This window comes from Streptomyces sp. NPDC042100, from assembly GCF_055582325.1.
In genome coordinates, this window is the sequence record NZ_JBVJDK010000020.1 from 1 (window position 1) to 97,954 (window position 97,954).

General features: G+C 74.4%; 84 protein-coding genes, 2 pseudogenes and 1 riboswitch. Of the genes and pseudogenes, 47 read left to right on the forward strand and 39 right to left on the reverse strand.

Features of this window, described 5'->3' with window-relative positions; translation table 11 throughout:
• Positions 1-139: 139 nt before the first annotated feature.
• On the reverse strand, positions 140-1,594 hold the full coding sequence (gene argG / locus ACZ6J5_RS32350) for an argininosuccinate synthase (protein ID WP_469397419.1): 1,455 nt from the start codon (positions 1,592-1,594) through the stop codon (positions 140-142).
• A gap of 166 nt (positions 1,595-1,760) precedes the next feature.
• Here argG and yddG point away from each other — a divergent pair, with 166 nt between their 5' ends.
• Positions 1,761-2,711 carry an aromatic amino acid exporter YddG gene (gene yddG / locus ACZ6J5_RS32355; protein ID WP_469397421.1) on the forward strand — a complete coding sequence of 317 codons (951 nt, stop codon included), beginning with the start codon at positions 1,761-1,763 and terminating at the stop codon, positions 2,709-2,711.
• A 72-nt stretch (positions 2,712-2,783) separates the two neighbouring features.
• On the opposite strand, the gene ACZ6J5_RS32360 is transcribed toward yddG, so the two are convergent.
• Positions 2,784-4,562, reverse strand: a complete 1,779-nt coding sequence (locus ACZ6J5_RS32360; protein WP_469397423.1) for a B12-binding domain-containing radical SAM protein — start codon at positions 4,560-4,562, stop codon at positions 2,784-2,786.
• A gap of 279 nt (positions 4,563-4,841) precedes the next feature.
• Here ACZ6J5_RS32360 and ACZ6J5_RS32365 point away from each other — a divergent pair, with 279 nt between their 5' ends.
• The 4 genes from ACZ6J5_RS32365 (at position 4,842) to ACZ6J5_RS32380 (ending at position 8,701) form a co-directional block, all read left to right on the forward strand.
• On the forward strand, positions 4,842-5,933 hold the full coding sequence (locus ACZ6J5_RS32365; RefSeq protein ID WP_469397425.1) for a substrate-binding domain-containing protein: 1,092 nt from the start codon (positions 4,842-4,844) through the stop codon (positions 5,931-5,933).
• Between the two features lie 31 nt (positions 5,934-5,964).
• On the forward strand, positions 5,965-6,771 hold the full coding sequence (locus ACZ6J5_RS32370; RefSeq protein ID WP_469397427.1) for an ATP-binding cassette domain-containing protein: 807 nt from the start codon (positions 5,965-5,967) through the stop codon (positions 6,769-6,771).
• On the forward strand, positions 6,768-8,036 hold the full coding sequence (locus ACZ6J5_RS32375) for a sugar ABC transporter permease (RefSeq protein ID WP_469397429.1): 1,269 nt from the start codon (positions 6,768-6,770) through the stop codon (positions 8,034-8,036). The genes ACZ6J5_RS32370 and ACZ6J5_RS32375 overlap by 4 nt, the downstream gene beginning before the upstream one ends.
• A 68-nt stretch (positions 8,037-8,104) precedes the next feature.
• Positions 8,105-8,701, forward strand: coding sequence for a GNAT family N-acetyltransferase (locus ACZ6J5_RS32380; RefSeq protein WP_469397430.1), 597 nt, complete (start codon positions 8,105-8,107; stop codon positions 8,699-8,701).
• A 72-nt stretch (positions 8,702-8,773) separates the two neighbouring features.
• On the opposite strand, the gene ACZ6J5_RS32385 is transcribed toward ACZ6J5_RS32380, so the two are convergent.
• On the reverse strand, positions 8,774-9,988 hold the full coding sequence (locus ACZ6J5_RS32385) for a S8 family peptidase (protein WP_469397432.1): 1,215 nt from the start codon (positions 9,986-9,988) through the stop codon (positions 8,774-8,776).
• 374 nt (positions 9,989-10,362) lie between these two features.
• On the opposite strand from ACZ6J5_RS32385, the gene ACZ6J5_RS32390 reads away from it, so the two are divergent.
• Positions 10,363-11,514 (forward strand): PP2C family protein-serine/threonine phosphatase, encoded by a 1,152-nt coding sequence (locus ACZ6J5_RS32390; protein ID WP_469397433.1) that lies wholly within the window; start codon positions 10,363-10,365, stop codon positions 11,512-11,514.
• Positions 11,515-11,532: 18 nt separating this feature from the next.
• Here the strand turns inward: ACZ6J5_RS32390 and ACZ6J5_RS32395 are convergent, their stop codons facing one another.
• Both ACZ6J5_RS32395 and ACZ6J5_RS32400 read right to left on the reverse strand, forming a co-directional pair.
• Complete coding sequence (locus ACZ6J5_RS32395; protein ID WP_469397434.1) at positions 11,533-12,081, reverse strand: GNAT family N-acetyltransferase; 549 nt, start codon at positions 12,079-12,081, stop codon at positions 11,533-11,535.
• A gap of 28 nt (positions 12,082-12,109) precedes the next feature.
• Positions 12,110-12,454, reverse strand: a complete 345-nt coding sequence (locus tag ACZ6J5_RS32400) for a DUF6083 domain-containing protein (RefSeq protein ID WP_469397436.1) — start codon at positions 12,452-12,454, stop codon at positions 12,110-12,112.
• 180 nt (positions 12,455-12,634) lie between these two features.
• Between ACZ6J5_RS32400 and ACZ6J5_RS32405 the strand changes: the two genes are divergently transcribed.
• Both ACZ6J5_RS32405 and ACZ6J5_RS32410 read left to right on the forward strand, forming a co-directional pair.
• Complete coding sequence (locus ACZ6J5_RS32405; RefSeq protein ID WP_469397438.1) at positions 12,635-13,006, forward strand: hypothetical protein; 372 nt, start codon at positions 12,635-12,637, stop codon at positions 13,004-13,006.
• A gap of 81 nt (positions 13,007-13,087) precedes the next feature.
• A complete protein-coding gene (locus ACZ6J5_RS32410) occupies positions 13,088-13,708 on the forward strand; it encodes a DUF998 domain-containing protein (RefSeq protein WP_469397439.1) in 621 nt (206 codons plus the stop codon).
• An 84-nt stretch (positions 13,709-13,792) separates the two neighbouring features.
• Here ACZ6J5_RS32410 and ACZ6J5_RS32415 read toward each other — a convergent pair whose 3' ends face one another.
• From ACZ6J5_RS32415 to ACZ6J5_RS32425, 3 genes are all read right to left on the reverse strand, one after another.
• Positions 13,793-16,591 (reverse strand): hypothetical protein, encoded by a 2,799-nt coding sequence (locus tag ACZ6J5_RS32415; RefSeq protein ID WP_469397440.1) that lies wholly within the window; start codon positions 16,589-16,591, stop codon positions 13,793-13,795.
• Between the two features lie 206 nt (positions 16,592-16,797).
• Entirely contained in the window at positions 16,798-17,643 is an 846-nt protein-coding gene (locus ACZ6J5_RS32420) for an alkaline phosphatase family protein (RefSeq protein WP_469397442.1), read from the reverse strand.
• Between the two features lie 164 nt (positions 17,644-17,807).
• Positions 17,808-19,955 (reverse strand): alpha-galactosidase, encoded by a 2,148-nt coding sequence (locus tag ACZ6J5_RS32425; RefSeq protein ID WP_469397443.1) that lies wholly within the window; start codon positions 19,953-19,955, stop codon positions 17,808-17,810.
• A 199-nt stretch (positions 19,956-20,154) separates the two neighbouring features.
• On the opposite strand from ACZ6J5_RS32425, the gene ACZ6J5_RS32430 reads away from it, so the two are divergent.
• From ACZ6J5_RS32430 to ACZ6J5_RS32465, 8 genes are all read left to right on the forward strand, one after another.
• Positions 20,155-21,345: an ROK family protein gene (locus ACZ6J5_RS32430; protein WP_469397445.1), complete on the forward strand. Its 1,191-nt coding sequence runs from the start codon at positions 20,155-20,157 to the stop codon at positions 21,343-21,345.
• 164 nt (positions 21,346-21,509) lie between these two features.
• Positions 21,510-22,790: an ABC transporter substrate-binding protein gene (locus tag ACZ6J5_RS32435; RefSeq protein ID WP_469397446.1), complete on the forward strand. Its 1,281-nt coding sequence runs from the start codon at positions 21,510-21,512 to the stop codon at positions 22,788-22,790.
• Positions 22,790-23,821: a carbohydrate ABC transporter permease gene (locus ACZ6J5_RS32440; protein WP_469397448.1), complete on the forward strand. Its 1,032-nt coding sequence runs from the start codon at positions 22,790-22,792 to the stop codon at positions 23,819-23,821. The genes ACZ6J5_RS32435 and ACZ6J5_RS32440 overlap by 1 nt, the downstream gene beginning before the upstream one ends.
• A 7-nt stretch (positions 23,822-23,828) precedes the next feature.
• On the forward strand, positions 23,829-24,671 hold the full coding sequence (locus ACZ6J5_RS32445) for a carbohydrate ABC transporter permease (protein WP_469397450.1): 843 nt from the start codon (positions 23,829-23,831) through the stop codon (positions 24,669-24,671).
• 97 nt (positions 24,672-24,768) lie between these two features.
• Positions 24,769-26,712: a glycoside hydrolase family 5 protein gene (locus tag ACZ6J5_RS32450; protein ID WP_469397537.1), complete on the forward strand. Its 1,944-nt coding sequence runs from the start codon at positions 24,769-24,771 to the stop codon at positions 26,710-26,712.
• 71 nt (positions 26,713-26,783) lie between these two features.
• Positions 26,784-28,532 (forward strand): beta-galactosidase, encoded by a 1,749-nt coding sequence (locus tag ACZ6J5_RS32455; protein WP_469397451.1) that lies wholly within the window; start codon positions 26,784-26,786, stop codon positions 28,530-28,532.
• Positions 28,533-28,537: 5 nt separating this feature from the next.
• Positions 28,538-29,212 (forward strand): HAD family hydrolase, encoded by a 675-nt coding sequence (locus tag ACZ6J5_RS32460; RefSeq protein WP_469397452.1) that lies wholly within the window; start codon positions 28,538-28,540, stop codon positions 29,210-29,212.
• 86 nt (positions 29,213-29,298) lie between these two features.
• The gene (locus tag ACZ6J5_RS32465) at positions 29,299-29,727 is read left to right on the forward strand and encodes a RidA family protein (protein WP_469397454.1); all 429 of its coding nucleotides are present in this window, start codon (positions 29,299-29,301) and stop codon (positions 29,725-29,727) included.
• A 4-nt stretch (positions 29,728-29,731) separates the two neighbouring features.
• Here ACZ6J5_RS32465 and ACZ6J5_RS32470 read toward each other — a convergent pair whose 3' ends face one another.
• Together ACZ6J5_RS32470 and ACZ6J5_RS32475 are read right to left on the reverse strand one after the other, a co-directional pair.
• Positions 29,732-32,143, reverse strand: a complete 2,412-nt coding sequence (locus tag ACZ6J5_RS32470) for a SpoIIE family protein phosphatase (protein ID WP_469397456.1) — start codon at positions 32,141-32,143, stop codon at positions 29,732-29,734.
• Positions 32,140-34,227, reverse strand: coding sequence for a SpoIIE family protein phosphatase (locus tag ACZ6J5_RS32475; protein ID WP_469397457.1), 2,088 nt, complete (start codon positions 34,225-34,227; stop codon positions 32,140-32,142). The genes ACZ6J5_RS32470 and ACZ6J5_RS32475 overlap by 4 nt, the downstream gene beginning before the upstream one ends.
• Positions 34,228-34,621: 394 nt before the next feature.
• Positions 34,622-34,779: riboswitch (cyclic di-AMP (ydaO/yuaA leader) on the forward strand.
• Positions 34,780-34,782: 3 nt separating this feature from the next.
• Between ACZ6J5_RS32475 and ACZ6J5_RS32480 the strand changes: the two genes are divergently transcribed.
• Both ACZ6J5_RS32480 and ACZ6J5_RS32485 read left to right on the forward strand, forming a co-directional pair.
• Positions 34,783-35,682, forward strand: a complete 900-nt coding sequence (locus ACZ6J5_RS32480; protein WP_469397459.1) for a LysM peptidoglycan-binding domain-containing protein — start codon at positions 34,783-34,785, stop codon at positions 35,680-35,682.
• 59 nt (positions 35,683-35,741) lie between these two features.
• On the forward strand, positions 35,742-36,677 hold the full coding sequence (locus tag ACZ6J5_RS32485; RefSeq protein WP_469397460.1) for an oxidoreductase: 936 nt from the start codon (positions 35,742-35,744) through the stop codon (positions 36,675-36,677).
• A 40-nt stretch (positions 36,678-36,717) separates the two neighbouring features.
• Here the strand turns inward: ACZ6J5_RS32485 and ACZ6J5_RS32490 are convergent, their stop codons facing one another.
• The 3 genes from ACZ6J5_RS32490 to ACZ6J5_RS32500 all read right to left on the reverse strand — a co-directional run bounded on the left by ACZ6J5_RS32490 (position 36,718) and on the right by ACZ6J5_RS32500 (position 40,481).
• Complete coding sequence (locus ACZ6J5_RS32490) at positions 36,718-38,061, reverse strand: amidohydrolase (protein ID WP_469397461.1); 1,344 nt, start codon at positions 38,059-38,061, stop codon at positions 36,718-36,720.
• Positions 38,062-38,200: 139 nt separating this feature from the next.
• Positions 38,201-38,884: a GntR family transcriptional regulator gene (locus tag ACZ6J5_RS32495; protein ID WP_469397462.1), complete on the reverse strand. Its 684-nt coding sequence runs from the start codon at positions 38,882-38,884 to the stop codon at positions 38,201-38,203.
• Positions 38,885-38,978: 94 nt separating this feature from the next.
• Positions 38,979-40,481 carry an MFS transporter gene (locus tag ACZ6J5_RS32500; protein WP_469397464.1) on the reverse strand — a complete coding sequence of 501 codons (1,503 nt, stop codon included), beginning with the start codon at positions 40,479-40,481 and terminating at the stop codon, positions 38,979-38,981.
• Positions 40,482-40,624: 143 nt separating this feature from the next.
• Here ACZ6J5_RS32500 and ACZ6J5_RS32505 point away from each other — a divergent pair, with 143 nt between their 5' ends.
• Positions 40,625-41,065, forward strand: coding sequence for a MarR family winged helix-turn-helix transcriptional regulator (locus ACZ6J5_RS32505; protein ID WP_469397466.1), 441 nt, complete (start codon positions 40,625-40,627; stop codon positions 41,063-41,065).
• 131 nt (positions 41,066-41,196) lie between these two features.
• Here the strand turns inward: ACZ6J5_RS32505 and ACZ6J5_RS32510 are convergent, their stop codons facing one another.
• The 5 genes from ACZ6J5_RS32510 to ACZ6J5_RS32530 all read right to left on the reverse strand — a co-directional run bounded on the left by ACZ6J5_RS32510 (position 41,197) and on the right by ACZ6J5_RS32530 (position 45,549).
• Positions 41,197-42,408: an ABC transporter permease gene (locus ACZ6J5_RS32510; protein WP_469397468.1), complete on the reverse strand. Its 1,212-nt coding sequence runs from the start codon at positions 42,406-42,408 to the stop codon at positions 41,197-41,199.
• A complete protein-coding gene (locus ACZ6J5_RS32515) occupies positions 42,405-43,154 on the reverse strand; it encodes an ABC transporter ATP-binding protein (protein WP_469397470.1) in 750 nt (249 codons plus the stop codon). Before ACZ6J5_RS32515 ends, ACZ6J5_RS32510 begins: the two co-directional genes overlap by 4 nt.
• Positions 43,151-44,233 carry a peptidoglycan-binding protein gene (locus ACZ6J5_RS32520; protein WP_469397472.1) on the reverse strand — a complete coding sequence of 361 codons (1,083 nt, stop codon included), beginning with the start codon at positions 44,231-44,233 and terminating at the stop codon, positions 43,151-43,153. The genes ACZ6J5_RS32515 and ACZ6J5_RS32520 overlap by 4 nt, the downstream gene beginning before the upstream one ends.
• Complete coding sequence (locus ACZ6J5_RS32525; protein WP_469397474.1) at positions 44,230-44,883, reverse strand: hypothetical protein; 654 nt, start codon at positions 44,881-44,883, stop codon at positions 44,230-44,232. The genes ACZ6J5_RS32520 and ACZ6J5_RS32525 overlap by 4 nt, the downstream gene beginning before the upstream one ends.
• Before the next feature lie 273 nt (positions 44,884-45,156).
• Positions 45,157-45,549 (reverse strand): LecA/PA-IL family lectin, encoded by a 393-nt coding sequence (locus ACZ6J5_RS32530; protein ID WP_469397476.1) that lies wholly within the window; start codon positions 45,547-45,549, stop codon positions 45,157-45,159.
• Between the two features lie 570 nt (positions 45,550-46,119).
• Here ACZ6J5_RS32530 and ACZ6J5_RS32535 point away from each other — a divergent pair.
• The 4 genes from ACZ6J5_RS32535 (at position 46,120) to ACZ6J5_RS32550 (ending at position 50,294) form a co-directional block, all read left to right on the forward strand.
• Positions 46,120-46,809, forward strand: coding sequence for a response regulator (locus ACZ6J5_RS32535; protein ID WP_469397478.1), 690 nt, complete (start codon positions 46,120-46,122; stop codon positions 46,807-46,809).
• The gene (locus tag ACZ6J5_RS32540; RefSeq protein ID WP_469397480.1) at positions 46,806-48,359 is read left to right on the forward strand and encodes an ATP-binding protein; all 1,554 of its coding nucleotides are present in this window, start codon (positions 46,806-46,808) and stop codon (positions 48,357-48,359) included. Before ACZ6J5_RS32535 ends, ACZ6J5_RS32540 begins: the two co-directional genes overlap by 4 nt.
• The gene (locus tag ACZ6J5_RS32545) at positions 48,359-48,898 is read left to right on the forward strand and encodes a GerMN domain-containing protein (RefSeq protein WP_469397481.1); all 540 of its coding nucleotides are present in this window, start codon (positions 48,359-48,361) and stop codon (positions 48,896-48,898) included. The genes ACZ6J5_RS32540 and ACZ6J5_RS32545 overlap by 1 nt, the downstream gene beginning before the upstream one ends.
• 223 nt (positions 48,899-49,121) lie before the next feature.
• Entirely contained in the window at positions 49,122-50,294 is a 1,173-nt protein-coding gene (locus ACZ6J5_RS32550; RefSeq protein ID WP_469397483.1) for an LLM class flavin-dependent oxidoreductase, read from the forward strand.
• Positions 50,295-50,388: 94 nt separating this feature from the next.
• Here ACZ6J5_RS32550 and ACZ6J5_RS32555 read toward each other — a convergent pair whose 3' ends face one another.
• A complete protein-coding gene (locus ACZ6J5_RS32555) occupies positions 50,389-50,682 on the reverse strand; it encodes a hypothetical protein (protein ID WP_469397484.1) in 294 nt (97 codons plus the stop codon).
• 42 nt (positions 50,683-50,724) lie between these two features.
• Positions 50,725-51,922 (reverse strand): annotated as a pseudogene (locus ACZ6J5_RS32560) (IS110 family RNA-guided transposase).
• Between the two features lie 398 nt (positions 51,923-52,320).
• On the opposite strand from ACZ6J5_RS32560, the gene ACZ6J5_RS32565 reads away from it, so the two are divergent.
• Positions 52,321-52,728: a hypothetical protein gene (locus ACZ6J5_RS32565; RefSeq protein WP_469397486.1), complete on the forward strand. Its 408-nt coding sequence runs from the start codon at positions 52,321-52,323 to the stop codon at positions 52,726-52,728.
• Here ACZ6J5_RS32565 and ACZ6J5_RS32570 read toward each other — a convergent pair.
• Both ACZ6J5_RS32570 and ACZ6J5_RS32575 read right to left on the reverse strand, forming a co-directional pair.
• The gene (locus ACZ6J5_RS32570) at positions 52,677-53,807 is read right to left on the reverse strand and encodes a nitric oxide synthase oxygenase (RefSeq protein ID WP_469397538.1); all 1,131 of its coding nucleotides are present in this window, start codon (positions 53,805-53,807) and stop codon (positions 52,677-52,679) included. The two genes, ACZ6J5_RS32565 and ACZ6J5_RS32570, sit on opposite strands and share 52 nt — an antisense overlap.
• A gap of 309 nt (positions 53,808-54,116) precedes the next feature.
• Positions 54,117-56,051 carry an ABC transporter ATP-binding protein gene (locus ACZ6J5_RS32575; RefSeq protein WP_469397488.1) on the reverse strand — a complete coding sequence of 645 codons (1,935 nt, stop codon included), beginning with the start codon at positions 56,049-56,051 and terminating at the stop codon, positions 54,117-54,119.
• 170 nt (positions 56,052-56,221) lie between these two features.
• Between ACZ6J5_RS32575 and ACZ6J5_RS32580 the strand changes: the two genes are divergently transcribed.
• Positions 56,222-56,947, forward strand: coding sequence for an alpha/beta fold hydrolase (locus ACZ6J5_RS32580; protein WP_469397489.1), 726 nt, complete (start codon positions 56,222-56,224; stop codon positions 56,945-56,947).
• A gap of 31 nt (positions 56,948-56,978) precedes the next feature.
• On the opposite strand, the gene ACZ6J5_RS32585 is transcribed toward ACZ6J5_RS32580, so the two are convergent.
• The 4 genes from ACZ6J5_RS32585 to ACZ6J5_RS32600 are packed head-to-tail and all read right to left on the reverse strand — an operon-like array spanning position 56,979 to position 61,529.
• Entirely contained in the window at positions 56,979-58,730 is a 1,752-nt protein-coding gene (locus ACZ6J5_RS32585; RefSeq protein WP_469397490.1) for an alpha/beta hydrolase, read from the reverse strand.
• Positions 58,731-58,772: 42 nt separating this feature from the next.
• Complete coding sequence (locus ACZ6J5_RS32590; protein ID WP_469397491.1) at positions 58,773-60,203, reverse strand: sensor histidine kinase; 1,431 nt, start codon at positions 60,201-60,203, stop codon at positions 58,773-58,775.
• A complete protein-coding gene (locus ACZ6J5_RS32595; RefSeq protein ID WP_469397492.1) occupies positions 60,200-60,937 on the reverse strand; it encodes a response regulator transcription factor in 738 nt (245 codons plus the stop codon). Before ACZ6J5_RS32595 ends, ACZ6J5_RS32590 begins: the two co-directional genes overlap by 4 nt.
• A 10-nt stretch (positions 60,938-60,947) precedes the next feature.
• Complete coding sequence (locus ACZ6J5_RS32600) at positions 60,948-61,529, reverse strand: NUDIX hydrolase (RefSeq protein ID WP_469397493.1); 582 nt, start codon at positions 61,527-61,529, stop codon at positions 60,948-60,950.
• 231 nt (positions 61,530-61,760) lie between these two features.
• On the opposite strand from ACZ6J5_RS32600, the gene ACZ6J5_RS32605 reads away from it, so the two are divergent.
• Entirely contained in the window at positions 61,761-63,170 is a 1,410-nt protein-coding gene (locus tag ACZ6J5_RS32605; RefSeq protein ID WP_469397494.1) for an amidase, read from the forward strand.
• A 158-nt stretch (positions 63,171-63,328) separates the two neighbouring features.
• Positions 63,329-64,402 carry a chitinase gene (locus ACZ6J5_RS32610; RefSeq protein WP_469397495.1) on the forward strand — a complete coding sequence of 358 codons (1,074 nt, stop codon included), beginning with the start codon at positions 63,329-63,331 and terminating at the stop codon, positions 64,400-64,402.
• 64 nt (positions 64,403-64,466) lie between these two features.
• On the opposite strand, the gene ACZ6J5_RS32615 is transcribed toward ACZ6J5_RS32610, so the two are convergent.
• Both ACZ6J5_RS32615 and ACZ6J5_RS32620 read right to left on the reverse strand, forming a co-directional pair.
• Positions 64,467-66,035: a glycerol-3-phosphate dehydrogenase/oxidase gene (locus ACZ6J5_RS32615; RefSeq protein WP_469397496.1), complete on the reverse strand. Its 1,569-nt coding sequence runs from the start codon at positions 66,033-66,035 to the stop codon at positions 64,467-64,469.
• A complete protein-coding gene (locus tag ACZ6J5_RS32620) occupies positions 66,032-66,652 on the reverse strand; it encodes a TetR/AcrR family transcriptional regulator (protein ID WP_469397497.1) in 621 nt (206 codons plus the stop codon). The genes ACZ6J5_RS32615 and ACZ6J5_RS32620 overlap by 4 nt, the downstream gene beginning before the upstream one ends.
• A 74-nt stretch (positions 66,653-66,726) precedes the next feature.
• Between ACZ6J5_RS32620 and ACZ6J5_RS32625 the strand changes: the two genes are divergently transcribed.
• Positions 66,727-68,322: an FAD-binding oxidoreductase gene (locus tag ACZ6J5_RS32625; protein ID WP_469397498.1), complete on the forward strand. Its 1,596-nt coding sequence runs from the start codon at positions 66,727-66,729 to the stop codon at positions 68,320-68,322.
• 102 nt (positions 68,323-68,424) lie between these two features.
• Positions 68,425-69,306 carry a diacylglycerol/lipid kinase family protein gene (locus tag ACZ6J5_RS32630; protein ID WP_469397499.1) on the forward strand — a complete coding sequence of 294 codons (882 nt, stop codon included), beginning with the start codon at positions 68,425-68,427 and terminating at the stop codon, positions 69,304-69,306.
• A 20-nt stretch (positions 69,307-69,326) separates the two neighbouring features.
• On the opposite strand, the gene ACZ6J5_RS32635 is transcribed toward ACZ6J5_RS32630, so the two are convergent.
• Positions 69,327-70,502, reverse strand: a complete 1,176-nt coding sequence (locus tag ACZ6J5_RS32635) for an alpha/beta hydrolase (RefSeq protein WP_469397500.1) — start codon at positions 70,500-70,502, stop codon at positions 69,327-69,329.
• A gap of 85 nt (positions 70,503-70,587) precedes the next feature.
• Between ACZ6J5_RS32635 and ACZ6J5_RS32640 the strand changes: the two genes are divergently transcribed.
• The 3 genes from ACZ6J5_RS32640 to ACZ6J5_RS32650 all read left to right on the forward strand — a co-directional run bounded on the left by ACZ6J5_RS32640 (position 70,588) and on the right by ACZ6J5_RS32650 (position 74,014).
• Complete coding sequence (locus tag ACZ6J5_RS32640) at positions 70,588-71,580, forward strand: ArsR family transcriptional regulator (RefSeq protein WP_469397501.1); 993 nt, start codon at positions 70,588-70,590, stop codon at positions 71,578-71,580.
• 182 nt (positions 71,581-71,762) lie between these two features.
• A complete protein-coding gene (locus tag ACZ6J5_RS32645; protein WP_469397502.1) occupies positions 71,763-72,899 on the forward strand; it encodes a tetratricopeptide repeat protein in 1,137 nt (378 codons plus the stop codon).
• Positions 72,896-74,014 (forward strand): polyprenyl synthetase family protein, encoded by a 1,119-nt coding sequence (locus tag ACZ6J5_RS32650; protein ID WP_469397503.1) that lies wholly within the window; start codon positions 72,896-72,898, stop codon positions 74,012-74,014. Before ACZ6J5_RS32645 ends, ACZ6J5_RS32650 begins: the two co-directional genes overlap by 4 nt.
• An 82-nt stretch (positions 74,015-74,096) precedes the next feature.
• Here ACZ6J5_RS32650 and ACZ6J5_RS32655 read toward each other — a convergent pair whose 3' ends face one another.
• Positions 74,097-74,567, reverse strand: a complete 471-nt coding sequence (locus ACZ6J5_RS32655) for an Lrp/AsnC family transcriptional regulator (protein ID WP_469397504.1) — start codon at positions 74,565-74,567, stop codon at positions 74,097-74,099.
• A 167-nt stretch (positions 74,568-74,734) separates the two neighbouring features.
• On the opposite strand from ACZ6J5_RS32655, the gene ACZ6J5_RS32660 reads away from it, so the two are divergent.
• Both ACZ6J5_RS32660 and ACZ6J5_RS32665 read left to right on the forward strand, forming a co-directional pair.
• Entirely contained in the window at positions 74,735-75,832 is a 1,098-nt protein-coding gene (locus ACZ6J5_RS32660; protein WP_469397506.1) for an EamA family transporter, read from the forward strand.
• Positions 75,825-77,000 (forward strand): amino acid aminotransferase, encoded by a 1,176-nt coding sequence (locus ACZ6J5_RS32665; RefSeq protein ID WP_469397508.1) that lies wholly within the window; start codon positions 75,825-75,827, stop codon positions 76,998-77,000. The genes ACZ6J5_RS32660 and ACZ6J5_RS32665 overlap by 8 nt, the downstream gene beginning before the upstream one ends.
• A 6-nt stretch (positions 77,001-77,006) precedes the next feature.
• Here ACZ6J5_RS32665 and ACZ6J5_RS32670 read toward each other — a convergent pair whose 3' ends face one another.
• The 3 genes from ACZ6J5_RS32670 to ACZ6J5_RS32680 are packed head-to-tail and all read right to left on the reverse strand — an operon-like array spanning position 77,007 to position 80,248.
• Complete coding sequence (locus ACZ6J5_RS32670; RefSeq protein WP_469397510.1) at positions 77,007-78,581, reverse strand: carboxylesterase/lipase family protein; 1,575 nt, start codon at positions 78,579-78,581, stop codon at positions 77,007-77,009.
• A gap of 44 nt (positions 78,582-78,625) precedes the next feature.
• The gene (locus ACZ6J5_RS32675; protein ID WP_469397511.1) at positions 78,626-79,309 is read right to left on the reverse strand and encodes a hypothetical protein; all 684 of its coding nucleotides are present in this window, start codon (positions 79,307-79,309) and stop codon (positions 78,626-78,628) included.
• A 42-nt stretch (positions 79,310-79,351) separates the two neighbouring features.
• The gene (locus ACZ6J5_RS32680; RefSeq protein WP_469397513.1) at positions 79,352-80,248 is read right to left on the reverse strand and encodes an NAD(P)-dependent oxidoreductase; all 897 of its coding nucleotides are present in this window, start codon (positions 80,246-80,248) and stop codon (positions 79,352-79,354) included.
• Positions 80,249-80,397: 149 nt separating this feature from the next.
• Here ACZ6J5_RS32680 and ACZ6J5_RS32685 point away from each other — a divergent pair, with 149 nt between their 5' ends.
• Positions 80,398-80,970, forward strand: coding sequence for a TetR/AcrR family transcriptional regulator (locus tag ACZ6J5_RS32685; protein ID WP_469397515.1), 573 nt, complete (start codon positions 80,398-80,400; stop codon positions 80,968-80,970).
• Positions 80,971-80,979: 9 nt separating this feature from the next.
• The gene (locus ACZ6J5_RS32690; RefSeq protein ID WP_469397516.1) at positions 80,980-81,717 is read left to right on the forward strand and encodes a VOC family protein; all 738 of its coding nucleotides are present in this window, start codon (positions 80,980-80,982) and stop codon (positions 81,715-81,717) included.
• A 63-nt stretch (positions 81,718-81,780) separates the two neighbouring features.
• Here the strand turns inward: ACZ6J5_RS32690 and ACZ6J5_RS32695 are convergent, their stop codons facing one another.
• Together ACZ6J5_RS32695 and ACZ6J5_RS32700 are read right to left on the reverse strand one after the other, a co-directional pair.
• On the reverse strand, positions 81,781-82,245 hold the full coding sequence (locus ACZ6J5_RS32695) for a pyridoxamine 5'-phosphate oxidase family protein (RefSeq protein ID WP_469397518.1): 465 nt from the start codon (positions 82,243-82,245) through the stop codon (positions 81,781-81,783).
• Between the two features lie 97 nt (positions 82,246-82,342).
• Positions 82,343-82,942: a TetR/AcrR family transcriptional regulator gene (locus ACZ6J5_RS32700; RefSeq protein ID WP_469397520.1), complete on the reverse strand. Its 600-nt coding sequence runs from the start codon at positions 82,940-82,942 to the stop codon at positions 82,343-82,345.
• Positions 82,943-83,029: 87 nt separating this feature from the next.
• Here ACZ6J5_RS32700 and ACZ6J5_RS32705 point away from each other — a divergent pair, with 87 nt between their 5' ends.
• On the forward strand, positions 83,030-83,383 hold the full coding sequence (locus tag ACZ6J5_RS32705) for a hypothetical protein (protein WP_469397521.1): 354 nt from the start codon (positions 83,030-83,032) through the stop codon (positions 83,381-83,383).
• Between the two features lie 116 nt (positions 83,384-83,499).
• Here the strand turns inward: ACZ6J5_RS32705 and ACZ6J5_RS32710 are convergent, their stop codons facing one another.
• Positions 83,500-84,225 carry a dienelactone hydrolase family protein gene (locus ACZ6J5_RS32710; RefSeq protein ID WP_469397523.1) on the reverse strand — a complete coding sequence of 242 codons (726 nt, stop codon included), beginning with the start codon at positions 84,223-84,225 and terminating at the stop codon, positions 83,500-83,502.
• A gap of 69 nt (positions 84,226-84,294) precedes the next feature.
• Positions 84,295-84,603, reverse strand: a complete 309-nt coding sequence (locus ACZ6J5_RS32715) for a hypothetical protein (RefSeq protein ID WP_469397525.1) — start codon at positions 84,601-84,603, stop codon at positions 84,295-84,297.
• Positions 84,604-84,779: 176 nt separating this feature from the next.
• Here ACZ6J5_RS32715 and ACZ6J5_RS32720 point away from each other — a divergent pair, with 176 nt between their 5' ends.
• The 6 genes from ACZ6J5_RS32720 (at position 84,780) to ACZ6J5_RS32745 (ending at position 92,339) form a co-directional block, all read left to right on the forward strand.
• Positions 84,780-86,126, forward strand: coding sequence for an aminotransferase class V-fold PLP-dependent enzyme (locus ACZ6J5_RS32720; RefSeq protein ID WP_469397527.1), 1,347 nt, complete (start codon positions 84,780-84,782; stop codon positions 86,124-86,126).
• Positions 86,111-87,445, forward strand: coding sequence for an ABC transporter substrate-binding protein (locus tag ACZ6J5_RS32725; protein ID WP_469397528.1), 1,335 nt, complete (start codon positions 86,111-86,113; stop codon positions 87,443-87,445). The genes ACZ6J5_RS32720 and ACZ6J5_RS32725 overlap by 16 nt, the downstream gene beginning before the upstream one ends.
• A gap of 1 nt (position 87,446) precedes the next feature.
• Positions 87,447-88,472, forward strand: a complete 1,026-nt coding sequence (locus ACZ6J5_RS32730; protein ID WP_469397529.1) for an ABC transporter permease subunit — start codon at positions 87,447-87,449, stop codon at positions 88,470-88,472.
• Positions 88,469-89,284 carry a carbohydrate ABC transporter permease gene (locus ACZ6J5_RS32735; RefSeq protein ID WP_469397530.1) on the forward strand — a complete coding sequence of 272 codons (816 nt, stop codon included), beginning with the start codon at positions 88,469-88,471 and terminating at the stop codon, positions 89,282-89,284. Before ACZ6J5_RS32730 ends, ACZ6J5_RS32735 begins: the two co-directional genes overlap by 4 nt.
• A gap of 8 nt (positions 89,285-89,292) precedes the next feature.
• Positions 89,293-91,182: a glycoside hydrolase family 36 protein gene (locus ACZ6J5_RS32740; RefSeq protein ID WP_469397531.1), complete on the forward strand. Its 1,890-nt coding sequence runs from the start codon at positions 89,293-89,295 to the stop codon at positions 91,180-91,182.
• A 128-nt stretch (positions 91,183-91,310) separates the two neighbouring features.
• Positions 91,311-92,339, forward strand: coding sequence for a LacI family DNA-binding transcriptional regulator (locus tag ACZ6J5_RS32745; protein WP_469397532.1), 1,029 nt, complete (start codon positions 91,311-91,313; stop codon positions 92,337-92,339).
• A gap of 34 nt (positions 92,340-92,373) precedes the next feature.
• Here the strand turns inward: ACZ6J5_RS32745 and ACZ6J5_RS32750 are convergent, their stop codons facing one another.
• Complete coding sequence (locus ACZ6J5_RS32750) at positions 92,374-92,799, reverse strand: MarR family winged helix-turn-helix transcriptional regulator (protein ID WP_469397533.1); 426 nt, start codon at positions 92,797-92,799, stop codon at positions 92,374-92,376.
• A 185-nt stretch (positions 92,800-92,984) separates the two neighbouring features.
• Here ACZ6J5_RS32750 and ACZ6J5_RS32755 point away from each other — a divergent pair, with 185 nt between their 5' ends.
• The 4 genes from ACZ6J5_RS32755 to ACZ6J5_RS32770 are packed head-to-tail and all read left to right on the forward strand — an operon-like array spanning position 92,985 to position 97,526.
• Entirely contained in the window at positions 92,985-93,773 is a 789-nt protein-coding gene (locus ACZ6J5_RS32755) for a crotonase/enoyl-CoA hydratase family protein (protein ID WP_469397534.1), read from the forward strand.
• A complete protein-coding gene (locus tag ACZ6J5_RS32760) occupies positions 93,770-95,776 on the forward strand; it encodes an acetoacetate--CoA ligase (RefSeq protein WP_469397535.1) in 2,007 nt (668 codons plus the stop codon). Before ACZ6J5_RS32755 ends, ACZ6J5_RS32760 begins: the two co-directional genes overlap by 4 nt.
• On the forward strand, positions 95,773-96,657 hold the full coding sequence (locus tag ACZ6J5_RS32765) for a 3-hydroxyacyl-CoA dehydrogenase NAD-binding domain-containing protein (protein ID WP_469397536.1): 885 nt from the start codon (positions 95,773-95,775) through the stop codon (positions 96,655-96,657). The genes ACZ6J5_RS32760 and ACZ6J5_RS32765 overlap by 4 nt, the downstream gene beginning before the upstream one ends.
• Before the next feature lie 8 nt (positions 96,658-96,665).
• Entirely contained in the window at positions 96,666-97,526 is an 861-nt protein-coding gene (locus ACZ6J5_RS32770; protein ID WP_469397540.1) for an amidohydrolase family protein, read from the forward strand.
• Positions 97,527-97,610: 84 nt separating this feature from the next.
• Here ACZ6J5_RS32770 and ACZ6J5_RS32775 read toward each other — a convergent pair.
• Positions 97,611-97,954: pseudogene (locus ACZ6J5_RS32775) on the reverse strand (hypothetical protein); the annotation flags it as partial.

Sequence of the window (97,954 nt, forward strand, 5' to 3'; positions counted from 1 at the left end):
GCCCCCCCCCCGCCCGCCCCCGCCCCGGCCGCCCCCGCCGCCCCGGCCCCCCCCCCCCCCCCCCCCCCCCCCCCCCGGGCGGGGTCCGTCCGGCGGCCGGCCGCCGCACGTCGGGTGGCGGCCGGCGGCCCGTCGGGGGTCAGTCCGTGCCGGACTCCATCGCGGCGGCGTCGAGCAGCTCGTCCTCGGCGGAGACCTCGCCGCGCGAGGCGATCGCCTCGGCGCCGCCCTCGGGCAGCTCGGCCATGGTGCCGATGAGGCCGGTCGCGGCGGCCTGGGCGGCGCCGATCGAGGGGCTGCCGGTGCCGATGAGGCCGAGGCCGGCGTACTGCTCCAGCTTGGCGCGCGAGTCGGCGATGTCCAGGTTCCGCATGGTGAGCTGGCCGATCCGGTCCGTCGGGCCGAAGGCCGAGTCCTCGGTGCGCTCCATGGACAGCTTGTCCGGGTGGTAGCTGAAGGCGGGGCCGGTGGTGTCGAGGATCGAGTAGTCCTCGCCGCGCCGCAGCCGCAGGGTGACCTCGCCGGTGACGGCCGCGCCGACCCAGCGCTGCAGGGACTCCCGGACCATCAGCGCCTGCGGGTCCAGCCACCGGCCCTCGTACATGAGCCGGCCGAGGCGACGGCCCTCGTTGTGGTACTGGGCGAGGGTGTCCTCGTTGTGGATGGCGTTGACGAGACGCTCGTAGGCGGCGTGCAGCAGCGCCATGCCGGGGGCCTCGTAGATGCCGCGGCTCTTGGCCTCGATGATCCGGTTCTCGATCTGGTCCGACATGCCCATGCCGTGCCGGCCGCCGATGGCGTTGGCCTCCATGACCAGGTCGACGGCGGAGCCGAACTCCTTGCCGTTGATGCTGACCGGGCGGCCCTGGTCGAAGCCGATGGTGACGTCCTCGGCGGCGATCTCGACCGAGGGGTCCCAGAAGCGGACGCCCATGATCGGCTCGACGGTCTCGACGCCGGTGTCCAGGTGCTCCAGGGTCTTCGCCTCGTGGGTGGCGCCCCAGATGTTGGCGTCGGTGGAGTACGCCTTCTCGGTGCTGTCCCGGTAGGGGAGGCCGTGGGCGAGCAGCCACTCCGACATCTCCTTGCGGCCGCCGAGCTCGGTCACGAAGTTCGCGTCGAGCCACGGCTTGTAGATCCGCAGGTGCGGGTTGGCCAGCAGGCCGTAGCGGTAGAACCGCTCGATGTCGTTGCCCTTGTACGTCGAGCCGTCGCCCCAGATCTGGACGTCGTCCTCCAGCATCGCCCGGACGAGCAGCGTGCCGGTGACGGCGCGGCCCAGCGGGGTGGTGTTGAAGTAGGCGCGGCCGCCGGAGCGGATGTGGAACGCGCCGCAGGCGAGCGCGGCCAGGCCCTCTTCGACGAGCGCGGCGCGGCAGTCGACCAGGCGCGCGATCTCCGCGCCGTAGGCCTGGGCGCGGCCGGGCACCGAGGCGATGTCGGGCTCGTCGTACTGGCCGATGTCGGCGGTGTAGGTGCAGGGCACGGCGCCCTTGTCGCGCATCCACGCGACGGCGACCGAGGTGTCGAGACCGCCGGAGAAGGCGATGCCGACGCGCTCGCCGACCGGGAGGGAGGTGAGGACCTTAGACATGGCAATATTATGCATCAAGACGCATGGTCATGCAAAGCCCTTTGTCGCCGGTCCTCCGCGGCCCCCCTCCTGTCCGGAAAGCGGGGGTGCGGGTGGTGCGCCCCCGCACGGCTCCCCGATAGTCGTCGACGGGCAGCAGCGCCGGACCCGACGGACTGGGGAGCACGTGGACGCACAGGACGCGCGACAGCAGGTCATCATCGCGGAGCGGGAGCGGCCGGGCGGACCCGCCCCCGGCCAGGCCCGCCGGCTCAGAGCGACCGCCGTCGGCGGCGTGGCCGTACTGCTGTGGGCCTCGCTCGCCCTGTTCACCACGCTCACCGGACGGATCCCGCCGTTCCAGCTCACCGCCATGGCCTTCGCGGTCGGCGGGCTCATCGGCCTCCCGCGCGCCCTGCGCGGCGGCGCCGCCCTCGCGCGCGGGCTGCCCGCCGGGGCCTGGGCGCTCGGGATCGGCGGCCTCTTCGGCTACCACTTCTTCTACTTCCTGGCCCTGCGCAACGCCCCGCCCGTCGACGCCGGCCTCATCGCCTACCTCTGGCCGCTGCTGATCGTCGTCCTCTCGGCGCTGCTGCCGGGGGAGCGGCTGCGCTGGTGGCACGTCGCGGGCGCGCTGCTCGGCCTCGGCGGCACCTTCCTGCTGGTGACCGGCGGGCAGGGCGTGCAGTTCCGGGGCGAGTACCTGCTCGGCTACGTCGCCGCCGCCGTCTGCGCCGTGGTGTGGTCCGTCTATTCGGTCGCCAACCGGCGCTACCCGGGGGTCCCGACGGACGCCGTGGCCTTCTTCTGCCTGGCCACCGCCGTCCTCGCGGCCGTCGCCCACCTGCTCTTCGAGACCACCGTGCGGCCCGAGGGCTGGCAGTGGCTCGCGGTGCTCGCCCTCGGCCTCGGGCCGGTCGGAGGCGCCTTCTACGTGTGGGACCACGGCACCAAGCACGGCGACATCCGGCTCCTGGGCACCGTCTCCTACTTCGCCCCGCTGCTCTCCACCGGGCTCCTGGTGGCGACGGGACGGGCCGCCGCGAGCTGGCCCGTCGCCGTCGCCTGCGTGCTGATCACCGGCGGCGCCATGCTGGCCTCGGCCGAGGCCCTGCGCGCGGCGCGCCGCCGGTCCTGAGGTCCGCCGCGCCGGACCGGCCCGGCGTGTCCGGTCCCGGCACGGCGTCCGCCGTACCGGGACCGGTGCCGGTCAGGCGTCGACCGGCCAGGTGCCCCGGCGGACCATTTCGGTCACCTTCTCGGCGCCGTTGGCCCGGACGAGGAGTTCGAGCCGCATCCGCTCGATGTCCTCCGCGCTCCACTTCTCCGTGGCCATCGTCGCCTTCTCGTGCGACCAGCCGTTGTCGTAGTGCCGTACGACGTAGTCCTTCTGGAAGTCCCACATCTTGGTGCCCGGCAGCGGGGTGACGATGAAGGGGTTGGCGTAGGCCATGCCGTGGCCCATCAGCGTCACCGCGTAGTCGATGGTCTTCTCGATCTGCTCCAGCGACTCCACGTACGGCTCGGCGCCCGGCCGCTCCGGCGGGTTGACGAAGCCGAGCATGAAGCCGCCGGTGACCTGGATGCCGTACTCGGTGAACATCTCCACGATCTCGCCCGTCGCCTGCTGGAAGGCGTTGAGCCGAGGCTTGCCCGACTGCTCCAGGCTGTCCTCGTTGGCGCTCTCCACCGCGAGGTACACGCTGTAGCAGCCGCCGTCCGCCATCGCCCGGATGAGGTCCCGGCAGGTCAGCCCGTCGCGCATCGCGGCCAGCACGTTGCGGAAGTTGGGGTTGCGCCGCTCCGACTCGGCCATCGTCGCGGCGAAGCTCTCGCCCAGGTGCAGCAGCACCAGGTTGAACAGGCTCAGCCCGCCCTCCTCGACCCACGGCAGGTCGTGCTTGCGCAGCAGTTCGAAGACCCGCATCGCGTACAGCGGGTCGTGCAGCAGGTGGTCGTCCTCGATCAGGACCTCCGTCACCCCCTGCTTGGTGATCTCCGCCAGGTGCAGGTCGAACCAGTCGGTGCCGAGCGCCCGCCACGGCCCGTTCACCATCGGGATGTAGCAGAAGTCGCAGCCGACGTTGCAGCCGATCGTCGAGAAGATCTGCGCCCACGAGCCGTGCGTCCGCACCCGCTTGCCCGAGGAGTGGTAGCCCTGCTCGTAGCGGCTCATGTCGAGCAGCCCGAAGTCGGGCAGCGGCATCATCCCGAGCCGCTGGTCGAGCCCCTGCCGCTTCGGCAGGATCCGCATGTACGGGGAGTTGGCCGTGGTCCGCACGATCGCGCCGTCCCCGCGCCGGTACGCGAGACCCGGCACGGCGTCGATGTCGCCGCCCTCCTCGGTCAGCGCCAGGAGGAGGGCCGTGAAGGTCTGGTCCGCCTCGTTGATGACGACGTGGTCGAACGGCGAGTCGGGCACCGAATAGCGCCAGTCGCCGCTCGGGTGCGCCCCGCCGGTGACCGTCACGATCGACGGGTCGATGTCCTTGACCAGGTCGGCGAGGGCTCTGGCGTTGCCCCACTGGACCGTGTAGATGCACTGGACGCCGACCACGTCCGGGTCGTACTCCTCGATGATCGCCCGTAACCGGGCGTCGTCGAGGCCGTAGCGGACCAGACCGCTGCCGCCGCCGAGGTCCACCAGGTGCCGCTCCTGCTCCCAGCCCTCGAAGGGCGAGTCGACGATCTTGACGTCGAAGCCCGAGAGCCGGGCGTTGGTGGCGATGCGCAGCAGGCCGATCGGGGTGCCGGCCCGCTTCATGACCTCGAAGGTGTCGAGGCCGAGGTCCCGGAAGCTGCTCCGCTCCGGGGAGGGCTCCACGACCCGGGTGTAGGAGGGGACGAGCAGCAGGACCCGAGGCTGCTCGCCGTGGGCGCGCCGCCGGGTGCCGGACACCGACGTACGCAAGGAGGGGCGGCCCAGGTGCCGCAGCGGCGCGCGCTGCGGGGCACTGGAGAACGCGATGGAGGGGTTCTCGATGAGCACGGGCGAAGAGGAAACGTTTCGCGACACGAGCGCTCCAGTTGTCCGATACGAAGGGACAATGCGCTCAGATCGTGAACCCCCGGTGTCCGCCCGGGAGGTGCTTTCCCCCATCAATGGCGCGATTTCACGGGCCTGGGGCCCAAGGCGTCCGGATCCGGTGGAAGGCGGCGAATGGTCGCCGTCCCGGCATGGGTCTAGTGTCGACATATAGGCCAGAGGTGCGCCCGCGCCCCCGCGGTCTCGGTGGCGGAATCGCGCGGCGCGCGAAAGGAGCCTCCCATGACCCGTACATTGCGCGCCGCCATCGCCCTGACGGGGACGGCCATCCTCTCCCTGGGCGTGGTGTCGACCAGCGGGGCGCTCCAGCCCGCGACCGCCCCGGCCAAGGCCCAGGAGGTGAGGATCGGCCTGCTCCTCCCCGAGAGCAAGACCACGCGGTACGAGACGTTCGACCGCCCCTACATCGAGCAGAAGATCCAGGAGCTGGCGCCCGGCGCCCACGTGGACTACTACAACGCCGCCGAGAGCGCCACCACCCAGCAGCAGCAGGTCAACACCGCGCTCGCCAAGGGCGACAAGGTGCTGATCCTGGACGCGGTGGACTCCAAGTCGATCCAGTCCTCGGTGCAGAAGGCCCATGACGCAGGTGTGAAGGTCGTCGCCTACGACCGCCTCGCCCAGGGCCCGGTCGACTCCTACGTCTCGTACGACAACCGCGAGGTCGGCAGGCTCCAGGGCCAGGCGCTGCTCGACGCCCTCGGCGCCAAGGCGAAGTCCGGCGAGATCGTGATGCACAACGGCTCGCCGACCGACCCGAACGCCGCCGAGTTCAAGGCCGGCGCGCACTCCGTCCTCGACGGCAAGGTGAAGATCGGCAAGGAGTACGACACGCCCAACTGGGACCCCAACAACGCCAACCAGCAGATGTCCGGGGCCATCGCCGCACTCGGCAAGGACAGGATCGTCGGTGTCTACTCGGCCAACGACGGGCTCGCCGCGGGCATCTCCACCGCCCTGCGGGCGGCGGGTATGAACGTGCCGCTGACCGGCCAGGACGCCCAGCTCGACGCGATCCAGCGGATCCTGCTCGGCACCCAGACCATCACCGTCCAGAAGCCGTACAAGCCCGAGGCCGACATCGCCGCCACGATGGCCGTCGACCTCGCCCAGGGCAAGGCGCTGCCCGCCGGTCTGACCCCCGTCACGGTCACCAGCGGCAGCGGCCAGAAGGTGCCGTCGACGCTGCTCAAGCCGGTCGTGGTCGACAAGGCCAACATCAAGGACACGGTCGTGAAGGACGGCATGTACACGGTCCAGGAGATCTGCACCCCGACCTACGCGGCGGCGTGCAAGCAGGCCGGCCTGATGTAGTCGGAATCGGTCGCGGTCGGAGGCGGTGGACGTGCCGGAAGCACCCGTGCTGACGCTGCGGGGGATCTCCAAGCGGTTCGGCGCGGTCCAGGCCCTCTCGGGCTTCGACCTGGAGGTCCGCCCGGGCGAGGTCGTCGCCCTCGTCGGCGACAACGGCGCCGGCAAGTCCACCGCCGTCAAGACGATCGCCGGGGTCGCCCCGCCCGACGAGGGGGTCATCACCTGGCAGGGGCGGCCGGTCTCGATCGGCCGCCCGCACGACGCCCAGAGCCTCGGGATCGCCACCGTCTACCAGGACCTCGCCCTGTGCGACAACCTCGACGTGGTCGGCAACCTCTTCCTCGGCCGGGAGCCGCGCCGCTTCGGGGTGCTCGACGAGGTCCGCATGGAGCGGCGCGCCCGGGAGCTGCTGGACACCCTCTCCATCCGCATCCCCAGTGTCCGCATCCCCGTCGCCTCCCTCTCGGGCGGGCAGCGCCAGACGGTGGCGATCGCCCGCTCGCTGATCGGCGACCCCAAGGTCGTCATTCTCGACGAGCCGACCGCCGCGCTCGGCGTGGAGCAGACCGCCGAGGTCCTCGACCTGGTCGAGCGGCTGCGCGGCCAGGGCCTCGGCACCCTCCTCATCAGCCACAACATGGTGGACGTGATGGCCGTCGCCGACCGGATCGCGGTGCTCCGGCTCGGCCGCAACAACGGCTTCTTCGACGCGCGCTCGACCACCACCGAGGAGATCGTCGCCGCGATCACCGGAGCCGCCGACAGCGCCGTCACCCGCCGCCAGGCCCGTGTCCGCGAGGAACGGGAAGCGCGCGGTGGGCACGGGGAGGAGCGGTGAGCCGCCCCGGGGACCCCGGCGCCGACCGGACCGCCCCCGACGCGCCGCCCGCCGTCGACAGCCGGCTGATCGTGCGCGAGGAGGGGGTGCGGGGATACGCCGCGGAGTTCCGCCGCAAGCTGCGCGGCGGCGAACTGGGCTCGCTGCCGGTCGTGGTGGCGGTCATCGTCATCTGGACGGTCTTCGGCAGCCTCGACAGCGCGTTCCTGTCCGCGCAGAACCTCTCCGACCTCAGCCAGCAGATCGTCGGTACGGGCATGATCGCGGTCGGCATCGTCTTCGTGCTGCTGCTCGGCGAGATCGACCTGTCCGTCGGCTCGGTGAGCGGACTGTGCGCCGCGATCTTCGCCGTGCTCAACGTCGTCAACGGGATGAACCAGTGGCTGGCGCTGCTGGTGGCGCTCGCCGGGGGAGCGGCGGTCGGCCTGATCCACGGCTTCTTCTTCGCCAAGGTCGGCGTGCCCGCCTTCGTCGTCACCCTGGCCGGCAACCTGGCCTGGAACGGGCTCATGCTCCAAGTGCTGGGCAGCAGCGGCACGGTGAACATCCCCGGCGACAGCGTGGTCTCCGAGCTGTACTCGACGATCTTCCACAGCCCGGCCGCCGCCTACGTGGCCGCGGGCGTCGGCGTCGGGCTCTTCCTGTTCGCCTCGCTGCTCGACGCGCGGCGGCGGCGGGCGGCCCGGGTGCCCTTCCGGCCGGTCGCGGAGATCGCGCTGCGGACGGTGGTGATCGGGGCCCTCGCCTTCGCCGCCGCGTACGTCCTCAACCGCTACCAGGGGCTGCCGCTGGCCCTGCTGGTCTTCCTGGTGGTGCTGGTGGTCCTCGACCTCGTGCTGCGGCGCACCCGGTACGGGCGGCAGGTCTTCGCCGTCGGCGGCAACATCGAGGGGGCCCGGCGGGCGGGCATCAGCGTCCCGTTCGTCCGGATGAGCGTCTTCACGGTCTCCGGTCTGATGGCGGCGGCCGGCGGGCTGTTCCTCGCCGGGCAGATCCAGTCGGCGAGCCAGACCTCCGGCGGCGGCAACCTGCTGATGAACGTCATCGCCGCCGCGGTGATCGGCGGCACCAGCCTGTTCGGCGGCCGGGGTTCGGTCTGGTCGGCGCTGCTCGGCGCGCTGGTGATCGGCTCGATCCAGTCCGGCATGAACATCATGGGCGTCAGCAACGCCGTCCAGTTCATGATCACCGGCTCGGTGCTGCTCGCGGCCGTGGTCGTCGACTCGCTCTCCCGGCGGAGCCAGAAGGCGGCGGGGCGGGCCTGACGGGAGCGGCGCGGGACGCGGCGGGCCCGGCTCCGGCGACCAAGATCATCTCGTGCAGAATGGCCCGTATGACCCTGACGAACACACCCAGGACGGCCACGGTCGACGACGCCGCACTCCTCGGCGGCATCCTCACCCGCGCCTTCGACGACGACCCGATGATGCGCTGGTTCTTCCCGGACGAGGCGACCCGCGCCGCCTCCATGGAGCGCTACTTCACCACGCTCTTCACCCGTCAGTACGTCCGCCACGGAGTCTGCGAGCGCACCGACGCGGCCGTCTCCTTCTGGGTGCCCGCCGAGGCGCAGGACAAGGCGGTGCCGGACGCGGACACCATCGGGGAGCTGAAGGCCATCCTCGGCGACCGGGTCCCGGAGTTCGGCGCCGCCGTCGCGACCGCCGCCGCGCACGCGCCCGAGGAGCCGCACTGGTCCCTGTCGCTCATCGGCGCCGACCCGGCGGCGCAGGGTCAGGGGCACGGGGCGGCCCTGCTGCGCTCGGGCCTGGCGCGGGCGGACGCGGCCGGCGAGCCGGTCTACCTGGAGTCGTCCAAGGCGGCCAACCTCCCGGTCTACGAGCACTTCGGCTTCGCCGTCCGCTCCGAGATCCCGCTGCCCGGCGACGGACCGGTGCTCTGGGGCATGTGGCGCGAGCCGCGCGCGTAGGGCCGCCGGGAACGGGGGTGCCCCGGAGGTCCGGTGGACCTCCGGGGCACCCGGGTGCGGTGCGGCCCCGGGTTACGGGACGAGGCGCAGCAGGCGGTTCGGGGAGCCGGTGCCCGGGCTGGTCACCTTGTTCGGCGTGGACCCGTTGACCAGGGCCGTGGCGACCTGCGCCGGGGTGGCGGAGGGGTGCCCGGCGAGGTAGACGGCGGCGGCGCCGGCGACGTGCGGGGTGGCCATCGAGGTGCCGGAGATGGTGTTGGTGGCCGTGTCGCTGGTGTTCCAGCCCGCGGTGATGGACACCCCGGGGGCGAAGAGGTCGAGCACGGACCCGTAGTTGGACCAGCTCGGCTTGGCGTCCGAGCTGTCGGTGGCGCCGACGGTGATCGCGGCGGGGACCCGGGCGGGGGACGAGTTGGACGCGTTCGCGCCGGAGTTGCCGGCGGCGACCGCGTAGGTGATGCCGTCGGCGATGGAGTTCTTCACCGCGTTGTCGAGGGTGGTGGAGGCGCCGCCGCCGAGCGAGAGGTTGGCGACGGCGGGCGCGCCCGCCGCGTGGTTCGCGGTCACCCAGTCGATGCCCGCGACGACCCCGGCGGTGGTGCCGGAGCCGTTGTTGTCGAGCACCCGGACGGCCACGATCCGCGCCGCCTTCGCCACGCCGTACGTGGTGCCGGCGATGGTGGTGGCGACGTGCGTGCCGTGTCCGTTGCCGTCCTGCGCCACCGAGTCGCCGTCGACCGAGTCGTAGCCGTTCACGGCCCGCCCGGCGATCTCGGTGTGGCTGATCCGGACCCCGGTGTCGATGACGTACGCGGTGACGCCCGCGCCCGCGCTGTCGGGGTAGACGTACGTGCCGTTCAGCGGCAGGTTCGGCTGGTCGATGCGGTCCAGGCCCCAGGGCGCGTTGGTCTGGGTGGCGTCCGCGCGGACGATCTGGTCCTGCTCGACGGAGGCGACGGCCGGGTCGGCGGCGAGCCTGCGGGCGGCGGCGGCGTCGAGCCGCGCGGTGTAGCCGTTGAGCGCGGCGCCGAAGGTCTTGCCGACCGTGCCGCCGTAACCGGCTATCAGCCCGCGGCCCTTGGCGGAGCCGGCCTGGAAGCCGGCGCCCTGCTTGAGGGTGACGATGTAGCTGCCGGGGACCGCGTCGGCCGAACCGGCCGCGAGCACCACGCCCTCGGCCGGGGCGGCCTGGGCGGGGACGGCGGCGAAGGTGCCCAGGAGGGCCGCGGCGGTGGCGACGGAGACGGTCAGGGCGAGCCGGGTCCTGGCGTTCTGGGGAAGTGCCATGGCGAGGGAGTCCTCCTCTTGGCGGCGCGCCCGGGGTGGGCGGCGCGACGGTGGGGGCTGCGTCGGTGCGCGTGCTCCGCCGGGAGCGGGGGTGCGGCGTTCCCGGCGTGTGCAGCAGCCTGACCGTGCCGAGGGCTGTGACTCAAGGGAGTTGGGGGCTTGTCATGCATCCGCCATACCGCCGCAATCGAAGTCGCGATGAACGGGGATCAACCGGACAGCGAAAGAGTGAGGTCCGGCCAATGGCGTGATCCGGAGGGGTGGGGGCGTCGTCGAAGGGGCTGCGCGGGGTGCGGCCGGGGGCATTCCGTGCGTGCCGCGCCGGAAGTCCGGACAAACGGGACATAGCTCAGTGCCTGCGGTATGCCTGTGCCATGGATCCCCACCGGCAGGCCGCCACCGCCCCCCGACCCGGCCGGAGAGGCGGCCGGCTGCTGCTCGCCGTCCCCTTCGCGCTCATCGCGGTGGTCACCGTCGTGGACGTCCTGTCCCCGCCCGACGTGCACCTCGGGCCCTTCCTGATCGCCGCCCCGGCCGTCACCGCCTCCTTCGCGGGCGCCCGGATGACCGCCCTCGTCGGCGCCGTCGCCGTCCTCGCCCAGGCGGTGGTGGCCGGCGCCCGGACCAGCGTCGTCGACCTCAACCACACCTACCAGATCATCGCCCTGGTCCTGATCTCCGTCATCGCCACCTTCTTCGCCCACCTGCGCGAACGCGACGAGGACCGGGTCCGGCGGCTGCGCTCCATCGCCCACGCGGCCCAGAGCGTCGTCCTGCGCCCGCTGCCGCACCGGGCCGGCCCCCTGCACATCGCCTCCGTCTACCTCGCGGCCGAGGAGGAGGCGCAGATGGGCGGCGACCTCTACGCGGCGGCCCGCACCGCCACCGGGACCCGGCTGCTCATCGGGGACGCCCGGGGCAAGGGCCTGGACGCCGTCGGCGAGGCCTCCCTCGTCCTCGGCGCCTTCCGGGTCACCGCCCGCCGCGAACAGGAACTCCCCGACCTCATCGGCCACCTGGAGGCGGGCGTCGGCTCCGACACGCTCGACGACCCCGGCCCCGGCCCGGACGCCGCCGTCCCCGCCGGGACCCCCGCCGACGGCGCCGACGAGGCCTTCGTCACCGCCCTGGTCCTCGACATCCCCGACCGCGAGCCCGTCGTGCGGCTCGTCAACTGCGGGCACCCGCCGCCGCTGCTCCTGCGCGACGGCCGGGTGATCCCCCTCGACACCGCCGCCGCGAGCCCCCCGCTCGGCCTCTCGGACGTCCTCGCACCCGACGTCACCGTGGAGACCTTCCCCTTCGACGTCGGCGACGTGCTGCTCCTGTACACCGACGGGGTCGTCGAGGCCCGCGACAGCTCCCGCGCCTTCTACCCCCTCGTGGAGCGCCTGGAAGGCTGGACCGACGCCGACCCGCCGACCCTGCTCGGCCGGCTGCGCGCCGACCTCCAGGCGTACGCTGGCGGCCACCTCGGGGACGACGCGGCCCTGGTCGCCGTCGAACGGCTCGCCCCGGAGCCGTGACCGGGCGCGCCCCGCCGGTCAGAACTCGGGCAGCGAGGGGTCCGGCGTCCACGGCTCCGGCGCGTGGACCGCCCACCGCTCGTGGTCCCGCCAGGCCCCGCCGATGTACAGGTAACCGGGCGACACGCCCTCGTGCCGGAAGCCGAGCCGCCGCACCAGGGCCAGCGAACGCGCGTTCGTCGGCTGGATGTTGGCCTCCAGCCGGTGCAGCCGCAGCTCCGTGAAGGCGTGCTCCAGCACGAGCGCGATGCCCTCCGTCATGTAGCCGCGCCCCGCCGACGGGGCGAAGGCCGCGTAGCCGAGCGAGGCGCCCTGGTAGCGCCCCCGGATGATCGAGTTGATGTTGACCGTGCCCGCCGCCTCGCCCGTCTCCCGGACCCGGATCAGGAACCCGAGGTTGGAGCCGTCCTCGAAGCGGCGCATCCAGGACGTGAACTCCTCCTCGGAGCCGGGCAGCTGCATCAGCGGCCCGTACAGCTCCTTGCTGGCCCGCACCAGCGCGCAGAACTCGGCCTGGTCGGAGAGGGTGAGCGGGTGGAGTGCGACCCGTGGCGGAAAGTTGACCATGGGCCAAAGGTAGGCGACCGCGTTCCGCTCACGCGCCCCAGCCGTCCACCCGCACGAGCGCCGGGCAGCTCAGCCGGTGCGGGATCCGGCAGCGCGCCCCGCGCCCCGGCTCGTCGAACGCCCCGTTCCAGGCGTACCCGCCCGCGTCCACGTACCAGCGCTGCCCCGCCTCCACCAGATGCGCGGGCACCGGCGCAGCCGGCTCCAGCAGCACGTACGCGCCGTAGTAGGTCGCCCGCCGCTCGCCGCGCCGGCCGCAGTGCGGACAGAGCGGCGGGGCAGGCGGCGGCGGACCGTCGGCGCCGTCGATCCGGGCCTGCGCGCGGTCCATGAACTCCCAGTCACGCGGGTCTGCCGCGTCGCGTTCCCCCATGCCCCGAGGTTCGGGCCCGCCGTCCCGCCACGAAAGGGCGCGAACCGGACACGAGTGGCCGGGGTACGCGGGACACCAGGAGCCCCCTGGCGCCCCATGAGGCGCACAAGCCGCGCGGCCGCCCCACGCGTCACGGCCGGAACCGGAACCGGGCGCCACCCGGCGGCGTCCCTTCCCGACATGAGCGAGCGTCCCGAGAGCCCCGACCGCACCACCGCCGAGAGCGCCGCCGGCTGCCTGCTGGCCGCCACGGGAGCCCTCGCCGGGCTGGTCTACTGGTTCCCCCGCGCCGCCTACTCCCTCGACGGCGGCTTCGAGAGCCACGCCCGCGACCTGTCCGTCCTCTTCGTCGCCCTCCCGCTCATCCTGCTCGGCGCCACCGTACTGCCGCTCGTCGCCTGGACGCTGACGCTCCGCCGGATCCCCGCCGCCCGCCGCCCCTGGCCCGCCGCCCTCGCCGCCCTGCTCGCCCTCGGCCTCTTCCTGTACGGCGCCGAGCTCTGCTGGCAGCCCCGCCAGACCCCGGACCCCGGCTACGGCCCCGGCATCTGACCGCTGCCGTTCGGTCCCACCTGGCGCGCGAGCGCGTGCCGCGCGAGGGGCCGGGCACCGGGCCGTGGTTACCGTGGGCCGATGCGACGAGTTCCCCGGTGGGCCCTGATCTCCTCCGGGTGCGCCCCGGTCCTGCTGATCGGCGGCTGGACGGTCGCGGGCCTGCTCCAAGGACCCGGCTACGACCCCGTCACCCAGACCATCAGCGTCCTCGCCGCCTACGGGGCGCCCGGCGCCTGGGTGATGACCGGCGGGTTCTTCGGGCTCGGGATCTGCCACCTGTTCACCGCCTGGGGGCTGCGGGCCGCGGCCCTCGCCGGACGGCTCGCGCTGGCCGCCGGCGGGGTGGCCGCCCTGGTCGTCGCGTTCGTCCCGACGCCCAGCAGCGGCGGATCGCTGCGCCACGGCTCGGTCGCCGCCGCCGGCTTCGCCTTCCTCGCGGTCTGGCCGCTGCTCGCCGCCGTACGCGGCGGACCGGCCCCCTGGGGGCTGCGCCCGCTGCCCGCCGCCGGCGTCACTGTCCTCATGGGGCTCGGGGCCGGCTGGTTCCTCGTCGACCTGGGGCGGGACGGCGCCGCCGGTGTCGCCGAACGCCTCGTCACCTGCGTCCAGTCCGTCTGGCCGCTGGTGGTCGTGGTCTCCTGCCTGCTGCACGCGAAGGGCGGGCACCGGCCCCCGAAGGGTTCGGTGCCCGCCCCGTGATCACGTGCGCCGGGATCCGGTCAGGACACGCCGCCCGGCGCCCTCGGGCACCGCGCGGCGTCGGATCCGCCGCTCCGCGTCAGCTCACCGCGCGTCCCGCACGGTGCCCGTGACCTCCGGGCCCTCGATGGGCTCCCAGTTCTCGTCGTACGTCGTCAGCCGGCCCCGCAGGGACTCGGCCGGCTCGGCCAGCGCGTCCTTGACGGTGGGCACCCGCACCTCGGCCGAGGTCGTGCCGGCCGGGACGTACACCCCGAGGTACAGGCCGCTGCCCTCCATCGCCCGCGACAGCGCCACGGGCGGGTTCGGCACCTGGCCGAGCTGCTCCTGGAGCCAGACCGGGTCGACGTCGGCCGTGTCCAGCTCGGCGCCCTCGGTGACCGGCTCCAGGACGATCGCGCCCATGATGTCCGCGTCGGCCACCTCCGAGAGCGTCAGCCGCCAGGTCAGCGCCTCGCCCTCGACGACGTCGGCGGCCACCGGCGTCAGCGTCACCTTCGGCATCGGGTCGTCGTTCTTCGCGGTCACGCCGCCTCGGTGGGCGCCGACCACGGTGCCGCGCACCGCCTTCACGAAGGCGTCCTGCCCCTCGTCGTAGCCGAACCGGGTGTTGCCCTTGACCTGCACCGCGATGTCGATGTCATGGCGTCCGGGCCGGACCGTCACCAGGCGCGAGTCGATCTGGTCGCTGCCCGGCTTCGGCACGAAGAGCCGGACCTGGCCGCTGCCCTTGCCGGAGACCCGCACCGGGATCTTGTACGTACGGACGCCCGAGTCGCCTTCCTTGACCGTCAGCCGGCCGATGTCGACGCGGGTGAGCGCCGCCGGACGGACCGCCGGGGTGCCGGGGCGCCAGCCCGAGGCGTCCATCAGCACCGCGCGGCCGTCACGGCTGCGCGGAATCAGCTCCAGCGCCGCGACCCGCTTCAGGTCGAGGCGGGCCCGGGTCGCGGCTGTCAGCGGCACGCGGACCTCGCGCGCCCAGGAGGAGGCGGTCCGGGGGCTGCCCGGCATCCCGTCGACCTTGGCGCGGCCGAGCACCGCGCGCTTGCCCGCCGCGTCGGTCACGGCCACGTCCAGCTCGGTGCCGGCGCTGTTCGGCGGCACGATCAGACGCAGCGCCACGGACTCCGAACCGGCCAGCGACACCGGGCGCTTGTTCCGCACCGCGACGGGCGTGCCCGGGCGGCCCCACTTCAGCGCCACGGCGTCACGGCCGGGCTCGGGGGTGGCCTCCCAGTATGCGAAGTGCGGCGAGCCGCCCTCCTCGGGCGGCAGGCAGGAGCGGGCCGGGTCCGGGTCGACCCCGTTGCACAGGCGGCCGCCCGCGCCGGAGACCGTCACCGAGGAGCCCGGCACGAAGGCGGGGGTGCGCGCCGCGCCGACGGCGTGGGTGACGACCCGCGCCGGGTCGGCGGACGGGGCGCGCCGGCCGGTGCCGTCGAGCAGCGGGCGGACCTTGTCGTCGCCGCCGACGAACAGGCGCGCCGCCGCCGCGATGTAGGTGGCGCCCGCGGTCTGCTGCTGCGCCGCGGTCAGACGCGTGCGGGTGCCGGGGGAGCAGAGCGGGTCGATGCCGTCCTCGGACGAGAAGTCGTCGTGGGCGGGCGCCTGGGCCTGGCCCGGGGTCCACTCGCTGTTGAAGTAGTTGTGGTTCGCGCCGACCATGTAGACGGAGCTGTGCAGCGCCGCGCCCTGGCTGACGCCCCGGGTGCCGTCCACGTAGATCTGGCCCTGGAGGTCGGACACGTCGCCGTCGCAGCCGGGCAGGATCGTCGTGGAGGGAACGTCGGGGGCCGGGTTCTGGCCGAAGATCGTGGGCCCGATCAGGACGTTGCCGCGGATCTTCCACCGTACGGCGCCGCGGTAGCCGTCCTGGTCGGCCGGGGCCGGGTACAGGCTGTCCATGGCGGCCCGGTTGACGCCCTCGCCGCCGCGCGAGTGGCCGACGAGCAGGACCCGGGAGAGGTCGGCGGTCGCGGTCGCGCGGACGGCGGCCGGCGCGGAGGCGCGGTTCGCGGCCCACCCGGCCCAGCGGGCGAGGTGCTGGCGCACGAGCGAGGAGCGGGCCTGCGCGCCGCCGTCCTCGGCCTGCCAGTCCTGGCCGTTGATGCCGTTGGCGGAGAGGGAGACCGTCACGTAGCCCTGGGAGGCCAGCAGCTTCTGGGCCTTCAGATAGCCCCGGTGGCTCGGGATCGGCTTGGTGCCCGGGTCGCACGGCCACGCGCCGGTCATGTCCTCGGTGCCGGGCTTGTAGCAGGTGGCGTGCCGCCCGTGCAGGAAGACGGCGACCGGGCGCTTGCCCGGGGCGTTCGTCGGGCCGACGACGACCGCCTGCATCTCGACGGGCTGCGGGAAGCCGGGCAGCTTGACCGAGCGGAGCGTGTACTCGCCGTCGGTGGTGCGGTAGGGGCCGGGCTTGCCCGGGTCCACCGCGTTCGCCGGCTGCTGGGCCGCCGGGCGGGCGGCCTGGGCGGAGGGGCGCCGGTGCGCCGAGGGGGCGGGCGCGGCGGCGTCGAGCCGCCGCCCGCCCGCCGTCACCCGCAGGTCGTCGGTCTCGCCGACGCGCACGCCGTCGAGCGGCAACCGGAAGGTCCGGCCGTCCCGTTGGGCCTCCGGCAGGCCGAGCAGCCGGTCCCCGGAGCGGAACTCGACCCGGGCGTCGCCCATGCGGACGGGCTCGGACGAGGTCCACACCAGGTGGCGGTCGGTGCCGGAGCCGGATATCCGCCATCCCTCGGGGAGGCCGGCATCGCCGGCCCGGCTCCCCGGGGACGCCGACGGCGATCCCGGTATCGGCTGCGCGTACGCCGGCAGCGGCGACGCAGCCGCTATGGCGAGCAATGCCACGGCGGTGGTCACGCCGCGTGTGACACGTATCAAAGCGGTCTTCCTCACGATCGGTCTCGTGAGGGCACCCCGCGGTGTCCCCGGTCCCCCGGGCGTCCCCCGCCCCTGGTGCCCCCCTCGTCACGGGAGGACGAGGGGAGACACCTGTGGGTTGCCTCAAGACGGCGTCAAAAACCGGCCAGGTTAAGGGAAAACCTTGCGCCAGTACGTGGACGCGAGGGGAGCGGACCGTCGTCGCCTCAGACGCGGAAGGCCCGGCCGTCCAGGGTCCAGTGCGGATCCGGCGCGATGCCGAGCGCCGTGTACGCGTGCGCGGCGACGTCCGCGTGGTGCAGCGGCCCGGCCGGCACCGCCCCGGCGGGCAGCCCCGGCCCGCAGGCCGCGATCCAGGCGGTGCGCTCCGGCGCGCTGCGCCCGCCGTGCCCGCCCTCGTCCCGGTGCCCGTGGTCGGTCACCACGATGACGGTCCACGCCTCGCCCGCGCGCTCGCGCCGGCCCCGTACGGCGTCGAGGACGCGGCCGATGCGCCGGTCGGCGGCCTCCACCGAGGCCCGGTACTCCGCGCCGCAGCCCGTGAAGTGGGCGGTCTCGTCGACGGCGCCGAAGTACACGAACCCGGCGTGCAACTCCTCGTCCAGGCCCAGCAGGTGCTCGGCCTCCGCCGCCACCCGCTCGTCGGCCTCCTCCCACGCGGCGGGGGTGTCGGCGGCCGGCGCCACGTACCCGAGCCGGGTGGGCGCGACGAAGAGCGGGCCGCCCTGCCGGGCGAGGAAGAGCGGCTCCCAGGCGCCGACCGCGAAGGTGCGACGTCCGCACTCGGCGGCGAGGCGGGTGGTGAAGTCGGGGAAGAGGTCGAGCCGGTGGCCGTCGAGGCGGTTGCCCCAGACGCCGTGCTTGGCCACGCCGACGCCGGTGACGATCGTCGTCCAGCACGGGCCGGACATCGTCGGGGTGTCGGCGTCCACCTCGACGGGCGCGAGGAAGCCCGCGCGGGCGATGCCGTCGAGGTGCGGGGTGCGCAGCTCCGGGAGCAGGTCGAGGCGGACGCCGTCGACGCCGATCACCAGGACGCGGGAGGTCTCCATCGTTCGTTTCCAAGGGTGTCAGGGGCGGGAGAGGTGGGCGGGGGTGCGGGAGAGATGGGAGGGGTAAGAGGGATGGGAGGGAAGGGAGCAGTGGGAGGGAAGGGAGCAGTGGGAGGGAAGGGAGGAGTGGGAGGTGGACGTGCTCGGGCGAGCGCCGCCGGGGGTCAGGTCCGGTCCACCCGGCGCAGCCGGATCAGCCGGCTCGCGTGGTCGCCGTCCGGGAGGCGCGGGTCGAGGCCCCGGTGGACCAGGACCGCCCCGCTGTGGACCTGGTCCGTCTCCGGGTCCAGGTACTGCCCGGCGGGATCGAGCGCGGGCAGCCGCAGGGGCGGGGCGCCGTGGCCGAAACGGGCCGTCGGACGCCAGACGACGACCAGGTGCTCTGTGCCGTCCGGCGAGGCGTAATGGACCCCGCCGACCGGTCCCGCCGGGTCGAGGCGGTGCTGCGTCCCGTGCTGGACGAGCGGGCGGACGCTCTTGTAGAGGGCGACGAGCCCGGCCGCCTCGGCCAGTTCCTCCGCCGGCCACTCGGTGAGGTTCCCGCCGATCCCCAGCGCCCCGGTCATGGCGACGTGGAAGCGGAAGCGCAGCGGGACGCGGCGGCCGGTGGTGGGGTTGGGGCTGTCGGTGACCCACGCGGCCATGGTCTGCGCCGGGTAGAGCTGGCTGAAGCCGTGCTGGATGCCGATCCGGTCGACCGCGTCGGTGTTGTCGGACACCCAGGCCTGGTCCGTACGGGCCAGGATGCCGAGGTCCACCCGGCCGCCGCCGCCCGCGCACGCCTCGATCCGCAGCCCGGGGTGCGCGGCCCGCAGCCGGTCCATGACCGAGTAGACGGCCCGGGTGTGGTCGGTCCAGGGACGGTCCGGATCGGGGTGGCCGGCCCACCCCGCCTCGGTGAAGGGGCGGTTGGCATCCCACTTGAGCCAGTCGACGCGGTGCTCGCGCACCAGCCCGTCCAGGGTCCGCCAGGCCCACTCCGCCACCTCGGGGCGGGCGAAGTCCAGCACCAGCTGGTGGCGCAGCTCGGTGGCGTCGAGCCCGGGGGAGTGGAGCACCCAGTCGGGGTGGGCGCGGTGGAGCGCGCTGTCGCGGTTCACCATCTCCGGCTCCACCCAGAGCCCGAACTCCATGCCGAGCCGGTGCACCTCGTCGGCGAGCGGGCGCAGGCCCTCGGGGAAGGCGCCGGGGCGCGGGGTCCAGTCGCCGAGCCCGGCCCGGTCGTCGGCGCGTGCCCCGAACCAGCCGTCGTCGAGGACGAACAGCTCCGCCCCCAGCTCCGCGGCCAGCCGGGCCAGCCGGAGCTGTCCGGCCTGGTCGACGCCGAAGCCCGTGGCCTCCCAGGAGTTGTAGAGCACCGGCCGGTCCCGGTCCGGCTCCGGCAGCACGTGCCGCCGGACGTACGCGTGCCAGCCCCGGCTGGCCGCGCCGAAGCCGTCCGGGGTGTAGAGGCCCGCGTACACGGGGGTGCGCAGGGTCTCGCCGGGGCGCAGGATCCGGCTCAGCCCCTCGTGGCCCTGGCCGCCGGTCCAGGTGGTGCGGCCGACCGGGTCGCGGTGGACGGTGACGCGCCAGCTGCCGCTCCAGGCGAGGGCGGTGCTCCACACCTCGCCCGACTCCTCGCGGGCGGTGCCGTCGTCGAGCGCCAGCCAGGGCTGGGCGTGGTGGCCGGTGAGCCCCCGGCGGCTGGTGAGGACGGTCTCGGCGACCGGCAGCCGGTCGGCGCGGAGCTGGAACTCGCTGTTCCAGCCGCCGACCAGGTGGCTGAGCCGGTAGTCGGACAGCGGGGGCGCGGTCCAGGAGGCGGAGTCGAGCCGCTCGACGGTGACGGGCGGCTCCGGGCCGTCGGCGGGCGCGGTGTGGGTGAGCTCGGTCCAGCGCTCGACGACGTCGGTGCCGGGGCGGACCCGGTAGCAGAGCTCGGTGCGCAGCGGGCGGCGCCGGTCGTCCAGCCGCAGCCGCAGCTCGCCGCCGTCGGCGGTGGCCCCGGCGAAGGTCCACTGGACGCCCCGGGTGCCGTCCGCGAAGCGGACCCGGAGACCGGCCGGGCCGAAGCGGGCGCCGCTCTCCGGCGCGAGCTCGTCGGGGGCGGCCTCGGACTCGAAGCTGCTGGCGGCGGGCGAGGCGGCGGCGGGCAGCGCGGCGAGGGCGGCGTCGTCCAGCGGGGGCCCCCAGTACAGGTGGCGCGGGCTGCCGTCGGGGCCGACGCGCAGCGCGTACCGGGTGTGCGGGGTGCGCAGGACCGCGAGGCCGAGCGCGGCGTCGAAGGTGACGGGCGCGTCGAAGATGACGGGCGGGAGCGAGTCGAGCACGGGTGAGTCCCCTGACGTGCGGAGAGGTACGGGGGCGGGCGCGGGTCCGACCCGGCCGCGAGGCCGGCCGCGCAGGGTCAACGCGCCATGGCAGCGGGCCCTTTGGCGATCGGGGCACGGAGGCGGCCACGAGCGTAGGGCGGGCCCTGACGGGAAATCAATACTGGAAGAAGTTATTTATTTGCTCTACGTTTCACCCGTGTTTCGACATCAATCCCGGCCTCTGGTCAGCGCACCCGCCGAAACCGCGGTCCTCGCCCTCCTGTTGGCGGAGGGGCCGCTCAGCAGGGTGGAGCTGGCCCGGCGCACCGGGCTCTCCTCCACGGCCGTCACCAAGGCGGCCCGGCCGCTCATAGACGACGGCTATCTGTACGAGCTGCCGCCCGAGCGCACCGCGCCCGGTGCGGGCCGCCCCGTCAACCCGCTCGCGGTCGCCCCCGACCGGGAGTTCTTCATCGGCGTGAAGGTCAGCCCCGACCACCTCTTCGGCGCCGTCTGCGACCTGCGGGCCGGCATCCGCGTCACCGCGCGCCTGCCGCTCGCCGACCGCGAACCCCACACCGTCGCCGCCGTGTTCGCCGCTCTCGTGGACGAACTCCTCGACCAGGAGCCCGACTTCCGCGACCGCACCCGGCACGTCGGGGTCGCCGTCTCCGGCGACGTCGACCGCGACAGCGGAGTGGTCCGCCACTCCGGCATCCTCGGCTGGAGCGACGTGCCGCTCGGCACCCTGCTCACCGGCGCCACCGGCCTGGCCGTCACCGTCGAGAACGACGTACGGGCCCTGACCGTCGCCGAGCACTGGTTCGGCGAGGGCATCGGCACCGGCTACTTCGCCCTGGTCACCATCGGCGCGGGCATCGGCTCCGCCCTCGTCGTCAACGGCGAGCTGCTGCGCGGCGCCTACGGGGTCTCCGGCGAGGTCGGCCACATCTGCGTCGACCAGACCGGACCCCGCTGCCGCTGCGGCGCGCACGGCTGCGTCGAGGCGATCGCCTCCACCGAGGCGATCCTGCGCACGGTCCGCGAGGCAACCGGCCGCCCCGGGCTGAGCTTCGAGCAGGTCGTCGAGCTGGCCCGGGAGGACGACCCGGCCGCCCGCGAGGCCTTCTCGCGGGCCGGGCGCGCCATCGGCGTCGGCATCGCCACCCTGGTCAACCTGGTCGGTCCGGAACGGGTGGTGGTCAGCGGCGAGGGACTCGCGGCCTACGACCTGTTCGGCCGCCACATCATGGACGCGTTCGCCGCCCACGCCTTCGGCGCGGCCGCCCGCTGTCCGCTGCTGCTCCGCCCGCTCCCCTGGGAGGAGTGGTCGCGCGGCGCCGCCGCCGTCGCCATCCAGGCCCTGTTCCCGCAGTACGCGGCCACCGCCGCGACCGGCTCCGGCTGACCCGCCGGACCTCCACCTCGCTCCGCGTGCGGCCCATACCGTCGCGCGCGGACGACCCGTACGACTGCCCGGCCGGCGCCCTCCACCGCCGGCAAGCACTGTCGAAGGCATCCGGCCAGGCAGCAGCACACCCGCCCCGCCCCACCCTCACCGAAGGATGCGACATGAGCGCACGCAGAGCCGAGCTTAGCCGACGGGGATTCCTCACGGGATCGCTGCTGGTCGCCGCCGGCACCGTCCTGACCAGTGCCTGCGGCACCGACCCCCTCGGCGGTTCCGGCTCCGGCGCGAAGACCACCCTCAACGTCTGGTACCACGCCTACGGCGAGGCCGGCGCCCAGCAGGCCGCGCTCCGCTACTCCACCGCCTTCACCAAGGCCCACCCGGACATCGCCGTCAAGGTCACCTGGGTCCCCGGAGACTACGCGAGCAAGCTCAACGCGACGCTCCTGACCGACGCCGCCCCCGACGTCTTCGAACTCGGCGAGGCGGGCGAGGTGCTGGCCCGGCGCGGCCAGATCGCCGGGCTGGACGACGTCTACGGCAGCGCCAGGAGCGACTTCAACACCAACGCGATCGCCTCCGTCACCGTCGACGGCAAGCTGTACGGCGTCAAGATGGTCGACGACGTCATGATGCTCTACTACCGCAAGAGCGCCCTGTCCAAGGCCGGCGTCACCCCGCCCACCGACTTCGACGGCCTGGTCGCCGCCGCGAAGACCCTGACCACTGCCAAGACCAAGGGCCTCTTCGTCGGCAACGACGGCATCGGCGACTCCGCGATCCTCGCCGTCTGGTCCAACGGCGGCGAACTCGTCTCCGCTGACGGCAAGGTGGGCTTCGGCTCCGCCCCGGCGCTGGAGGCGCTCAAGGGCCTCAGGCGCCTGCACGAGGACAAGTCGCTGCTCCTCGGCTTCACCACCGACTGGTGGGACCCGGCCGCCCTCATCCAGGGCGTCGCACCCATGCAGTGGTCCGGCCTGTGGGCCATGCCCGCCGTCGCGTCCGCGCTCGGCGACGACTTCGGCGTACTGCCCTGGCCGGCCTTCAAGCCCGGCGGCACCCCCGCCGTCCGCGTCGGCGGCTGGACCAGCTGCGTCAACGCCAAGAGCCGCAACGCCGAGGCGGCGAAGAAGTTCGTCCAGTGGCTCTGGGTCCAGCAGAGCGCGCTGCAGCAGGACTTCGCCGAGAGCTACGGACTGCACATCCCGCCCCGCCGGAGCCTCGCCGCCACCGCGCGCAAGCTCTCCGAGGGCCCCGCCAAGGAGACCGCCGTCCTCGCCGACCGCTACGGCAAGAGCAACCCCGGCACCTGGGACACCGCCGTCAGCAGCACCTTCAACGCCGCCGCTGCCAAGATCGCCTCGGGCGACGGGGACCCGGGCGCGGTGCTCGCCGAGGCGGTCCGCAAGGCGCAGGGCGAGATAGACAAGCAGCGCGGCTGATGGAACCCGCACCGGAACTGACCCTTCCGACCGCCTCCGCCGCCCGTGCGCCCCGCGCGCCCCGGGCGGCGGGCGGGCGGCCCGGCGGGCCCGGGCACGACGGCCGGCGCGGGCACCTCGGCCGCCGCCGGCCCGGCCGCCGGTCCGGGTGGCTCGCCTTCGCCCTGCTGACCGCGCCCGTGCTCGTCGGCCTCGCGGTCTTCAAGTACATCGCGATCGGCTGGAGCCTCCTGCTCAGCCTCAGCGACGCCCGAGGCACCATCGCGCTGGGCAGCTGGGTCGGGCTCGACAACTACCGCACCCTCCTGGCCGACCAGTCCTTCCGCGCCTCCCTGGGCCAGATCCTGGTCTTCACCGCCTTCATCGTCCCCGTCACCTTCGCCGCCTCCCTCGGACTCGCCCTGCTCGTCCACCGGGTGCGGCGCGGCCGGGCCCTGGTCCGCACCGCCTTCCTCATCCCGACGGCGGTCTCCTACGTGGCCGCCTCGCTGCTGTGGAAGATGAGCCTCTTCAACGGCCTGCCCGCGGGCATCGCCAACACCATCGGCGGCTGGTTCGGCGCCGACCCGGTGCCCTGGCTGCAGACCACCTCGCCCCCGCTGTACTGGATCGTCCTGGTCACCCTGCGGCTCTGGCTCCAGGTCGGCTTCTACATGGTGCTCTTCCTGGCCGGCCTCCAGGCCATCCCCCGGGAGGTCCACGAGGCCGCCGCGCTCGACGGCGCCACCGGCCTCCGCCTGCTCCGCACCGTGACCCTGCCGATGCTCCGCAACACCTCCGTCGCCGTCCTCATGCTGCTGTTCATCGCCGCGTTCCAGGCCTTCGACGAGTTCTACAACCTCTTCAACAGCGGCCTGTCCGGCACCGGCACCGCCCCCGTCCAGACCCCGCTGGTCCACCTCTACAACACCGCCATGGGCAGCCAGAACTACGGCCTCGGCTCCGCCGGAGCCTTCGTGCTCACCGCACTCATCGTCGGAGTGACCCTGCTCCAGGGCCGGTTCACGGGTTTCGGCAAGAGCGAAGGATGAGCCACACATGACCCTGCCCGCATTCGCCCGCGCGCTGCGCGTCAGCGCCCGGGGACTCCTCGTCGGCGTGCTGACGGCGCTCTTCCTCGCGCCCTTCTACCTGATGCTGCGCAACGCGCTGATGGACGCGCGGGGCCTGACGGCGCCCGAGTGGACCTGGTGGCCCGCCACCACCCACTTCGAGAACTTCACCGCGCTCTTCGACGACCCCGCCGTCTCCATGGGCCGGGCCCTCGGCAACTCGCTGCTGATCGCCGCGATCACCGCGCCCGTCTCCACCCTGCTCGCCTCCGCCGCCGGCTACGCCTTCGCCCGCATCCCCGTACCGGGCCGAGGCGTCCTGCTGGCGCTGGTGGTCGCCACGCTGATGATCCCCGGCTCGGTCACCTTCGTACCGACCTTCGTCGTCGTCGGCTCCATGGGCGGCGTGAACACGCTCTGGGGCATCATCGTGCCCGGCCTCTTCAACCCCTTCGCCGTGCTCCTCTTCCGCAACTTCTACCTCCAGTTCCCGGCCGAGATCGAGGAGGCCGGACGGCTCGACGGCCTCGGCTGGTTCGGCCTGTACGGGCGGATCGCGCTGCCCAGTTCCGGGGCGATGCTCGCCTCGCTCGGCGCCCTGTCCTTCATCGAGAGCTGGAACTCCTTCCTGTGGCCGCTTGTCATCGGCCAGGACCCCTCGGCGTGGACCGCCCAGATCGCCCTGTCCACGTTCCTCACCTCCCAGACCGTCAACCTGCCGGGCCTGTTCGCCGGCGCCGTCGTCACGATCACCCCGCTCGTCGTCATGTTCCTGGTCGCCCAGCGGTACATCGTCGAAGGCATCGCCACCACCGGCCTCAAGGGCTGACGCACCACCGCACCACCCGGCACCACCCCGCACCACCGCACCCGCATCCCGTACGCGTACGCAGGCACCACACCTCCCTCCACAAGGAGCCCCCGTGATACCTGGCACACCGCTCCGACGCGCGACCGCGGCCCTCGCCGCGGCAGGCGCGCTGCTCCTCGGCCTCCCGGCCGCACAGGCCGCCCCCGCCCCCGCACCCGCTTCCGAGAGCGCGGCGGCGGCCGCCGTCCTCACCGGACCGCAGCTCGCCGCCTCCTGGACCGGCCCGCTCAGCACCCGGGGCCGGTGGATCGTCGACGCCGCCGGCAACCGCTTCAAGCTCAAGTCCGGCAACTGGGCAGGCGCCCAGGGCACCTACGAGGGCAGCGGCGACATCGGCGACGTCACCAACCACCAGGCCGACCAGAACTCCCACAACATCCCGCTCGGCCTCGACCGCACCCCCCTCGACCGGATCCTCGCCGACTTCCACGGCCTCGGCCTCAACAGCATCCGGCTGCCCTTCGCCAACGCCCTCGTGCACGACACCGTCCCCGTCCCGGACGCGGCCGTCGCCGCCAACCCGGCCCTCAAGGGCAAGACCCCGCTCCAGGTCATGGACGCCGTGGTCGCCGCCCTCACCGCCGACGGCTTCGCCGTCATCCTCAACAACCACACCACCAGCTACCGCTTCTGCTGCGGGCTCGACGGCAACGAGCGCTGGAACAGCGGCCAGAGCACCCGCCAGTGGATCGACGACTGGGTCCTCCTCGCCAAGCGCTACCAGGACAACACCCGCGTCGTCGGCGCCGACCTGCGCAACGAGGTCCGCCGCGACACCTGGAACGACGCCAACTGGGGCTGGGGCAACGACCACGACCTCAACAAGGCCTTCGAGGAGGCCGGCAACGAGATCCTCCAGGCCGACCCCGACCTCCTGATCGTCATGGAGGGCATCAACTGGCAGGGCATCCCCACCGACATCACCCCCCACGGGCGCCCCATGCTCACGCCCGTCGCCACCCTCTCCAACACCCTGATCCGCTCCGACAAGCTCGTGTACGCCGCCCACTTCTACGGCTACACGGGTCCCAACCACACCGGCGCCACCGGCACGGGCGAGACCCACGACCTGCGCTACGAGGAGCTCACCCCCGAGGCCCTGGTCAAGGCCGTCGACGACGAGGCCCTGTTCGTGACCCGCGACGGACAGCACTTCACCGCCCCCGTCTGGATCAGCGAGTTCGGCGCCGGCGGACGCGGCCCCGCCGACACCCGCGAGCGCGACTGGTTCACCCGCTTCACCGACATCCTGGTCCGCAACGACACGGACTTCGCGATCTGGCCGCTCGTCGGCTGGACCGACGCCGCCGGCACCCCCAACGACAGCTGGGCCCTCGTCGGCTACAGCGCGACCGGCACCCGCACCAGCGTCCTCGACCCCGGGGACTGGCGCACCGCCGACTGGACCAAGCTGACCGGCGCCCCCGCCCGCTCCGGCCGGATCGACCCCTCGCCCCGCTGGAACATGCTCAACCTGGACTACGGCGACTACGACGTGTCCGCCACCATGCTCGCCAAGCCCGACTGGTCGCCCGGCAACCGCAAGGGCAACTGCCCCGACACCCAGCGCCTCGCCGGACTCGGCCGCAGCGACAGCCGGGGCCTGTGCACCGACATCGGCCAGCCCGCCAAGGCGAGCGGCGCCTGGATCACCGTCACCGACGAGCGCTACGTCACCGGCGGCGACTGGGCGAGCGGCTACAACAAGCTCCAGTGCCCCGACCGCACCTTCGCCGTCGGCTACAGCGTCAAGAGCAACGCCATGGCCGCCCTGCTCTGCGCCCCCGCCACCACCGCCCTGCCCACCGGCGGGCGCGTGCTCTGGTTCGACCACGGCGACAACCGTCCCGCCACCGGCGGCTCCAGCGGCAGCGACTGGGCCCCCGGCTACTACAAGGGCCAGTGCGCCGACGGCGAATACCTCGCCGGAGCCGCCTACACCTGGAAGTGGAACCACGGCGGCGTGCCCGACGCGCTCCTGTGCCGCCCGCTGACCTGACCTGACCCGTCCGGCCTGACCCCGCACCCTCCGCACACCGTTCCCCCGAGGCCCTGAGGAGTACCACCGCCATGCCCCGACTGGAGATCGCCGACGACGGCTTCCGTCTCGACGGCCGCCCGTTCCGGATCCTCTCCGGCGCCCTGCACTACTTCCGCGTCCACCCGGAGCAGTGGGCGGACCGCCTGCGCAAGGCACGGCTCCTCGGCCTCAACACGGTCGAGACCTACGTCCCGTGGAACCTGCACGCCCCGCGCCGCGGGGAGTTCCACTGGGACGCGGGTCTCGACCTGCCCCGCTTCCTCGACCTCGCCGCCGCCGAGGGACTCCACGTCCTGCTGCGGCCCGGTCCGTACATCTGCGCCGAATGGGAGGGCGGCGGCCTGCCGTCCTGGCTGCTCGCCGACGAGGACCTCGTGCTGCGCAGCCGCGACCCCCGCTTCCTGGACGCCGTCGACGGCTACCTCGGCGCCCTGCTGCCCCCGCTCCACCGCCACCTCGCCTCCCGGGGCGGCCCGGTCATCGCCGTCCAGCTGGAGAACGAGTACGGCGCCCACGGCGACGACACCGGCTACCTGGCCGTCCTCGCCGACCTGCTGCGCCGGCACGGCGCCGACGTGCCCCTCTTCACCTGCGACCAGCCCGCCGACCTGGCCCGAGGCAGCCTCGACGGCGTCCTCGCCACCGCCAACTTCGGCAGCCGCACCGCCGACGGGCTCGCCGCCCTGCGCGCACACCGGCCCGAAGGCCCCCTGATGTGCTCGGAGTTCTGGATCGGCTGGTTCGACCGCTGGGGCGGCATCCACACCCGCCGCGACCCCGCCGAAGCCGCCGCCGAACTCGACCTGCTGCTCACCGCCGGAGCCTCCGTCAACATCTACATGTTCCACGGCGGCACCAACTTCGGTTTCACCAACGGCGCCAACGACAAGGGCACCTACCGCCCCACCGTCACCTCCTACGACTACGACTCCCTGCTCGACGAGGCAGGCGACCCGACCGACAAGTACCGGGCCTTCCGCGAGGTCATCGCCCGCCACGCCCCCGTCCCCGGCGAGCCCGTCCCCCCGGCCGCCCCCAAGGCCGCCTACGGCACCGTGGAACTCCCGTACACCGCCTCCCTCCTGGACCAGGCCGACGCCCTCGGCACCCCCCAGAAGACAGGCCGGCCGCTCACCCTGGAGGAACTCGGCGAGCCCTTCGGCTTCGTCCTGTACGAGACCGAGCTCGCCGCCCCCGGCCCCGCCCTGCTGCGCGCCGAACGGGTCCACGACCGCGCGCAGGTCTTCGTCGACGGGCAGCCCGTCGGCGTCCTGGAACGCGAGAACCACGAACACGCCCTCGCCTTCACCGTCCCCCGCCCCGGCGCCGCGCTCACCGTCCTCGTCGAGAACCAGGGCCGCGTCAACTACGGCCCCGCCCTCCACGACCGCAAGGGCCTGCTCGGCGACGTCACCGTCGACGGCGCACGCCCCGCCGTCTGGCACAGCCGCGCCCTGCCGCTGGACCGGCTCGACCACCTCGACTTCCGTCCCGCCACCGCCCCGCCCGTGGGCCCCGCCTTCCACCGGGGCACCTTCACCGTGGACACCCCCGCCGACACCCACCTCCACCTCGACGGCTGGACCAAGGGCCTGGCCTGGATCAACGGCTTCCCGCTCGGCCGCCACTGGTCCCGCGGCCCGCAGACCTCCCTCTACGTCCCGGCCCCCGTCCTGCGCCCCGGCGCGAACGAGCTCACCGTCCTCGAACTCCACGCCGCCACCGGGCGCCACGTCCGCCTCGACACCAGGCCCGCGCTCGGCGCCACCGAGGAGTGACCGCCATGCCCACCGCACCCGCCATGCCCGCCGTGCTCTTCGACATGGACGGCACCCTCGTCGACACCGAACGCCTCTGGCAGCGCGCCGTCGAGGAGGCCGCCCGACCGCTCGGCCTCGCCCTCGGCGCCGAGGACATCGCCTTCGTCCGGGGCCGCGCCGTCGACGACTGCGCCGCCTACCTCGCCCGGCTCGCCCGGGGCCGTGCCGACCCGGCCCGGCTCGCCGCCGGGCTCGGGGACCGCTTCCTCGCCCTCGTGCGCGGGCGGGTCGTCCCGCTGCCCGGCGCCCTGGAGCTGCTGGACGCCCTGCGCGCCGCGGGCGCCCCCACGGCCCTCGTCTCCGCCTCGCCCCGCCCCGTCGTCGACACCGTCCTCGCCACCCTCGGCCGCCACCGCTTCGCCGTCTCCGTCGCCGAGGGCGAGACCCCGCGCACCAAACCGGCCCCCGACCCGTATCTGGCGGCCGTCGCCGCGCTCGGCCGCACGCCCGCCGACTGCGTCGCCGTCGAGGACACCCCCACCGGCGTCGCCTCCGCCGAAGCGGCCGGCCTCGCCGTCGTCGCCGTCCCCTCGCTCACCCCCATCCCGCCCGGCCCCCGCCGCCTGGTCGTCACCGGCCTCCCGGACATCGGCCTCGCGCTGCTGCGCGGACTGGCACCGGGAGCGGCGGGGGAGTAGCCGGAAAAACCCGTCGATTCGGGGGGCGGCCTCTGACAGGGTGGGCCGGGCCCGCACGTACCGCCCCGCACCGCAGAGGACCGCCCGTGCCCCGTGCCGTCGAACTCATCCGCTCCGCCTCCCTGTCCGACGTGGCCGAGTACGCCTACGCCGCCACCGCTCCCGCCGAGGCCCGCCTGATCTTCCTCGCCGGCGCCTGCCCGCTCGACGCCGACGGCGCCACCGTCGCCGTCGGGGACGTCGCCGGTCAGGCTGCCCAGGCCGTGGCCAACCTGCGCACCGCCCTCGCCGACGCGGGCGCCACCCTCCACGACGTCATCAGCACCCGGGTGCTCGTCGCCACCACCCGGCAGCCCGACCTGGTGGCGGCCTGGGAGGTGGTACGGGACGCCTTCGGCGACCACGACGTGCCCAGCACCCTGATGGGCGTCACCGTGCTCGGCTACCACGACCAGCTCGTCGAGATCGAGGCCGTCGCCGCCGTCGTCGACGCCGGGGACCCGTCGGCCGCCTGAACGCTCAGCGGGGCAGCTCCTGTTCGGCCCAGATCGTCTTGCCCCGGCGGCTGTAGCGGCTGCCCCAGCGGGTGGTCAGCTGGGCCACCAGGTACAGGCCCCGGCCGCCCTCGTCGGTCGCCTGCGCCCGGCGCATCCGAGGGTGCGTGGCGCTCGGGTCGGACACCTCGCAGATCAGCCGCCCGGCCCGGATCAGGCGCACCTCGACCGGGCCGCCCGCGTACCGGATCGCGTTGGTCACCAGCTCGCTCAGCACCAGCTCGGTGGTGAACACCAGCTCGTCCAGGCCCCACGCCCGCAGCCGCGCCGACGCCGCTTCGCGCACCTGCCCCACCGCCGCCGGGTCCGCCTTGACCGGCCAGACGGCCACGTCCTCGGGCGGCACCGTGCGGGTCCGGGCCAGCAGCAGCGTCACGTCGTCGCCGAGCCCGGCGGCGGGCCGCCCCGTCACCAGGTCCTGGCCGAGCTCCCGCAGCGGGCCCGCCAGCGCGCGCCGCCGGGCCAGCCGGGTCGCCAGCTCCGCCATGCCCGCGTCCAGGTCGCCGTCCCGGCCCTCGATCAGACCGTCCGTGTACAGCGCGAGCACGCTGCCCGGCGCGAGATCGACCTCCGTCGCCTCGAACGGCAGCCCGCCCACGCCCAGCGGCGGCCCCGGATCCACCGGCAGGTACGTGACCGTGCCCGAGGGATCCGCCACCGCGGGCGGCGGATGCCCGGCGGAGGCCACCGAACAGCGCCCCGAGACCGGGTCGTAGATCGCGTAGGCGCAGGTCGCGCCCGTCGGCGAGGTCGCGTGCCGGTCCCGCCAGCCGTGGTCGTCGGGATCGGCCTCCTCGGAGTAGGCGGGCAACTGCACCACCAGGTCGTCCAGATGGGCCAGCAGCTCGTCCGGTTCGAGGTCGAGGTCCGCGAGCGTCCGCACCGCCGTGCGCAGCCGGCCCATGGTGGCGGTCGCGGCGAGCCCGTGCCCGACCACGTCCCCCACCACCAGCGCGACCCGCGCGGAGGACAGCGGGATCACGTCGAACCAGTCCCCGCCGACCCCGGTCGCCGTCCCGGCCGGCAGATAGACGGCGGAGGTGCTCGCCGCGGGCGTCTCGCTCTGCGTCGGCGGCAGCATGCTCCGCTGGAGCCCCACCGCCGCCCGGCGCTCCCGGGTGAACCGCCGCGCGTTGTCGAGCGCCAGGGCGGCCCGCCCGGCGATCTCGCGCAGCAGGTCCCGGTCGGCCCCCTGGTAGGGCCCCCGGTCCCGGCGCCGCCCCACCGACACCCGGCCGAGCGCCATGCCCCGTGCCCGGAGCGGCGCGGTCATCGTCGCCGGATAGCCGCCCAGGTCCGGGGCGTCCGCCCCGCGCCTCGTACCGATGTCGCCCTCGGCACGGATCACGGCGAGCATGGCACCCGTGTCGGCGGAGCCCTCCGGCGCCGCCGCGCCCCCGCTCCCAGGCCGGCCGTCGGGTCCGCCGTCCGGGAGGCGGCCCGCCACCGCCGTGCGACGCAGCAGGAGGCGCCCGTCCCGGTCGGGCACCGGCTCCTCGCCGTGCACGACCCCGTCGGCGAGCTCCACCACCGCCAGGTCGCCCAGGCCGGGCACCAGCGCCGCCGCCAGCTCCCGCCCGGTGTCGGTGACGGACAGGGAGCGGCCGACCGAGGCGGTGGCCCGGTGCAGCAGCTCCAGCCGCTCGGTCGAGCGGCGCAGTTCGGTCACGTCGGTGAAGAGCGCCGTCAGCCCCAGCACCCGCTCGTCGGGGGACTGGAGCCGGAACGCCGAGATGGAGATGACGGCCCCGCCGCTCGGGTCGTCGATCGTGCGCAGGGACTCCTCCACGCCCATCAGGGGCCGGCCCGTGCGCAGCACCTCGCGCAGCTTCCCCTCCACCGTTTCCGCGTCCCCGGGCCACAGGAACTCGCCGAGCCGCTGCCCCCGCAGGTCCTGCGGCACGCCCGTGTACGGGAGGAGGTGGGTGTTGGTGCGCAGCAGCCGCAGGTCCGGGTCGAAGACGGCGAACCCCACCCGGTCCTGGAGGAACAGCTCCCGGACGAACGCCCGGTCCTGGTGCCGCCGCACCGCCCGGGCCGCCGGGGTCGCGAGCACCAGGAAGCCCGCCGGACGGCTGTCGCCCGCGAGGTCGAAGGCCTGGAAGACCACGGGCAGTTCCTCGCCCCGGCCGGTCCGCAGCACCGCGTCCCCGCGCCGGGCGCCGCGCTCGTACGCCGTCACCAGTGCCGGCCAGGCCGCCGGGTCCGCGAGCAGCGCGCGGGCCGACTGCCCGAGCATGTCGGCGGCGGGCCGCCCGAGCAGGGCCCCGGCCTCCTGGGTCCAGGCGTCGATCCGGCCCCGCTCGTCGAGCAGGACGGCCGCGCCGTCCTCGGCGACCGGCGGCAGGGCGTTCTCCGGCGGGAGCGCGTCGCTCACGGTGCCTCCTTCGGGTGCGGCGGCCGGGCGCGGGCGATCAGCAGCGCGACGTCGTCGTGGTCGTCGTTCCCGCGCAGCGCGCCGAGCAGCAGGTCGCAGATCTGCTCCAGCGGCAGCGGGGCGCGGTCCAGCAGGTCGGTGAGGGCGGCGAGCCGCACGTCGATGTCCTGGTCGCGGGTCTCGACCAGGCCGTCGGTGTACAGGACCAGGTCGTCGCCGGTCCGGAAGGGGAACTCGCGCGTCTCGAAGGGCACGCCGCCGACTCCCAGCGGAGCGCCCTCGGACAGGTCGAGCAGCCGGGGCGCCCGGCCCGCCGCGACGTGCACGGGCGGCGGGTGCCCGGCGTTCGCGACGCGGCAGCTCCCGCTGTACGGGTCGTACACGGCGCACACGCAGGTGGCCATCGCCTCGTCCAGCTCGGCCGCGGTGCGGTCCAGGTGCTCCAGGACCACGGCGGGCGCGAGGCCGAGCGAGGCGAGGGTGCGGGCCGCGGTGCGCAACTGGCCCATGGTCGCGGCCGCGTTGATGCCGCTGCCCATGACGTCGCCGACCACGAGCGCCGTCTTGCCGTCGGGCAGCGGGATCGCGTCGAACCAGTCGCCGCCGACCTCGACCGACTCCGACGCGGGCTGGTAGCGGTAGGCGACGTCGAGGCCGTTGAGCCGGGGCGGCCCGTGCGGCAGCAGGTGCCGCTGGAGGGCCAGGGCGGCCTGGCTCTGGTGCCGGTACCAGCGGGCGTTGTCGATGGCGACGGCCGCGCGGGCGGCCAGCTCCCCGGCCAGCAGGACGTCGTCCTCGTCGAAGGGCACCGAGTTCCGGGCCCGTTTCAGGTCCAGGACGCCCAGCACGACGCCTCGGGCGCGCAGCGGGACGGCGAGGTAGGAGTGGATGCCCGCCCGGCGCAGCAGCGCGGCGGTGGCCTCCCCGCTGGCGATCCGGGGCAGGTCGGCGTCGGTGACGTGCCGCACGAGGACCGGCCGGCCGGTGCGGGCGCACTGGGTGACCAGCCGCTCGGCGCCGTAGCGGGCGGGCTCGCCCACCGGGTCGGCGGCCTCCTGCGCCGGGGTGGGGTACGCGGCCTTGACCGCGAGGGCCCGGAACACGGCCGGGCCCGAGGTCCGGGCGGGGCCGGGCTGGGTGAGGATGTCCTCCAGGACGTCCACGGCCGCGATGTCGGCGAACTCGGGCACCACGAGGTCCGCCAGCTCGTGCGCGGTCAGGTCCAGGTCGAGGGTGGTGCCCACCCGCTCCGAGGCGTCCGCGATGACCGCCAGCCGGCGCCGGGCCCGGGCCGCGGTCCTGGCCGCGGCGTGCTGGTCGGTGATGTCGGTGACCGCGACGGCGGCGCCGATGACCCGGCGCTCCGGGGTCTCCAGCCGGTAGAGCGAGACCGACCACACCCGCTCCTCGCCGCCGGGCCCGCTGACGCCCCGCACGGTGCGGGAGCGGACGGGTTCGCCCGTCCGCAGGACCTCGCCGAGCGCCGCTTCCAGCGCCTCGGCGTCCGGTGAGTCGACCGCCTCCGTCACGGTCCGCCCCAGGTGCCCGGCGGCGGGCAGGCCGTCGATCCGCTCCAGCGCCGGGTTGACCAGCACGAAGCGGAGGCCGTGATCGACCACGGCGAGCCCGATGGGGGAGTGGCCGACCAGCAGCGAGGACAGCGACAGGTGCCGCTCCACCCGGCGGACGGCGGCCCGGTCCGAGGCGAGCCCGAGCGCGTAGGGGCGGCCCCGCTCGTCCTGGAGGCGCGTGGTGCGGAACTCGACCGGGACCGCGCGCCCGTCCCGGTGCCGTACGGGGAAGGCCCCGGCCCAGGGCCCGCCGCCCGAGACCACGCGGGCGAACAGGGACCGCACCCGCTCCCGGTGCCGCTCCTCGACCAGCAGGGTGACGGCGTCACGCCCCAGGGCCTCGGTGGCGGGACGGCCGAAGAGCTCTTCCGCCCGGGGGCTCCACAGGGCGATCCGGCCGTCCTCGTCGAGGAGAACGGCCGCGACCCCGAGCACGTCGAGCAGGCCGCCCGGCTCCAGGGCGAGATCGCCGTCCGCCGGGTCCGGGCCGGCAGGGAAGTCCGCCGCGCTCATCCAGACCGTGTCCCTCCTCCGCCCCGCAGCCGGCCTCTCCATCATCCCGCCGCGGAAGCGGACCGCCAGTCGTGCGGTCCGCTTCCGGTCGTCGTGCGAAGGAAAGCGGCCCGCCTCACCGCCCCAAACTAAATGGATCCGGACATATCCGTTTAAGTATTTCCTGGTGATCTGAGTCACGGCGGGCCGTGTGCGCCGCGCCCTGGCGCGGTGTCAGGCGCGGGCGCCCGGAGAAGAGTTGGCGCGTGGGATCACCACGCCGCGCCCGCCCCCTCCCGACCCTCTAAAAGATCTGCTTGCTTTTGCGAATTAGACCCTTGTTTCGGCTCTTCGGATTCGCCTACGGTCACCCGTCATCCGGGTGGAACGCCGAATCCTGCCGCCGCCTGGGCGCCACACTCACCCACCCGAACAAGGCAGGAGCGGGGGACCCGAAGGTTCGCCGCCGCCCCGAGGCCCGGGGCGGCTCGGGGTGAAGCCGCGCGGGTGCGCGGCCGGGCAGCTCCTGCCCGAACCCGACAGCTCACCTCGCAGGCGAAGGAGAGGACTTTCGCCATGCGTGGAACCGGGAAGCACCGCCGTACCAAGAGCACCCCGCTCGCCCGAGGACTGGCCGTCGTCGGCGTCACCGGCGGCGCCGCGCTCGTCCTGCCGCTCGCCGCGGCGGGCGGAGCCGCCGCCGAGACCCCGCGGACCGCACCGGCCGTGCAGGCGGTCCAGGCCGCGCACTCCGTCGCGATCGGAAAGATCGCAACGGTTCAGCAGGGTGAGAAGGTCACCTACTCCGTGGTCGCGGGGGACTCGCTCGCGAAGATCGCCCGGAAGCACCAGGTGAGCGGCGGCTGGAAGCGGCTCTACCGCGACAACCGCGCCGCCGTCGGCGCCGACCCCGGCCTCATCCACCCCGGCCTGCGCCTCTCCCTCGGCACCGGGACCGCCGCCACCGCGCCCCCCGCCGCCACCGCGACCTCCGCCACCGGCGACGGAGCCGCGCCCGCCGCCCGCCCTGCGGCCGCGCCCCGGGCCGCCACCGAGGTGGTCCAGGCGGCGGCGAAGACACCCGCGACCGCGTCCGCCGCGTCCACGGCGTCCACGGCGTCGGTCTCCTCGGCGGCGGCCTCGGCCGTCTCGTACACGGACGACCTCGACGGCTGGATCCGGGAGGCCCTCGCCATCATGGGCCGCAACGGCATCCCGGGCAGCTACGACGGCATCTACCGCAACATCATGCGCGAGTCCTCGGGCAACCCGCTCGCCGTCAACGGCTGGGACTCCAACGCCGCCGCCGGCACCCCCTCCAAGGGCCTGCTCCAGGTGATCGAGCCCACCTTCCAGGCGTACCACGTCCCCGGCACCGCCTACGACCTCTACGACCCGGTCGCCAACATCACCGCCGCCTGCAACTACGCCGCCGACCGCTACGGCTCGATCGACAACGTCTTCGGCGCCTACTGATTCCGGCCCGCCCGGCGGGCACGCCATCATGGGGTGCCACGGCCGGAAGGAGCGCTCGCATGACGGGCTGGAACGCGCAGGACATCCCCGACCAGCGGGGCCGCACCGCGGTGGTCACCGGGGCCAACAGCGGCATCGGCTACGTCACCGCCCGCGAGCTCGCCCGCGCCGGCGCGCACGTCGTGCTCGCCTGCCGAAGCGACGCCCGGGGCGAGGCGGCCCGCGACCGGCTGCGCGCCGAAGTCCCGCACGCGGAGGCGGAGTCCGCCCGGCTCGACCTGGGCGACCTCGCCTCCGTGCGCGCGTTCGCCGCCGCCCGGGCGGAGCGCTCCGACCGGCTCGACCTGCTCATCGACAACGCCGGGGTGATGGCCCTCCCGCCCGGCCGCACCGCCGACGGCTTCGAGACCCAGTTCGGGGTGAACCACCTCGGCCACTTCGCGCTCACCGGGCTGCTCATGCCCCTGCTGCTGCGCACCCCGGGCGCCCGGGTCGTCAGCCTCTCCAGCGGCTTCCACGCCCTGGCGGACCTGGACCACGACGACCTCAACGCGGAACGCGGTTACCGCCGCTGGATCGCGTACGGGCGCTCCAAGACGGCGAACCTCCTCTTCGTCCACGAACTCGCCCGCCGCCTGGCGGCCGCCGGGTCCGGCGTCGTGGCCGCCGCCGCCCACCCCGGCTACGCCGCCACCAACCTCCAGACCGCCGCGCCCCGCCAGGAGGGCCGCAGGACCGCCGCGCGGCTGATGGAGCTGGGCAACCGGGTCATCGCGCAGTCCGCCGACAGCGGCGCCCTGCCCACCCTGTACGCGGCCACCGCCCCGGGCGTGCGCCCCGACGCCTTCATCGGCCCGAGGCTGGGCTGGCGCGGCGCGCCCACCCGGTCCTGGCGGGCCCGCTGGACGCTGGACGACGCCTCCGGTGAGCGCTTGTGGGCCGCGTCCGAGGAGCTGACCGGGGTCCGCTACGACGCCCTGACGGGGACCTCGTGACGGACGCGGGCCGGCGGCCCCCGCCGCCGGCCCGGGCGCGTCAGGCCAGGAACTCCCCGTCGCGGGCCACCACGACCCCGCCGTGCACGACGAGGTCCCGGCGCGGCATGTCCACCACGACCTGCGGCAGGCACTCGCCCCGTACGAGGACGAAGTCGGCCGGCGAGCCGGGCCGCAGGTCGGCGTGGGGCAGGCCCATGACGTCGGCGCCGCCGTCGGCGGCCACGCCGTAGCAGTCCGCCAGCTCCTCGTCGAGGCGGACGTCGGTCACCCAGCCGAGCAGGTGCGCGCGGTGCATCATGTCCGCGTTGCCGAACGGGCTCCAGGAGTCGCGCACCCCGTCGGAGCCGAGTCCGACCCGTACGCCGTGCTCCCGCAGCCGCGCGATCGGCAGGACCAGGGAGTCGGAGGGGGCGACGGTGGTGAGGGCGATGTCCTGGGCGCCGAGATCGGCCGCGATCGCGCCGAGCTCCCGGTCGGACAGGGCGGGCAGGCAGAACACGTGGCTGACCGTGACCTTGCCCGCGAGGGAGAGCGCGCGGGTCCGCTCGATGATGCCCCGCATGGCCTGGATGCCCCGCTCGCCCTGGTCGTGCAGGTGGATGTCGACGCCGACGCCGTGGCGGTCCGCGATGCCGAAGACGAGGTCGAGCTGTTCGTCCAGGGCGTGGTCGAAACCGATCGGGTCGATGCCGCCGATCATGTCCACGAGCCCGGCGCGGGCCGCCTTCTCCAGGAGCGCCGCCGTCCCCGGGGCCCGCACGACGCCGTGCTGCGGGAACGCCACGACCTGCACGTCCAGCGCGTGCCGCAGCCGCCCGCGCGCCTCGGCCAGCCCCTCGACCCCGGCCAGGCCGTAGGCGGGGGCCACGTCGGCGTGGGCGCGCATCGCCCGGGTGCCGCGCGCGACGGCGTGGGACATCAGCCCGTACGCGCGCTCGGCGACCGGCCGCCGCTGGGCGCGGAACAACTCCACGTCCTGGGCCACGTAGTCGGCGATGCCGTCGGCGGGCCGCCGGGAGACCCAGGAGCCGCCCCAGGTCGTCTTGTCCGGGTGGATGTGCGCGTCCACGAGCGACGGCAGGGCGATCCGGCCGCCGCCGTCGACGACCTTGGCGCCGCGCGGCGCGGGCCCGGCCGCCACCCGCCCGTCGACCACGACCAGGTCGGTGGCCTTCGCCGCGCCGTAGGGGCGCACGTCGCGGAAGACGACCGTACGGTCCCGGTGCCGGGCGGCTCCGGCGGGCGCGGGAGCCGCGGCGGCGGGGGCGGCGGCGCCCACGGCGGCCGTGCCGCCGGCCAGGGCGGCGGCACCGGCGCCGGCGAGCATCGTGCGGCGGGACAGGGCGGGTGCGGGAGCGGCGGGAGACGACGGCTGCTGCATGGGGACTCCTGGGCAGGGGACCAACGGCTTCCGGTTTTTGTATACCAAGCCCCAGGCGCCGAACAAGGGCAGCCGTGAATCACCTGGAAAGGGAGGCGTGGGGGTGGGCGTGGGGTGGAGTCTTGGTATACAAATACCCTCAGCTGTCGCCGAACAGCGACCGCAGCGCGACCGCCCTGCTGTCCCGGACGTGCAGGAGGGTGGCGGCACCCGCCGCCTCCGCGTCCCCGGCCGCGATGTGCCGGAACATCTCCGCGTGCTGGGCCCGCATGTGCGCGGGCTCCTCGCGCAGGCCGAACAGCAGCCGCAGCTGCCAGCTCAGCTGTTCCATCACGCGGCCGAGCAGGGGGTTGCCCGCCATGGCGACGATGCCCTCGTGGAAGGCCGTGTGCGCGGCGACCTCGCGCGCGCCCTCGGGCTCCGCCGCCGCCGACTCCGCCTGGTGCAGCGTCGCCTCCAGCGCCGTCAGGCCCGCCGGGTCGCCCGCCGAGGCGACCCCGGCCGCGAGCCGCGAGGCCTGGACCGCCAGCGGCTCCCACACCTCGTACAGGTGCTCCACGTCGGCGCGTTCCAGCCGCCGGACGCGGACGCCGCTGTGCGGGAGCAGTTCGAGGAGCCCTTCGGCCACGAGGGCGCGCAGGGCCTCGCGGACGGGTACGCGGGACATGCCGAGCTCTTCGGCGACCTCCCGCTCGACGAGGCGGGAGCCCTGCTCGTACCGCCGGTCGACGATGCGCTGGAGGACGGCCTCGCGCGCCCGCGCGCCGAGCGGCCCCGATCCGGCCTCCCTGGCCGCCGTCCCGGCCCTGCCGCTGTCCGCCACCGTGTCCGACCTCTTCCGTGCCGTGCCGTTGCCCGGACCGCCGAGGGCCCGCCGCGCCGAGGATACGACGGGCGCGCCCTCGGGCGGCGCCGCCTCAGGCGCCTGCGGTCGCGGGGGCGCGCCCGGCGGAGGGTGCGGGCGCCGCCGCGCCGCCGAGGCCCGAAGCGGCGCGCAGGCCGAAGCGGGCGATCACGGCGACGAGGGCGAAGGCCGCCGCCCCGATCCAGAACGTGAGCGTGAAGCCGGACTCGGCGGGCAGCGGCGGGACGCCGGCCGGCAGGTGCTCCACGGTCCCGGAGGCGAGGATCGTGGTGACGACGGCGCTGCCGATCGCGCTGCCGGTGGAGCGCGAGATGGAGTTGATGCCGTTGGCGATGCCGCTCTGGTGGTGCGGGACGCTCGCCATGATGACGGCCGGCATCGCCGCGTAACCGAAGCTCACGGCCGCTCCGACGACCACTCCGGCGCCGATCACCGAGGCGGTGTGGCCGTGGTCCAGGGCGAGCCAGCCGAAGCCGGCGGCGCCGAGCGCGGCGGCCAGGACCAGCGCCGTACGCGGCCCCCGGTGCCGGACCAGCTGTCCGCCGACGGGGGAGGCGAGCAGCGAGACGATCGCGCCGGGCAGCAGGAACTGCACCGAGGCGCGCAGGATCGACGCGTCGAAGCCGTAGCCGGTCAGCGCCTGGGGCATCTGGACGAGGTAGGAGACGCCGAGGAAGTTCGCGAACATGCCGAAGCCGACGAGGACGCCGGCCAGGTTGGCCATGAGCACCGGCCGGTGGACGAACATCCGCATGTCCACCAGCGGCTCGCGGACCTTCAGCTCGACCAGGACCCAGACCCCCGTCATGACCGCCGCGCCCGCGAAGGAGCCCAGCGTCCGGCCCGAGGTCCAGCCCCACTCGTGCCCCTGCGAGATGGGGAGCAGCAGGAGCAGCAGGGTGGCGCCGAGCGCCAGGGCGCCGAGGAAGTCGGTGCGCCCGCCGGTCTTGTGCCGGGTGGCGGGGACGAGGAAGACCACGCCGAGCAGCGCGAGCGCCGCGAAGCCGGTGGCCATCCAGAAGGCGCTGCGGTAGTCGGCGTCCGGCCCCGAGGTCAGCAGGCCCGTGGCGACCAGGGCCAGCCCGCTGCCGAACGCCAGGGTGCCGCTGACCAGGGACATCGCCCCCGGAAGCTTCTGCGGGCGGACCTCCTCGCGCAGCACCGAGAGGGCGAGCGGGAAGATCGCCGTCGCCGCGCCCTGGAGCACGCGGCCCAGGATGAGCAGCGGGAGCGAGGTGGCGAGCGCGGCGACGACGGAGCCGGCGACCATCACGCCGAGCACGGCCACCAGCGTCGGCTTCTTGCCGTGCTGGTCGCCGAAGCGTCCGAGCAGCGGGGTGAAGACGGCGGCGGAGAGCAGCGTGGCGGTGGTCACCCAGCTCACCTCGGCGGTGGAGGCGCCGAGGTCGGAGCGGATGAGGCCGAGGATCGGGACCGGCAGGGTCTGCATCATCGACACGACCATGGCGGCCAGGCTCAGCGCGAAGACGACGACCGTCTCGCGTCTGGCGCCCTCGGTCGCGCCGGAGGCGGTCGGTGCGGTGGTGGTGGTCATGTGGGGGACTGCTCCCTGGCTCATCGCTTCGCGACATCGATGATTGATGTCGTCAAGTACTTCGGCGATGACGGTAGGACTCGATAGTTAAGGAGGTCAAGTAAACAATTGATAATGATAAGGATCTTGAGTACGCTCGAAGCATGAGCGCGACGGCCCCCGAGACCCCCAGCAAGCTCCAGCTCCTGGAGCTCCTCGCCGCCATCGGCACGGCCCAGTGGCGGGACTTCGCCACCGCCGCCGCCCACCACGGCCTGACCTCCACCCAGGCCAAGGTCCTCGCGCAGCTCGACACCCCGCTCCCGATGCGCGCCCTCGCCACCCTCCTGGTGTGCGACGCGTCGAACGTCACCGGGATCGTGGACCGCCTCGAAGCCCGCGAGCTCGTCCGCCGCGAGCCCGACCTGCACGACCGGCGCGTCAAGAACGTGGTCGCGACCGACACCGGGCGCGAGACCATCCGCCGCGTCCGCGAGGAGATGCAGGCGACACACGGCGCCCTCGACACCCTGACCACCGAGGAGAGCGCCACGCTCTTCACCCTCCTCGACCGCCTGCGGCCCGGCATGGAGAAGGACGCCTGAGCGGAGGGCGGAGGGCAGAGAGCGAAGGGCCGGGGGCCGGAGCCGGGGGCGGCGCCGCTCCGGCCCGGGCCCCCGGCCCTCGGCTTGCGGCCCTCGCCTTGCGGCCCTCGCCTTGCGGCCCCGGCCCCGCCTCAGGCCGCGTTGAGCGCCGTGGTCGGATCCAGGCGCGAGGCCCGGACCGCCGGATAGAGGCCCGCCAGCGCGCCGATCAGCAGCGTCGCCGCGAGCCCGCCGCCCAGCGACCAGAGCGGGACGACCGGCGTCCATCCCTGCACCAGCGCGAAGGCGTGCGTGGCCACCGCACCCAGCACGGCCCCCGCCACGCCCCCGAGCGCGGACAGCAGCAGCGACTCGGTGAGGAACTGCAGCCGGATGGCGCCCCGGGTGGCCCCGAGCGCCCGCCGCAGCCCGATCTCCTGCCGCCGCTCCAGCACCGACACCACCATCGTGTTCGCCACGCCGACGCCCCCCACCAGCAGCGCCACGGCCCCCAGTCCCAGCATCAGCGCGGTGAGACCCTTGTCGGTGGCCGCCTTCGCGGCCAGCGCGTCCGACGGACGCGAGACCTTCACCCCGGCGGGATCCCCCGGACTGACGGTGCGCGCCAGCACGGCCCGCACGTCCTCGACGGAGCCGTCCGAGGACCGCTCGAAGACCGTCGTGGGATGCCCGTCGAAGCCGAGGTACCGCTCCGCCGCCGGGAAACCCAGCAGCGCCACCCGGTCCAACTGCGGCACCAGCTCGACCGGTTCGAGGATGCCGACGACCACGACGTACGTGTCGTTCATCATGATCTTCTCGCCGGGCGCGCCGATCCCGAGCCGGCGCGCCGCCACCGCGCCGAGGACCGTCACCGGCAGCCGCTCGTTCGCCCGGTTCAGCCACACCCCCCGGCCCACCTCGGCGCCCAGCGCCTCCAGCAGGTCCGGCCGGGCCGCCTGCGCCGTCACGCCGGCCGTCCGCTCCTGCGGCACGACGTCGCTGCGCCGGATCCGCGCGTCCACGTCGGCGGTCGCCGTCGCGTGCTGGACGGGGCCGATCCGCTCGACCATCGCCACGGCGTTCTTCGGCAGCGTGACCTGCTGCCCGTACGCGTCCCGGCCCGCCTCCGCCGTGAGCAGATTGGTGCCGAGCCGGTCCAGGCGGGCCATCAGATCGGCACGGCTCGACGTGGACAGGCCGACGACGGCGATCATGGTCGCGATGCCGATGGCGATGCCGAGCGCCGACAGGACCACCCGGGCACGGCGGGTCCGGAGCCCGATCGCCCCCGTCCGCAGCACATCGCGGAGCGCCGGCCGAGCGGGGCGCAGGGACGCGGACTCGGGCGCCGCCGCCGTCACGCTCCCACCTCCGGTCCGCCAGTGTCCGGGCCGCAGGCCCCCCGCCCGTCGCGTCCCGAGTCGGCCACGACCGCGCCGTCCCGGAACCGCACCCGCCGGGGCAGCGACGCGGCGATCTCGTTGTCGTGGGTGATCACGCACACCGCCGTGCCCGCCGCGTTCAGCTCGCGCAGCAGCTCCATCACGATCCGCCCGGACTCCGTGTCGAGCGCGCCGGTCGGCTCGTCGGCCAGCAGCAGGTCCGGCGCGCCCACCAGCGCCCGCGCGATCGCGACCCGCTGCTTCTCGCCCCCGGACAGCTCCGTCGGCCGGTGCCCGAGCCGGTGCCCGAGCCCGACCCGCTCCAGCGCCGCCCGGGCCCGCGCGCGGCGCTCCCGCGGGGCGACGCCCGCGTACAGCAGCCCGTCGCAGACGTTGTCGACGGCGTCGCGCCCGGCGGACAGGTGGAAGTGCTGGAACACGAAGCCGATGTGCCGGGCCCGCAGCGTCGACAGCTGCGCGTCCGACAGCGAGCCGACGTCCCGCCCGGCGACGTGGACGCTGCCCTCCGTGGGCCGGTCCAGGGTGCCCATGATGTTCAGCATCGTGGACTTGCCCGAGCCCGAAGGGCCGACGATCGCGAGGAGCTCCCCCGCCCCGACGGTCAGGTCCACCGCGCGCAGCGCGTGCACCGGCCCGGGATGCGTCTTCGACGCGCCCCGCAGCTCGACCACGGGCGGCGCGGCGGAGCGTTCGAGGACGGTCACTGCGCCGCCACCCCCACCCGCATCCCCTCGCGCAGCTCCGCGCCGCTGACCTCGATCTTCCCGTCGGCCGTCATGCCCGTCGCCACCCGCACCACGCGGGTCTTCGCACCCTGGACGACCTCCAGGCCGTAGCCGCCGTTCGCGCCGCGCAGCGCCACCACCGCCTCGACGGGCACCACGAGCACCCCCTTCCTGCTCTCGCTCACGAACCTCACGCTCGCCGTGGCCCGGGCGTCCTCGCCCGACGGCGCCCCGTCGTCCAGGGTCACCTCGACGGTGATCCCCTCCTGGCCGCCGCCCCCGGCCGCCCCGTCGCCGGAACCGGCGTCCCCGGGCCGGACCGTGCCGGTCACCTTCCCCCGTACCGTCGTCCCGCTGGGCAGCGTCACCTCGACGCGGGTGCCCGGCGCGGTCAGCGGCGCGTCCGCCTGGTCGAGATCGGCCCGCACCACCGGCTGCGGCGAGGCGACCGTGAGCACCGGCTTCTCCGGCCCCACCTGGTCCGCGAGCGCCGCGTCCGCCGCGACGACCCGCACCCGGCCGGTCTGGAAGACGACGTCCCCCTTGCCGACCCGCCCCGTAGGCTCCCGGTTCAGCGACTTCTGCCACCGCTTGACGGCCGCCTCGGTGGCGGCGTCGTACCGCGTGTCGACGTACAGCCCGCGGCCGAAGCCCAGATCGCGCAGGTTGCGTTCGAGCTGGAGGACGTCGGTGCCCCGGTCGCCCGCCCGCATCTCCCGGAACATCGGCACCGGCCCGTACAGCAGCGTCACGGGTTTGTCGTTCAGCTCGTACAGCGCCTGCCCCTGCCGCACGGTCGCGCCCTCCTTCGCCGCGACCGTCACCGTGCCCTCGACCGCCGCCTTCACCGGCCGGCGGCCCGCGAAGTCGAGCCGGCCGTCGACCGTCTTGCTGCTCACCAGATCGGTGCGCACGACCGTGGCGGTCGCCGGCGGCAGGCCCGCCGCACCGCCCGCGGGCTCCGCGCCCGACCCGGCGCCCAGGACGACGGCCCCGGCGCCGCCCGCGAGGGCCACGGTCAGCGCGCCGCCGAGGACCAGCGCTCCGCGCCGCCTCACTGCATTCCGTCCAGACCGTCGAGGAGCTTGTCCTTGCAGGTGTTCACGGCCTGCTTGTACGCGGGGGAGGAGCGGTCGAAGGAGGGGCTCGCCGGGTTCGGATCGCCGCCCGGGATGACGTTGCCGCCGGACATCGTCGGGTTCTGGAAGCGGGACACGCCGTTGTCGCGCATGCACTTCGCGTGCGCGAGCATCGACTCGTACTCCGCCTGCGCGTCCCGCTCCGGCTCCTGCTGCTGCGCCGCCAGCAGCTCCTCGACACAGGCGCCGTTCCGGCCGCCCTTGGATGCCTCGGGGTGCGCGGCGCTCAGTTCGTCGATCTTCGACCAGTCCAGATAGCCGCTCAGCTTCGGGTCGGGGAAGTCCTTGACCCCGGCCTTGGTGCGCATACAGCGCACGTACACCATCTGCGCGTCGTAGAAGGCCCCCTTCCCCGCGGAGGCCGGACCGCCGCTCGGGCCGCCGCCGGGCGTGGCCGCCGTGGCGGACGGCTCGTCGGGGACGGTGGCCACGCCGCTGTCCTTCACCCCGTCGCCGGAACCGCAGGCGACGGCGAACGCGAGGACCGGGAGGGCGAGGAGCGACGCGAGGAGAGGACGGGCACGGGGGCCGGTACGGGTACGGGACCGGAAGGAGATGTTCGAGGTCATGCGGAGGACTCTCGGGCGTGTGTGTGACGGTCCCTCTCGCGCCGTTCCATGAACGCGTAACACCACATGATGAGCACGTAACAATGCCCCCGCCCGGGCCGGACACACCGCCGGGAACGTCGCGGTCGAGTTCCCGGAGCGGGACGGCGCAGGCGAGGGCGCGTCAGGGTGCCGCCCTCCAGTCGAGGGCGGGACTTGTCCGTCGTTCAGTTCTTCGTGCCCGGCGTACGGGCGTCGGCGGCCGTGAGGACCTGCCGGTCCGCGGCGGGTTCGTCAGGCGACGATGCCGTGGTTCTGGATCATTACGGCGTATTCGCCGGAGTTGTCGACGTACGCTCCGGGCCGGTCGTTGTAGGCGACGGTGATCTCGCCGGCGTCCGCCGAGCGGAAGGTCTGGGTGGAGCCGACGGCGAGCCAGGGTCCCGAGCCGACGCGGGCGATGAGCATGCCCACGGGGGCTCCGGGCAGTACGAGATCGGGTGCCGTGTACGCGCCGGCGTACTTGGCGTTCTGGAACCGGGTGCCGTCGGGGAAGGTGTTGCCCCCGTTGTAGGAGGCCCGGCCGCTTCCGGAGACGGTGAAGAGGTCGTCGCGCTGTACCGTCACGCCGGTCTTCACCCCGCCCTCGGTCTTCGCGGGCACGGTCACGGTGTTGAAGTCACCCATGATGACGCCTTCCTGTTCGATCGCATCGGATCGGCTGCCGCGTGTGCCCGCTACCGCCGGCACGAACCGCGGCCCCGGCTCTGTCCTTGGCGCCGCCACCATCGGGTGACCGCGGACGGTCGCCAACGATGGCCGATGCGACCCGTCGCCGCCAGTGGGACCGCGCGGCAACCGGCCATCAGCACATGCCGACGGCCCGATGCGACCTTCGTCGGCGTGGGGAACGTTCCGGTTCCTCCGCGCGTGACGTCCCACGGCCCTGCGGGGTGGTCGGCGTCGGCGCCCACGACAGGTTCCACTCCGGGGGCGGGGCCCGAGTCTGGGAGGGCTGCGTGAGATCCGCCGGATGCCCCCGTCGCCAGGTGAAGGCGATGTGAAAACTGACCGGATTTCACAAGAAACCACACAAAGATACTTCCGACCGACCGACCGACCGACCGACCGACCGACCGACCGACCGACCGACCGACCGCCTCGCCTCGGCTGGGCGGACTTCCAGTGCCGCGCCGGGGCCGCCTTCACCTACGTCGGTGACAGGTACCGGGCTCGCGGGCACCCATAATCGAACCCATGCCCTATGTGCTTCTCATCGAGGACGACGCCGCCGTGCGCGACGGCATGGAACTCGTCCTGCGCCGACACGGCTACGAGGTCGCCACCGCGGCCACCGGTGAGGAGGCCCTCGCCCTGCTCGACGGCCCCGCCGGGCGGACCGTCGAGCTCGCCGTGCTCGACCTCATGCTGCCCGGCATCGACGGCTTCGAGGTGTGCCGCCGGCTGCGCGCCCGCTCGACCCTTCCCGTGATCATGCTGACCGCCCGGGGCGACGACGCGGACATCGTCCGGGGACTGGAGGCGGGCGCCGACGACTACGTCGTCAAACCCGTCACCGCGCCCGTCCTCGAAGCCCGCATCAAGGCGGCCCTGCGCCGCGCCGAACCGCAGCCCGCGCAGCCGGAGCGCTCCGAGTACACCGGGCTCGTCCTCGACCGGGCGGGGCTGACCGTCACCAGGAACGGCACCCCGGTCGCCCTGCCGCCCACCGAACTGCGCCTGCTCCTGGAACTCTCCGCGTCCCCGGGCCGGGTCCTCAGCCGCGAGCAGCTCCTCGAACGGGTCTGGGACCACGACTTCCTCGGCGACTCGCGCCTCGTCGACGCGGCGGTGGGCCGCCTCCGCGCCAAGATCGAGGACGAGCCGGCCCGCCCCCGCTACATCCAGACCGTGCGCGGCTTCGGCTACCGCTTCGGACCGGTATGAGGAAGCTCCTCCGTACGCGGGCGGGGACGCCGAAGCGGGCGGACGGCGATCCGGACGCCGGGACCCCGGGCGCGGGCGTCACGGGCACCGGGGGCGCCGGCGGCACCGCCCGCCGAGGCCCCTGGCTGGGCAGCCTCCGCACCCGGCTCGTCGTCACCTTCGTGCTCGTCACGCTGACCGGCTCCGCCACGGCGACGGCACTCGCGTACCGCGAGGCGCGCACCGCCATCCTCAAACGCGCCCAGGACTCCTTCCAGCGCGACCTGCACGACCGGATCACCGCACTCGCGCCCGACACCGACCTGCCGCCGACCGGGCGGGGGCTGACCGAGCTCGCCGAACGCGTCTCCTCCGGCCTCGACGGCGCCCCGCTCGTCGTCACCCGCTACCGCGACCTCCAGGGCACCTCCGACCCGCTCGCCGACCCGGGCCGGATCACCCCTCGGCTGCGCGAGGCCGTCCGCACCCGCGGCTCGATGAGCTTCCAGCGCGTGACCCTCCACGACATCCCGTACCTGGTCGTCGGCACCCCCGTCACCTTCGCCGACACCGGCCGGGCCTCCGGCCTGGAGGTCTACGCGGTGACCTCGCTGCGCCCGGAACAGGACGACACGGCGGCCCTGCTCACGGCGGTACGGGACGGTGTCGTGCCCGTCGTCGTCCTCTCCGCCCTGCTCGCCCTGCTCTCCGCGCGGGCCGTCCTGCGCCCCGTCCGCGACCTGGGCCGGGCGACGCGGAGACTCGCCGAGGGAGACCTGTCGATCCGGGTGGCGGTGCAGGGCCGCGACGAACTGGCCAATCTGGCGCAGGACTTCAACGAGACGGCCGACGAGCTGCAGTCGTCGGTGGCGCACCTGCGCGACCAGGAGGAGCGGGCGCGCCGCTTCGTCGCCGACGTCTCGCACGAGCTGCGCACCCCGCTGGCCGCGATGACCATGGTCGCCACCGTCCTGGAGGAGGACGCCGACCAGCTCCCGCCGGACACGGCACGGGCCGCCCGGACCGTCAGCGCCGAGACCGCGAAGCTGTCGCGGCTGGTCGAGGACCTGATGGAGATGTCCCGCTTCGACTCGGGCGCGGCCCGCCTGACGCCGGCCGAGACCGACCTGGCCGAGGCGATCCGGGCCAGCCTGGCGCTGCGCGGCTGGACCGACCAGGTCGACACGGCCCTTCCCGACGGCGTACGGATACGGCTGGACCGCCGCCGCCTCGACGTGATCATCGCCAACCTGGTGGGCAACGCCCTGCGCCACGGCGCCCCTCCGGTCACGGTCACCCTCGCGACCACGCGGGACACGGCGGCCGTCACGGTCGCGGACCGGGGCCCGGGGCTGTCGCCGGAGGCGCTGGCCCATGTCTTCGACCGCTTCTACAAGGCGGACGCGGCCCGCACCCGCTCCGAGGGCAGCGGCCTCGGCATGGCGATCTCGCTGGAGAACGCCCGCCTGCACGGCGGCACCATCGAGGCCTCCAACGCCCCGGACGGAGGCGCGGTGTTCACCGCGACCTTCCCCCTGACGCTCCCCCCGGCCCCGAAGGCGAACCCCTGATGCCCCCGAGAAGACCCCGCCCCACGCGCCGGCCGCCGCGAGCGCTGACGACCGCGCTGGCCACGCTCTTGGCGGCGGCGAGCCTGACCGCCTGCGGGGTGCGGCCGAGCGGGGTGATCAGCGCGGGCGAACCCCCGACGGGCCTCACGAAGGGCCTCCGGCTGTACTTCGTCTCGGCGACGGGCCACCTGGAGGGCGTGTCGCGTCCCGACATTCCCATCAGGGGCCTGGACGAAGCCCTGAAACTCCTGGCCACGGGCCCGTCCGAAGCGGAACAGCGCCGGGGCCTGACCACCCTCGTCCCCCGGGCGCCGTACGACGCCACGGCGGACGGCACCCGCGTGACCCTGACCGCCCCGGACACGACGTTCTCGGGCAACCGCCGCGACGACCTGATCAACGGCCAGCTCGTCTGCACCCTGGCCCGCGCCCACTCCTCCCTTCACCCGACCGCCCGCCCGGACGACGTCCAGGTGACCCTGGCGGGCGCGGGCAAAGCCCTGGGCCCGTACCGGTGTTCCCAGTTCCTGGGCGGCTGAGGCGTGGTGCCGATGCGGCGCCCGGAGCGGTTCGGCCGCCGGAACCGCGGCGGACGGGAACTGAGTACAGTGTTGCTTCCTATCGGACTCCCGGGGCGTGCGGGCCCGGCCGTCGCCGAGGCGAGCGGCGGATTCGTGACGGCCCGGAGGATGAGCAGTGCGCGGGGGCGCCCTCCAGCCGGGGGACGCCTGGCCGATCTCTGATCCGACGGAAGGGCACGAGATGCGTTTCGGAGTCTTCATGGCACCGTTCCACACCGCCAAGGGGCAGAATCCCCTCACCGCCTTCGCGCGGGACCTGGCCACGCTCCGGCAACTCGACGAGCTCGGCTACGACGAAGCCTGGATCGGCGAACACCACTCCGGCGGCTCGGAGCTGATCGCCAGCCCGGAGATCTTCATCGCGCACGTCGCGGCCCAGACGAAACACATCAAGCTGGGGACCGGCGTATTGTCTCTGCCGTATCACAACCCCCTGTGGGTGGCGGACCGCGCCATCCTGCTCGATCACCTCACCCGGGGCCGGTTCATGCTCGGCCTCGGACCCGGCTCCCTCCCGACGGACGCGACGATGATCGGCATCGACCCGGTCTCGCAGAGGGCCGCGCTGGAGGAGGACACCGATGTCCTCCTCCAGTTGCTCACCGGGGATGAACCCGTCACCAAGAAGACCGCCCGCTACAACCTCGTCGAAGCCAGGTGCCAGTTACGCCCGTACACCACACCCTGTTTCGAGGTCGGCGTCGCGGCGATCGCCTCGCCGTCCGGTCCGCGGATCGCGGGCAAGCACGGGCTGGCACTGCTGTCCATCGGCGCGACCATGACCGGTGACCTGGACATGCTCGCCGCGCACTGGAACGTGATGGAAGAACGAGCCCAGCGCTTCGGCACCGTCATCGATCGCTCCGCCTGGCGGCTGGTCGGGCCGATGCACATCGCCGAAACCAAGGAACAGGCGTACGAGGACGTCGCGTACGGACTCGACGACTGGTGCCGCTACCTGCAGTACGAAGCCGCGGTACCGCACTTCGAGCCCGGCGGCTCCACGCTGAAGGAACGCATCGACTGGATCAACGAGTCCGGCGTCGGCGTCATCGGCACACCGGACGACGCGATCCGGCACATCCGGCTGTTGCGAGAGCAGTCCCGCGGCTTCGGCTGCTACCTCATGATGGCGCACGAATGGGCGAGGGCAGATGCCACTCGCCGCCATTTCGACCTGTTCGCGCAGGAGGTCGCCCCACGTTTTCAGGGCAGTCTCGACCGTCTCGATGCCGCGCGGGCCCTCGCGGTCGGGCGCAGGGAGGCGCTGTACGGCCGTATGGGCGAAGCGCTCGACGAGGCGAAGGCCCGACATGCCGCCGAGCGGACGGCGCGGGGCGACGGCACGGAGTGACCCGGCCCCGTGGCCGCGCCACCCCGTGCCGAGGGGGTGCCCCTATCTCTTTGGTCAAGCTGTTGGGGTGCCCCCGGTGGCGGCGGAGCGTGCGTCAGCCGTCGGCCGCTGTGTCGATGCCTGCGTATTCGTAGATCCAGCCCGCAGGGGTGTCGGGGGATCGAACTGCCAGGTAGATGTGTTTGGTGGTGGGGTTCCAGGGTCCTGGTGTTCGACCTGAGCGTCCTCGGAAGCCTGCGGGCGGTAGTCCTGACTGGTCGAGCTGAACGATTTTGGTCCGTCCGTGGAAGGGGCCGCTGACGATCTTGATGCCGACGGTGTTGTTGACGGTTTCGCCCGCGAGCCAGCGACGGATGAGTGCCAGGTGCTCGGAATTCTCGTCCCCCATGGCGGAAGCTGACCATGGGCTTGGGTGGTGGGCAAGCAGCTCTCAAGTCGCTCGGACGGCTTGGGGTTCGTAGAAGGTTCCGTCGCGGAGCATGGCGAAGTGGACGTCGGCCCGGCGTCGGGCGAGGCAGAGCAGGGCCTGGGTGGGGTGCTTGCCCTGGGCGATCTTCTTGTCGTAGTAGGTGCGTGATGCCGGGTCGGCCAAGGCGGCGAACGCGGAGAGGAAGAAGGCTCGTTTGAGCTGCTTGTTGCCTCTCCGGGAGGGTTGTTCGCCGCGGATCGAGGAGCCCGAGCTGCGGGTCGCGGGGGCGAGTCCGGCGTAGGCGGCGGAGGTGGCCGGCGGTCGGGAAGGTGCTGCCGTCGCCGACCTCGATCAGGATCCTGGCTCCGGTCCTGACGCCGACTCCCGGCATCGACGTCAGGACCTTCGAAAGAGGGTGGGCCTCCAGCAGTTCCTCGATCCGCCCGGCCAGCAGTTTCCGCTGGTCAAGGACGGCGGCCAGGGATCCGGCCAGGCTCGGGACGATCAGCGCGGCAGCCTCGGTCCCCGGAACGGTGACGGTCTGCTCGTCCAGAGCGGCGAAGATCTCCTCGACCAGCCGCTCGGCCGTCCTCGGGGCCTTCGGCCGCAGCAGGGTGACCAAGCGGCGCCGTCCGGCCGTGCGGATCTGGGTCGGCGACCCGAACTGTTCCAGCAGGGTCAGGACGGCCGGGTGTTGCAACCGCGGCCCGAGCACCCGTTCCAGCGAGGGATGGATCTGCGTCAACAAGCCGTGCAGCCGGTTGGAGACTCTGGTCGCTTCGCCGGCCAGGTCGTCGTCGAAGTCGACGATCATCTCCAGCTCGGCGATCGTCTCGTCCTCGCCGTCGATCGCCCGCAGCGTATGAGGCATCGCGCGGGCCGCGTCCGCGATGATGAACGCGTCCTTCGCATCCGTCTTGGCCTCGCCTGGGTTGAGGTCGGCGATCCGCCGCATCGTCAGCCCCGTGAGATAGGCGACCGGGCAGCCCATGTCCCTCGCGACCGCCAGCGGCAAGGCTCCGATCGAAGCAGGCTGGTCCACCAGGACCGTCCCATGCTTGGCCTGCAACTTCGCGAACAGCTCGCGGAGCTTCGGTTCGGTGTTGGGCAGCCGCTTGTCGAACGCCTTCTTCCCGGCCGGGGGCACCGCAGTGGCGTGGTGTTCGCCCTTGCCGACGTCCAGGCCGAAAAAGGCGTCGATGTGGCCGGTGTCGATCACGTGCAGGCCCCTCCATCACGCTTTCGTCCGGCCTTGCCTGGGCACCGAGCTGCCACACCCACGTTACGGAGAGCTCTTCCGGCTCGGGTGAAGCCGGTGCTCAAGCCCCTCATCAGCGGTCCGTCGATGCCTCCGGGCCCGGTGACACCACCCCCCCCGGATCATGAACAACAAGGGGGGAAGCCATGCCGGACCCGAAGGCCGGTAGCCGCATTGCGGAGCCACGAAGACGGTAACGGGGGGGAGTTTGCACGCCCATGGGTCGAAACGGGTCAGATGTTTTCCAACCAAAGCCGAAATAAGTCCAGTTGATCTACCGTGGCCACCTGTACGCGAGCTGTGTGTCCCGGCATGCATGGCCTCAGGCCGACCGATGTTCTTGGCGCTGGGCGATATCCATGCTGGTCCGCTTTGGGGAGGTGTGTCGTGGCAGCTGGGTTCCTGGCGCGTTCGCGCACCGTGCTCGTGGGGGTGCTGGGGCTGACGCTGCTCGGCGCCACGGTCTCGGTATAGGCGGCGGACGCCTCCCGCAAGGCCGGCTCACCCCGCTCGACGCGCACGTCCGTCGGGCCGCGCCCGACCGGCGCGACCCGCCCCCGCTGGTCCGGCGCAGTTACTCCTACGAGAGCGGACCCGACGACCGGGGCCTGCTCTTCTCCTGCTTCCAGCGCGACCTGGCGGCCGGTTTCGAGACCGTCCAGCGGCGGCTCGCGGGCGAGGCGATGACCCAGTACCAGCTGACCGTCGGCGGCGGCTACTTCTTCGTACCGCCGCCCGGGAACACCTGGCCCGCCGCCCTCGGCTGACCCGCCTCCTCCCGGGCCAGGAAGGCCGGACGGAGGGCGGGGTCCGGTGGGGTGTAGTAGCGGTGGAAGACCGAGGTCGCCGCGCCGGACATCGGGGGGACGATCCAGCTCCAGTCGGCCGGGGTCACGCGGCCCAGGCGGGACTCCTGGGCGATGTGGCGCAGGAAGCGGTCCGATTCGGTGTGGTGGTCGGCCATCGTCACGCCGTCCGCCTCGTACGAGTGGAGCACCGCCACGTTGAGCTCGACCAGCGCCCGGTCCCGCCACAGCGTGCGTTCCGAGGAGCGGTCCAGGCCCAGGCGGTCGGCCACCACCGGCAGGAGGTCGTAGCGGTCGGTGTCGGCGAGGTTGCGGGCGCCTATCTCCGTGCCCATGTACCAGCCGTTGAACGGCGCCGCCGGGTACCGCACGCCCCCGATCTCCAGCGTCATGTCGCTGATCGCCGGCACCGCGTACCAGCGCAGCCCCAGCTCCGCGAACCACGCGTGCTCGGGGTGCCGCAGCGGGACCTCCAGGACCGCGTCGTCCGGGAGCTCGTACCACTCGGGGCGCCGGTCCGGGGCCTCCCGGACCATCAGCGGGAGGGTCTGGAAGGGCTCCTCGTCCCGCTTCCAGCCCAGGTGGCGGGCGCGTGCCGTCAGCATCGAGCCACGCGGGTCGCCCTTCCACGAGCCGTCCGACGTGCGGTGGCCCGCGTACCGCACCAGCTGGTCGTTCACGATCCGGGGGCCCGGCCGGTCGGGCCGGTCGGGTGCGAAGACGGACAGCACCGGGCGGATCCGGCCGCCGTTGCCCGCGAGCCGCAGGTGTTCGAAGCACGCCTCCGCGATGGCGTCCGCCGCCGTCACGTGCCGCAGGTCCCGCACCACCATGCTCCGCCAGTACAGCCGCCCTATGCAGCGCGCCGCGTTCCGCCAGGCGACCCGGGCGCCGAAGGTCAGCTCGGCGGGGGAGTGTTCGTACGTCCCGGTCCGGTCGATCTCGTCCAGCACGGCCCGCACCCGGTCCTCCACGTCCGCCGCCCGCTGCTGCTCCCCGTGGAACTGGCGGATGAAGGCCTCCGCCTCGCCCCGGTCCACGAAACCGGTGCCCGCGGCCGGTGTCCGGGGCTGCTGCGGTGCCGACGCGCCCGGATACGGGCACGAGCCCTCGCTCGTGGCGCTCCTCGTGGCGTTGCCGGATGCGGACTTGCGGCGGCGAACCAGACTGAAGACCAAGGTGATCCCTCCCGCACCCATGACTACCGGATGGAATCGCGCGTGTGTGGAGAGTAGTCGAATCCGCGTTTGGGGGCGGCGTCGCTGGTAGGCTGGCCGGTTCGCGTCAGGCGCTGGGCGTCGTCCGCACCCGCCGGTCCGGGTCCAGACCCGGACCCGGACCGGCGGTGTCTACCGGGTCTCCGTCCCCGCCCGCTGCTCGGGGATCCCCCGGTCGTTCTGCAGCGCCAGCAGCTCCTGGAACAGCCCCGGGGCCGCCGCGAGTTCCGCGTACGTCCCCTGCTGGATGATCCGGCCGTGGCCGAGCACGACGACCCGGTCGGCCACGGCCACGTTCGCGAGACGGTGGGTGACGAGGACGACCGGGCGGTCCTTCGCGATCTCGCGGAGCCCCGCGAAGATCCGGTGCTCCGCGCGCGCGTCCAGCGCGCTGGTGGGCTCGTCGAGCACGAGCAGGCCCGGCCGGTAGAAGGCCCGGGCGATGGCCAGGCGCTGCCACTGGCCGCCGGACAGCTCGACGCCGCCGAACCACTCGCGGGCGAGCAGCGTGTTCCAGCCGCTCCGCAGCTCCTGGACGACCTCGGTGGCGCCCGAGCGGTCGGCGGCCCGGCGCAGGGACTCCCCGTCGTCCGCGTGGGGCTGGCCGAGGGTGATGTTCTCCTCGGCGGTGAGCGGCCAGTGCGCGAAGACCTGCGGGACGACGGCGGTGTGCCTCCACATCGCGTACGGGTCGAGGGTGCGCACGTCCCGGGCGTCCCAGCTGACCGTGCCCCGGGTGGGGAGGTACAGGCCGGCCAGCAGCTTGGACAGGGTGGTCTTGCCGGAGCCGTTCTCACCGACGAGCGCGACGACCTCCCCGGCCCGCACCTCCAGGGTGACGTCCCGGAGGGCGGGTCCGTCCGCCTCGGGGTACGTGTACGACAGGTCCCGCGCGCACACGGACTTCGGGGGGCCGGGGACGACGGTGCCGCGGTCGAGGCGGTGGCCGCCCGCCTCGGAGATGAAGTCGACCCAGTCGTCCACGTACAGGCCGGTGCGGAAGATCTGGGTGCCGTAGCCCACGATCCCGTACAGGTTGTTGCTGACGGTCTGGAGGGCGAACACGGCCGTGCCCGCCGTCGCGAGCGTCATCCGGCCGGTGGCGAGCAGTCCGACGAGCGCGCTCCACATGACGGCCGAGGCGACCCCGCCGGCCAGCGAGCCCGCGAACGCCCACCGCGCGCCCCGGTGGATGGCCCGGTCGGTGACGGCGTCGACGCGGGCGCCGATCTCCCGGTAACGCCCCAGCAGGAAGCCGAACATGGTGCCCGCGCGGAGCTGGTCCGCGATCTGCCGGTCGGCGATGTACCAGCGCAGGTGCCCGAGCGTGCGCCGCTCCGCCGACACCGCCCGGCTGCTCTCCCAGTGCAGGTGCGCGCCCTTCATCCGGGCCAGGGCCTGCGGCAGCACGGCGAGGACGAGCAGGGGGAGGAGCGCGGGATGGAGGACTGTGACGACACCGGCCGCGGCGATGATCGAGGCGAGACAGGACATCAGCATCTGCGACTCGGTGATGAGGTCCTTGGCGACGTCGGCGCCCCGGTCGGCGTGGTCCCACTTGTCGTTGAAGCCGGGATGGTCGTACGCGGTGAGCTCGGCGTTCGCGGCGGCGTGCAGCATCTCCAGTTCGGCCTCGCGGGAGATCCGAGGCGACAGGCGGGAGGAGACGTTCGAGATGACGATGCCCAGGACGGCCCGGATCGCGACGGCGGCGGCGATGAGCACGATCGACGGCAGCGCCTCCGCCAGCCGTTCGCGGATGTCGCCCGCCGAGACCAGGGAGGTGATGGTGCCGCCGGTGGCGACGAGCCCGGCCGCTTCGAGGACGGCGGAGAGCGCCTGGCAGGACAGCAGGACGGTGACCGCCCCGCGGTCCACCCGCCAGCCGAGCGCGAGCCCTTTGCGGACGAGCTGCGGTAGGCGCCGGACCATGACCCAGGGAGAGGTCGGCTTGCCGTCGAGCGCGGCCAGTTTGGGCTGGACGAAGCGGTAGGTCTCGGCGGCCGGTGGGGCGGGGGAGGCGTCCGTGGCCGTGGCGCCGGTGCCGGGGTCGCTGGTGGAAGGCAAAGGCCCGTTCCCTTCGGTCGAATGCGACGGAGTTGCGAAGGAAGGGACGGACTACCCGGCCCGAGGGGCCCGCGCACCCGCGCCCGCCCGGATCACCCGAGGGGGTGAGCGGTCCGGCGAGGGGCCCGTATGACAATCTCGGTGCACGCCCCGAGCAGGAGGTACAGCCCGTGAACACCGAGACGATCCACGGCCGTTCGGACCGCGAGCGGCCCGCGTTACTGCTGGTCCACGGCGCCTGGCACGGCGCCTGGTGCTGGGACCCGGTGCGCATCGCGCTCCAGTCCGCCGGCCGGCACGTCCACGCCCTGGACCTGCCCAGTGCCCGGCCCTCGTACGGCGGCCCCCCGGACGGGGCGGACCAGGTCGGCATGGCGGACGACGCCGAAGCGATACGCGAGGCCCTGCGCACCGTCGACGGCCCCGTGGTCGTCGTCGCCCACTCCTACGGCGGCGTCCCCGCCACCGAGGCCGTCGCGGACGCCCCGAACGTGGTGCGGGTGGTCTACCTCGCCGCCTTCCAGCTCGACGCGGGGGAGAGCATGGCCACCTTCCTCGGCGGCCATGTCCCGGACGACGGCACGGGCCAGGCCCGGCCGCCCGCCGACGCCCTGACCTCCCTCTACGACGACGTGCCCGAGGAAGAGGCGGCGCGCGCGATCGCCCGGCTGCGCCCCCAGAGCGTCCGCTCCTTCACGGAGCCGGTGACCGCGGCGGGCTGGCGCACGGTGCCGTCCACCTACGTCGTCTGCGAGAACGACCGCACGCTCGACCCCGCCCGGCAGGCCGAACTCGCCCGCCGCGCCGGCTCCGTCCACCGGCTCCCCAGCGGGCACTCGCCGTTCCTGTCGATGCCCGGCAGGCTCGCGGACCTGCTCGACGGCGTCGACACGTGAGCGTGCCGGGCCGCCGGGACCGCCCGGGCCGTCATGGCGTGCAGGTCGTCCCGGGGCGGACCTCGGTGAGCGACACCAGGTACTCCTCGACGTGCCGGTCCACGCAGGCGTCGCGCCCGTAGCCGGTGTGGCCCGCCGCCTCCAGCGTCAGCAGCATGCCGCCGGGGAACTGGCGGGCCAGACCGACCGCTTCGGCGTACGGGGTGGCCGGGTCGCCCGTCGTGCCGACCACCAGCACGGGCGGCACGCCGGGCGCGTGCACCCGGTGCGGGCGCTGCCGCCCGGCGGGCCAGTCCGCGCAGACCAGCTCGCCGGTCACGCCCGAGGCGCCGTACACGCCCGCCGCCCTCTCGGCGGGGGCCAGCGCGTCCCAGTAGGCCCGCTCGTCCCGGGCGTGGGGCACGTCCAGGCAGGTGACCGCGAGGAACGCCGCCTCGCCGTTGTCCTCGGGGACCGGCGGCCGGGAGCCGGGAGCGGGCGACGGCCCGCCGCCGTCGGCCGCCCCCGAGTCCTCGTCCCCTGCGTCCCCTGCGTCCCCTGCGCCCTCTTCGCTCTCTGCGCCTTCTGCGCCTTCTTCATCCCCGTCACCCTCCCCGTCACCCTCCTCGTCGCCTTCGGCGTCCGCCTCGCCCGTGGCCAGCGCCGCCAGCCTCGTCCCGTCCCCGGCGTCCGCCGCGCGCAGCGCCTCGGACAGCTCCTGCCACTGGGCCTCGGGCGTGTACATGGACAGGCTGAGCGCGGCGACCAGGTCCGCCGTGCCGAGGGCGTCGGCGGAGCCGGTCACCGGCAGCGGCTCCGTCCGCGTACGGCTCAGGAGCCGGTCGACGAGCGCGCGTATCTCCTCGGGCGTGGCGCCCGGGCAGGCCGCGCCGACGGTGTCGGCGCACGTGTCCGCGTAGTCCTCGACGGCGTCCCGGAAGCCCGTGGCCTGGCCGATCGCCCGCTGCCGCCAGTCCAGCGAGGGATCGACCGCCCCGTCCAGGACCATCGCGCGGACGCGGCGCGGGAACTGCTCGGCGTACGAGGTCCCCAGGCTCGTGCCGTACGACCAGCCCACGTACGTCAGCTTCCGCTCACCCAGCGCCGCCCGCAGCACGTCCAGGTCCCGTGCCGCGTCCTGGGTCCCCACGTGCGGGAGCAGCGGGCCGGCGGCCTCGCGGCAGGCGGCGGAGGTGGCGCGCGCGTCCGCCAGGGCGGCGGCCCGCTCGGCGCCGGTCCGGGGGTGCGGCCGCACCTCGGCGGGGGCGGCGGCCGAACGGTCGCTCCCGTCCGCCTCGGTGCGGCAGGTGAGGGCGGGCCTGCTCTCGCCGACGCCGCGCGGGTCGAACGCGACGACGTCGAACCGCTCGCGCACCGCGCGCCCGAGCTCGTCCGCGAGCCCGTCCTTCAGCGCCTGGACACCGCGCTCGCCGGGCCCGCCGGGGTTGTAGAGGAGCGCGCCGACGCGCTTCCCCGCCGACCGGGCCGCCGCCTTCGCCACCGGCAGCGAGAAGGTCCTGCCGTCGCCGGGGCGGGCGTAGTCCATCGGCACGGTGAGGTCGGCGCACTCGTACGCCTCGCCGCAGGCGCGCCAGGTGAGCCGCTGCCCGTAGAAGCTCCGCAGCTCGGGGCGTTCGGCCGGGTCGGCGGGGCCACCGGGGCCCGCCGGCCCGGCCGTGCACGCGGCCAGGGTGGTCGCGCCGAGAACGGCGAGGGCGAGGCCCAGGACGAGGGCCTGACGGCGGGGTGCGGCGGCGCGGATCACGAGGTACTCCCGTAGCTGGTCGGTCCCGGGAATGATCACGCGTGGATGCTGAGGGTTTCCTGAGGGACGTACGGGCACCCCTCAGGCCGACGCCGACGCCGACGCCGACGCCGACGCCGACGCCGACGCCGACGCCGAGACCGGCAGCCGCAGGACGAACCGGGCCCCCGTGGCCCCTCCGGCATCCCCGGCGCCCCCGGTGCCCGCGCCGCCCGCCTCCGCTGTGAGCGTGCCCCCATGGGCGTGGGCCACCCAGGAGGCGATCGACAGGCCGAGGCCCGTCGAACCGGAGCCGCTGCGGAAGCGTTCGAACAGCGCGCCCGCCACCTCCGGCGGCAGTCCCGGCCCCGCGTCCTCGACGGTCACGGTGCCGTCGCGGGTGACGGTGACGAGGACGTCCGCCGGGGCGCCCGGCGCGTGCCCGTGCGTCAGCGCGTTCCCGAGGAGGTTGCCGACCGCGCGGCGTACGAGGTCGGGGTCGGCCACGACGACCGTCTCCGCCGTCTCCACCCGTACCGTGTGGCCCGCCACGGGCACCTCCTCGACGACCGTCTCCACCAACTGGTCCAGCCGCAGCGGCTGGCGGGCGAGCGCGGCCGTGCCGGACATCAGCCGGGCGCGGGTGAGCAGACCGTCGACGAGTTCGCCCATGCCCTCGGCGAGGCGCAGGGTGCGCCGGTGGACCTCGGTGCCGTCGGTCTCGCCGCGCAGCGCGGTCTCCGCGAGCGTGCGGAGCGAGGCGGCCGGGGTCCGCAGGTCGTGCGCGGCGTCCGCGAGGAACGCCTCCTGCCGGTCGAGCGCCGCCAGCGCCGGGCGGACGGCCCGCCCGGACAGGACGTGCCCGACGGCCGCCGACAACAGGACGAGCAGCGCGCAGCCGCCGGTCACGAGCCGGGTGAGCCGCTCGTGTTCGGCGCGTGGCCCGGCCGCGTCGGCCGAGGCGACGAGCACCCCCTGCGGGGCCTCGTCCTCGGCCGCGTCCGGCGCGTAGAAGGGCTGCGCGAAGACCCGTACCGGCTGTCCGTCCCCGGTCCGCCGGTCGAAGGCCCGAGGCTCGTCGGCGCGGACCGCCGCGCGCCCGGCGGCCAGGACCACCTCCGGGGGCACGGTCAGGCACGCCCCGGCCGGCGCGTGCCGGACGGCCAGGCCGCCCGGGGCGTCGGCGGCGGCGAGCAGCACGGTCAGCGGCGGGCAGTCGGTGTCGACCGTCTCGGCCAGCACGCCGGTGTCGAGCCGCCCCGCGTCGTCGGTCTCCAGGAGCCCGAGGGCCCAGCTGGTGTCGGCGTCCAGCGCGTGGTCGAGCTGCTCGCGCCAGCGGGCGCTGTCGCCGCGCACCGCCAGGACCGCCATCGCGATCAGCCCGGCGGCGCTGGTGAGCGCGAACAGCAGGCTGATCCGCCGCCGCAGCCGCAGCACCCGCGCGGTGGGCGTGAGCGCACCCGTCCGCGCCGGTCCCCGTACCGCCCGGCGGCGGCGCCGGAGCGGGCGCCGCAGCCGCCCGCCGTCCCTCATCGGGCGGAACCCGAGGCGGAACCCGAGGCCGGGTCCGAGGCCGGGTCCGAGGCCGGGCCCGACGCCGCGTCCGAATCCGGGGCGAGCCGGTAGCCGACCCCTCGTACGGTGTGGATCAGGGGCGGGGCGCCCAGCTTCCGGCGCAGCTGGGAGACGAGCACTTCCAGCACGTTCGACTGGGGCTCGGCCATCTCGTCCCAGCAGCCCTCGATCAGCTCGGCGCGCGAGACGGCCCGGTCGGCGCGGGTGGCGAGGAGTTCCAGGACCGCGAACTCCCGGCTCGTCGGCGTCAGCAGCACCCCGCCGCGCCGCACCTGCCGCCGTGCCGTGTCGATCTCCAGGTCCCCGACGCGGTGCACCGGCGGGCGCACGGTCGCGGCCCGCCGGCACAGGCTGCGCACCCGGGCCACCAGCTCCGGTACGGCGAAGGGCTTGACGAGGTAGTCGTCGCCGCCGCGCGCGAAGCCCTCCACCCGGTCGGCGACGGTGTCCCGCGCGGTCAGGAACAGCACGGGCACGCTCCGGCCCGCGCGCCGCAGCCCTTCGACGAGGACGGCGGCGTCGCCGGAGGGCAGCATCCGGTCGAGGACCGCGCAGTCGTACGCGGTCACGAACAGCGCCTCGTCCGCCTGCGGCAGATCGGCCGCCTCGTCGACCGCGAGACCGGCCGCCCGAAGGGCGGCGGCCACACCGAAACGGAGGTCTTCGTCGTCCTCGACCAGCAGTACGCGCACGCCGTTCACCCTAACCGGGCGGCTCTACCCGGCCGCCCGGCACCAGCGGCGCCCGCTCGGGCACGAGCCGGAGCCGGTCGAAGCCGGGTTCGTGGGCGACCGGGTCGCCCGGCACCTGGAAGTGGACGGCGATCCGCGCGCCGGCCGCGTACGCGCGGAGCCCCGCCCGGCAGTAGGCGACGACCGGATCCGGCGGCGCGTCGAGCGGGAACCAGTCCATGCCGTCGCAGACCTCCGGCTCCCGGATCGACGGCGTGCCCCGCCAGCGCCGCACCTCGAAGAAGAAGCCGACCCGGGCGCGGCCGGTGGGCCCCCGGTGGTGCACGGTCAGGGCCGCGCGCACGTCGCCGGGCTCGACCACCAGCCCCGTCTCCTCGCGCGCCTCGCGCACGAGGGCGGTGACGACGTCCTCGTGCGGGCCGTCGAGGTGCCCGGACGGCAGGTGCCACATCCCGGCCGCGTACACCGCGCCCGCCCGCCGGGACAGCAGCACCTCGGTGCCGTTCGGGCCGTCCCGTAGCGCCATCAGGTGCACGTCGAGCGGTTCGGTGTGCCGCGCGCCGGCGGCCGGAGGTGTCCCGAGGGTGGTCATCGCGTCTCCCGGTGCTGTGAGGGTCGAGGTGCGTGGCTCGTGGGCCGGTAGCCGGTGGCCGTGGGCCGGGGTGCTTCGCTCGTGGGGCGGGGATCGGGGCGCGGGCGCCGCGCACCCTCGCCTGTTACCCGGCGGTAGGCCATGATGGCGTTCGACACCCGTGCGCATGCCCCGAGTTCATGTCGTCGTGCACGCGCATGTCCATACGACGGCCGGGGGGCTGAGGTAACGGTGACGACTTTCGAGGAACGAGCCGCGGTGCACGCGTTCGGCGACGACTCCCTGGGGGAGCACGACGCCGTCGGGCTCGCGGCGGCGATCCGGCGCGGCGAGGTCGGCGCGGCGGAGGCGGCCCGGGACGCGGCGGAGCGGGTGCGCGCCGTCGAGGAGCGGCTGCACGCGGTGCAGGTCCACGTCGAGGCCCCGGTGCCGGTCGAGGACGGCCCGCTGGCCGGGGTGCCGAGTTTCGTGAAGGACAACACGGACTACCTCGGCCTGCCCACCGCGCACGGCAGCGCGGCCTTCGTGCCCCGCCCCGCGCGGCGCCACGCCGCCTTCACCCGCCAGTTCCTGAGCAGCGGCGTGACCGTGCTCGGCAAGACCCGGCTGCCCGAGTTCGGCTTCAGCCCGACCACCGAGTACGAGGGGGCGGAGCCGGTCCGCAACCCGTGGCACACCGGCTTCTCGGCGGGCGGTTCCTCGGGCGGCAGCGCGGCGCTGGTGGCGGCCGGCGCGGTGCCGGTCGCCCACGCGAACGACGGCGGCGGCTCGATCCGCATCCCGGCCGCGTGCTGCGGCCTGGTCGGGCTCAAGCCGACCCGGGGCCGGGTGGCGGCGAACGCCCAGAGCCGGCAGCTCCCGCTGGACCTCGTCACCGACGGGGTCGTGAGCCGTTCCGTACGGGACACCGCCGCGTTCCTCGCGGCGGCCGAGGCGTACCGGCGCGGCCCGGCCCTGCCGCCCGTCGGCCTGGTCGAGGGTCCCGCGAGGCGCCGGCTGCGCATCGGCTTCCTGGAGGACTCGCCGAACGGCGTCGGCGTCGACGCCGCCACCCGTGCCGCCGTCACGGAGACGGTGGCGCGCCTCGCCCGGCTCGGGCACACGGTGGAGCCCGTGGAGCTGCGTATCGACCCCCGCTTCACCGACGACTTCCTCGTCTACTGGGGGATGCTGTCGTTCCTGCTCGGCGTCACCGGGCGCACGCTGGGCGACGGCTTCGACCGGCGCCGGATGGACGGGCTGAGCCGGGGGCTGCGCGAGGCGTACGTGAAGGCGTGGCGCGGTACGCCGGGCGTGCTGCGCCGGCTGAGGCGGACGAAGGAGGGGTACGCGGAGTCGTTCCGCGGACTGGACCTGGTCCTGTCGCCGGTGCTCGCCCACACGACGCCCAGGATCGGGCACCTGAGCCCGGCGGTGCCGTACGCGACGCTGGTCGAGCGGATCCTCGCGTACGTCGCCTTCACGCCGGTGAACAACGTGGTCGGGACGCCGTCGCTCTCGCTGCCCGCCGACACGGCGACGGAGGACGGACTGCCCGTCGGCGTGATGTTCTCGGGCCGTCCCGGCGCCGAACGCACCCTGCTGGAGCTCGCCTTCGAGCTGGAGGCGGACCGCCCGTTCCGGCGCATCCAGGACGTGTGACAAGGGGAATCGCAGGCGGCGTGGCCTGACGCCCATGGAAGTCCCAACTCTCCATGCCCGCACACCTGTTGACGAATGGTCTGGACCAACCTACCGTCGCTTTCAGTGTGCACGTCATGCCCCGCCCCCGCATTCCCCCCACGTCTCGAGGAGCACGCATGTCAGCTCGCCGGATCGCCCGCGCCCTCGGCGCGGGCCTCGCCGCCCTGATGGCCGCCACCGCGCTCGCCGCCCCCGCCGCGCAGGCGGCCCCCCCGTCCGCCGCCCCCGCCGCCGACACCTGCGCCCTCAAGCCGAGGCCCGCCGGGAAGGTGCTCCAGGGCTACTGGGAGAACTGGGACGGCTCCGCGAACGGTGTGCACCCGCCGTTCGGCTGGGCGCCCATCGACGACCCCCGCTTCGCGGCCCACGGCTACAACGTCGTCAACGCCGCCTTCCCGGTGATCCGTTCGGACGGCACCGTGCTGTGGGAGGACGGCATGGACAGCACCGTGAAGGTCTCCACCCCGGCCCAGATGTGCAGCGCGAAGGCGGCCGGCGCCACCATCCTGATGTCGATCGGCGGCGCCGCCGCGGGCATCGACCTGAGCTCCCGCGCGGTCGCCGACCGCTTCATCGCGACCATCGTGCCGATCCTGCAGAAGTACAACTTCGACGGCATCGACATCGACATCGAGACCGGCCTGGTCGGCAGCGGCAGCATCACCACGCTCTCCGCCTCGCAGGCCAACCTGGTCTACATCATCGACGGGGTGCTGGCCCGGATGCCCGCGGGCTTCGGACTGACGATGGCGCCGGAGACCGCGTACGTCACGGGCGGCAGCGTCGCCTACGGATCGATCTGGGGCGCGTACCTGCCGATCGTCAAGAAGTACGCGGACAACGGGCGCCTGTGGTGGCTCAACATGCAGTACTACAACGGCAGCATGTACGGCTGCGCCGGCGACTCCTACTCGGCGGGCACCGTCGCCGGGTTCGCGGCGCAGACCGACTGCCTGAACAAGGGCCTCGTCGTCCAGGGCACCACGATCCGCGTCCCGTACGACAAGCAGGTCCCGGGCCTGCCCGCGCAGCCGGGCGCGGGCGGCGGCTACATGTCGCCCTCCCTGGTCGCCCAGGCCTGGAACCGCTACAACGGCGCGCTCAAGGGCCTGATGACCTGGTCCGCGAACTGGGACGGCTCGAAGGGCTGGACCTTCGGCGACAACGTCAAGGCCCTCCAGGGGCGCTGACGGCCGCCCGGTGAGCCGACGGCAGGGCCCGCCCCCGTCCACCGGGGCGGGCCCTCGCCGCGCGTCAGCCCACCCGCGCGCCCCGCGCCAGCGCGTCGCGCGCCGCCTCCTCGGCGAGCGCCCGGTCCGCCGCGACCAGGCCGACGCGGGTGCGCCGGTCCAGCAGGTCGCCGGTGTCGAGGGCGCCCTCGTGGCGCACCGCCCACAGGAGTTCGGCGCCCGTGACCGGGTGGCCGGGCACGACCGGCCGGGCGAGCGCCGGGTCGGCGAGGCCGAGCGCGTGGACACCCGCCGCCTCGGTGCCGTAGCGGCGGACGAGCCGGGCCGGCAGGTCGAGCCCGGCGAGGGCGCGCGGGCTCGCCGCGCCGACCAGCGGCAGTGACGCGGTCCGGCACGGGCCCGCCGTCAGGCCCCCGGCGGCCACGGCCGCGTCGACGGCGTCCTGCGCCATCCGGCGGTACGTGGTCAGCTTGCCGCCGACGACGGTGACGACCCGGTCGGGCGAGGTCAGTACCGCGTGCCTGCGCGAGATGTCGGCGGTGCGGCCGGACGCGTCCCGGGTGTCGAGCAGGGGCCGCAGCCCCGCGAACGCCCCGACCACGTCGGCGCGGCCCACGGTGACGTCGAGCGCGGAGCCGAGCACGTCGAGCAGGAAGCCGATGTCGGTCTCCGGCACCTCCGGCACGTCGGGGACCTCGCCGTCGACCGGCTCGTCGGTGAGGCCCACGTACACGCGTCCGTCGCCCTGCGGCAGGACGAGCACGAAGCGGTTGGTCTCGCCGGGGATCGGGATGTGCAGCCCGGCGGCGAGCTCCCCGAGGGTCTCCGAGCGCAGCACGAGATGGGTGCCGCGCGAGGGCCGCAGCCGGATGTCGGGGACGAGGCCGCCGGCCCAGACCCCGGCCGCGTTCACGATCGTGCGGGCGCGCAGCCGCACCTCCTGGCCGGTGGTCTCGTCGCGGACCAGCGCCCCGTCGCCGGACAGTTCGAGGGCGCGGACCCGGGTGAGGATCCGGGCGCCGTGCGCGGCGGCGGTGCGGGCGACGGCGGTGACCAGGCGGGCGTCGTCGGTGAGCCGCCCGTCCCAGGACAGGAGGCCGCCGCGCAGCCCGACCGGGCGCAGCGCCGGGGCGAGGTGGCGGGTCTCGACGGCGGACAGCGTCCGGGGCCTCGGCAGGGTGCGGCGCGAGGTGCGGGCGCCGACCCGCAGCATGTCCCCGGCGAGGAATCCGGCGCGCGCCAGGGCGGCCTGGCCGCTGCCGACGAGCGGGGTGAGCGGCAGCACGAACGGCTGGGCGCGCACGAGGTGGGGGGCGGTGCGCTCCATCAGCACGCCGCGTTCGACGGCGCTCTCGTGGGCGACGTCGAGCTGGCCCGACGCCAGATAGCGCAGCCCGCCGTGGATGAGCTTGGAGCTCCAGCGGGAGGTGCCGAAGGCGAGGTCGTGGGCGTCGATCGCGGCGACGCTCAGCCCGCGGGACGCCGCGTCGAGGGCGGCTCCGGCACCGGTGGCGCCGAGCCCGACGACGAGGACGTCGACCGTCTCGCCGTCGCCGAGCCGCGCCAGCTCGCGCCGTCGCCGCTCGGCGTCGAGGGAGGAACCGGGCAGGGCGGTGCCGCTCGTGGGGTTCATGGCGTGAGGGTCCTCTCCAGCAGGGTGCGCAGCTCGTCGAGGAAGGCGGCTTCGCTCAGTTCGGGATCGGTCTCGTCGGTCATGGTGCGCATCGACAGCGTGAAGGACTGCACCACGAGCAGCAGGGTGCGGGCCTGGAGGTCCGGCCGGACGTGCCGGACCGAGCCGTCCTCGTGGCCGTCCTCCAGGGCCGTGTGGAGCAGGCCGAGCAGGGCGTCCTGGCTGGCGCCGCGGCGGTCCAGGACGTACGGCAGGAGCAGTTCGGGGTCCACGTCGAGGATCTTGTGGAAGAGCGGGTGGGACCGGAACGCCCGGGCGCCCTCCACCAGCCCCTCGACGATCCGCTCCCGCGTCGGCGCGGCCGTGGCCGAAGCCGGGTCGGCGTCGTCGGGCGGGGGCATGGCCCCGGCGGCGACGGCGATCCACTCACGGGTCATCAGGTCGCCGACGAGGCTGCGCACATCGGGCCAGCGCCGGTAGAGCGTCATCCGGGACACACCCGCGCGCCGGGCGACGTCGGTGAGGGTGGTGCGGCGCACGCCGACGGCGAGGACGCAGTCGCGGGCGGCGTCGAGGACGGGATCTGCGTCCGCATGGTTGTGACGAATGGGCGTCATCTGTCACAGTGTAATGCCAGCGCGGGCCGAATGGCAGCGCCGTCCGTGAAACAGACCGTGAGGAAGCTCTCGAAGTGGACATGTTGTGGAGCGGCTGGGGCGACCCGGCCAAGGCGGCGCCCCTGCCCGAATCGGTCACCGGCCTGCTGCGTGACCTGCTCGGCGTCACCCCGCGCGAGGCCGGCCCGTCCGCCCTCGACCAGATCGAGGCACCCGCCCCCGCCCTCACCGAGAAGGCCGACCGCGCGCTGCGCGCCGCCGTCGCCGCGCCCGACGCGGTCCGCGACGACGCCGAGACCCGCATCCGGCACACCCGGGGCAAGTCGACCCCCGACCTGCTCCGCATCCGCGCCGGAGAGGTCACGGACATCCCGGCCGCCGTCGTCCTGCCCGGCAGCCACGACGAGGTCCTCGCCGTGCTGCGCGCCTGCGCCGAACACGGCCTGTCCGCCGTCCCCTTCGGCGGCGGCACCTCCGTCGTCGGCGGCCTCGCCCCCGCCGGCGGACGGCCCTTCGTCGCGCTCGACCTGCGCCGGCTCGACCGGCTCCTCGCCGTCGACGAGGTCTCCCGCACCGCCACCCTCCAGCCCGGACTGCGCGGCCCCCGGTGCGAGGAGCTGCTGAACGAGCGCGGCTGGACCCTCGGCCACTTCCCGCAGTCCTTCGAATGGGCCACCGTCGGCGGCTTCGCCGCCGCCCGCTCCAGCGGCCAGGCCTCCGCCGGCTACGGCCGCTTCGACGAGATGGTCCTCGGCCTGACCGTCGCCACCCCCGAGGGCACCCTGGAGACCGGCCGCGCCCCGCGCTCCGCCGCGGGACCCGACCTGCGCCAGCTCGTCCTCGGCTCCGAAGGCGCCCTCGGCGTCATCACCGCCGTCACCGTCCGGATCCGCCCGCTGCCCACCACCCGGATCTACGAGGGCTGGCGCTTCGCCTCCTTCGACGCCGGCACCGCCGCCCTGCGCCGCCTCTCCCAGGACGGCCCGCGCCCCACCGTGCTGCGCCTGTCCGACGAGTCCGAGACCTTCATCGGCCTCGCCCAGCCCGACGCCATCGGCAGCGCCGAACTCCCGCGGAACCCCGGCTGCATGGCCGTCGTCGGCTTCGAGGGCACGGAGGCGGAGACCGCCGCCCGCCGCGCCGCCGTCCGCGAGGTCCTGCTGGCCTGCGACGGCGAGTTCATCGGCGAGGAGCCCGGCGACAGGTGGGAGCACGGCCGCTACAACGCGCCCTACCTGCGCGACGCCCTCCTCGACGCCGGCGCCTTCGCGGAGACCCTGGAGACGGCCGCCTTCTGGTCCGCGATCCCCGAGCTCTACGCGGGCGTCCGCGACGCCCTCACCCGGACCCTCACCGAGGCCGGCACCCCGCCGCTCGTCATGTGCCACATCTCGCACACGTACGAGAACGGCGCCTCGCTCTACTTCACCGTCGTCTCCGCCCAGGGCGAGGACGCCGTCGGCCACTGGGCCCCCGCCAAGCACGCGGCCAACGACGCGATCCTCGCGGCGGGCGGCACCATCAGCCACCACCACGGCGTCGGCACCGACCACCGCGACTGGTACGCCCGCGAGATCGGCCCGCTCGGCGTGCGCGCGCTCCAGGCGGTCAAGGCCGAGCTCGACCCCTCCGGCGTGCTCAGCCCCGGGATCCTCATCCCGCCCCGCTGACGCGCCCCGCGCACGGCCCCGCACCGCGCGCGCCCGCTCTCCCCGCGTTCCCCCCCCGCATTCCCCGCACCTCCCTTCTCCTGCCGCCCGGAGGGCAGACCCATGCGACAGTTCACCGCCGTCGTCAACCCCACCGCAGGGGGTTCCAGCGGCACGGCGGGCCTGCTCCCGCTCGCCCGGCTGCTGAGGGAGGCGGGCGCGGAACTCGACACCGTCTACAGCCGCAGCCTGGAACACGCCCGGGAACTCGCCCGGAACGCGGGCGCGAAGGGCCACGTCGTGCTCGCCGTCGGCGGTGACGGCATGGCCGGCACCGTCGGCGGCGCGCTCAGCGGCACCGACACCGTCTTCGGGCTCGTCCCGGCGGGCCGAGGCAACGACTTCGCCCGCGCCCTCGGGCTCCCCACCGACCCCGAGGGCCTCGCGAAGGTCCTCCTCGAAGGGAAGCCACGGGCCGTCGACACCATCGAGGTCGAGTCCGCCGTCCACCCCGGCACCTGCGTCCTCGGCAGCGTCTACGCGGGCGTCGACGCCGTCGCCAACCGGCACGCCAACGCCTCCCGGCTGCTGCGCGGCGCGGCCTCCTACTACGCGGGCGGCCTGCGCGCCGTCCTCGCCTGGAAGCCCGCCGCGTACCGGATCACCGTCGACGGCACCCTCCACGAGCGCACCGGCTACACCGTGATCGCCGCCAACTCCGGCTTCTACGGCTTCGGCCGGCAGGTCGCGCCCGGCGCCCGCGTCGACGACGGAATGCTCGACGTCGTCGTCATCAACAAGGCCCCCAAGCACCTCTTCTTCGCCATGATGAACGAGCTCAAGACCGGCGCCCACGTGCGCCGCCCCGAGGTCGAGATCCTGCGCGGCCGGGAGATCCGCATCGAGGCCGACCGCCCCCTCCCGTACGGCGCGGACGGCGAGGTGGACGCCACCCTCCCGGTCACCCTCCGGGTCCGCCCCGCCGCGCTCTCCGTCCTGGCCTGAGGCGGCCCGGGCACCCGCCGTCAGCGCGAGCGGCCGCGCCCCCGGCCCAGCCGCTCGTCGAAGAACCCCCCGACCCGGCGGCGCAGTCCGGCCCGGACCGGGCCCGGGGCGCCCGCGCCGACCAGGGCCGTGCGCGCGGCGCCCGTGACGAGGCCCGCCGCCCACAGCCGGGGGACCAGCGCCCCGTAGTCGGTGAACGCCCAGTGGCCGGCGCGAGGGAGCAGGGCGCGCGGCGACGGGAGGCCCGCCCAGGAACGCTCGACGCGCGCGCCCTCCGCGAAGCCCTCGGAGCGGAAGAGGAGCAGGTCCCGGCCGAGGCGAGCCGGGCCCCCGGCCGGATCCCCGGCCCTGACATCGCCCTGCCCCCCGGGCGGGAGTCCGCCCGGACGCGGGTCCAGGAAGCCCTCCAGGTTCGCCACCGCGCGGATCCGGGCGTCCGCGCAGGCCGCGTACACGGCCGCCGTGCCGCCCGCCGAGTGCCCGTAGGCCCCGATCCGGTCCCGGTCCATGACCTCGGCCAGGGGCAGCCCGCCCAGCCGGTCGAGCACGAAGCGCAGGTCCGCCACCCGCGTGTCGATCATCATGCGGAAGGTCGCGGCGTCCGGCGGCCCCGACAGCACCGTCGTCCGCATCCCGGTCGGCAGCTCCACCTGCGTCGCGTCCCCGGGGTGGTCGACGAGCACGACGACCCGGCCGTGGCTCGCCAGGTCCTCGCCGAGGCAGCTCCCGAGCGTGCGGGAGTCCCCGCCGCCTGGACCGTACAGCAGTACCGGCCGCCGCCCCGGCAGCGGCGGCGCGCCCAGGTACCCGTGGGTGCGGACCGCGCCCCAGTCCACGGCACCCGGCTCCGGCAGGCCCGGGTGGACCAGCGGCGCGTAGTCGGCGAAGACGGCGGCGGCGGCCGGCGTGAGCTGCGGCGCGCGCCGGAAACCCCGTACGGTACGGGCCGGATACAGCACCGTCAGCATCACCTCCCGCGCCCCGCCCGCCCACGGGTCGGTACGGGACGGGTCGGTCAGATGGACCGTCCGCAGCCCCACGGGATGGGGCCCGGTGGGCCCCGGCAGCCGGAGCAGCGGGGAGGCGGCGAGTGCGGGAGCGGCGCCCGCGGGGGCCGTGGCGCCCAGGAGTCCGGACGCGGCGAGGAGTGCGCCGCCGAGGACGGAGCGGCGGCCGATGGCGTGATGCGTCGTCATGACGGCATCCTTGGGGCGGGGCGGGGGCCCGCGCGAAGGTTCAGGCCCTGCCCGAAAGGCGTGCGTCGAACGGGGAGTTGTGCGGGTGCTGCGGATCCACTTCACGGCGGACGACATCGCGGCCGTCCGCTTCGCCCCGCGCCCGGTCCCGCTCCAGGAACTGCACGCGGCCCTGACGACGGCCCTCGCACCCCGCCCCGGGCCGCTGTTCGCGCCATGGCGGGCCCGCGTCCTGCGCACCCTGCCCGCCGCCACCGAGCCGCTCGCCGACCTCGTCCCGGCGGGCCGCCCGCCCGCCTTCCTCGACGTCCTCGGCGACACCCTCGCCGAGAGCCACGACCTGCTCCGCGCGACCGGCCCCGGCCTCGTCCGCGCGGAACTGCAACGCGTCTACGGGACGGCCCGCGCCCCCCGCTGGATCCACGGCCTGCACGCCGGCGACGAGGCGGCGTGGCGGACCGTCCGGCTCGCCCAGCGGGCCGCCTACGAGACCGTGCTCGCGCCGGTGTGGGAGCGCGTACGGGACCTGCACCGCGACGAGTTCGCCCGGCACGCCCTCGCCGTCGCCGCGCACGGCGTGGCCGGCGCGCTCACCGCCCTGATGCCCGGCAGCCGCTTCCGGGCGGGCATTTGGGAGTGGCCGGGGCCGGGGCCGGGCGGCCCGCCCGGGAGCACCGGGCGCCCACCCCGCGACGTGCGCCTCGACGGCCGCGGCCTCGTCCTGCTGCCGACCTTCCACCACCCGGCGGGCCCGCTCCTCCAGGACCTCCCGGAGCGCCCCGTCGTCCTCACCTACCCGGCGGGCCCCGGCCTCCCGCCCGTACCCGACGGGGCCGCCACCCGCGACGAGGCCCTGGACGGCGTCCTCGGCCGCACGCGCGCCGAAGCCCTCCGCCTGCTCGGCGCGCCCCGCACCACCGGCGGCCTGGCCCGGGCCCTGGGGGTGAGCGACGCGACGGCGTCCGCCCACGCGGCGGCGCTGCGCGCGGCCGGACTCGTCACGACCGCGCGGACCGGGAGATCGGTGACGCACGCGCGCACGCCGCTCGGCACGCTGCTGCTCGCGCGGGCGGCGTGAGGAGCCGTCACCATCGCTGGTCAACCCCCTTGTTGAGGACTCCCGGGCACCCGCGTAGCACTTGAGGATGACGTCCCGCCCCCATCGAGACGGATCTTCCCGCCCGGAACGGAACCCCGCGCCGGGAGCACCGTCTAGCTCCTCGTGCCGGCTTGATCGTCGAGCCGGCGGAGGAGGGACACATGGCGGGTCAGGTGAGCGGGGCGACGCGGACGAAGGCGTCCGCGCCGGAGTATCAGGGGGCGCTCGGGTCGCTGTCGGTGAACGCCTCCCTGCCCGAGGTGCTGGCCAAGGGCGTCGAGGAGCTCCGCGCGGCGGAGCTGGCCGGAGACCTCGCGGAGGTGGCGCGCTGCGGACTCGCGGTCGCCGAGGCCTGCCGCAGGCTCGGCCGGACAGAGGAGTCCGACCGGGCGTGGAAGGCCAGCTACCGGGCCGCCCGCTCGGCCGGACACCAGGGCGCGATGGCCTGGGCGCTGTGGAGCGGCGGCACCCTCGCCCGGCAGCGCGGCGCGCTCCGGCTCGCGTACCGGCTGCTGGGGCTCGCGGCCGAGATGGGCGAGCGCGGCGGCGACGTCGTCGTGCGCGGCTACTCGCTGGCGGGGCTCGCCGAGACCGGGCGCATCCAGGGCGACTACGAGGCCGTCGGCCGGCTCCACGAGCAGCTCCTCGCGGAGGCCCGCCGCCGAGGCGAGGCCCGCCACACGGTGTGGGCGCTGGAGGGCATCGCGCAGATGCACCGCAACACCGGCGACTACGACAAGGCCCTCGCCCTGTTCGAGGAGGCGGCCGAGACCGCCTCGCGCGCAGAGGACCGGCGCGGCTGGGCCTGGGCGCTGCGCGGCATCGCCGACGTGGTGTCCGTACGGGACGGGGACGTGGAGCGGGCCCTGGAGCTGCTCTCGCGGGCCGAGACCGCCTGCCAGGAGATACGCCTGGCCGGCGCGCTGGCCTACAACCACAAGATGCGCGGCAACGTGCTCTACCGCGCGGCCCGTTACGACCAGGCCCGGGACCTGTACGCGCAGGCGCTGGAGGAGTTCCTCGGCATGGAGGAGCCGCGCGGCACCGCGCTCGCGCGGCTGGGCCTGGTGAAGTCCGAGGCACGGCTCGGCCGCGACGCCGGGCGGACCGCCGCCGACCTCGCCGAACTGCGGGCGACGCTGGACCGGATCGGGCTCCGGCACGCCCGCGACATGGTGGACAAGGCCGCCGCGGAACTCGGCGTCGGCCCGCTGCCCGAGGACGGTCCGGCGGCGGCGGTCCTGCCCGAGGTCGGCGAACGGGCCCTGCGCGCCGCCGACGTGGAGGCCCTGCGTTGACGGCGCTCCCGACCCCGCTCGGGGCGGCACCGTCCGGCGCGCAGCCCCCGCCGCTCGCCGTCGTCCGCGCCGTCCCCCCGCCCGCCGCCGACCTCGCCGAGGTCCTGGAGCGCTGCCGCGAACGGGTCCGGCCCGCGCTCGTCGAGGCCATCGGGCGACTGCATCCCTGGACCGGCGAGATGGCCGCCTACGCGCTGGGCTGGGCCGGCCCCGACGGGCGTCCCGAACCGGGCGGGTCCGAGGGCAAGGGCGTGCGCCAGGCCCTCGCCTTACTGGGGGCGGAAGCCGTCGGCGCCGACCCGGCCGAGGCCGTCCCGGCGGCCGTCGCGGTCGAACTCGTCCACACCTTCTCGCTCCTCCACGACGACATCATGGACGCCGACGCCCTGCGCCGCCGGCGCCCCGCCGTCTGGAAGGCGTACGGGACCGGCCCGGCCGTCCTCGCGGGCGACGCGCTCCACGCGCGGGCCGTCGGCGTCCTCGCCGAGGCCCCCGGCCCGCACACCGGGGCCGCCGTCCGGCGCCTGTGCGGCACCCTCGACGACCTGGTCTCCGGCCAGGCCGAGGACCTGCGCTTCGAGGACCGCCCCTGGCGCGGCCCCGACGCCGTCACCCCCGCGCAGTACCGCACGATGGCCGAGCGCAAGACGGGCTCCCTGCTCGGCTGCGCCCTCGCCCTCGGCGCGCTGCTCGGCGGCGCCCCCGACCGGACCGTGACCGCCCTCGACCGCGCCGGACGCCACCTCGGCGTCGCCTTCCAGGCCGTCGACGACATCCTCGGCATGTGGAGCGACCCCGAGCTCACCGGCAAACCCGTGCACGCCGACCCGCGCCGGGGCAAGAAGACCCACCCGCTGCTGGTCGCGCTGTCCGGCGGCGGCGAGACCGCCCGCGAGCTGCTCGCGCTGCTCGCCGCCCCCCGGTCGCTCGACGACGAGGGCGCCGCGCGCGTCGCCGCGCTCGTGGCGGAGGCCGGCGGCCGCGCCGCGACCCGCGACGAGGCCCGCCGCCACCTGGACGCGGCCCGCCGCGCCCTGCGCGACACCCCGCTGGAGCCGGTCGCGTCCCGGCGGTTGGACGCGCTCTTCACCCACGTGCTCGACCGCACCCGCTGACCCGCCGCGCGGCGTCCCCACCCGAGGTGGGGACGCCGCGCCGGACCGGGGACCGCTGACCTCGCGTCAGCACGTCAGCACGTCAGCGCGACGGAGCCTGCGGGCGGGGGTAGACCCGGGACTGCTTCACGCTGCCGAAGGCGAAGCTGGACTCGATCGACGCGATACCGGGGATGGCGTGGATCCGCGTGCGCACCAGCGCCTCGTACGCCTCAAGGCTCTCGATCACCACGCGGAGCAGGTAGTCGCTGCTGCCCGCCATCAGATAACAGTCCTGGATGTGGTCGATGAGCCCGACGTGCTCCTCGAACACGTTCACGGCCTCGGCGTTGTGGCGGTCCAGCCGGATCCGGACGAAGACGGTGATCGGCAGCCCGAACGCCACCTGGTCGACGGTCGCCGTGTAGCCGCTGATCAGGCCCGCCTCCTCCAGCCGCCGGACCCGGCGCAGACAGGGGGAGGGGGAGAGCCGGATCCGGTCCGCGAGGTCCTGGTTCGACAGGCGCCCGTCGGCCTGCAACTCGTGGATGATCTGGAAGTCCACGGCGTCCATCGTCACTCCTTGGCAGATTCTGCCCCCAGGCTAAGTTCAGAGGGCAGAACTAGCAATCATCTGCCCGCCGTCAAGCCCTACGGTTGCTCATCAGGGGGAATTCGAACGACGGTTCCGCCGGTACGGCTCCGACGTCACCGACGTCTCCGAGCGGGAGGAACCACCACATGGCCGCGCCCCGAACGACCGAGGACCGGGCGGCGGCGGACCCGCCCGCCCCGCGCGCCCCGTCCGGACTCTCCGGACTCTCCGGACTCTCCCCACGGGCCGTCGGCATGGCCGCCCTGCTGCTCACGGTCGCGATCTGGGCCGCGTTCGCGCTGAGCGCCCGCGCCCTCGCCGCCTCCACCCTGCTGCCCGCCGACGCCGCCATGCTGCGCTTCGGCGTCCCCCTCGTCGTCCTGGCCCCCGCCCTGTGGCGGCGCAGACGACGGCTGGCCGCCGTCCGGCCGGGCCCGGCGGTGAAGATCGTCTGCGGGGCCGGGGTCCCGTTCTTCCTCGCCGCGATGTACGGCGGATCACTGACCTCCGCCGCCTTCGTCGGCGCCATCGTGCCCGGCATGGTCCCGCTGTTCGTCTCCGCCCTCATGGCCGCCGCCGGCAGGCCCGCCCCGCGCGGCACCCAGGCCGCCGGACTCGTGCTCATCGTGGCGGGCGTCGCGGCCCTGGTCTCACGCCATCTCACCGCCTTCGACGCGGACGTCCTGCTCGGCACCGGCACCCTGCTCGTCGCCAGCGGACTCTGGGCGCTCTACACCGTGGGCCTGCGCGAAGTGGACCTCGACCCCGTCGGTTCCATCGGCCTGCTCTGCCTGCCCTCCCTCGCCGTCATCGCGCTGCTGACCCTCACCGGCGTCCTGCCGTCCGGGCTCGCCCACGCCGCCGGCGCCGACATCGCCCTCTTCCTCGTCGTCCAGGGCCTGGGCGTCGGACTGTGCGCGGGCCTCCTGTACGCCTTCGCCATCCGCCGGCTCGGCCCGGAGCGCAGCGCCGTCGTCGGCAGCCTCAGCCCGGCCGTCGTCGTCCTCCTCGCGACCGTCCTCCTGGACGAGCGGCCGACCCCGCCCGTCGTGATCGGCGTCCCCCTCATCACCCTCGGCGTGGTGCTGGCCAACCGGAGCTCCCGCGCACGCCGCTCCCGCACCCGGGAGACCCGTACGGCCCCGGACCACGCCCGAGGCCCCACCGCCCCCACCACACCCGTCCCCACCGAGCACCGCCGCACCGTCGCGCACCACCGAACCGAGGTCTCACCCGATGCTTGAGCTGCTGCCCGCCCCGCCCGTCGACCCGCTGTGGGACCTCACCGCCGAGTACGCCGACGACCCCCGCCCCGAGCGGCTCAACCTGGTCCTCGGCGTCTACCGCGACCACACCGGGACCACCCCCGTCATGGCCGCGGTCAAGGAGGCGGAGATACGCCTGGCCGAACGCTCCGGATCCAAGGAGTACCTCGGCCTCTCCGGCAACGCGGAGTTCAACCGCGCCATGCTCACCATGGTCCTCGGCGGAGGGGACCTCACCGGCCGCGCCACCGCCGTGCAGACCGTGGCGGGCACCGGCGCTCTCCGCCTCCTCGCCGACCTCGTACGGCAGACCCGCCCCGGCACCACCGTCTGGATCAGCGACCCCGCCTACGTCAACCACCGCCCCATCCTCGAAGGCGCCGGGCTCACCGTCCGCACCTACCGCTGGCTCGACCCGGCGGACCTGCTCACCGACCTGCGCGCGGCGGACCGAGGCGACGTCGTCCTGCTTCAGGGCTGCTGCCACAACCCCACCGGTGTCAGTCCCTCGCCCGAGGTGTGGGAGGAGATCGCCGGCCTCGCCGCCGCTCGCGGCTGGGTCCCCTTCGTCGATCTCGCCTACCACGGCCTCGGCGACGGACTCGACGCCGACCTGGCGCCGACCCGGATGCTCGCCGCCCGCCTCCCCGAGACCCTGATCGCCGTCAGCTGCTCCAAGAACTTCGGCCTCTACAGCGACCGCACCGGCTGTGCCATCGTCCTCGGCTCCTCGGCGCGGACCCTGCGGCACGTCGAGACCACGCTCCAGAACGCGGCCCGCACCCTCTACTCCATGCCGCCCGACCACGGCGCCGCCGTCGTCGCCACGATCCTGGCGGACGAGCGGCTGCGGACCGCCTGGCGCACCGAACTCGACGCCATGCGCCGCCGCATCGGCGCCAACCGCACCGATCTCGTCGCCCACCTCGCCGCCCTCGGCCACGACCGGCAGGCGGAGCTCCTGGCCCGGCAGCAGGGCATGTTCTCGATGCTGCCGCTCACCCCCGCGCACATGGCCCGGATGCGCCGCCGCTCCGGCATCTACGGGACGAGCGCGGGCCGCGTCAACATCGCGGGCGTCCCCGCCGACCGCGTCCCCTGCCTGGCCCGGGGCATCGCGGACGCGCTGGAGACCGCCGGAGGGTGACCGCGCTCAGGCGCGCGCCAGCGGGAACTCCGCCCCGGCCCACCGGACCCGGGTGCCCTCGGGCCGGACCCGCACGCCTCCGCCGCCGTCCGCGCGCCACACCATGATCCGGTCGGTGTCGGTGTCGGTGTCGGTGTCGGTGCCGGTGCCGGTGCCGACGAGGGCGGGCCAGCCGGGGTTTCCCGTCCGGGCGAAGTCGGCCCAGGCGCGCACCATGCGGGCGGACAGCTCGTCGTCGGCGGGGGTGGGGGAGCCGCCCCCGACGAGGAAGGCGACGGCCCGGTCGTGGTGGGTGCCGAAGGCGAAGGGCACGTCCGCGCAGTGCCAGGCACGGACCGGACCGTCCGGGCCCTCGCGGCGGCGGTCGAAGCGGGCGAGGTGGGCACGGCCCCCGGCCCGCGCGTGCGCGTCGGCGAGCCGCTCGGCGTACGCGCAGAAGAGCAGGTCTCCGAAGACCTCCAGGTAGACCTCGCGCACCGGCGCGCGGGGCGCCCGGGCGCGGTAGCTGTCCACCAGTCCCTCGGGCAGCCCGAAGTCGGCGGCGAAGGCGCGGAGCCGTGCGTCGGTGGCGACCTCGGCGCAGCTCCCGACGGCGTCCAGCAGCCAGTACTCCTCCGTCGTGTGGCAGACCAGCAGCTCGACGTCCCGGCAGCGGCCCTCGGCCATCCCGGCGAGCGGGTCGACGGGCAGCACGTCCCCGTCGAGGACGGGCGCGTAGAGCGAGGGGTCGTAGTGCCGGGACCCGGAGCCCGGGTCGTTCCGGTACCGCTCGACGACCGCGTCCCCGGCCCGCACCAGCGCCTCGGGGCTCAGCGCGGTCAGCCCCTCGGCGGTGGCGGGACAGCCGGCCGCGCCGGCGAGCTCCCGGGTGGTCGCCGCGGCGAGGGCGGGCGGGTAGCAGGGGCTGGCGGGGCTGTGGGCGACGGCACGCCGGAACAGCCCGCGGGCGCGGTCCATCACCATCAGGCAGGCGACGGAGGCGGCCCCGGACGACTGCCCGGCGACGGTGACGGCGTCGGGATCGCCGCCGAACCCCGCGACGTTCTCCCGCACCCAGCGCAGCGCGGCGACCTGGTCGAGCAGGCCCCGGTTCTCCGGGTACGCGGCGTGGCCCGCACCGTCGTCGTCGCCGGGGCCCGCCGGGGCGGGGACGTGGCCGAAGCCCTCGAAGCCGAGGCGGTAGTTGACGGTGACGACGACGATTCCGGCGCGGGCGAGCGCCGTGCCGTCGAAGTCGGGCTGCGCGGAGGAGCCGAAGGTGTAGGCGCCGCCGTGGAACCAGACGAGGACGGGAAGCGGGCCGGGGGAGAGGCGCGGGTCCGGCGTCCAGACGTTGAGGCTGAGCACGTCCTCGTCACCCGGTGTCCAGACGGGCGCGCCGGGCAGTTCGGCCGACTGGGGCGCGACCGGCCCGAAGCGGGTGCAGTCCCGCACCCCCGCCCAAGGCCGCGCGGGACGGGGCTCCTTGAACCGGTCGGCGCCGAACGGTGGTGCCGCGTACGGGATCCCGAGCACCGCCACGACCCCGGCCGAGGCCCGGAAGCCGCGCACCCGCCCGCTTCCCGTCGCGAAGACCTCCACCCGTACCGCCCCTGTCCGTCCGATGCCCCGACCGCCCGGTTCTATCAGCCGTGGCCGCCGCTGTCGTGATCTTTTCCGGGCCGCGCACCGCCCGTGAGCAGGAGCGCGGCCCGGTCGGCCACGTCGTGCCACGGGCGCGGTGCGACGACCGGCACCCCGGCGGCGGCCGCCTGCTCGGCGAGCCACCGCCCGTAGCCGACGCTGACCCGGGCCCGATGGCGCTGCTCGCCCTCCCCGGGCTCGCGGGAGAGGTAGTTGGCGACCACGCGGTCCTCGCTGTCGTCGTGCACGACGACCCCGCGGACCGGTCCGTGCGGCGCCGCCGCGCCGGGCAGGAGGTAGTCCCCTTCGAGGATCACGGGCGTGTCCGTGTCCACGTGGTTGGCCACGACCGCCTCGACCGCGGGAGCGAGCGCGCGGGCGACGGCGATCTGCCGTTCGACGACGAAGCCGGGCTCCCGGTCGGCGGCTTCGGGGTGCGTGCGCCAGTAGTGCACCTCGGGGAGGTGGTCCGGGCGGGTCACGGCGAGCAGGGCCTCCACGATGTCGTCGACCTCGACGAGCGGAACGCCGTACCGCCGCGCCAGCTCCCGGGCCAGCCGCGTCTTCCCCATCCCGGACGCGCCCCCGACGAGGAGCACGCGCCAGCCGGGCACCTCGCGTCCCTCGCGTCCGTGGTGCCCCTGGCGTACCTCTCGTACCTCTCGTACCTCTTGATCACCGTCCACCGGGGAACTGTATCCAGGGCCCCGGGACCGGTCCCGGACCGGTCAGACCGAGGCCGGGGCCTTCTTCATCAGCTCCACGAGGGAGGAGAAGCTGTCCGCCGCGTGCCCCTCGTCCATGCCGCGCCGGAACAGCTCGACGACCGCAGCCGGCAGCGTGGTGTCGACGCCCGCGTCCGCGTGGGTGTGCAGGACGTGCTCGGCGCTGGCCGTGCCCATGGCGAGCCGGTCCACGTCGCCGGTGTGCCGCGCCCCGTCGAGGCGCTCGGCGTAGAAGGAGAAGAAGCCGGGGAGCGACTGCGCGGTCTCCACGGCGTGCGGGAGGATGTCCGCCGCCTTGAGGCCGTTGGCGTCGGCGAGGGCGACGGCCTGAAGGTAGCTCAGCATCGACGTCCAGAACATGGTCATGCCGATCTGGTACATGAGCGCGGCGAGGCCAGGGTCCTCCCCCCGGTGGTCGGTCCGGCCGGTGATGACCTCCAGGGCCGGCCGGTGCTTCTCGAAGGCGTCCAGGGGACCGCTGTAGAAGGTCGAGGACTCCGCCTGGCCGATGCCGGAGGGCGGCACGGTGACGCCGCCGGTCAGCTGGACGGCGCCCCGCTCGGCCGCCCAGCGTGCGGCGTCGCGGGCCCTCTCGGGGGTGTCGGAGCTGAGGTTCACCAGGACCCGGCCGGACAGCGCGTCCTCGGCGGTGCCGAGCGTGGCGTACACCGCGTCGTAGTCCGTGAGGCTCAGGACGACGAGCTCGTTGGCGGCGAGGGCCTCCCGGACGTCGGCCGCGAGCGTCGCGCCCCGGGCGACCAGGGCGTCCGCGCGGGACGCGGTGCGGTTCCAGACGGTGACCTCGTATCCGCCGTCGAGGTACGCGCCGGCCATGGCCTGGCCCATGGGGCCGAGGCCGATGACGGTGACGGAGGGGCGGTTGGTGCCGGTGCTGCGCATGACGATCTCCACTCTGCGTGTCGGGGGAGCGCACGCCGGTGAGCCCACACGGCGTGCGCTCTAAAACGAACGCTCTATTTAGTGCGTGGCAAGAACGTAGCACGGTTCTAGAACGAGCGCTCTACTTAGTCGCCGGATACGCTGGGACCATGCAGACCAGCACACGGGACCGGATCGTCGTCGCCGCCGCGCGACTCCTGCAGCGCCAGGGCTATGTCGGTACGGGCATCAAGCAGATCGCCCAGGAGGCCGACGCCACCCTGGGCTCCGTCTACCACTTCTTCCCGGGCGGGAAGGAGACCGTCGCCGTCGCCGCGATCCGGCACAGCAGCGAGGAGTTCGGCTCGCTGCTGCGGACGGCGCTGGAGAGCGAGGAGGAGCCGGCGGAGGCGATCCTGGCCTGCTCCCGGCGCCTCGCCGAGGAGCTGCGGGAGTCGGGCTGGATCGACGGCTGCCCCGTCACCGCGGCGGCCCTGGAGACCCTCGGCACCGACTCGGAGATCCAGCGGGCGTGCGGCGACGCCCTGCGGGACTGGCAGCGGCTCGTCCAGGACAAGCTGCTGAGCGGCGGTCACTCCGCCGAGAGCGCCCGCGAACTGGCGAGCGTCGTGATCTCGGCCCTGGAGGGCGCGGAGGTCACCGCGCAGGTGGCCCGCAGCGAGGAGCCCCTGCACGTCGCGGGCCGACAACTCGCTCGCCTGGTCCGCGCCTCCGGTGTTTAGATGATCGACATGGCGACACGACTGGTGCAGATCAACATGAAGGCCCATGACGACGCGGCGCTCGGCCGCTTCTGGGCGGAGGCGCTCGGCTGGGGCATCGACAGCGAGGGCCCCGGGGTGACCAACCTCGAACCCGTGGGCTTCTCCTACCCCGACCCCGCGGCCGTCTGCATCGACATCATCGCCCGCCCGGAGCCCAAGACGGCGAAGAACCGGGTCCACCTCGACCTGGCCACCACCTCCGCCGCCCACCAGGAACAGCTCGTCGCCCGCCTGCTGGACCTCGGCGCGACCCTCGCCGACGTGGGGCAGGGCGACGTGCCCTGGACGGTCATGGCCGACCCCGAGGGCAACGAGTTCTGCGTCCTGGAGCCGCGCCCCGTCTACGGGGACACCGGCCCGGTGGCCGCCGTCGTGGTCGACTGCGCGGACCCGCGCGAGATGGCCCGCTTCTGGGACGGGGCCATCGACTGGACCCTCCACGAGGTGGCGGACACCCACGCGACCCTCCGCTCGGCGCGGGGTGCCGGCCCGTACCTGGAGTTCGTCCGCACCCCCGACGCCAAGGCCGGCTGGAACCGCGTCCACCTCGACGTCGCCCCCTACCGCGAGGGCGACGTCCCCACGGAGGAGGCCCGCCTGCGCGCGTTGGGCGCGCAGGACCCCGGCATCGACCAGTCGACGATCTCCTGGCGCATCCTCTCGGACCCGGAGGGCAACGAGTTCTGCCTGCTGTCGCCCAGGTGACGGAGCGGGACGACGGCGTCCGCAACCCGGATTCCTGAGCCGCCGGGGCCGGGGGCGGGCGCCCTACCCCAGCCACGCTCCGTCGCGCATCACGACACGGCCCCGCAGCTCGGGCACCCCGCACCAGGCGCGCACGACGCGCGGGGCCACGCGCAGGTAGACGTACGGCTTCTCCTCCCGGCGGGGGTCCCAGCCGAACGTGGCGGCGTACGCGTCCGCCGCGTCCCGCGGCACCTCGTCCGCCCCGTAGCGGTGCGTCACCTCCCCCTGGATCAGCACCACGTCACGGGTGTCCGGCAGGCCGAGCCGCACGCGCGGTTCGGCGCGCGCGTTGCGCACGGTCGCGGAGCCGTCGGCCGTGCACAGCCACACCGCGCGCCCGTCCCAGAGGAACCACAGGGGCACCTGGTGCGGCCCGTGCTCGGGGTGGGCCGTGGAGAGCCAGATGTCACGCTCGGTGCCGAGCCGTTCGAGGGTGTCCCGGATGCGCTCCGCCGTACCACGGGGAGCGTTCTTCGTCGCCTGCATGACCGTTGACCCTAGCCAGCGACCCCGCCCCGCACATGGGGCGTAGGCCCTACGTCCGGGCCTGGGTCCCGGGCCGGAGCCGTACCCGTCCCGGGACCTACGCCTCCTCGGCGCGTACGGACGCCCAGACGCGGTCCGACAGCACCCGCGCCGCCTGCTCGGGGTCGAGCTCCTCGGGGGTGGCCAGCCAGCGGTGCGCGGCGACCGCGACCGGGCCGACGACCAGGACCTCCAGGAGCGGCCCGGGCAGCGCGGCGATCTCGCCCGCGTCGACCCAGCGCCGCAGCCGGTCGGCGACCCGGGGGAAGTGGTCCGGCGCCACGCCGCGCGCCCGGTCGGCGTCGACCGCCAGATAGCTGGAGTACGCCGAACCGTGCAGGTAGCGGGCCACGTCCGGGTTCGCCTGGATGAAGCGCAGATACGTCGTCACGAACGCCCGGATCCCGGTGCGCGCGGTACGGGCCCGGTCCACGGCCCCGAGCGCCTCCGCGTACGTCTGCCGCAGGCAGTGGCCGTACAGTGCCGCCGCGAGTCCGTCGAAGCTGCCGAAGTGGTGGTAGAGGCTGCCGAGGCTGACCCCGCTCGCCTTCGTCACCGCGTTGACGGTGAACCCGGCCTGTCCGGACGTGGCGAACACCTCCAGTGCCGCGGCCAGGAGGCGTTCGACGGTGGCCTCGCCACGGGACTGCTTTGCCATGCAGGGAGTATAGGCAGAGGTGAAGAACTCGAATATTTTTCTAGAAGTAAGTTCTAAAGATGGGGGCTTCGGGCCCATACTGCCGCCATGGATGAACTCATGATGAAGCTCGTCTCCGGCGCCCTCGTCGGCGCGCTGGTCGGCCTCGTCGGCTACGCGAGCGCCGCGCGCCGCCGCCGCCAGGCGGCCCGCGCGGAGGCGGCCCAGGCCGTGCCCGGGGAGGACCCCACTCCGGCCCTGCTCCGGCAGGCCGAGGAGGCGGACCGTCGGCGCGACGAGCTGACCGCCCAGGGCCGGGAGAACGAGGCCCTGGGCCACGCCCGCGCGGCCGTCGACCACTGGACCGCCCTGACCCAGGCCCGCGTCGGCCGCTTCCAGGGCGAACGCCAGTCGGCCCTCCGCCGCCTCACGGAACTCCGCAGCCGCACGGGCGCGGTCTGACCCGCGACAGGGCCGCCGACACCGGGGAGCGGGTTCCCGCCTTCAGGTGGGTGGGGCGAGGTGCACCGCGCGAGGGGATGGGGCGTGGGCGGCGGGCATGGGCGGAAGCGGCCGGATCACTCCGCGACGGGCAGGCATTCGTCGAGGAAGGCGACGACGTCGCGCCAGGCCCGCCGCGCGTGCAGGGGGTGGTAGCCGACGCCGGGCGGTGTGGCGTGGCCGACCGTCGGGTGGTGGAAGCCGTGCAGGGCCCCTCCGTACACCACGAGGCGCCAGTCGACGCCCGACGCCCGCATCTCCTCGGCGAACGCCGCCCGTTGCGCGGGCGGCATGATCGGGTCCTCCGACCCGACCCCCGCCCACACCGGGCAGCGGATCCGTGCGGCCTCGCCCGGCCAGCCCGTGGTCAGGGCGTTGACCGTCGCGATCCCCCGCAGGCCGACGCCGTCCCGGCCGAGCTCCAGCGCGACCGCGCCCCCGGTGCCGTACCCGAGGGCGGCGATCCGGTCGGGATCGGCCGCTGAGGCGGCGCGGAGCACGTCGAGCGCGGCGTGGCCGATCGCGCGCATCCGGCCGGGATCGGCGAGCAGCGGCAGACAGCGGGCCAGCATGTCCTCCGGGTCCGCCAGGTACCGCCCGCCGTGGAGGTCGAAGGCAAGCGCCGCGTACCCCAGTTCGGCCAGCGCCTCGGCCCGCCGCCGCTCCACATCGCTGAGCCCCATCCCCTCGGGCCCGACCAGGACCGCGGGCCGCGGTCCGGCACCGGCCGGGAGTGCGAGGTGGCCGACCATCGTCAGTCCGTCCGCCCGGTACTCGACCGTGCGCGTGGTGACCGTCGTCATGCGGCCCGACGCTAGTGACCCGGGCGCCCGCCCGGGGCGGTGTTCACCGACGGCGGACGGTGAGCCGGCTCAGTCCGTGCCGTCCCGCCGGGCGAGGACCAGGGCCGTCGCCAGGGACAGCGTCAGGGCCGTGCCTCCGGCGGCCATCACCCCCCGGCGGGAGCGCCACGAGAGGGCCGACCAGCGGGACTCGGCGGACAGCAGCGAACCGAGGCTCGCCCACGACCCGACCGAGAGGGCGGACGCGGCCGAACCGATCGAGCCCACGGACAGGAACGAGCCCACCGAACCGATCGACAGCGTCGAGCCGACGGACCCGATCGAGAGGAACGAGTTCCGGGAGTACAGGGACCAGCGCGAGCCGTCAGTCGTCGTCATGCCCCGATCGTAGGCGGACCGCGGGCCGGCGGGCCGCCTCGGTGCCCTGGCGGCGCTTCTCGGTTCCGTGGCTCGGATCGGCTTCGTCCGACCTCTTGTCGGGTGACCCGCCTCTCTCTAATCTGAACCTTCAAATCCCGGAGATGGCACAGGAGTAGCTTCGTGAGGGCTGTTTTTTGAACGATCAAATTCAGGGATCCCGCCGCGCCCCCGGACCCGGCCCCGACGACGGGACGGACTGCGGGGCGACCCGCGAGACGACCCGCGAGGCGGACGGCGGGCCCGTGCCCGGCTACCTCGACTACGCCAGGGTGGGCCCCCTCGCCCCCGAGGCCGTCGCCGCGTCCGCCGCCGCCGTCGCCCTCGCGCGCCGCGCGGGTCCCGCCGAGCTCGACCGGCTCTTCGCCCTCAGCGACGCGGCCCGCGCCTCGGGCGCCCGGCTCCTCGGCGCCGAACCGCACGAGCTCGCCCTCGTCCCGTCCACCAGCAACGGCCTCTTCACCGCCGCCGCGGCGCTCCAGGGCCCCGGCACGGTGCTGGTGCCCCGGGGCGAGTTCCCCGCCAACGTCTACCCCTGGCTCCGTTTCGCCGGCCGGGGCGGACCCGACGTACGCCTCGTCGAGCCCGACGGACACCTGCGTATCTCTCCCGACATCCTGCGACGGCACCTCACCCCCGAGGTCACCGCCCTCACCGTCAGCGCCGTCGACTCCCTCACCGGACACGTCGCCCCGCTCGCCGCCCTTAAGGAGGTCCTCGGGCCGGACCGTCTCCTGATCGTCGACGCGATCCAGGGGCTCGGCGCCGTCCCACTGGAGACCGACGCCGCCGACGTCCTCGTCAGCGGCGGCCAGAAGTGGCTGCGGGCCGGCTGGGGCGCCGCGCTGCTGCTCGTCCGCGACCGCTGCGCCGAACGGCTGCTCCCCGGTCTCGGCGGCTGGGCCGGCGTCACCGACCCCTTCGCCGAGCGGCACCCGGCACCCGCCCTGCCCGGAGCGGCCGCGCACCTCGCCACCAACCCGGACTTCCCGGCCGCCGCGGCCCTGGGCGCCGCCGTCGACGACCTGCTCGCCGAGGGCGGTCCCGCCGCCGTCGGCGCCCGGATCCGCGCCACCCTCGCCGAACTGCTCGACCGGGCGCGCCTGGCCGGCGCCGAGGTCCTGCTGGACGGGCTGGGGGAGCGGGAGCGCGCCGGGATCGGCACCTTCCGTCTGCCCGGCCACGATCCCGCCACCGTCCACCGGGCCCTCGAAGCCGCCGGGGTGATCACCACCCGCCGCGGCGCATGGATCCGGCTCTCGCCCCACCTCCCCACCGGGGCCGTGGCCGCGGACCTCCTCACGGACGCCCTGCGCCCGCTCGCCGCGGGCCCCCGCCCCGCACTCCCCACCTCTCCGCCCCGTCCCACCCGTCCCGCCCTCGCCTCCGACAACTCCCTCAGCCCCCTCAGCCTTTCCAGCCCCCTCGACCCCTCCAGCCCCCTCAACCCCCCGAGCCAGGAGCCGACATGTCCCACCACTTGAGCCGCCGCCGGATGCTCCACCTCACGACCGCCTCCGCCGCCGGACTCGGCCTGACCGCGTGTGGCGGCGGCGGGTCCGGTGCCGGAGCCTCGGGCGCCGACGGCGACAGCGGCCGGATCACGGTCTGGAGCTGGACCACCGCCGCCGAGGCCCTGCGCGGGGTCGTCCCCTCCTTCGAGCGGGACAACCCCGGCATCAAGGTCGACGTCCAGGACCTCGGCAACCCCGCCATCTGGGACAAGATCACCGTCGGTCTCGCCTCGGGCGGCAAGGGCCTCGCCGACGTCCTCCACATCGGCGTCGACTACCTGCCCGGCTACCTCCAGAAGTTCCCCCAGGGCCTCGCCGACCTGTCCAGACTCGGGGCCGACCGGTACAAGGACGCGTTCGCCGAGGGGCTGTGGCCGACCGTCAAGGGCAAGGACGGCACCACCCGCGCCCTCCCCTGGGAGGTGAACCCGCTCGGCCTGTTCTACCGGCACGACTACTTCGAGAAGGCCGGCGTCGATCCCGCCTCCCTCACCAGCTGGGACGACCTGATAGCCGCCGGACCGAAGATCCGCGCCGCCACCGGCGCCCAGCTGCTCGGCCTCGACAAGCCCGGCACCACGCAGGACATGGACTTCTTCCAGAACCTGATGCAGCTCCAGGGCGCCTTCTACTTCGACCGCGACGGCAAGGTCACCCTCGCCTCCCCGGAGGCCGTCCACGCCCTCACCGTCATCAAGCGGCTCAACGACACCGGGCTCCTCGCCGACACCGCCGGCCAGGGCACCTGGAAGCGCCTCGTCGGCCAGGGCAGGCTCGCCACCGCCCCGTACCCCGCCTGGGCGATCGAGTACCTGTCGAGCAAGTTCCCGGCGCAGAGCGGCAAGTGGCGCGTGATGCAGCCGCCCGCCGCCGTCCCCGGCGGGGGCCGGAGCGCCATCGTCAACTCCACCTACCTCACCGTCTCCGCCACCAGCGCGCGCCGCAAGGCCGCCTGGCGCTTCGTCGAGTACGCGCTCACCAAGCCGGCCGAGATCAACCGCATGTTCGCCTCCGGCGGTGTCTTCCCCGCCCTCAAGTCGGCTTACGCGGACCCGAAGTTCAGCGCGCCGAACCCCTTCTACGGCGGCCAGCAGGTCCTCCGTTCCTTCGTCGAATCGCTCGACGCGGGCTCGGACGCCACCAACTTCACCGGTGACTACAGCCGCGCCCTGAAGCTCGCGAGCGACGCCCAGAGCCAGGTTCTGGTCAAGGGCGCCGACCCGGCCGACGCGCTCAAGGCCGCGGCGAAGCAGCTCGCGCAGCAGACCGGCCGGCAGCAGGCGGCCTGACATGTCCCTCGCCCCACCCGAACGCGTCCCGGGCCCCGACCCGTCCCCGCCCCTCGCCGAGCCCGACGTGCCCGCACACGGGACGGCCGCCGCCGTCCGGGAGCGCCCGGGCACCCGGCCCGTCCCGCGAGCCGTGCCCACCCCGCGAGCCGTGCCCGGCCGGCGCGGACTGCTGACCCGCGGCTCGTTCCCGTACCTCCTGATCATGCCCGCCGTCCTGGGCTTCGCCGTCTTCAAGGCGTACCCCATCGCCGCGTCCTTCTGGATCAGCCTCACCACTGGCAGCGGCGAGGAGGCCCGGTTCGCCGGCCTCGCCAACTACCAGCGGCTGCTCACCGACCCGCTGTTCTGGACCGCGCTGAAGAACACCGCGCTCATCCTCGTCGTCCAGGTGCCGCTGATGCTCGGCCTGGCTCTCCTCGTCGCCCTCGGCCTCAACTCCACCAAGGTCTGGCTGCGCCCCCTCTGGCGCCTCGGCGTCTTCGTGCCGTCGCTGACCGGACTCGTCGCGGCGGGCGTCATGTTCTCCGTCATCCTCAACCGGGACGCGGGCCTGCTGAACTGGCTGCTCTCGCTCGTCGGCATCGACCCCGTCAACTGGCTCGGCAGTCCCCTCTGGGCCCGCGTCGCCGTCGTCCTCGTCATCACCTGGCACTACACCGGCTACAACGCGGTCATGTACCTGGCAGGACTCCAGGGCATCCCCAAGGAGCTGTACGAGGCGGCCATGGTCGACGGCGCCGGACCGGTCCGCCGCTTCTTCGCCATCACGCTGCCCCAGCTGCGGCCCATCCTCCTCCTCACCGTGGTGCTCTCCACCATCGGCACCCTCCAGCTCTTCGACGAGCCGTACGTCCTCACCGGCGGCGGCCCCGACAACTCCACCCTCACCGTCACCATGTACCTCTACAACAACGGCTTCAAGTACTTCGACTTCGGCTACGCCTCGGCCCTCGCCTACGCCCTCGCGGCCCTCGTCTCGATCCTCGGCGTCATCCAGGTCCGGCTGATGGGAGAGCGCCGGTGAAGACGCGCGGCCCCCTGCTCACCCTGCTGCTCGCGGGCGCCTTCGGGCTCTGCGTCGGCCCCTTCTACTGGCTCGCCATGGCCGCCACTCAGGAGGACAAGGACGTCTTCTCCTGGCCGCCGAAACTGCTCCCGGGCGGACACCTCCTCGACAACCTCCAGGGCCTCCAGGAGTCGATCGGCCTGGCCCGCGTCCTCCTCAACACCCTCGTCGTGGCCGGCGTCCAGACGGCCGGAGCCGTCGTCGTGTCGGTCCTGGCGGGCTACGCCTTCGCGAAGTTCGACTTCCGCGGCCGGAACCTGTTCTTCGTGCTGCTGCTCAGCACGCTCGTCATCCCCGACGCGGTGATGCTCATCCCGATCTTCCAGATGATGATGGACCTGGGCCTGATCGACACCTACCAGTCGGTGATCCTGCCCGGTCTCGTCACCCCGTTCGGCATCTTCCTGATGCGCCAGGCCCTGCGCTCCATGCCCGACGAACTCCTCGACGCCGCCCGCGTCGACGGCGCCGGCGAGCTGCGCGTCCTGTGGCGGATCGTCATCCCGGTCAACCGGCCGATCATCGCCGCGCTCGCGCTCTTCGTCTTCCTCGGCGGCTGGAACCAGTTCGTCTGGCCGCTGATCGCCCTGCGCAGCCCCGAGATGTACACCCTCCCCGTGGCCACGGCCACCCTCCAGGGCCTCTCGACCACCAACTACGCCCACGTGCTGCTCGCCGGCGCCATCGCCGCGATCCCCGTGATGGCCCTCTTCCTCCTGCTGCAGCGCCAGTTCATCTCCGGCCTCCTGGCCGGGGCGACCAAGGAGTGACCCACCCCGTGACCTTCACCCCCGACACCGCCACCGACCCCGCCACCGATCCCGCCACCGATCCCGCCATCGCGGCGGCCGAGCCGCCCGTCGCCGCCTGGCGCCCCCACGACGAGATGGGAAAGCCGACCACGAGCGCGGGCCGCACCCTCCCCACCCCCCTCTACCACCCCACCGGCATCCCCCTCACCATTCACCTCACCGCCCCCGGCGGCGACGCCGACGCCTGGCAGGCGTCCGCCACCTCGGTCGCGGACGGCGTGGCGCTCATCGAGGTACGGGCCACGGCCCCGGTCACCGTCCGCGCCGAGTGGCGGGTCCCGTGTGTCGGGGCCACCGCGTTCTGGACGCCGCACACCACCGCGGGCCGCTGGCTCCCGCCCTCCTGGACCGCGCCCCGCACCGTCTCGCTCGCCCTCGGCGCGCCCGTCGCCAGCCTGGTCGGGACGGGCGACCGGGCCCTGTGCACGGCCGCGGCGGGGGAGACGGGCGCGCCCGTGCGGGTGGGCGCGGGAGTGGTCGAGGAGAGTGGCGAGTTCGCGTTCATCTTCGAACAGGAGCTCACCCCCGACGGCCCCCCGCTGACGCTGCGCGTGGACCTCGGCGGCCGGCACTACGCCGCCACCCTCCAGGACGTCACCGACTGGTGGGCCGAGGGCACCGCGCACCCCGGCGTCGCCGCCGCCGCGCGGATGCCCGCGTACTCCACCTGGTACAGCCTCCACCAGAACGTGGACGCCGCCGCCGTCGAGCGCCAGGCCGCGCTGGCCGCCGACGTCGGCTGTGGGAGCGTCATCGTCGACGACGGCTGGCAGACCACCGACCGCGCCCGAGGCTACGGCCACTGCGGCGACTGGGAGCCGAACCGGACGGCCTTCCCCGACCTCGCCGCCCACGTCGCCGAGGTCCGGCGGGGCGGCCTCGCCTACCTCCTCTGGTACGCGCTGCCGTTCATCGGGCGCCACAACGAGGCCTGGGACCGCTTCAAGGGCCTGATCCTCCGCGAGGAGCCCCACCTCGACGCGGCCGTCCTCGACCCCCGCCACCCCGAGGTCCGCGCCCACCTCGTCGACACGGTGAGCCGCGCCGTCGAGGAGTGGGGGATGGACGGCGTGAAGCTCGACTTCATCGACCGCTTCGCCGTCGCCGACCCCCCGCCCGCCCCGCCCGGCGCCGACCACGCCACCGTCCACGAGGGCGTCCGCCGCCTGCTCGCCGACCTCGACGCCCGGCTGCGGCGCACGCGCCCCGACGTGATCGTGGAGCACCGCCAGCCGTACGTCAGCCCCGGGCTCTGGCCGTACGCCACCATGGTCCGCGCCGTCGACTGCCCGCTGAGCCCGGCCGAGAACCGCCAGCGGACCGTCGACTGCCGACTGCTCGCGGGCCCGCTCGCCGTCCACGCCGACATGATCATGTGGCACGCCGACGAGCCGCCCGAGGGGGTGGCGGTGCACCTGGTGAACGCGCTGTTCTCGGTCCCGCAGATCTCCGTCGACCTCGCCGCCCAGACCCCGGACCAGCTCGCCGCCGTCCGCTTCTGGCTCGACGTCTTCCGCCGCCACGCCGACGTCCTCCAGCAGGGCGCCCTGGAACCGGCGCGCCCGGACCTCGGCTACCCTCTCGTCCGCGCGCACGCCCGGGGCACGACGGTCGTCGGGCGCTACGCGCCCGTGCCCGTCGCCGTACCGGAGGAGGCCGGGGCGCGGCTCCTCGTGGCCAACGCGGACGCCGACCCCACGGTCCTCCTCACCGCCACCCGCCCGGGAGGGGCCCTCGCCCTCGTCCAGGACTGCCGTGGTGAGATCCTGTCCGATACCGTGCTCGAACTCGTCGCCGGGCCGAACCCGGTGACCGTGCCGACCGGCGGCCTGCTCACGCTGACCCGACAGGGCTGAACGAGACGGGGGCCGACGGCCGGTTCGCGCACCGCCGTCTGCCCCCGCCCCCCCGACACGCAACCCCGCCCCCACGAAGCACGCGACCCCGCAGCACGCACAGCCCCCACAGCACCCCCAGAGGAACGATGCCCGCTCACCAGGTGACCATCGAGGACGTCGCACGCGCGGCGGGAGTCTCCCGCCAGACCGTCTCCAACGCCCTCAACGCGCCCCACCGGCTGCGCGCGACCACGCTCGCCCGGGTCACCGAGGCCATCGACGAGCTCGGCTACCAGCCGGACCAGTCCGCCCGCAGCCTGCGCACCGGCACGCGCAGGGTCATCGGCTACCCGGCCCCCGCCGACAACCCCGCCGACCCCAACCCCCTCATGGGCGGCTTCCTCCAGGCACTGGTGAGCGCCGCCGACGCCGTCGGCCACCGCGTCCTGCTCTTCCGCTGCGACCCCGAGCAGGGCGCGGACGCGGTCGCCAGGTCCTTCAACGGGCTGATCGCCGCCCGGCAGGTCGACGGCTTCGTCCTCTCCGACGTGATCCACGACGACCCCCGGGTCGACGTGCTCAGCGAGGCGGCGTTCCCCTTCGTGGCCTTCGGCCGCACGGCCCCCGGCCGCCCCCAGAACTGGGTGGACATCGACTCCGCCGCGGCCACCGCCGAACTGGTCCGGCTCCTCCTCGACCAGGGCCACCGCCGGATCTGCTACGTCAACTCCGCCGCGAACCTGCCCTGGCTCGCCGACCGCCGGGCGGGCCTGCTCCAGGCGGCGGCCTCGGCACCCGGCGGCGCCTTCGAGGTCGGCGTCCCCGACGACGACCCGGCCGCCCTGTCCCAGGCGATCCAGCGCGTCCTCGTCGGCACGGACCGCCCGACCGCGCTGGTCTGCGCGAACGACTGGCTCGCCCTGACCGCGTACCAGGCCGTCCGCGCGGCCGGCCTCGCCGTGGGCACCGACGTCGCCGTCACCGGCTTCAACGACCTGCCCCTGTCCACGGTCCTGCAGCCCGCCCTCACCAGCGTCCGTCTCCCGCTCGCCGCGATCGCCCGCGCGCTGGTCGAACGGCTGATATCGACCGTCGAGGACCGCGACGCCGTCCCGGCGCGGGGCCTGCTGCTCCCGGCCGAGCACGTGCTGCGCGGCAGCACGCCGCAGCCCTAGGGACGGAAGGGGCGAGGGCGGCGGCCCGGATGCGCTACCCGAGGGCCGCGCGGGCCCGGTTGAGGTAGTCGCGGAAGGCCGTGCGCTCGCGGGCCGAGAAGCCGTCCAGCATCTCGTCCTCCAGCGCCTGAACGGCCGGCGCGTGCAGGGCCAGCAGGGCACGGCCCTCGTCGGTCAGGCCGATGACGTGCCGGCGGCGGCTCTCCGGGTCGGGGGAGCGGGTGATGAGGCCGCGCCGTTGCAGGGCGCCGACCAGGTCGGACATCGACTGGGGCGTGACGAAGGAATTGCGGGCGAGCTCGGCCGCCGACATGTTGTCCCGCCGTTCGAGCACGGTCAGGGCCGTGTACTGGAGCGCGGTGACGCCCGAGGGCTTCAGGAGCTCGTCGAGCCGTGCCCGGGTGATCAGTTCGACCTGCTTCACCGAGTACAGGAACGACGGCGGGGCGACGTCCTTCACCGGGCCGCCCCTCCCGCGCGCGATGCCCCCCGGCCGCTCCAGGTCGTCCTCTCCATGCCCGCCACCCTCTCCCCGTCATCCCTTGTCATCATCAGGAATCCTGTCGAAAATTCTAGCCCACACCCCTTGTCCGGCGCCGTGCGGTCCTTCAATACTCAGGATTCCTGATAATGAAGGAGCCTTCCTTGAACACCCTTTCCGTTGACCTGCACGACGGAGTCGCCGTCCTGACGCTCCGCCGCCCGGCCAAGCGCAACGCCCTCGACGACGCCACGGTGCTCCGCCTCGAGGAGTTCTTCCGGAAGCCGGGACCCGACGTGCGGGCCGCCGTCCTGGACGCGGAGGGCCCCCACTTCTCCGCCGGGCTCGACCTGGGCGAACTGACCGAGCGGTCCACCGAGGAGGCACTGGAGCACTCCCTCATGTGGCACCGCGTCTTCGACACGATCGAAGGCGGCCGCGTCCCCGTGGTCGCCGCCCTCAAGGGCGCCGTCATCGGCGGCGGCCTCGAACTCGCCGCCGCCGCGCACCTCCGCGTCGCCGAACCCTCCGCCTTCTACGCCCTCCCGGAAGGACAGCGCGGCCTCTTCGTCGGCGGTGGCGGCTCCGTCCGCGTCCCCCGCCTCATCGGCGCCCACCGGATGGCCGACATGATGCTCACCGGCCGCGTCCTCGACGCCGCCGAGGGCCAGGCCGCGGGCCTCTCCCAGTACCTCACCGAGGAGGGCGGCGCCCGCGCCAAGGCCCTGGAGCTCGCCGCCCGCATCGCCGCCAACGCGCCGCTCACCAACTTCGCCGTCCTCCAGGCGCTCCCCAGGATCGCCGAAGCCTCACCCGCCGGCGGCCTCCTCCTCGAATCCCTCATGGCGGCCGTCGCGGCCGGCAGCGTCGACGCCCAGGCCCGGATGCGGGCCTTCCTGGACGGCCGCGCGGCGAAGGTCACCGCCACGACCGCCGGAGAGGACGCCCGATGAGCGAGATACTCAGCACTCCCGCCGACGACGTCAGGGACACCTCCGAGATCGGCCGCTTCCTGCGCTGGCTGGAAACGGAACGCGGCCTGGACCTCCCCGACTACGACAGCCTCTGGCAGTGGTCCGTCACCGACCTCGCCGGATTCTGGAGCGCCGTCTGGGAGTTCTTCGACGTCCACGCGCACACCCCGCCCACCGCCGCCCTCGGCCGCACGTCCATGCCGGACACCGAGTGGTTCCCGGGCGCCACCCTCAACTACGCCGAGCACACCCTCGGCCGCCTGACACCGGCCGACGAGGACGCCGTCGCCGTCATCGCCCACTCGCAGACCCGCCCGCCCGTCCGGCTCACCTTCGGTGCGCTGCGCGACCAGGTCGCCCGGGCCCGCGCCGGCCTCCTCCGCCTCGGCGTCGCCAAGGGCGACCGCGTCGTCGCGTACCTGCCGAACATCCCGGAGACCCTCGTCGCCTTCCTCGCCACCGCGAGTATCGGCGCCGTCTGGGCCTCGTGCGCCCCGGAGTTCGGCGCCCGCAGCGTGGTCGACCGGTTCGCCCAGCTCGAACCCACCGTGCTGCTGACCGTCGCCGGATACCGGTACGGGGAACGGGACGTCGACCGGCGCGCGGAGGCCGCCGAGATCGTGGAGGGGCTCCCGACCCTGCGGCGCACCGTGCACGTCCCGTACGGGGAGCACACCCTGCCCGGGGCGCTGCCCTGGGACGAACTCCTCGCGGAGCCGCGCGGCGCGGACGCGGGCGCACCGGCGGCGCCCGCCTTCGAGGCCGTACCCTTCGACCACCCGCTCTTCGTGCTCTTCTCCTCCGGCACCACCGGCATCCCCAAGGCGATCGTGCACCGCCACGGCGGCATCCTGCTGGAGCACCTCAAGAACAACGCGCTGAGCTGGGACCTCAAGCCCGGCGACCGGATGCTCTGGTTCAGCACCACCGCCTGGATGCTGTGGAACACCCTGGTGTCCGCCCTCCTCGTCCGCGCCTCCATCGTCATGATCGACGGCAACCCGGCCCACCCCGACCTGCGGGAACAGTGGCGGCTCGCCGCCGACACCGGCGCGACCCTGATGGGGGTGAGCCCCGGCTACCTCATGGCCTGCCGCAAGGCGGGCATCGAGCCCGCCCGGGAGTTCGACCTGTCACGGCTGCGGCAGCTCGGCGCGGCCGGCAGCCCGCTCGCCGCCGAGGGCTTCCGCTGGGTCACCGAACAGTTCGGCGACCGGGTCCTCCTCAACGTCGGCTGCGGCGGCACCGACGTGTGCACCGGCATCCTCCAGGGCAGCCCGCTCCAGACCGTACGCGCCGGCGAGATCTCCGGGCCCTGCCTCGGCGTCGCCGCCCACGCGTACGACAGCGCCGGCGCCCCCGTCGTCGGCGAGCTCGGCGAACTCGTCATCACCGCGCCCATGCCGTCGATGCCCCTCGGCTTCTGGGGCGACACCGACGGCTCCCGCTACCGTGCCGCCTACTTCGAGGAGTACCCCGGCGTATGGCGGCACGGCGACTGGGTGCGCTTCGCGCCGGAGGGCCACTGCGTCGTCGCCGGACGCTCCGACGCCACCCTCAACCGAGGCGGGGTCCGGCTCGGCACCGCCGAGTTCTACGCGGTCGTCGAGGACCTGCCCGAGATCGACGACAGCCTCGTCGTCCACCTGGAGGACCCCGAGGGGGGCAACGGCGAACTCCTCCTCTTCGTCACCGGACCCCGGGAACTGGACGACGCCCTCCGCACGCGCGTCGCCCGCGCCCTGAGGTCCGCCCTGTCGCCCCGGCACGTCCCCGACACGGTCGAGCTGGTGCCCGTGATCCCGCGCAACCGGACCGGAAAGAAACTGGAGGTTCCCGTGAAGCGCGTCCTCCTCGGCGCCCGCCCCGAATCCGTCGCGGGCGTCGGCGTCCTCGCCGAGCCGGACTCGCTCGACCCCTTCGTCGCCTACGCCGCCACCCGGACCGCCCGGGCGGGCGGCTCCGCCGGGAGGACCGCGTGAAGGTGTCCGTCGTCGGCACCGGAGTCATCGGCGCCTCCTGGACGACCCTCTTCCTCTCGTACGGGCACGAGGTCGTCGCCACCGACCCCGCACCCGGCGCGGAGACCAGGCTCCGCGCGGCGGTCACCGCCGACCAGACGCTCCTCACCTTCACGCCGGACCCCGCCGAAGCCGTCGCCGACGCCGACTTCGTCCAGGAGAACGGCCCGGAGCGCCCCGAGCTGAAGGACGAGCTCTTCGCCGTCCTCGACGCCGCCGCACCACCCGGCACCGTCCTCGCGAGCAGCTCGTCGGGGCTCCCGCCCTCCCGGATCCAGCGGTCCTGCGCGGCCCACCCCGAACGGGTCCTCGTGGGCCACCCGTTCAACCCGCCCCATCTCATCCCGCTCGTCGAGGTGGTGCCGGGCGAGCGCACCGCCGAGACCGCCGTCGAAGCGGCCACGGCCTTCTACCGGTCCCTCGGCCGCCGCCCGATCCGGCTGCGCCGGGAACTCCCCGGCCATGTCGCCAACCGGCTCCAGGCCGCGCTGTGGCGGGAGGCGTACTCCCTGGTCGAGCGCGGTGCGGCGAGCGTCACCGACATCGACACGGCCATCGCCCACGGCCCCGGCCTGCGTTGGGCGCTCCTCGGCCCCTTCCTCAACCAGCACCTCTCCGGAGGACCGGGCGGCATCGCCCACGTACTGGAACACCTCGGCCCGCCCATGGAGGAGTGGTGGGCCGACCTCGGCACGCCCCGCCTCACCCCCGAGCTGGCCCGCTCGATCGAGCGGGGCGTGGCCGAGGAGCTGACCGGAACGCCCCTGCCCGACCTCGTCGCGGAACGCGACGCGCTCCTCGCCCTTCTCCTCGACGCCAAGAACCGGACTGACCACCTGTGAGCACCCCGATGAACCCCGCCGACCTGACCGCGATCGACTTCCACGTCCACGTAGAGCAGGACGCCCACGGACACCTCGCGCTCGACGCCGAACTCATGGACGCCTCCGCCGCCTACTTCAAGGCCGGCCAGGACCGCACCCCCACCGTCGAAGCGATCGCCGCCCACTACCGCGAGCGCCGGATGGGCGCCGTGATCTTCACCGTGGACGCCTCCACCGGCCTCGGCCACCCGGCCCTGTCCAGCGAGGAGATCGCCCGCGCGGCGGCCGACCACCCGGACGTCCTCGTCCCGTTCGGCTCGGTCGACCCGCACCGCCCCGACGCCGTCGCCCGTGCCCGCTCGCTGGTCCTCGACCACGGGGTGCGCGGCTTCAAGTTCCACCCGAGCCTCCAGGCCTTCGCCCCGAACGACCCCGAGCACTACCCGCTCTACGAGGCCCTCCAGGAACTCGGCGTCCCGGCCCTCTTCCACACCGGCCAGACCGGCATCGGCGCGGGACTGCCGGGCGGGCGCGGCATCAAGCTGCGCTACTCGGACCCGATGCTCCTCGACGACGTGGCCGCCGACTTCCCCGGCCTGACCGTCGTGCTGGCCCACCCGTCGGTGCCCTGGCAGGACGAGGCCATCTCCATGGCCACACACAAGGCCAACGTGTTCATCGACCTGTCCGGCTGGTCCCCGAAGTACTTCCCGCCGCAGCTCGTCAAGGCCGCCGGCTCCTTCCTCCGCCACAAGGTGCTCTTCGGCTCGGACTTTCCGGTCGTCACCCCCGACCGCTGGCTCGCCGACTTCGATGCCCTCGCCATCGGGCCGGAGGCCCGCCCCCTCATCCTGAAGGAGAACGCCGTCCGCGTCCTGGGGCTCTGACCTCAGCCGCGACGGGGCGAGCCCCCGGCGCCGTGAGGCGCCGGGGGCTCGCTGAGTGGGTGACGCGGGTTGTCCGGTCGGTGATCAGCCGAAGGACTTGATGCCGGCCCAGTTCGCTGACAGGACCGTCTTGACGGGGCCTCCGGTGTTGGTGGTGGAGGGGTGGTAGACCTTCATGGTGCCGTCGGCTCCGGAGCGGACCCACAGGTCCGGGATCTTGTCGCCGTTGACGTCGGGGATACCGATGACCGCCGTGATGTTGGTGGTGGTCCAGCCGGTGCCGTAGGAGGTGTCGACACCCTCGCGAGACGCGGCGGCGGTCTTGAGGGAGTCGATGTCGACGCTTCCGGTGACGGTGCCGGGCTTGCCGTGGCGGATGTAGATGGTGCCGGAGTCGAGGCTGCGCCACAGGAGGTCGGGGGTGCCGT

What these genes read in the sequence shown, in the direction of transcription:
- ACZ6J5_RS32745 (WP_469397532.1), top strand. Translation starts at nt 91,311, where the DNA reads ATGCCCGCTCACCAGGTGACCATCGAGGACGTCGCACGCGCGGCGGGA.
- ACZ6J5_RS32715 (WP_469397525.1), bottom strand. Translation starts at nt 84,603, where the DNA reads ATGACGACGACTGACGGCTCGCGCTGGTCCCTGTACTCCCGGAACTCG.
- ACZ6J5_RS32540 (WP_469397480.1), top strand. Translation starts at nt 46,806, where the DNA reads ATGAGGAAGCTCCTCCGTACGCGGGCGGGGACGCCGAAGCGGGCGGAC.
- ACZ6J5_RS32475 (WP_469397457.1), bottom strand. Translation starts at nt 34,227, where the DNA reads ATGAGCGCGGCGGACTTCCCTGCCGGCCCGGACCCGGCGGACGGCGAT.
- ACZ6J5_RS32420 (WP_469397442.1), bottom strand. Translation starts at nt 17,643, where the DNA reads ATGGAGACCTCCCGCGTCCTGGTGATCGGCGTCGACGGCGTCCGCCTC.
- ACZ6J5_RS32435 (WP_469397446.1), top strand. Translation starts at nt 21,510, where the DNA reads ATGAGCGCACGCAGAGCCGAGCTTAGCCGACGGGGATTCCTCACGGGA.
- ACZ6J5_RS32410 (WP_469397439.1), top strand. Translation starts at nt 13,088, where the DNA reads ATGCGACGAGTTCCCCGGTGGGCCCTGATCTCCTCCGGGTGCGCCCCG.
- ACZ6J5_RS32505 (WP_469397466.1), top strand. Translation starts at nt 40,625, where the DNA reads ATGAGCGCGACGGCCCCCGAGACCCCCAGCAAGCTCCAGCTCCTGGAG.
- argG (WP_469397419.1), bottom strand. Translation starts at nt 1,594, where the DNA reads ATGTCTAAGGTCCTCACCTCCCTCCCGGTCGGCGAGCGCGTCGGCATC.
- ACZ6J5_RS32700 (WP_469397520.1), bottom strand. Translation starts at nt 82,942, where the DNA reads ATGGCAAAGCAGTCCCGTGGCGAGGCCACCGTCGAACGCCTCCTGGCC.
- ACZ6J5_RS32460 (WP_469397452.1), top strand. Translation starts at nt 28,538, where the DNA reads ATGCCCACCGCACCCGCCATGCCCGCCGTGCTCTTCGACATGGACGGC.
- ACZ6J5_RS32490 (WP_469397461.1), bottom strand. Translation starts at nt 38,061, where the DNA reads ATGCAGCAGCCGTCGTCTCCCGCCGCTCCCGCACCCGCCCTGTCCCGC.
- ACZ6J5_RS32550 (WP_469397483.1), top strand. Translation starts at nt 49,122, where the DNA reads ATGCGTTTCGGAGTCTTCATGGCACCGTTCCACACCGCCAAGGGGCAG.
- ACZ6J5_RS32645 (WP_469397502.1), top strand. Translation starts at nt 71,763, where the DNA reads ATGGCGGGTCAGGTGAGCGGGGCGACGCGGACGAAGGCGTCCGCGCCG.
- ACZ6J5_RS32660 (WP_469397506.1), top strand. Translation starts at nt 74,735, where the DNA reads ATGGCCGCGCCCCGAACGACCGAGGACCGGGCGGCGGCGGACCCGCCC.
- ACZ6J5_RS32630 (WP_469397499.1), top strand. Translation starts at nt 68,425, where the DNA reads ATGCGACAGTTCACCGCCGTCGTCAACCCCACCGCAGGGGGTTCCAGC.
- ACZ6J5_RS32500 (WP_469397464.1), bottom strand. Translation starts at nt 40,481, where the DNA reads ATGACCACCACCACCGCACCGACCGCCTCCGGCGCGACCGAGGGCGCC.
- ACZ6J5_RS32655 (WP_469397504.1), bottom strand. Translation starts at nt 74,567, where the DNA reads ATGGACGCCGTGGACTTCCAGATCATCCACGAGTTGCAGGCCGACGGG.
- ACZ6J5_RS32690 (WP_469397516.1), top strand. Translation starts at nt 80,980, where the DNA reads ATGGCGACACGACTGGTGCAGATCAACATGAAGGCCCATGACGACGCG.
- ACZ6J5_RS32525 (WP_469397474.1), bottom strand. Translation starts at nt 44,883, where the DNA reads ATGACCTCGAACATCTCCTTCCGGTCCCGTACCCGTACCGGCCCCCGT.
- ACZ6J5_RS32760 (WP_469397535.1), top strand. Translation starts at nt 93,770, where the DNA reads ATGAGCGAGATACTCAGCACTCCCGCCGACGACGTCAGGGACACCTCC.
- ACZ6J5_RS32380 (WP_469397430.1), top strand. Translation starts at nt 8,105, where the DNA reads ATGACCCTGACGAACACACCCAGGACGGCCACGGTCGACGACGCCGCA.
- ACZ6J5_RS32405 (WP_469397438.1), top strand. Translation starts at nt 12,635, where the DNA reads ATGAGCGAGCGTCCCGAGAGCCCCGACCGCACCACCGCCGAGAGCGCC.
- ACZ6J5_RS32530 (WP_469397476.1), bottom strand. Translation starts at nt 45,549, where the DNA reads ATGGGTGACTTCAACACCGTGACCGTGCCCGCGAAGACCGAGGGCGGG.
- ACZ6J5_RS32710 (WP_469397523.1), bottom strand. Translation starts at nt 84,225, where the DNA reads ATGACGACGGTCACCACGCGCACGGTCGAGTACCGGGCGGACGGACTG.
- ACZ6J5_RS32635 (WP_469397500.1), bottom strand. Translation starts at nt 70,502, where the DNA reads ATGACGACGCATCACGCCATCGGCCGCCGCTCCGTCCTCGGCGGCGCA.
- ACZ6J5_RS32725 (WP_469397528.1), top strand. Translation starts at nt 86,111, where the DNA reads ATGTCCCACCACTTGAGCCGCCGCCGGATGCTCCACCTCACGACCGCC.
- ACZ6J5_RS32455 (WP_469397451.1), top strand. Translation starts at nt 26,784, where the DNA reads ATGCCCCGACTGGAGATCGCCGACGACGGCTTCCGTCTCGACGGCCGC.
- ACZ6J5_RS32545 (WP_469397481.1), top strand. Translation starts at nt 48,359, where the DNA reads ATGCCCCCGAGAAGACCCCGCCCCACGCGCCGGCCGCCGCGAGCGCTG.
- ACZ6J5_RS32385 (WP_469397432.1), bottom strand. Translation starts at nt 9,988, where the DNA reads ATGGCACTTCCCCAGAACGCCAGGACCCGGCTCGCCCTGACCGTCTCC.
- ACZ6J5_RS32390 (WP_469397433.1), top strand. Translation starts at nt 10,363, where the DNA reads ATGGATCCCCACCGGCAGGCCGCCACCGCCCCCCGACCCGGCCGGAGA.
- ACZ6J5_RS32770 (WP_469397540.1), top strand. Translation starts at nt 96,666, where the DNA reads ATGAACCCCGCCGACCTGACCGCGATCGACTTCCACGTCCACGTAGAG.
- ACZ6J5_RS32705 (WP_469397521.1), top strand. Translation starts at nt 83,030, where the DNA reads ATGGATGAACTCATGATGAAGCTCGTCTCCGGCGCCCTCGTCGGCGCG.
- ACZ6J5_RS32485 (WP_469397460.1), top strand. Translation starts at nt 35,742, where the DNA reads ATGACGGGCTGGAACGCGCAGGACATCCCCGACCAGCGGGGCCGCACC.
- ACZ6J5_RS32620 (WP_469397497.1), bottom strand. Translation starts at nt 66,652, where the DNA reads ATGACGCCCATTCGTCACAACCATGCGGACGCAGATCCCGTCCTCGAC.
- ACZ6J5_RS32615 (WP_469397496.1), bottom strand. Translation starts at nt 66,035, where the DNA reads ATGAACCCCACGAGCGGCACCGCCCTGCCCGGTTCCTCCCTCGACGCC.
- ACZ6J5_RS32395 (WP_469397434.1), bottom strand. Translation starts at nt 12,081, where the DNA reads ATGGTCAACTTTCCGCCACGGGTCGCACTCCACCCGCTCACCCTCTCC.
- ACZ6J5_RS32445 (WP_469397450.1), top strand. Translation starts at nt 23,829, where the DNA reads ATGACCCTGCCCGCATTCGCCCGCGCGCTGCGCGTCAGCGCCCGGGGA.
- ACZ6J5_RS32665 (WP_469397508.1), top strand. Translation starts at nt 75,825, where the DNA reads ATGCTTGAGCTGCTGCCCGCCCCGCCCGTCGACCCGCTGTGGGACCTC.
- ACZ6J5_RS32365 (WP_469397425.1), top strand. Translation starts at nt 4,842, where the DNA reads ATGACCCGTACATTGCGCGCCGCCATCGCCCTGACGGGGACGGCCATC.
- ACZ6J5_RS32685 (WP_469397515.1), top strand. Translation starts at nt 80,398, where the DNA reads ATGCAGACCAGCACACGGGACCGGATCGTCGTCGCCGCCGCGCGACTC.
- ACZ6J5_RS32565 (WP_469397486.1), top strand. Translation starts at nt 52,321, where the DNA reads ATGCTGGTCCGCTTTGGGGAGGTGTGTCGTGGCAGCTGGGTTCCTGGC.
- ACZ6J5_RS32480 (WP_469397459.1), top strand. Translation starts at nt 34,783, where the DNA reads ATGCGTGGAACCGGGAAGCACCGCCGTACCAAGAGCACCCCGCTCGCC.
- ACZ6J5_RS32590 (WP_469397491.1), bottom strand. Translation starts at nt 60,203, where the DNA reads ATGAGGGACGGCGGGCGGCTGCGGCGCCCGCTCCGGCGCCGCCGCCGG.
- ACZ6J5_RS32680 (WP_469397513.1), bottom strand. Translation starts at nt 80,248, where the DNA reads ATGCGCAGCACCGGCACCAACCGCCCCTCCGTCACCGTCATCGGCCTC.
- ACZ6J5_RS32400 (WP_469397436.1), bottom strand. Translation starts at nt 12,454, where the DNA reads ATGGGGGAACGCGACGCGGCAGACCCGCGTGACTGGGAGTTCATGGAC.
- ACZ6J5_RS32555 (WP_469397484.1), bottom strand. Translation starts at nt 50,682, where the DNA reads ATGGGGGACGAGAATTCCGAGCACCTGGCACTCATCCGTCGCTGGCTC.
- ACZ6J5_RS32600 (WP_469397493.1), bottom strand. Translation starts at nt 61,529, where the DNA reads ATGACCACCCTCGGGACACCTCCGGCCGCCGGCGCGCGGCACACCGAA.
- ACZ6J5_RS32730 (WP_469397529.1), top strand. Translation starts at nt 87,447, where the DNA reads ATGTCCCTCGCCCCACCCGAACGCGTCCCGGGCCCCGACCCGTCCCCG.
- ACZ6J5_RS32440 (WP_469397448.1), top strand. Translation starts at nt 22,790, where the DNA reads ATGGAACCCGCACCGGAACTGACCCTTCCGACCGCCTCCGCCGCCCGT.
- ACZ6J5_RS32535 (WP_469397478.1), top strand. Translation starts at nt 46,120, where the DNA reads ATGCCCTATGTGCTTCTCATCGAGGACGACGCCGCCGTGCGCGACGGC.
- ACZ6J5_RS32695 (WP_469397518.1), bottom strand. Translation starts at nt 82,245, where the DNA reads ATGCAGGCGACGAAGAACGCTCCCCGTGGTACGGCGGAGCGCATCCGG.
- ACZ6J5_RS32610 (WP_469397495.1), top strand. Translation starts at nt 63,329, where the DNA reads ATGTCAGCTCGCCGGATCGCCCGCGCCCTCGGCGCGGGCCTCGCCGCC.